Source organism: Variovorax sp. 01T432 (genome assembly GCF_056398605.1).
Window position 1 is genome coordinate 1 of record NZ_JBFTPS010000017.1, and the last position, 110,847, is coordinate 110,847.

Sequence of the window (110,847 nt, forward strand, 5' to 3'; positions counted from 1 at the left end):
TTGGCCAGGGTTTGGCCAGGGTGCGCTTGACGATCTTGCCGCCTTCGCGATAGCCCTCGCGCAGCAGGACGGCGGGTGGGGAGTGGCGGTTGGGGACGGTCTCGATGTACATGCGTTACATGGTAGTAAACGAACCCGAATTTACAAGGTAAACATACGCYATTTACATGGGAACACAATTAGGCCAAAAAAYGGCGCGAAGCCGCGCCATTGCTTGATCTATCGCGTTTTAGAGGCCAAAGCTCGGTCTAGGGAACGGAGCGCCCCGAGGCCAGCCGGTTGCCAGATCGAAAGCGAGCCGCAAGCGCGCGTCCGGCTGAATGCGCGGGCGATTCCACCGCGTAGTGAATGGTTGTTGCCACGGCGATGGCCGACACCACAGCAGCGAAAATCGCCAGCCATGCCGGGCAACCGGCACCGGCCGTCAGCCGGAGCACCGCATACCCAAGAACGCCATGCACAACGTACAGAGGATAGCTGATCGACGCTAGAAAGTCGGTCAGTGGGCGGCTCTTGCAGACCGACGGGAAAACAAACGCTGCGGCGAAGACGAGCAACGCAATGCCGTACGTCAACATGAGATTGAATGGCACGGTCGAAGCGCGCCAGCAGATCGCGGCCATCGCGATAAACAGTGCGGCGACGATAGCCAGGAAGAGTTTGGGACTCAGGTGGCGTCGGTATAAGAAATTGAAGGCAACTCCGATGAACATGAAATCCAAGTATTGGATCGATGCGCAGAGCGTATATACGTAGCCATATGACGGATTGCCTGCTTTCAGCAGCCATGTCACTGAGGGCGCCGCTAGCACAGCGAGCAGTGAGAGGGCCAAGGGCATGGCAAACAACAAGGGCCTGCCAGCGGAAAGCAAGACCGAAGCCAACGCACAGACGAGATAGAACTTCACCTCGATATCTAGCGTCCAGATGATCCCATCAATTCCCGCCACCCAGACGACGTCACGCAACCCTGGGAAGTAGTTCGTCATGACTACGCTAGGAGCGTACGGAAAGGCTTTACCGTAGTGCGATCCGCTGATCAGGATTACGAGGATTGATGTTGTCAGTCCGACCCAGTAGGTCGGATAGATGCGAAGCGTGCGACCGACGAGAAAACCACGCCAATCGGTACGCTGGAATGAGAAGGGAATGACGAAGCCACTGATCAAGAAGAATAGCGCGACACCAAAAATTCCGAAGCTGAACGGGTCAAGGACGTTCAGCGCGAGCAGATAGGGTGGCGTGGCAATTGTCGAGGAAAGCACTGTCGAATTCGTCAGACCGCCCGCGATGTCCCGGTACTCCCAAAAGACGATGCAGTAGTGCGCGAGCATGACGCTGAGGGCGGCAGCCCCTCGGAGCGTGTTTGCGAATTCGATTTTCTGCGAGTCTTTTTCCATGATGGCCTAAAACGTCAATGGCAGTCTGTGGTGTCGCCTTTCTCAGGAGGACCCGGCAGGATTGTGGCTCAACGAAGGAGCCCCCGGCCCTGAAGCCTCAAGTGACAGCAGCGCGAGTCCTCATGCTCTCCACTCCACGAGTCGGGAGTCGGAAGAGAACGGCAGGGTGCGCCCGGCTAGGCCGTTGGCCGGCACAGTGACTTGATGCGGTACTCCAGTGACGGTGACGCCGTTAGGGGCGTGCGAACCTGCGCCCATGTGGCACCACCTACTCGCCCGATCGAATTCGAACTCGACTGACCGGAGACTTGAACTCGCCGAAGCACATCTTGCGCGGCGGCTTGCGGGCGACTACCTCAGCGACATCCTCGAGCGCCTGCCCACGCAGCCGGCCAGTCGCGTCGCCGAACTCCTGCCGGATCGCCGGCTGCCACGCTGCCAGCCTGATCTGCGACTGCAGTCAAGACGGGATCACCGCGCGCTTACGCAACTGCGCAGTTCAGGCCATGTCGGTCGCGGACTTGGGCAGGTCCGATTGGCGCTCCCCGATGGCTGCGCTGATTCGAGCGGGATCGCGGTGCAGATGTGCCACCTCCGCTAGCACGCGCCGGGCCGCCGAGTTGCCGGCCTTGGTGATGGCACTCTATCGGGGGCGCTGGCCGCTGGAGTCCTCGCTGGGAACCCCGCCCAGGCAGGTCATCAACTGGCGTGGGTTGGCGGAGCGATGAAAGTCCTGGATCTCTGCGACCAGCGTGACCGCTGCAATGAGCTGCACACCGCGCAGCGCCTGCAGCGCGGCCGCTACCGGCGCCAGCGAGCAGCCCGTCAGCCGTTTCGCAGCGACTGTTCTAGGTGTGCGATGTGCGCACCCCGATTTCGCTCACCGCCTGCAGGTACTCCTCGAAGGCGATCTGCTGCGCGGCGCGTCTCCCTCTCGGGCTGCAGCGTCGTGGCTCGGCGCACCCACGGTCGTCCCGGGGACGGGCTGCCTCAACGGCTCAAGCCATTCTGTCTAAGCTAGTACGAAGATGGAGATCATTTGGTATCTTTTCTTGATTCGACGAAAGCAAGCTGGTCTGCAATGGCCTTTACCACGAACTCCGCGCCCGTGCGGTTCAGGTGCACGATGTCCAGATAGAAGGATTCCCCACCCTTGCTCGACGCCCGCGTCTGACAGCCTTGGTCGTTGCACAGTGCGGCCAAGGCCGATACATAGGTCGCACCCGATTCTCCGGCCACATTCCGAAGCGCGATTTCGAGTCTTTCGCTGCGCGGCACCGGGTCGTCTTCATACAGGCCGAACTTTCGATAGCCCAATCTGGTCGACGGTACGAGGTGCAGTGGATCCTCTTGCCAAAGGCGAAACACAATGCGCGATGGTGTGTCCTTCCAGGCTGGCACCGGTCCGAGGATGACAACGTGGCGAACTCCGAGGCGGCGCACATTGGCGATCGTGTCGGCCAGCTGCGCAATGTCATTGGTGTAGTTGAGCCAGATCGCAGTAAGAACCACGATTTCGGGTTTGAGCTTAGTAATCATCTCCAGCGCCTTACGATTCTTGCCACTGCACGTCAGGTTGGCGTCGCTGGTGTAAGCGAGTATGGGCGGGCAAGAGGAGGCGGTGAACTGGGCCATCCTGACGTCAGGCACACCCTCGCGAAAGCCAGGATAGAGCGATGCGGCGCCGGAGTCGCCCCAGAGCACCAGGAGAGGTTTGTTGCCCTGCTCGACGCATTCGTGCGCCAGTTGGCTCGCGTCCTGATCGGTGTCCAGGAAGCACTTGCGCCACCGCATGCCAGTCCGATATCCGTCGAGGTCATATTGCGTGGCGTTCTGAATAAACTCTGGATAGCGAGTCGGGTAGCCTGCGCCTTTGTAGATCGTGCCAGCAATACACGCGATGACCAACATCAGTGCGCCCAGCGAGAGGGCCTTGAGCCTGGCCCTGCCGCCGAAGCGCAGCGGCTTTTCGACGAGCGCGTAGGTGGCCCAGGCCAGCGCCGCACTGGAAAGCAACAAGCCTACACGTCCGAGAGTAGTGTCCGGCACCGCGCCGCGCCCGAGCGTCAGCAGCGGCCAGTGCCAAAGATAGAGCGGGAAGCTGATGAGGCCAATGCCAACCGTGAGTGGGCGCGCGAGAATCGCGCGATTCGCCCACGCGCCGGAGCCTGCGGCGATGATTAGGCACGCACCCACGGAAGGAAGGAGCGCCCACCAGCCTGGAAACCTGCTGGAGCTCTTCAGACAGAAGACTGCGACCACGATCGAGGCCACGCCGACGGAGGAAGCGATGCTGCGTTGCGTCTGGCTAAAGCGAGCAGGGGAGCCGCCATAGGCGAGCGCTGCGCCCATGAGCAGTTCCCACGCGCGCGACAGCGGCGACTAAAAAGTTGCCGTCGGGTTGGTCCTTACCTCCGCCACGTTGAGTAGGAACGATGCGAGCGCGGTCAGGCCAATCAGGATGGCAGGTGAAACGCGTTGGCGCCATGCCAGCCACATGAGAACTGGCCAGGCGAGATAGAATTGCTCTTCGATCCCCAGCGACCACAAGTGCAGGAGCGGCTTCGCCTCGGATGCCTTGTCGAAATAGCCGGCTTCTTTCCACAGCAGCAGGTTGGAGGAGAACGTTGCGCCGCCGAAAACGTGCTTCGCGAGCTGAGTCAAATCCTCCGCCAGCATGGTCTTCCAGCCGAACGCCAGGCACGCGACCAGCACCACAAGCAATGCTGGAAAGATCCTCCGGACGCGGCGCACATAGAAGTCGCCGAGGGTGAAACTTCCTCGTTCGAGATTGGTCAGAATGACCTTTGTGATGAGGAAGCCCGAGATGACGAAGAAGACATCCACGCCGACAAATCCGCCGGGCAGGGCCGTAGGGAACGCATGGAACACGAGCACAGCAAGCACGGCAATGGCCCGAAGGCCATCGATGTCGCGTCTGTAGCTGATGTGGCTCTGATGGCGCTCGCCAGCGAGCGTAGTTGCCTTTGCGCTTGCGGGCACTGAACTGTTCATGGAATCAAGACCTCTTCTCTTCAATGCTCGATCTATCAACTCACGAGCCCGCAACGCCGGTGTCCGGCTGCCCCGAAATACAAAACAGGTCCAGTGGACGCATCATATCCTCGGCCGTCATCAAGGCCGCGGAGGCGCCCCATTCGCTCATCTGATTGAGGATGTCCCCTGCCATGTTGATTGCTGGTGACGCGGTTGCCACCAATTGGACCAAATCCTCCAACTGCTCGGCGTAGCTTGTGGCGCTGAATGTCCTGGTGGCCCATTCTTGCCCTCGCATCGCCATGGCCCGGCGAGCCTCGGTGTTCGCGCAAAGATGCTCCAGCGCTGCCCTCAGTTCCGCTATCTCGTCGGTCACCGAGATCTTCTGCACGCAGTCGTCCGGCAATTCGCTGTAGAAGGCCGCGTCCGTCACAACGACAGCCTTTCCGTACAGCAGGCCTTCAATGGTCGTCGCCGATGCGGCTTCGAGGCTGGGCCAGCGGAGGCAGCAGACGATGTCGGCGTCGTTCATCGCGCCTTGCAGGACGACGCTGTCGGTTTCCCCTGAGATTTCCAGATTGACGCCGTGAGCGTGCGCGAGTGCCGTCAGTTGCACGGCCATGCGCGGTTCGATCAGGCCGCAAAGCCGGTAGCGAACAGTGCTGCGCAAAGCCGTGCTTGATCCGATCGCGCGGATCACGCTGTCGATTCTCTTGTTCGGATTCACATGTCCGACCGTGAGCACGTTCACCGACCCGTCGCTGTGTCCTGCAGTCGTAGCGTGCCGCGTGCATGAAGGCGCGTCATAAGGCAATGGAAGAACGCGCAGCGGCCCGGGGCACGAATTGGCGACGCGCCGCATTCCCCAGTGGCTGTGCGACACGACTGCAAGCGCCATCGAGCAGATCCATTCGGTCATCGGAAACAGCCGGCCCGCCCTTTCAATAAAGGCTTCTGAGTCCGCGGGGCTGAAGAATTCGGTCGCTGCATCCGCGTCATACCACTCGGTCAGAACGCGCTCCGCCTGCGCCCGTCTGCCTTGGGCCCATTCCATGAAGAGGTGGGCCACCAGAAAGTCATGCAGGCACACGATGCCCGGCAGCATTGCAAGCCAGTGCAGGCCGCCACAGTGATAGGCGTAGTTGTTGCCGATCTGGTAGACAAGCGCATCCGCGTCGTCGACGGCAGCCCGCACTGCCTTGGCATCCGTCCACGGAATGACTTCGGCCTCGCAGCCGTGCGTGGGAGACAGCAAGAGGGACTCCTGCTCCGTTCGGATCACGACGGCAGAGTGCCCCTGTTGCAGAAGAGCCTTGACGATCAACGCCGTCACGCGGCCGATCGCCGACGATCTTGCGAAGGGGGTGAAGATGACGAGCTTCATGACAGAAGTGCCTCCACCGTGGCGGGCCAGGTGATGTTGTAGTCCACCCAGCATGCCTTGGCCGCGACCCCGAAATCGCGCGTGCGCCTTGGATTCGAATACACGGCCTTCATCACTTCAGCCAAAGCCTCGGGCAGGGGCTCGGCCACCCATCCTGTCTTGTGATGCCTTGCAAGACCCAGGACGCCGCCGCTGTCGGTCGTGCTGATCAAGGCCTTTTCCGCCGTCGCGGCCTCCATCGCGACATAGCTGAAGGACTCCTCGTCGAAGGGCAGGGACGCCACGGCCGACGCGCCATTGATGTAGTCGGCATATTCCCCGCGCGCCAGGAATCTCAGGTCCAGCCGCACGCGATCCTGCAAGCCGAGGCGTTCGGCGGCCTCCTGCAGTCTTGTCGCGTCGGCCGCCGAATCCGGTGGCCCGGCAATGACGAGTCGCACTTCCTTCGAGCTCAGAGCCAGTGCCTCCAGCAGCAGGTGCTGGCGCTTCGCCGCATTTACTCTGCCGCCCGCGAAGATGTAGCCTTCGGCTCGGCCGCCGACAAAGATTTCCGGATCGTTGATCGGGGCGCGCAGCACCTCGGACGCGAACCCGTTGTAGTGGGCCAGGCGCTTTTGCGTCACATCCGAGATCGCGAAGATGCGCCGCGCCCCGCGGAAGCATTCGTCGTCCGCATTCTTGATCAGGCTCCGGATGTCGGCGCCGGTCTGGCCCGCCGGCAGATTGGTCTGGCCGGCGTCGTAGAGGTCGTAGGCCTGCCGGTACTGGTGCACCAGCCACAGGCTCTTGCGCGCATGCGGAATCAGGTACGCGGGAAACTTCAGCGCGATCACGTGGTCGACGTTCTGAAGCTCGAAAGCGCGGGCCATCAGCATCTGCGAAGGAATGCGCGTTGCGGGCTCCCACTGGAAAGGGATGCGAAGCACCTCGGCCTGGTGGCCGGCGATCTCGATCTGGGTCTTGAGGTGCGCGGCCATGGATTCGGCCCCGCCCGAGACGAAGGGGGCCATGTTGTTGACGACAAGAACCCTCATGCCAGGAGCCTTTCGAGCACATGTGACCAGCTGATGTTCAGCTCGCCGATGCGCGCATTGGCCTTCGCACCCATCTGGCGGGTGGCGTTCCTGTCGTCGAAGAGCCGATCCATCGCCGCGGCCAGCGCCTCGGGCTGAGGCTGAGTGACGAGTCCATTCACCCCGTCGACGACGAACTCCAGCGTGCCTCCTGCATCGCTGGTCGTCAGGACGGGCTTGCTCGCGTGGGCGGCTTCCAAGGTCGGATAGCCGTAGGAGTCTTCGTCCAAGGGCAGGTAGGCCGCGGCCAGGCAGTCCGCGAGGTAGCCTGCCTTCTCGTCTTCGGTGATCCAGCGATGCTCCAGTGTCACTCGGCCGGTGACTCCATGCTCCTGGGCGAGTTGGGCCAGCAAGCCCGGGTAGGCCACGCCGCCGCCCAATCCGCACAGACGGAGCCTGACGGGAGCGCGGCAATATTTCAAGGCTTCCACCAACAGGTGCTGGCGCTTGTGGCCTTCGAGACGGCAGATGCAGACGATCTCGTCGTTCAGCGAACGGTAGTGAAAACGTTCAGGATCCAGTACCGGCGGAAACAACGGCTCGCTCTCCACGTCGTTGTAGCGCTTGAGGCGATCGGAAACGACCCGGGAGTTCGAGAACACATGCTTGGCCTCGTGCAGCGCGGCCGTATCGGCGGCGCGCAAGGCATCCCGAATGCCGCGGTGCTTCACGTCGTCCGGAAAGCCGCGATAGGGGCTGTCCCACAGGTCGTAGAACGCGCGTAGATGGTGAATGAACCAGACGATCTTGTGCGAATGCTGTATCAAGTGCGATTGCGGCCTGAAGCAGATGATCCGATCCGCAGCCGTCAGGTCGACGAAGCGAAAGGCGGCCATCTGCTTGAACAGAAGATCCGGCGCGTCCACCTCGGGAAGATAGATGCGCTCCACTTCATGCCCCGCTTCGCGCAGCACGACCTCGAGCCATTCAACGATGTTTCTGTAGCCGCCATCGACGAATGGAACGAAAGACGAGCAGAGCGCAATCCTCATCGAACCACGGCCACCGCCAGGGCCTGTGCCAGGCTTGCGGCGATACGGTTGACGTCATCTCTGGTCATGAACTGGTGTGTCGGAAGGTTCATTCCGCGCTGGGCCCACAGGTCCGCCACGGGGTAGCTCGCGTCTTCCTTGTAGGGCGGCAGCACATGCATCGGATAGAACACGGGCCTCGTCTCGATGCCGGCTTCGTCGAGCGCGCGCATGATCGCATCGCGGCGGCCTTCGTCGCCATCGCGAAGGAAGACGGTATACATCCAGTAGACGTGGTGCATGCCGGGTTGCGTTTCGGGCAGCACGAGCTGGTCCTTCAAGGGGTGCAGCGCTTCGTCATACATCTTTGCGAGGACCTGCCGGTCCTCCAGTGCCGCGTCGATCGTCTCCATCTGGGCCAGCCCGATCGCCGCCTGGATGTTGGTCATGCGGTAGTTGTAGCCGATCACCGGAAACCAGTAGCGCCTCTTCGGGTCGACGCCCTGGCCGCGGTAGAGCCGCAGCTTGGCCGCCAACTCGTCGTCGTTGGTGGTGACCATGCCGCCCTCGCCGGTGGTGACGATCTTGTTCCCGAAGAAACTGAAGGTCGCGCACTCCGATAGGTTCCCCACGCGCTTGCCTTGGACCTCCGCGCCGTGCGCCTCGGCGGCGTCTTCGAGGATCCAGAGGCCATGCTTGCGTGCGATGCCCGACAGCGCCACCATGTCCGCGGGATGGCCGTAGAGGTGCACCGGAATGATGCCGCGCGTGCGCGGCGTGATCTTCTGCTCGACCTGGACGGGGTCGATGTTCATCGTGTCGGCGCACACGTCGACCAGCACCGGCGTCGCGCCGCAATAGCGCACCGCGTTGGCGGTGGCGATATAGGTCACCGTCGGGATGATCACTTCATCGCCGGGGCCGAGGCCCAGTGCGACCAGCGCAAGATGAAGCGCCGTCGTGCCATTGTTCGCCGCGATGGCGTGCTTGACGCCGCAGAATGATGCAAAGGCCTCCTCGAAGGCGCCGATGTATTTGCCGTTGGACGAAATCCAGTTGGTGTCCAGGCAGTCGAGGACGTACTTGCGTTCATTGCCGGCGAGCTTGGGTTCAGCTACTGAGATGCGCTTCATTTTGTCCATGTTCATTTACTTAGGTTCTTGGCCGGCACGCCGGCAATTCTTGCGTTTGGCGCGACATGCGAAACGATGACGGAGCCGGCGCCCGCCACCACGTCTGCGCCGATGGAGATGCCCGGTATCACCTTGCAACCAACGCCCAGGAATGCCCGCGAGGCAACCGTCACATTGCCCGCGAGGCCGCATTGGGGCGCGATGTGCGCTGCTTCGCCGATATCGCCATCGTGGTCGACACTCGCCGAGGTGTTGATGATCGCGAGGTTGGCGATGGAGGTGTCTGCATTAATCACGGCGCCGGCCATGATCGCAATCCCCCTGCCCAGCCGGGCGCTGGGTGAAACCACCGCCGCGGGGCTGATTGCGTTGACCAGTTCGTAACCCAGTGCCGTGGCCGACAAGGCCAGGCGCTGGCGAAGCTCGTTCGAGCCGATGGCGATGAAGGCGAGTGTGTGGCCTTCGCGCCTGAGCCGGGCAAGATGCTCGTCGCCCTTGAACACCGGCACGCCGAGACACAAGTCGCCGCTGTCTTCCCCGCCGATGCAGCAGGCGACCTCCGTGCCCATCGCACGCAGCAATTCGATGCAAACCTTCGCGTGTCCTCCGGCTCCGACCATGACCACTGCTTGCGTCATGGCGTGCCTCGCGCCCGCTTCCAGGCTTCCGAACCTGGGCGCGCGAAAAAGAGATTGACGGAAAAGCTGCCTTCGATCTCCTGTAACGATCCTTCGCGCAGTGCTCCTGTTTCCGGATCGATCACGCTGAAGCCCAGGCCGAGGCGCTCGAAATGCTGCAGCCACTCCTCGGTCGAGTGTCCTGTCCTGCGGAGGTGGGAGATGCCGAATTCGACAATCAGCGCAATGCCCGGGTTGTTGGCGATGGTGTCGCCAGCGCCTTCCACGGCCTCGAGTTCCGCGCCTTCGACATCGATCTTCATCACGTCGACTCTTGCCCCGGCACCAAGGACGTCGTCGATGCGCACCAGCGGGACTTCCACCGCTGGCGGCGTCGCAACCCTCTGCGCTTGCAGCGGATACAGGGAGTGATGCCCACTCGTCGCACCAAGGAACAATGGCTGACGCCCCTGCCTGTTCGACACGGCCGCCTGATGCGTCTCGACAATCTCCGAGAAGCCGTTGGTCCAGATGGATTTGCGCAGTAGCTCGTGCGTCGAGGGAAGAGGCTCGAACGCCACGATGCGCCCCCCTTCACCCACGGCCGTGGCCGCGGCCAGGGTGTGCATGCCGATGTTGGCGCCAGCGTCGACGAAAGTGTCGCCGGGCCTCAACAACTTCTGGATCAGCAGCCGGGTGCCGCGCTCGAGTTCGCCGCGAGACTCCATCACGAAAGCCAGGAGAGCGTGGTCGGAGGCGGGGCACAGTACATAACCGACGGCGGTGCGCAGCAGCACTTCATCGGGACCGCACGCCACTGCGACCCGGTATGCGGAAGCCCGCGCTTCATCTTCGAGGCGGCCGAGCTGGCCCGCGATGCGATCCTGCCGCCCAACGTCAAGCGCGATGCTGGAAAAATCGCGCCTCAAGGACTCTCGCATGGCCTGTACTTCCCGCAGGACATGGGTGGTGTGGAGGGTCAGCAGCCGCTCTACGGCCTCCAGCTGTGACTGCTTGTGTGCTTCGAGGTCGCGCGCAACCTTCTCGTGAAGCGCCTGCGTTTCAAGCTGCAATTCCCTGAACAGATAAGCGCGCAGCCGGAATGCGAAGGGACGGCCGATCGGCTTGAGGACCTTGAATACAGCACGCGCGACAGGGCGCAGGCCCCGTTTGAGGGTCGCACCCAGGCCGGCGCCGGCGCGCTCGGTCGCTTGCGAGGCTGTTTCAGCGGAATGGCTCCGTGGATCGGCGGACCCGGTTCGATCCGCCGCGGACGCCGTCCGTTCGCGCGGCGCCGACGAGAGCATTCTTGCCTTCGAAGAGAGTGCCACGCGTATATCCACGCCTGTTCTTTCGGTATGTCTCATGCCAATCATCGACTCGTCGGCCTGCGGCAACGAGAAAGGCGCGGACGCTTGCGAGGTCCGCACGTCAACAATCACCTGATGCCGTCCTCTCGCATGGGGTCGGCAGCACTCAGAACGAACGCCCTTCGGCATTCCGGCGCAAGTCCGCCGCCACCATCATCGTGCAGAGCTGCTCCAGCGTCGTCTTCGGTTCCCAGCCCAGCTTTTGCTTGGCGCGAGCGGGGTTGCCGATCAGCAGATCCACCTCGGCCGGTCGATAGAACTTGGGATTGACGCGCACCATCGTCTTGCCGCTCTTGATGTCGATGCCGAGCTCATCCTGCTCCGTGCCTTCGAAGCGAAGCTCATAGCCCGCGGCCTTGAAGGCCATGTCGACGAACTCGCGAACCGTCTCCGTCCGGTTGGTCGCAAGCACGAAGCTGTCAGGCTCCTCGGCCTGTAGCATCATCCACATGCCCTCGACGTATTCCTTGGCAAAGCCCCAGTCGCGCTTGGCGCCCATGTTGCCGAGTTCCAGCACGTCGAGCTTGCCGAGCTTGATCTTGGCCACGGCGTCGGTGATCTTGCGGGTGACGAACTCCCGGCCGCGCAGCGGGCTCTCGTGATTGAAGAGGATGCCGCTGCAACCGAAGATGCCGTAGCTCTCGCGGTAGTTGATGGTCATCCAGTGGGCGAAGAGCTTTGCCACGCCGTAGGGGCTGCGCGGATAGAACGGGGTCTCTTCCACCTGCGGGATGGCCTGGACCTTGCCGAACATCTCGGAAGTGGAGGCCTGGTAGAAGCGGATCTTCGGATTCGTCAGGCGGATCGCTTCGAGCAGGTGCAAGGCGCCCATGCCGGTGATCTGCGCGGTGGCATCGGGCTGGTTGAAGCTCACGCCCACGAAGCTCTGCGCGGCAAGGTTGTAAACCTCGTCGGGCGCGGCCTCCTTCATGAGCGTCATCGAGCTGCCGAGATCGGTCAGGTCGTATTCGATCAGGTGCAGGTCGGGGTTGTCCTGGATGCCGAGTTCCTCGATGCGCCAGAAGTTGACGGAGCTTGTCCGGCGGTAAGTCCCATAAACGACGTAGCCCTTGCTCAGGAGCAATTCGGCCAGATAAGCGCCGTCCTGGCCCGTGATACCTGTGACTACAGCGCGTTTCTTCATGAGTACCTTCCGATATGAGTTCTATGGGCGCCGCTTCGTGGCGAAGGGGCCTCGGTTTCTTGCGACATCGCGCAAATGCTTCTCGGCGCATGGGCCGAGGGGGGATTTTGCCTGAAGCACGAACCGAACTTGCCGTCGAGCGGACTGAATCCGGGCTCGGCCTACAAAGCAGTCTCGTTTTGCTGCCCTAGAATGGCTTCTGACAGAGTCATGGACGAAGCCCCGTCCCGGGAGGGAACGGGCGTTTCCCCTGTCGGCGTTCTCGTCAAGACCACGTGTCCTTGCTTCAGGCTTCAGGCGCGGTTTTGTCGATCGTTCCGGATACATTCTTTCGCATCTTTTTCCCTCTCTTGGGGCCCCGCGGCGTGAATGGTGCTTGGCCTGTGTCCCAATCGGAACGAAGTGGCGCGGGACCCGTTCTTTCTGGCGAGGCGGCACGATCCGCGTCCGTTCCCGTATGTTGACCTGATATTGAATGATGAGTGAATCCAAGCCACGTCTCGCGCTTGACATGTACGTGTTGGCCCAGGGCGTCAAGACAGGGGTCTACCGGGTCTGCGACGAGCTTTATCCGCGGCTCGCCCGGTCATCGAGTCTCGACGTGCGTTTCTTTGCGAGGGAGGGCGATGAGGCCAAGGCCCGCAAGTACATCGACGAGAAAGGCTTGTCCGGCAAACTGTGCTGGCGCCGGGCCCGACCATCGGCTGACGCGGACATCCTTCTCTCGCCTTTCGGCGTGGCGCCGGTCGAGTGGCTGGAAGACGAGAACGTGCTGCATGCCCACATCGTCTATGACTTGATCGCCATCAACCGGCCCGACTACTTCAGCCAGGAGGCCGCGGCCGAAGTTCGCCGCATCATCGCGAACCTGGACGAGCACACGGTGATCTTCGCGATCTCCGAGCACACCAAGATGGAGCTCCTCGCGTACCGGCCCGATCTCAGCCCGGCGCAGATCACCGTCATCCCCCTGGCTGCAGGCCACTGGTTCAAGCCCTGCGGCGATGAGGCCCAGCGGGCAGCGATGCGCGTGCGCTACGGCATTCCGGTCGGGGTGCCCTATGTCCTGAGCCTGGCGACGCTGGAGATCCGGAAGAACCTCGACCAGGTGGTCAACGCCTTCGTCGAGTACATGAACCGGAACGAAGCGAGCCGGATGCATCTCGTCCTTTCGGGAATGTCGGGCTGGAAGCTCGAAAAGCTCGAGGAGGCGCTTGCCGCAGCGGGGCGGTGGCGCGAGCGCATCCTCCTGACGGGGTTCGTGGAGGACGCCGATCTTTCGGCGCTCTACAGCGATGCGCTCTGCTTCATCTACCTGTCGCGCTATGAAGGCTTTGGCCTGCCGCCGCTGGAGGCCATGGCTTGCGGAACGCCGGTGATCTGCGCCGACAATTCTTCCTTGCCGGAGGTGACGGGTGATGCCGCGTTGATGCTGGATGCCGACGATGTCGAGGGTGTGGCCCGGAGCATCCAGAAGATTGCCGGCTCCGAATCCTTGAGGGCAGAGTTGTCTCGCAAGGGCTTTCAGAGGGCTTCGTTGTTCAACTGGGACCGCTGCGCCGAAATCGTGATGCATGCGCTGGGCGCTTCGAACGAGCTCCACGCGGCTCGACCTGCGCGCCTGCGACACCCGCCGGCGCTGCTGCCCGCCGCCCTCGAAGGCCTGCCGGTGGCGCGTGTCGACGACATGCCCCAAGCCAGCTTCCTCGGCTATGCGAACGGCAGCAGGGGGCCAACCTTTCTGGCGCAGCGCGCCAACCCGCCGCAGCGCGACGAGGGCGCCTGGCCGGTCTGGGCCGACCGGCTCCCCGCGCCGGGAGATTCCGGGCGCATCGAGGGCGGACTGCGAACGCTCGGCCAACTGAAGACGGGCACGCCAACGCGGCCCCTGGTCAGCTATGTGACTGTCGTGCGCAACAACACGGCCACGCTCGCCCGAACGATCGAAAGCGTGCAGCAGCAGAGCTACGACAACGTCGAGCACATCGTGCTCGACGGCGCGTCGACGGACGGGACCCTGGAACTCATCAGGACGTACGCAGATCGGCTCGACTATTTCGCCTCTGAGCCTGATCGCGGCCTCTATGAGGCCATCAACAAGGCTGTTCCGTTGGCACGCGGTCAGCTGATCTGCATCCTCAATTCGGACGACTGGCTGGAGCCACATGCCGCCGAGATCGCCGTGCATCGCATGCGCGCCGCGGTCGATGAACCCGCCCTGCTGCTCACGGCTGCCCTGGTGCGCTCGGTCGACGCCATCCACGAATGGCATCCCGAGTTCGTGCATCCCGGCTGCTACTTCACGTGCGCGAACGACTGCCACAACGCCATCTACGCGACCCGTGCTGCCTATGAGCGCTCAGGGCCCTACGACACCTCGTTCAAGATCGCCGCCGACTTCAAGTGGATCATGACCTGCCTGGAGTCCGGTGCAAGCTTCATCTACACGCGGGAGCCCACGGTCAACTATTCGATGGGCGGCACCTCGGGCGACGTGCGCAAGCACAGCCTCGAATGCGTGCGCGTCGTGAGCGAGCGGTTTGGCTTTCTCTCGCCCGTCGAGGTCAATGGCCTCTATCACAGCTTCTTCAAGCTCGCAGGCGCCTTTGCAGCCGAGCAGAGCGATCGGCCGGGCAATCACACACTCTTCCTGCGGCGGGTCTTCGCGATGCACGAGAGCAAGCCGGACTTTCTGAGCGCGTTGGGCTGGGCATCGATGGCGACACTGCAGCATCCAGTCGATGTCGCCTCCGGCGCCCAGCCGGCCATGGGCCGTGCGATGACTCCCCTGGGACGTTCCTTCAAGGAACTGGTCCGCAGGGCACTTCACCAACATCCCCGCCTCTACAGGTTCGCCGCCCGTGGATACCGGCGGCTCAGAGGGTGACTGTCATGGCGCGAATTGCCTATGTCGACCATTCGTTCCATCGCACCACACGCTCGACCGAGTTCCTGCCGGAGATCCTGAGGCGCCGTGGCCATGCCGTCGATCACTTCTGGGACGACGCCTGGCAGGGCGGGCCGCCCGTGGCGTGGGAGGACGTCGCTTCGTACGACGTGGTGATCATGTTCCAGTCCTTCTGTTCGCCGGGCGGCGGGTATTTCAGGCAGGCGCATCCGAACGTCATCTACATCCCGATGCTCGACCAGTTCGGGCTTTGGCAGGGGCCGATGTTCAACCTGTCCGCCTTCTGGGAGCCATTCCAGGGTTCGAAGGTGCTGAACTTTTCCAACGCCGTGCACTGCATGACGACGGGCTTCGGCATCGCGAGCCACTTCGTTCGCTATTACCAGCCGGTCGAGACCCTGCCCGCGCCTCCCCAGCAGGGCCTGCACGGCTTCTTCTGGGTCCGGCGCGAACTCCAGTTGCCCTGGAAGACGATCCGCAAGCTCCTCGGGAACACGCGCTTCGACAGCTTCCACATTCACCTGGCGACCGATCCGGGCACGCCGCCGCCGCAACTGCCGCCGGCCGAAGACATTGCCCTGCACAACATCACCACCTCGACGTGGTTCGAGAACAAGGCGGACCTCAACGCCGTGATGGCGCGCGCGAACGTCTATTTCGCGCCGCGTGCGGAGGAGGGCATTGGCCAGTCCTTCCTGGAAGCGATGGGGCGCGGCCAATGCGTCGTGGCGCCCGACCAGGGCACGATGAACGAGTACATCCTGTCCGGCGTCAACGGCTTGCTCTACGACGTTCACCATCCGAAAGCCCTGGATTTCTCCGGTGCATCGAGGTTGGGCATGCAGGCGAGGGCGGGTACGGTGGCGGGCCGCGCCATCTGGGAAGAATCCGAGGAAGAACTCGTGCGCTTTATCCTTGCGCCTGCCAAGACGCTGTATGTGGGCAAGTACCAGCACGCGTTTGCGCCCGAGGGGCCGGCCGCGCCAGCCGGGGCACGTAGTCAGGCTGCGGGCCTGCGCGGGTTGGCCCAGCGCAATGCGCTCTTCAGGTCGACGCGCTTCATCTGGCATCCGATGCTCAGGTTGGCGCGCCAGATGCTCGGGCGCTGACCGCGGCGTCGTGCCGTTCTTCATCGCATTCGCTGCGAAGTTATTGAGGTTCTTGATGGAAACAAAGAAGGTATTCGTGGCAGGCCATCGCGGCCTGGTCGGTTCTGCCACCTTGAAGGCGCTGGGGGGCCGTGCGGACTATGAGATCCTGACGCGCACTCACGCCGAGCTCGATCTCGAGGATCGCGACGCGACGCGGGAGTTCTTCCTGCGGCACGGGCCAGACCACGTCGTCATGTGCGCGGCCAAGGTGGGCGGGATCCTGGCGAACTCGAACCTGCCCGTCGACTTCCTGCACAACAACCTGCGCATCCAGTTGAACGTCTTCGATGCGGCACACGAGGCGGGCATCGATCGCATGATCTTTCTCGGCTCCTCATGCATCTATCCGCGGGATTGCCCGCAGCCGATCAAGGAAGAGTACCTGCTGACCGGGCCGCTGGAGGCGACCAACCGGCCCTATGCGCTTGCCAAGATCGCCGGCGTCGAGTCCTGCTGGGCCTTCAACCGCGAGTACGGAACCCGCTACCTCGCGATGATGCCGACCAACATGTACGGCCCCGGCGACAACTACCATCCCGAGCATTCCCATGTCCTGCCTGCGCTCGTCAGGCGCTTTCATTACGCCAAGATGAACGCGGAACCATCGGTCGTTGTCTGGGGCTCTGGCAAGCCGCGCAGGGAATTCATGTACTCGTCGGACCTGGGCGATGCGATCCTGTTCCTGCTGGATCTGCCGGACGAGCGATTCGCCGCGCTGACCCATGCCGATGTGACGCCCCTGATCAATGTCGGCGTCGGCGAGGACATGACAATCCGGGAGGTCGCGGAGCTCGTCAAGACCACGGTGGGATATGAAGGCGAACTTCTCCTCGATGCGACCAAGCCCGATGGGACGCCGCGCAAGCTGCTGGACGTGAGCAGGCTGGCCGCCCTGGGTTGGAAGGCGAAGACCCGGCTCGATGTCGGCTTGAAGAGCGCTTACCAGGACTTCCTGAATCACCATGGCTGAGAAAACCGAACTGCGAAGGCACTTGAGGAGCGCGGTCAAGCGCGTCTACTGGATCGTCACGCCCTGGCGGGTCCGGCAGCGCATCCAGCTCATGCGCCAGCGCTTCGCCGCTCGCGCGGGGGAGGCGAAGCTGGCGCCTTGGGTCCGGCGTGAGCAACAGCGGATCGCCATGCGCCAGCGCGGAATGGCCGTCCCGGCGCCCTCTGCCCTCGATCTGTTCGACGACGCCAAGGTGGCGAAAGCCGCCGGCCTGCCGCTGACCGACATCCTGTGGTCGCCGGTCCTGTCGGAGGAAGTGACCGACCGCTGGTCCGCCGCGCGCTTCTGTGTCGATCTGTGGCGCAAGCGCGGCGATGTGCGCACGCGATTCCCGACCGCCTTCGCCAGCGGCAGCGACGGAGAGTTCGGGCAGTGGCTCCAACAGTCGGGTGCCTCGGAGCTCGGGCTCGGTGCCTCGGCCCAGCAGCACCTGGGCGATGCCTTGGAGGCCGGTATTTCCGCCCGCGCCAGGCAGGCGTTCCTTGCCAGCGAACGATTGGTTGCCTTGCTCCCCCATGGTCTGACGCCCGCCGGCATGCTGCATCTGTTGCGCTGGTTCATGCAGCACGGAAGAGCCGAATTCGATCTGCGGCTGGAGGAAATCTGGTGGCTGTTCCTGGAGGCCGCGCAGGACCCGGAGCGCGAACTCATGCTGGCCTACTCCTTCGCACCTGCGTGGCAGGCGCAGCATCCCGATGGCCTGACGGTCTTCGGGCGCGACGCCTTTGCGGCCTGGTTCGCGGCGGAGTACGGCGTCTCGGCCGACTGGGCCGACCCCTCCGGATGGCCAGAATGGCAAGAACCCGCACTGCAGATTCGCACCAGCTATTGGGCGCGCGATGCATGGCGGGCGGCGCATCCCGATGCGCTTTCCGACGAGCGCGGCGCGCGCGCGCTGCTGGCCTGGTTGTCGTCGCGGGAGGCGGCCCTACCCGAAGCGGTTCGCGACTGGTGCCATCGGCTCGATCCCGAGGCGGTCGCTGTCGAGATCGTGAGACCCGGCGTCAATGTCATCGGTCACTTCTGCTATCCCTCGGGCCTGCGGGTCTCGGTCGAATCGATGGTCGAAGCCATGAGGTTGGCGGGCGTTTCCACCTCGCTGCGCGACGTCCGCACGGACATCAAGGACGACCCCCATCACGTCGATTTCCGTGGCATGGAATGCAACGATGTCACGATCCTTCACACGCAGCCAGAGCCGTATTTCGACGACGCGTACAAGCGTTCGCACCTCTTCCAGCGCAGCCCTCGCACCTACCGGATCGCCTACTGGTACTGGGAGTTCGATTCGATCCCGGATTCGTGGGTTGCGCACGCACGCAAGGTGGACGAGGTGTGGGCGGCCACCGAATTCGTCGCGCGCGGGCTGCGCGAGCGTCTCTCGATTCCGGTGCGCACGCTCTTCCCGGGCGTCAAGCTCGCACCCTACGAGCGGCGCGAGCGCGCCTATTTCGGCTTGAGCCCGGAGCCTTTCACCTTCCTCTTCATATTCCACATGATGAGTGTGATGGAGCGCAAGAATCCCCTGGGCCTGATACGCGCCTTCAAGCTGGCATTCCGCGAGGACGAGCCCGTGCGCCTGGTGCTCAAGAGCTCCTATGGCGATCGGCATCCCACGCAGTTGCAGGCGCTGCGCGACGCCGCCGCGGGCGCCAACATCGTCGTGATCGACCAGGTGTACAGCCCCGACGACGTGCTCTCGCTCATGGACGCGTGCGATGCCTACGTCTCGCTCCATCGCAGCGAGGGCCTGGGCCTGACGATGGCCGAGGCCATGCTGATGGGCAAGCCGGTCATCGCCACCAACTTCTCGGGCAACGTCGATTTCATGGATGACGGCAACAGCCTGCTCGTCCCCTACGAACTCGTGAAGCTCGGTTGGCCGATACCGCCCTACGACGGCCACCTGGAGTGGGCGGAGCCATCGGTCGAGCGCGCCGCGCAACTCATGCGGCGCGTCTACGACAACCAGGAATGGGCGCGTGAGGTCGGCGCGCGCGGCCTAGCCAGCGCACAGGCCAACCTGTCGCTGGAAGCAGCGGGCCACAGGATCGCCAGCCGGCTCGAGGAAATCCGGACACTGCGGCGCGCCGGGCGCTGACCCGCCAGCGCGGGCCTGTTACTCGACGATCCGCCCGTGCTCGAGGTGGATCACCCGGTTGCACTCCTTGGCGATCAACTGGGGTGAATGCGAGGCCAGCACCAGGATGCCGGACTTGGCCACCACGTCCTTCATCCGCTGTTCGGCCTTCTCGGTGAATTCCGCATCGCCCACCGACAGCCATTCGTCCATCAGCAGGATGTCGGCCTGGACGCTGGTCGAGATGGAGAATGCCAGCCGCATCAGCATCCCGGTGGAATAGGTTCGCACCGGCATGTTGACGTACTCGCCCAGGCCGCTGAACTCGCAGATCTCCGGCGTGAGCGCATCGATCTGCTTCTTGCTCATGCCCATGACGAGTCCCCGCAGCATGATGTTCTCGACGCCGGTGGCATCCACCTCGATTCCCAGCGAGGGGTCGATCAGGCTGGACACCGAGCCTTGGCGGACGAACTCGCCCGATGAAGGCTCGTAGACACCGGCAAGCGCGCGCAGCAGTGTCGACTTGCCCGCCCCGTTGTGGCCCGTCAGGCCGAGGCGGTCGCCGCTCTTGAGCTCCAGATTGATGTTGCTCAGGGCCTGTACGACGTTGACCCCGGTTTCCTTGCCGAAACGCCCGCCGGTGACCGAGGCCGCAAGCGTCTTCTTCAGCGAGGCGGAGCCGGCTCCGTAGATGGGGAAGTTGACCGAAACGTTCTTGAGGGAAATGAAAGCCATGTTCTTCTTAGAGCCAGTAGACGACGCGACGGCGGTATTTCTTGAAGAGCATGCTTGAAATGGTCACGCTCAGCGTCGTCCAGATCAGGATGCCCCACCAGTTGTGGGCACCCGACACCCCGCCCATCAGTGGCGCGCGCAGCAGGTCGAGCATCTGCGCAAACGGATTCCATAGGACCAGCTGGGCCCGACCCGGCAGGCTTTCAGGCAGCCAGAAGACGGGCGTCAGGAACATCAGCATCTGCATGACGCTGGTGACGATCTGCGTGACGTCGCGAAAGCGCGTGCAGACGATGCCGAGCGCGAGGCCCAGCGCCTGTGCGTTGACCAGCACCAGCAGGAAGGCCGGCACGAACAGCAGCGCCGACCACGACAGCGAGATGCCCGCCCACAATGCGACCGGCACGTACAGCACGATCTGGTGGCCAAGCTGGATCAGGTTGCGCGACATGCTTCGCCAGACGAAGAGGCTGATCGGAAAGTAGCCTTGCTTGAGGTAGTTCGACGACCCGATGAACGCATTGCAGGAGTCCGTCACCATGCTGGCGAAGAAGGTCCAGAAGATGATGCCGAGCGCCAGGTGCGGGAAGAACTTGGACAGCGTCGTGCCGAAGAGCGCGCTGTAGAGCGGCCCCATGCCGCCGATCATGCAGCCCATGCTGAGTGTCAGCCACAGGGGGCCGAGCATGGAGCGGCGATAGCGCAGGACGATGTCGAACCAGGCCAGCGTCCACCAGATGTCTGTGCGGCGGGTGCCTTCCCACCAGTCGGCCCATGCGTTGCGATGCAGGTTGGAGTGTGCCTGGCTCATACGCGACCGTAGGTGTCGGCCAGCCGCACGATGTCGTCCTCGCCCAGGTAGACCCCGCATTGCACTTCGATGAGCACCAGCTCATCCTTGCCGACATTGGTCAAACGATGCTTCTCCTTGAGCGGTATGTAGCGGTATTCGCCGGGAAGCGTCTTGTGCTCCACATCGCCCACCTGGACGATCGCCGTGCCCTGCACGACGACCCAGTGCTCGGCGCGCTGGTGGTGATATTGCAGGGACAGCGATTCACCCGGCTTGACCGTGATGCGCTTGACCTTGTAGCCGTCCTCCTCCTTCAGGGATGCATAGGTTCCCCATGGGCGATGGACCACGGCCGGCAGGTTGATGGTGTCGTGCCTGCGGGCCTTCAAGGCGTCGACGACCTTCTTGACCTTCTGGGCGCTGTCCTTGTGCGCCACCAGCAGCGCGTCCGGCGTGTCGATGATCACCAGGTCATGCACGCCCAGCGTGGCCACCATCTTGGGGCCGTGGCTTTCGACCTGCACGTGGGTGCCCGTGGTGTCGATCGCCACCACGTCCGAGGGCATGGTGTTGCCGCTCGCGTCGGGCGTGTGCGCCTTGGCCACCGAGGGCCACGAGCCGACATCGCTCCAGCCGAACTTCGCGGGGACCACGTGCACGTTGTCGGCACGCTCCATGACCGCGTAGTCGATGCTGATGTCAGGCTGGAGGCCGAAGGCGTGCAAGTCGAACTGAAGCGTGTTGCCGTTGGCCTGAGACGAATCGAGGGCGCGGCGGGCGGCGGCCAGCAGCTCCGGCGCGTGCCGCTCGAACGCCGAGATGATCGCGTCGGCGGTGAAGCAGAACATGCCGCTGTTCCAGTAGTAGCGGCCGGTCGCCAGGTATTCCTGGGCGGTCTCGAGATCGGGCTTCTCCACGAAGCGCTTGGTCGGCTGGCTGTCGCGCGAGACGTGTTCGACCTCGATGTAGCCGAAACCGGTGTCGGGGCTGGTCGGGCTGATGCCGAAGACCACCAGCGAGCCTTGCGCGGCCAGTCTGAAGGCCTGGCTCGCGCTGGCCACGAAGGCTTCCACGTCCGGCACCAGGTGATCGGCCGAAAGCACCAGCATCACCGTGTCGCCGCTGAACTGCTTCAGGCACTGGAGGGCGGCCAGCGCGATCGCCGGCCCCGTATTGCGTCCCCTGGGCTCGAGCAGCAGCGTGGCCTCGGGCGGGTCGGACATCTGGCGCAGCACGTCCTTGGTGAGGAACAGGTGGTCCTTATTGGTCACGACCATCAGGTCGCCGGTGCCGCATGCCTGCCCGCGTTCTATGGCCTGCTGGAGCAGGGAGGAGCCGCCGAGCTTCATGAAGGGCTTCGGAAAGGCTTGCCTGGACAGGGGCCAGAGCCTGGAGCCCGAGCCTCCCGAGAGAACCACAGAAAGCACGCGCATCTTTTTCCTAGGGGTTTGCAGGGCCGGTGATTTTACCGGCGCGCCACGGCGTGCCCTCGGCACCGCGTTTTCGAGGGGCGCGACGATAATTCCGCCCGCGCACGCTGCGTCCGCGCCCCAAGGCCTCGCTTGACCCTCGCTTCCGATCCTCTTTCCGTTTCCGTCGCACTCTGCACGTACAACGGCGCACGCTTCATCCGAGAGCAGATACGAAGCATCTGCCGGCAGTCGCTGCCCCCGCGCGAGATCGTGCTGTCCGACGACGCTTCGAGCGATGGATGCGTCGAGATCGCGCTGAGAACCGTCGACGACTGCAACCGCGAGCGCCCTGCCAATGCTGTCGCGCTGCGCGTGCTGCGCAACCCCGCGGCGTTGCGCGTGACGAAGAACTTCGAGCAGGCAGCCATGGCCTGCGAGGGTGATCTGATCGCGTTCAGCGACCAGGACGACGCCTGGCGGCCCGACCGACTTGCGCGCATGGTGGCGGAGTTCGCGCGGCGACCCGATCTCCTGCTGCTGCACACCGACGCCCGGTTGGTGGACGCGGAGGGAAGGCCCCTGGGGCATTCGCTTTTTCAAGCGCTGGAAGTCGAGCCGTTCGAGCTGGAAGGCGTCCATGGTGGCCAGGCCTTCGACATGCTCCTGCGCCGCAACCTGGTCGCCGGGGCGACGGCCGTCTTCCGCCGGTCGCTGCTGGCCGACGCCGCGCCGTTTCCGGTCGAGTGGCTGCACGACGAATGGCTCGGCATCGTCGCGGCCGCCGTGGGTCCCGTCGATCTGCTCGAAGACGAACTCATCGACTATCGGCAGCATGCGTCCAACCAGGTCGGAGCGCGGCGCCATGCGTTCGTCGACAAGTTGCGCAAGCTCCTCGCCTCGCGTGGCGACATGCCCGTCCGGCGTGTGCGCAAGGCTGAGCTTCTGCTCGCGCGCCTGCTGGCGCTGGGCGCGAAGGTGCCGCCGGCCGCCATCGCCGGGGTGCGGTCCAAGCTCGAACACCAGCGCGTTCGCGCGGCCCTGCCGGCGCGACGCCTCGCACGCTGCCTGCCCGTGCTTCAGGAAGCGATGACCGGCCGCTACGGCAGTTTCGGCTACGGAGCGCGCGACGTGTTGCGCGATCTGCTCGAAGGCGTCTGAATCACCCCGCCCGGTGCAGCCGCCGATAGCGCCAGAACGCCGCCGACGACCACACCTTCAGCAGGCTCGTGATGTGCCAGTACAGGTGCCGCTTGCTGCGGTGGCTGGCGCGCTGCGCGTCGTGCCGCGCCTGCAGCTGTTCCGCGATCTGCAGCTTCCAGCCGGCCAGCCGCAGGCGCGCGCAGATGTCGAAGTCCTCCCCGTACATGAAGAAGCGCTCGTCGAAGCCGCCGATCTCCCGGTACGCGGCGCTGCGAAACAGCATGAACAGCCCCGGAATCCAGTCCGGCACCGCCGGCCGCGCATAGCCCGGGCGCTTGCGCGAGACGATCTCCAGCGGCGTAATGATCGCCCGGTGCTGCTCCGGCGTCGGCTTGCCCGGCTCCAGGATCCGAGGCGCCAGCAGGCCGGCCTCGGGCGCGGCCTGCGCGAGCAGGGACCCCAACACGTCGGTGTCGAAGCGGATGTCGGGGTTCAGCACAAGGAACCACGGCGTCGCGCAGCGGGCGAAGGCCTCGTTGTGGTTGGCGCCAAAGCCCTTGGGGACGGCATTCTCCACGCGCTCGATCTCGAAGCCCCAGGCGGCGCCCGCCAGCAGGTCGGGCTCGGGGATGTTGATCGTCAGCACCACCTTGGCCGTCACCGCGCGGCTGAACCGGTCCAGCTGCTCGAGCAGCGGGCGGATGAGTTCGAGCTGGCCGTGGCTCACGATCGAGACCGTGAGGGGCGCGGATGCAGGGGCGGGAGGGGCGGCAGGGGAGGGGGAAGGCGGCATGGTCTAATTTCGCTCGGGGATTCTAGAGTTCCCTCGCTCCACACATGATTGCCCTGATCGTCATCAGTTTCTTCTTCTCCGCGTTGGCCGTGCAGCTGTTCATGCGGCGCGGGCGCCGGCACGCCAGGCGCTATGCCGCGGACATGCCGCAGCGCTTCCACAAGGGCCACGTGCCGCGTCTGGGCGGCGCCGGCATCATGGCGGGGATGGGCGTGGCGTGGCTCGTGGCCGGCATCCCCTCGGACCCCTTCAACGTGTCCTGGCCCCTCAAGGCGTCGGCGCTGACGCTGCTGGGCATCGCCCCGGCCGTCCTCGGCGGCATCATCGAGGACGTGACCCAGCGGGTCTCCGTGCGCTACCGCCTCGGCCTCACCATCGGCTCGGCGCTGCTGCTGTGCGGGGTGCTCGGCCTGAGCTTGGCGCGCACCGGCGTCCCGCTTGTCGACAGCGGGCTCCAGGCCGTGCCCTATGCCGCCGTCCTGTTCGCCGCGCTGGCCATCGGCGGCCTGCCGCACGCCTTCAACATCATCGACGGCTACAACGGCCTCGCGGGCACGGTGGCCGTGCTGGTGTGCCTCGCCATCTCGCACGTGGCCCTGCAGGTCGGCGACCGGCAGCTCGCGGCCATGGTGATGTGCCTGGTCGGCGCGACGCTCGGCTTCCTGATCTGGAACTATCCGCGCGGCAAGATCTTCGCCGGCGACGGCGGCGCCTACGTGTGGGGCATGGTGATCGCCGTGGCCTGCGTCAGCCTGGTGCAGCGGCACCGCGTCGTCTCGCCGTGGTTCCCGATGCTGCTGCTGATCTACCCGGTGTGGGAGACGGTGTTCTCCATCTACCGCAAGCTCGCGCGCGGCCAGTCGCCCGGCACCGCCGACGCGCTGCACTTCCACCAGCTGATCTTCCGCCGCATCGTGCGCGTGGCCTTCGCGGACGACGAGGCGCGGCAACTGCTGGCGCGCAACAATCGCACCTCGCCCTACCTGTGGATCTTCGCGGCACTGACGGTGGTGCCCGCCGTGCTGTTCTGGAATAACACGCCGATCCTCATGGCCTTCTGCGCGCTGTTCGTTGCAACCTATGTGGCTGCCTACCTCATGATCGTGCGCTTCAAGGTCCCTCGCTGGTTAAAGCCTTGAGCACCCCCAGCCTTCGCGCACTTCACTTCGTGTCGCTGCGCCTACCCCCTCACCGGGGGCAACACCTGCGGCCCGGCAAAGCCGGTTCCGCGGTGTTTCCGGGTTAAGGCCAGTCCTTCGGCGCTGGAGTGGGGGCGGTATTTTTCGAACGGGGCGGGGCGGTTTCGAGCACAATCCGCCCACCTGTTTCCCGCAATGGCCATGACCGACCCCGTCCTCAACATCCCCCCTCGCGACAAGGCCGAAATCCTGGCCCAGGCGCTGCCCTACATCCGCAAGTTCCACGGCAAGACGATCGTCATCAAGTACGGCGGCAATGCCATGACCGATCCCGGCCTGCAGGCCGACTTCGCCGAGGACGTGGTGCTGCTCAAGCTCGTCGGCATGAACCCCGTGGTGGTTCACGGCGGCGGCCCGCAGATCGAGGCGGCCCTCAACCGGCTCGGCAAGAAAGGCCACTTCATCCAGGGCATGCGCGTGACCGACTCCGAGACCATGGAGGTCGTCGAATGGGTCCTCGCCGGCGAAGTCCAGCAGGACATCGTGGGCCTCATCAACCAGGCCGGCGGCAAGGCCGTGGGCCTGACCGGGCGCGACGGCGGCCTGATCCGCGCCCAGAAGCTCAAGCTCGCCGACCGCAGCGACCCCACCGTGCACCATGACGTGGGCCAGGTCGGCGACATCGTCGCCATCGACCCCAGCGTTGTCATCGCGCTGCAGGAAGACGCCTTCATCCCCGTCGTGAGCCCCATCGGCTTCGGCGAGAACAACGAGAGCTACAACATCAACGCCGACGTCGTCGCCGGCAAGCTCGCGACCGTGCTGAAGGCCGAGAAGCTCATGCTGCTCACCAACACGCCCGGCGTCCTCGACAAGAACGGCAAGCTGCTGACCAACCTGAGCGCGCGCGAAATCGACGAGCTCTTCGCCGACGGCACCATCTCCGGCGGCATGCTGCCGAAGATCGAAGGCGCCCTCGACGCGGCCAAGAGCGGCGTCAACGCGGTTCACATCATCGACGGGCGCGTGCCGCACGCGATGCTGCTGGAGATCCTGACGGATCAGGCCTACGGGACCATGATCCGGGCGCGCTGAGCCATTCAGGGCTCCTCGTAGCCGCGCGGATTCGCCTGCTGCCAGCGCCAGCTGTCGGCACACATCTGGTCCAGCCCCCGCCGAGCGCGCCATCCCAGCGTGGCTTGCGCCAGCGAAGGATCGCCCCAGTAGGCCGCCACGTCCCCCGGCCGCCGAGGCGCGATCTCGTACGCAATGGCCTTGCCGCTCGCGCGCTCGAAGGCCTTCACCACGTCCAGCACCGACGCGCCCTGCCCGGTGCCCAGGTTGAGCGTCACCAATCCCGGCTGCTTCTCGGCGTGGCGCAGCGCGGCCACGTGGCCCTCGGCCAGGTCCATCACGTGCACGTAGTCGCGCACGCCGGTGCCGTCCGGCGTCGGGTAGTCTCCACCATGCACCGAGAGCCTGTCGCGCAGCCCCACCGCCACCTGGCAGACGAAAGGCATCAGGTTGTTCGGCTTGCCCTGCGGGTGCTCGCCGATCAGCCCGCTCTCATGCGCGCCCACTGGGTTGAAGTAGCGCAGCAGCGCCACGCGCCACTCGGGGTCGGCGTGCTGCAGGTCGGCCAGCGCCTCTTCCACCATCAGCTTCGAGCGGCCGTAGGGGTTGGCCGGCCGGCGCGGCGCATCCTCCGGGATCGGCGAGCGCTCGGGGTCGCCGTACACCGTAGCCGATGACGAGAAGATGAAGGTCTTCACGCCTGCCGCCTGCATCGCCGCCGCCAGCACGAAGCTGCCGTGCACGTTGTTGTCGTAGTACTTGATCGGGTCGGCCACCGAATCGCCCACCGCCTTCAGTCCGGCGAAGTGGATCACGCCGGCGATCGGCTGCGCCCCGAAGACCCTGTCGAGCAGCGCCCGGTCCCGCACATCGCCCTCGATGAACCGCGGCGCGCGCCCGATGATGCGCGCCAGCCTGTCCATCACGCGCACGTCGCTGTTGCAGAGGTTGTCGAGCACCACCGGCGTATAGCCCGCCGCCGCCAGGGCCACGCAGGTATGGCTGCCGATGAACCCGGCTCCGCCCGTCACAAGTATCGATTGGCTCATCCGCTGGCTCCCTCGCCGTCAATAGACCCTTTGATTCTGCGCGACAAGCAAGGGCATGCCCGGTTGGCGCGCGCTAACTGCGCTGTGCGAGAATCAATTTTTTACATTTTGCACGCGCCCAATGCAGAACGACGAGACAGGAGCCCCCGAGGTTCCAGAGAGTTCCGGACCGGTGGCCACGCCGACGCGCAAGCGCCCCAAGCCGGGTGAGCGGCGTGTGCAGATTCTCCAGGCCCTGGCCGCCATGCTCGAACAGCCCGGCGCGGAGCGCGTGACGACCGCCGCCCTCGCGGCTCGGCTCGAGGTCAGCGAAGCAGCGCTCTACCGGCACTTCGCCAGCAAGGCGCAGATGTTCGAGGGGCTGATCGACTTCATCGAGCAAAGCGTCTTCACCCTCGTCAACCAGATCACCGAACGCGAGGCGCCGGGCCGCGAGCAGGCCGCGCGCATCATCGCGATGCTGGTGCAGTTCGCCGAAAAGAACCCGGGCATGACGCGCGTGATGGTCGGCGACGCACTGGTCTTCGAGAACGAGCGCCTGCAGGCGCGCATGAATCAGTTCTTCGACAAGATCGAGTCCACCCTGCGCCAGGCCTTGCGCGGCGAGGCGGCGGCGGACGGCTCGGCCACGCCCAGCGTCGACGCGCAGGTGCGGGCATCGACCCTCACGGCCTTCATCGTCGGCCGCCTCCAGCGCTTCGCGCGCTCGGGCTTCCGGCGCGCGCCCTCCGAGCATCTGGAAGCCGCCGTCGCGCTGATGCTCTGAAGCATTCCGGCGGCGATCGCCACCTATCGCCGGGATAGGCGGATGTCATCCCCAAGTGTTCTCCCGGTGTCCAGAATTCATGGCTCCAGAACCAAGAGAGGAACCCCCGCCATGACAGCATCCCGCAAGCTCACGACCGAGGCCGGCGCACCGGTCGAGAACAACCAGCAGTCCCAGACCGCCGGCCCCAACGGCCCGGTGCTGATGCAGGACCATCACCTCATCGAGAAGCTCGCCCGCTTCGACCGCGAGCGCATTCCGGAGCGCGTCGTGCATGCCCGCGGATCGGGCGCCTTCGGCACCTTCGAAGTCACCGCCGACGTCAGCAAATGGACCCGCGCCCGCTTCCTGAGCCAGGTCGGCAAGAAGACCGAGGTGCTGGCGCGCTTCTCCACCGTCGCGCTCGAACTGGGCTCGGCCGACACCGTGCGCGACCCGCGCGGCTTCGCCCTCAAGTTCTACACCGAAGAGGGCAACTACGACCTCGTCGGCAACAACACGCCCGTCTTCTTCATCCGCGACCCGCTCAAGTTCCCCGACTTCATCCACTCGCAGAAGCGCGACCCCTACAGCCATGTGCAGGAGCCGAACAACGCCTGGGACTTCTTCTCGCTCTCGCCCGAAGCCACGCACCAGTTCACCTGGCTCTTCGGCGATCGCGGCATCCCCAGGAGCTACCGCCACATGGACGGCTTCGGCTCGCACACCTTCCAGTGGGTCAACGCCAAGGGCGAGGCCTTCTGGGTCAAGTACCACTTCAAGACCCGCCAGGGCATCGAGTGCTTCACCGCCGAAGAAGCGCAGCGCGTCGGCGGCGAGAACCCGAACCACCATCACCTCGACCTGCTGCACGCCATCGAGCGCGGCGAGTTCCCCAGCTGGCGCGTGCAGGTCCAGATCATGCCGGTGGCCGAGGCGCAGAGCTATCGCTTCAACCCCTTCGACCTCACCAAGGTCTGGTCGCACAAGGACTACCCCAAGATCGACATCGGCACGCTCACGCTCAACCGCAACCCCGACAACTACTTCGCCGAGATCGAGCAGGCCGCCTTCAACCCCGCCAACTTCGTGCGCGGCATCGGCCCTTCCCCCGACAAGATGCTGCAGGGTCGCCTCTTCAGCTACGGCGACACTCAGCGCTACCGCCTGGGCATCAACCATACCCAGCTGCCGGTGAATTGCCCGCACGCCACCAAGGCCGCCAACTACGGCCGCGACGGCGCCATGCGCTACGACAACGGCGGCCGCGGCCCCAACTACGAGCCCAACAGCTTCAGCGACGCGCCCAAGCAGAGCGACGAGCCCCTGTACGCGCCGCTCGAGATCCATGGCTGGACCGGCAGCCACGCCTGGACCCGGCACCCCGCCGACAACGACTTTGTGCAGGCCGGCGACCTCTACCGCCTGATGGACGAGGCCGCGAAACAGTGCCTGGCGAACAACATCGCCGGCAGCCTCGGCGCCGTCACGCGCCAGGACATCATCGATCGCGCCGTCGGCCACTTCCGCCAGGCCGACGCCGACTACGGCGCGCGCGTCGACAAGGCGGTCAAGGCCGTGCAGGCGAGGATCAAGGGCGACGAGGCGACGATCCAGGTCGGCAAGCCGGCGCACGCCGACAGCAAGAGCTGAGCACGGGGCAAGCACGATCCCGCTGCGCTGCATATGATCGCCACCCAGCGAACGAGATCGGAGCAAACCCCATGAGCATCCCCACCACCCGCCTCGGCCGCACTGGCCTCACCGTGTCGCGGCTCGCCCTCGGCACCATGACCTTCGGCCTGCAGACCGAGGAGGCCGTCTCGCACCGCATCCTCGACAAGGCCACCGAGGGCGGCATCAATTTCATCGACACCGCCGACGTATACCCCCTCGGCGGCACCGTCGAGACCACCGGCCGCACCGAGGAGATCATCGGAAACTGGCTGCAGGCCAGGGGTCCCGCAGGGCGCGCCGGCGTCATCCTCGCGACCAAGGCGGTCGGCAAGGTCGGCCCCCACAGCTGGGACCAGGGCGCTTCTCGCAAGCACCTGCTCGATGCCATCGACGCATCCCTCCGGCGGCTGAAGACCGACCACGTCGACCTGTACCAGCTGCACCAGGACGACCGCAACACGCCGCTCGACGAAAGCATCGAGGCCCTCGACACGATCGTGCGCTCCGGCCGCGCCCGCTACGTCGGCGTCTCCAACTTCCTGGCCTACCGGCTCGCGCGAGCGCTCGGCCGCGCCGAACTGGGCAAGCTGACGCGTTTCGTCTCGGTGCAGCCGCGCTACAGCCTGCTCTTTCGGGAGATCGAGCGCGAGCTGCTGCCGCTGGCCGAGGAAGAAGGGCTCGGCGTGATCCCCTACAACCCGCTCGCGGGCGGGCTCCTCACTGGCAAGTACCAGGCCGGCTCCGCGCCGCAGGACAACACCCGCTTCAAGCTCGGCACCGCCGGCGCGATGTACCAGGACCGCTACTGGAACGAGCGCAGCTTCGCCACCGTCGCGCAGCTGCACAAGCTTGCCGACGAGGCCGGTGTCCCGCTCGCCACCCTAGCCGTCGCATGGGTCATGGCCAATCCCTTGATCACCGCGCCCCTGCTGGGTGCCAGCCGGCCGGAGCAGCTGGATGCGACGCTCGCGGCCGCGCAGTACAGGCTCGACCCCGACCTGAAGAAACGCCTCGACGAATTGACCGCCGAGTACCGCAAGGGCGACGCACCGCGCTGACGCCAATTCCGGCGCGCGCTGCAGGCCGGTGACATTGAAGAAAGCCGTGGAATTGCGGCTTGCAGCGATTGGCAACCTACCAGAAATGGGAGTGGTGTGAGATTTCACACTATCAGTGGCGTCGGTGTTGCGTTGTCCGGCGCATCGGCCGGTCTTCATATCGGAGAGGTCGTGACGCGCGCGCGGGGCGACGGCGCGTTGGCCGACCGCCTGGAGCAGGCTTCCTCGTGGACGGGCGTAGGCGCCACCGTCGCGGGGATATCGGGGCCGTCGGTCTCGTGGGGCGGGCCGGCGCTTCGCTCTCCCTGGTGATGTGCGGGTCCTCCTCGGCGGTCGGCAGAGGGTTGAATTCGGCCGCGCGCAATTTCGTGGACAGCATGGAATTGGGCGCGGTGGGGCGCGCTTCCACCGCGGCCTACATCAGCCGCACCTCGGGCGCGCTCCCGGGGCTGAGCTCGGCAGCCCTCGGGGCGGTGGCCTCGTCTTCGCTGGGCAAGCTGCTGGGATTCGCGGCGCTGGGCGGAGGCGTCTCGGCGGCCGTGTCGCTCGGGGCGCAATGCGACATCGACCGGCAGCGCAATCCCGACCGCTATGCGACGGCCAACGTTCCCTCGCCTTCCCCCTACATCAATTCGACGGAACAGCACTGAGGCCCGGCTGCCTGTTCCGCAGGCAACACGTCGGGAAGGCCCGTCGCGTCAGGCCTCGCGCGAATCCCTCCCGCCACTACTCACAAGCTTATCCACAGAAAGGCGGCACAACTTCCTGATGGATCGGGGCAAGGAATGAGGTCTTTCAGCCGACCGTCACCCCGACCTTGTGTCCGGCTTCGACGATTTCCTTCCAGGTCGCGCCGTCAAGCCAGATACCTTCGCGCTCGCGTATCGCACGCGCCTGACGCTCGGGCTCGCCCGCGATCTGTACCGCGTCGAAGCCGGCGCCCGGAGGGCTCTGGCGAAGCCATTCGATGAAGGCGCGCGCTTCCTGCTCGAAGCTCGCCTGCGTGCCGAGCCTGGCCGGATCGATCAGCACCGTCAGCATGCCGTTGAGCACCGTGCGCGCGTTGTCCGCGGGCCGATGCCAGGTGCCGCCGCCGGTCAGCGCGCCGCCGAGCAGTTCGCAGGCCACCGCCATGCCGTAACCCTTGTGCTCGCCGAAAGTCATCAGTGCGCCGAAAAGGCCGTTGCTCTGAGGCACCACCACGACGCCGGGGTTGTCGGTCGGCGCGCCATGCTCGTCGATCAGCGTGCCCGGCGCCACGCGCTCGCCCTTGTTGTAGGCCACGCGCATCTTGCCCTGCGCCACACGGCTGGTCGCGAAGTCCAGCAGGAAGGGCTCCGACCCCGCCAGCGGCACGCCGATGCAGCATGGGTTGGTGCCGAAGCGCCCGTCCCCGCCGCCCCAGGGCGCCACCACCGGCCGCGAAAGAACGTTGACGAAATGCATCGAGACCAGACCTTGCGCCGTCGCCATCTCCGCAAAGTGGCCGATGCGCCCCAGGTGGTGCGTATTGGCGAGCGACATGATGCAACTGCCATGCTGCCGCGCGCGCGCGATGCCGAGCTCCATCGCCTGCCCGCCGATGATCTGCCCGTAGCCGCGCTGGCCGTCGAGCGCCAGCATCACCCCGGCGTCGAGATTGATCTTCACCGCCGCATTGGGCTTGAGCCCGCCCTCGGCCGCGGCATCCACATAGCGCGGCACCATGCCCACGCCATGCGAATCGTGCCCGCTGAGATTGGCAAGAACGAGATTGGCCGCGACCTGCTCGGCCTCGGCCTGCGAGCTGCCGGTGCCGGCGATGATGGCGGCGACCTGCGTGCGCAGGTTCGAAGCTTGAAGTGTGATCGACATAGATTGTTCTTCCTGTTTGATGTTCAAGTAGCGGCCGCCGCCGGGCCGCCTCCAGGCGGCGCGCCGCGCCCCTCGCGGGGGCGAATGAAACCTGGCGAAGCGAAGTGAAATGCCGCAGGGCTCACATCACGGCGCCGACTTGCCAGGGCACGAATTCGTTCTGGCCGTAGCCATGTTTCTCGCTCTTCGAGAGCTCACCCGATGCCGTCGCAAGCACCATCTCGAAGATGCGTTGCCCCATCTCCTGGATCGACACCGTGCCTTCGACGATCTCACCGCAGTTGATGTCCATGTCTTCCTCCTGCCGCTGCCACAGCGCGGAGTTGGTCGCCAGCTTCAGCGAAGGCGAGGGCGCGCAGCCATAGGCCGAGCCGCGCCCGGTGGTGAAGCAGATCATGTTGGCGCCGCCCGCCACCTGCCCGGTCGCGCTCACCGGGTCATAGCCCGGCGTGTCCATGTAGACGAAGCCGTGTGCCGTCACCGGCTCCGCGTACTCGTACACCGCCTCCAGATTGCTCGTGCCGCCCTTGGCCACCGCGCCCAGCGACTTCTCCAGGATGGTCGTGAGCCCGCCCGCCTTGTTGCCCGGCGAAGGGTTGTTGTTCATCTCGCCTTCGTTGATCTCCGTGTAGTGCTCCCACCAGCGGATGCGCTCGACCAGCTTCTCGCCGACCTCGCGCCGCACCGCACGCCGCGTCAGCAGATGCTCGGCCCCATACACCTCCGGCGTCTCCGAAAGAATGGCTGTGCCGCCGTGCGCCACCAGCAGATCGACCGCCGCCCCGAGCGCCGGATTCGCGCTGATGCCCGAGTACCCGTCCGAGCCGCCGCACTGCAGCCCGATCGTGATGTGCGCCGCGCTGCAGGGCTCGCGCTTCACCGCGTTTGCGCGCGGCAGCATCTCGTGGATCAGTGCCACGCCCTTCTCCACGGTCTTGCGCGTACCGCCCGTGTCCTGGATGTTGAACACGCGGAAGTTCTCGCCCTCGCTCAGGTTGCCCGTCGCCAGCCAGGCGTTGATCTGGTTCGCCTCGCAGCCCAGGCCCACCACCAGCACCGCCGCGAAATTCGCGTGCGTCGCATAGCCCGTGAGCGTGCGCTCCAGGATCTGCATGCCCATGCCGCCGGTGTCCATGCCGCATCCCGTGCCGTGCGTGAGCGCGACCACGCCGTCCACGTTCGGGTAGTCGGCGAGCGCGGCCGGGTTCGTCTTGCGCGAGAAGTGGTCGGCGATTGCGCGCGCGGCCGTGGCCGAGCAGTTCACGCTGGTCAGCACACCGATGTAGTTGCGCGTGGCCACGCGGCCGTCGGCGCGCCGGATGCCCATGAACGTGGCCTCGCGCCGCGCGGGCGCCGGTTTCACGTCGGCACCGAAGGCGTAGTCGCGCTCGAAGTGGCCCTTGTCGGGGCCCATGTCGAGGTTGTGCGTGTGCACATGCTCGCCGGGCGCGATCGGCTTGCTCGCGAAGCCGATGATCTGGTTGTAGCGGCGCACCGGCTCGCCCTGGGCGATGGCGCGCACGGCGACCTTGTGGCCCGGCGGGATCAGGCCGCGCGCCGTGACGCCTTCGACCGGCGTGCCGCCGACCAGCTGGCCGCGCGCGATGACCACGTCATCGGCGGGATGGAGACGGATAAAGGGGTTCATCGTGTGTGTGTCTCGTGAGGTGCCTGGAAGAACAGGAAAGCATTGTCGGTAACTTCATTGGCCGTGGCGGCATGTCAGGATGCCTGCGCCCGCCGCCAGCTCGCGCTGAATCGCTGATGGGACTTGTCCATGTGCTCGTGCATCGCCGCGCGCGCGGCCTCGGGGTCGCGCGCCTGGATCGCCCCGAGGATGGCCTCGTGCTCCGCGATCGCGCTGCGCCATGACTTGACCGTCTCGAAGTAGCCGCCCAGCCGCGTGAAGATCGGGCCGCGGCGCGAATCCCAGAAGCCCTGCACCGTCTCCGACAGCACCGCGTTGCCGCAGGCCTCGACGATCGCCATGTGGAAGGCCCGGTCGCCATCGAGCGGCATCACGTTGCCGTCGGCCATCTCGCGCATCGCTTCGATGGCGCTCGCCATCGCGTCCAGGTCGCGCCGCTTGCGCAGCGTGGCCGCCAGCGCAGCCGTCTCGCCCTCGACCACGCGCCGCGCGCGGATCAGCTCCAGCGGGCCCCATTCGGTCGCCGCCACCGGCGCCGCCGCGCGGTGCGAACGGTCCAGCACGTACACGCCGGAGCCGGTGCGCACCTCGACCCAGCCCTCGACCTCCAGCGCGATCAGCGCCTCGCGTACCGAAGGCCGGCTCACGCCGAGCTGCCGGGCCAGGTCGCGCTCGGCCGGCAGTCGCGCGCTGACCGCGAACTCGCCCTTCGCGATCAGCGTGCGCAGCTGATCGGCGATCTGGCGATAGAGGCGCTTGGGCTCGACGGTCTGCAGCGGCACGGGGTTCGAAGGGCTCGGGGGAGGGGTTAAGGGTTGTCCTGAATTGGACAAGTGGTCAGGCCAATCCAGAATACGATCCGCAGTATCGCGCATCCATCGGGCGAAACCCTGAACCACCAGCCAAGACACCAGAAGGACATCCCATGAGACTCCAAGGCAAGACCGCGCTCGTCACCGCGGCCGGACAAGGCATCGGCCGCGCCAGCGCGCTCGCGCTCGCGGCCGAGGGCGCGCAGGTCTGGGCGACCGACGTCAACGAAAAGCTGCTCGAGAGCTACGCCGGCGTCGCCAACATCAAGACCGCCAGGCTCGACGTGCTCGACAAGGCCGCCATCCAGGCGCTCGTGAAAGGGCTGCCCACGCTCGACGTGCTCTTCAACTGCGCCGGCGTGGTGCACAACGGCACCGTGCTGCAGGCCAGCGACGACGAACTTGAATTCGCCTTCCACCTCAACGTGCGCGCCCAGTTCTGGACCATCCAGGCCGTGCTGCCCGGCATGCTCGCCGCCGGGCGCGGCAGCATCATCAACATGGCCAGCGTGTGTTCCAGCATGAAGGGCCTGCCCAGCCGTTTTGTCTACGGCACCAGCAAGGCGGCCGTGCTCGGGCTGACGAAGAGCGTCGCCGCCGACTTCGTTGCCAAGGGCATCCGCTGCAATGCCGTCTGCCCCGGCACCGTCGACACGCCCTCGCTCGGCGACCGCATCAACGCCAACGTCGACCCGGAGGAGGCGCGCAAGGCCTTCATCGCGCGCCAGCCGATGGGCCGGCTCGCCAAGGCCGAGGAAATCGCGCCGGTGGTGGTCTTCCTTGCCAGCGACGAATCGGTCTTCGCCACCGGCCAGGCCTTCACCGTCGACGGCGGCATCATGATATGAACCAGCTCGACTTCGGCGGGCGGCATGCCGTCATCACCGGTGGGGCGACGGGCCTGGGCCATGGCATTGCGCGGCGCCTGCTGGCCTCGGGCGGCAGTGTCACGATCTGGGACCGCGACGGCGAGGCGGCGGCCAGGGCCGCCGCCGAACTCGGCGCCAGGGCTTTCGCGCTCACGGTCGACGTGAGCGAGCAGGCCTCGGTCGCGCGGGCGGTTGCCGACACGCTCGCGCATGCGCCGGGCATCGACGCGCTGGTCAACAGCGCCGGCATCACCGGGCCGAACACCAAGGTCTGGGACTATCCGGTGGATGCCTGGCGGCAGGTGATGGAGGTGAACGTCACGGGGCTGTTCATCTGCTGCCGCGAAGTCTCGGCGCAGATGCGCAGGCAGAACTACGGCCGCATCGTCAACATCGCCTCGGTCGCGGGCAAGGAGGGCAACCCCAATGCCAGCGCGTACAGCGCGAGCAAGGCGGCGGTCATCGCGCTGACCAAGTCGCTCGGCAAGGAGCTGGCCGACACCGGCATCCGCGTCAACTGCGTGACGCCGGCGGCGGTGAAGACCGCGATCTTCGAGCAGATGACGCCCGACCACATTGCCTTCATGCTGTCCAAGATCCCGATGGGCCGTTTCGGCACGGTGGAGGAGGTCGCGGCGATGGTGGGCTGGCTCTGTACGGAGGACTGCTCGTTCTCGACGGGTGCCGTATTCGATCTCTCCGGTGGGCGCTCCACGTATTGATGGCTCGCCTATTGATGGCTCGCCCCCAGGCTGCGCGCACTTCGTGTCGCTGCGCCTTCCCCCTGCCGGGGGCGGGCCGGCCGCTTCGGGCGGCCGGGCGCGGCGGCCCCTGGCTTGAATACACTCGACTCACAAACTGAAAGGACAACATGAAACTCGTTCGCTATGGCAACCCTGGCAAGGAGAAGCCGGGCCTGATCGATGACGAAGGCAAGCTGCGCGACCTGAGCGCGGTGGTCAAGGACATCGGCCCCGAGCAGCTCGGCGATGCCGCGCTGGCCAAGCTGCGCAAGCAGAAGGTCGACAAGCTGCCGCTGGTCAAGGGCAAGCCGCGCTACGGCAGCCCGGTTGCCAACGTCGGCAAGTTCATTGCCATCGGGCTGAACTACGCAGACCACGCGGCCGAGTCGGGCCTGCCGATTCCCGCCGAGCCGGTGGTCTTCATGAAGGCGACGAGCTGCATCCAGGGCCCGAACGATCCGGTCATGCTGCCCAAGAACTCGGTCAAGAGCGACTGGGAAGTCGAGCTCGGCGTGGTGATCGGCGCACGTGCGCGCTACGTTTCGCAGAAGGACGCGCTCAACTTCGTGGCCGGCTACTGCACCATCAACGATGTCAGCGAGCGCGAATTCCAGATCGAGCGCGGCGGCACCTGGGACAAGGGCAAGGGGTGCGACACCTTCGGCCCGCTCGGGCCCTGGCTGGTGACGCGCGATGAAGTTCCCAATCCGCAGAAGCTGTCGATGTGGCTGGACCTCAACGGCAAGCGCATGCAGTCCGGCAGCACCAAGACCATGATCTTCAGCGTCGCGAAGATCGTGAGCTACGTGAGCCAGTTCATGACGCTGATGCCCGGTGACGTGATCACGACCGGCACGCCACCCGGCGTGGGCCTGGGCATGAAGCCGCCACTCTTTCTGAAGAAGGGCGATGTGATGACGCTGGGCATCGAAGGGCTGGGCGAGCAGCGGCAGGAAGTCGTTCCGTTCAAGCTGTGAGTCGAGGTTCGCGCCTGCAATGGGTGCGAACCCCTTGGCACGGCTTCAGTGAAGGGGCGCGGCGGGGGGGCGGTGATCCCTCCGCCGGACGCTTCGTTGTTGCGCGAAGGTTGATCCGTTGGAGGCGCCCTCGGTGTTTGCACACCCCGGAGCCCGGTATGCGGCCCGCACCGCATGCCGGGCGTGCTTCCATGGGACGCACAAACATTCAGTAAACAGCCCGAGCATTCCTCAATCATCAAATGTCCCATTGACAGAACATTAGAAGTGCAGAACCATCGCGCCCATGTCGCAAATGCCCTTGCCGAAATACCACCAGATCTACCTGGTGTTGCGAGAGCAATTGGAGGAGGGCCGTTTCGCCGAGGGCCTCCCTGGCGAGCTGGCCTTGATGGAGCAATTCGGCATGGCGCGCGTCACCGTGCGCCGCGCGCTGCAGCGCTTGTCTGACGAAGGCCTGATCTCGCGCAACCCCGGCCGCCGAACCCGGCCCGTCACCCCTTCCATGGCGGCCGAGGCCCGCGCCGGTGCCAGCGTCGAACGCGCCAACCTCCGTGGCCTGCTCGAGAACCTCGTCACCATGGGGTTGCACACCTCCGTCAAGGTCATCGACGTCGCCACCGTCTCCGCCTCCACCCAGGTCGCCGAAGCGCTGCAGCTCCAGCTCGGCGACCCCGTGCAGAAAGCCGTGCGCGTGCGCTCCACCCGAGAAGGCCCGCTTTCCCACATCACCACCTACGTTCCGGCCGACATCGCGCGCCAGTTCGGCCGCCGCGAACTGGCGAAGAAGCCCATCCTCGTGCTGCTCGAAGAGTCCGGCGTCAAGGTCGGCCGCGCCCATCAGACCATCTCGGCGCGCCTGGCCGACAACGTGCTCGCCCAGCACCTCGAAGTGTCCGTCGGCTCGGCCCTGCTGGCCGTGCGCCGCCTCATCTACGACGACGCCGAACGACCCGTGCAGTGGCTGCACGGCTTCTACCGGCCCGACCGCTACACCTACGAAATGCAGCTCTCCCGCGTCGGCAGCATCGATGCCAAGGTGTGGGTCAGCCAGGATGTGTCAGCCCAGTTCAACTGAAGAGAGAAAAAGGAAAGCCATGCAAAACCGTCGCCGCTTCATGTCGCACTCCGCCGCCGTGGCTTCCGCCATCGCATTCCCCCTGGTCGCCAGCGCGCAGACCAAGACCGTCAAGGTCGGCGTGCTCCACCCCGTCACCGGCGCGCTCGCCTACTCGGGCCAGCAATGCCGCCTCGGCGCCCAGCTCGCCATCGAGGACATCAACAAGGCCGGCGGCATCAAGTCCCTCGGCGGCGCGCACATCGAGGCGCTGCTCGGCGACGCCCAATCCCAGCCGCAGGCCGGCGCCGCCGAAGTCGAGAAGATGAACGAAGCCGGCGTGTCCGCCATCGTCGGCGCCTTCGCCTCCGCCATCTGCCTGGCCACCACCCAGGCCGCCGCCAAGTACAACCTGCCCCACGTCGTCGACGTCGGCGTCGCCGACCAGATCGTCGAGCGCGGCCTGAAGAACACCTTCCGCTTCGGCCCCGGCTACCGCAAGTCGACCGAAGTCGCCATGGCCAACCTGCTGGTGCTCAACAAGGCCGCCGGCAGCCCGGCCAAGACCGTCATGATCATCCACGAGGAGTCGCTCTTCGGCTCCGGCACCGCCCAGCTCCTGGCGCGCGAACTACCGGGCTACGGCTTCGAGGTCAAGGAAGTCGTCAAGCACGCCAACCCCACGCGCGACTTCAACAACATCGTGCTGCGCATGAAGTCGATCAACCCCGACATCGTGATCCCGGCCAACTACTACAACGAGTACGCGCTGCTCGTGCGCACCATGCAGCAGCAGAAGGTCGCGCCCAAGGCCATCTTCTCGGTGCTCGGCGGCGCCGCCTCCAGCTACAAGTTCGTCAAGGAGTTTCCGGACGCGGCCAACGGCATCATCGACTGCAACCACTGGTTCAACCCCAAGGACAAGCGCTCGCAGGAACTCAGGAAGCGCGTCGAGGCCCAGGGGCAGTTCTTCAGCTACGAGGTCTTCATGACCTACACCGCCATGTGGGTGCTGGCCGATGCGCTGGAGCGCGCCAAGTCCACCGACCGCGCCGCCATCATCGACGCGCTGGAGAAGAGCACCTTCTCCAATCACATCATGCCGTATGGCCCGACGAAGTTCGTCAACGGCCAGAACGAGGGCGCGCAGCCGCTCATGACGCAGGTGGTGAAGAACGACATCAAGGTGATCATTCCGCGCGACTACCGCGAAGTGGAACCGATCTTTCCCCTCCATGCTTGAGATGAAACACCCCCGAAGCGCCCGCGGTGCCTCCCCCTCGAGGGGGCGATACCGGCGACCCGGCGAAGCCGGTTGCGCGGTATCCCTGGCGTGGGGCCGCGCCGGCTTCATGCCACCGTACGCCTGGAACGCAGCCGCCGCGCGCGGGGCCTGATCCGATGCTCGACTTCAACATTCTCTTCCCCTCGGTCCTGAACGGCCTCACCACCGGCGCGGTCTACGCGCTGATCGCGCTGGGCCTCACGCTGATCTACGGCGTCCTGCACATCATCAACTTCGCGCACGGCGCCTGCCTGATGCTGGCGCTGTATGCGGTGTACTTCCTCAAGGAGCGCTGGGGCATCGACCCCTACCTCGCGCTCCCCATCGTCATCCCCGGCATGTTCGCGCTCGGCTACGCGCTGCAGCGCATCGTCATCAACCGCGCCGGCCACGGCAAGGACGAGAACATCCTGCTCGCCACCCTCGGCATCGCGATCGTGATGGAAAACCTCGCGCTGCTCTTCTTCAAGTCCGACACGCGCAACATCGACACCGCCTACGCCCTGAGCACCGTCGCCATCGGCCCGGCCATGATCGCCGTGCCCAAGCTGGTCGCCTTCGCCGGCGCGCTGGTGGTCTCGGCGCTGCTCTTCTGGATCATGGGCCGCACCGACCTCGGCCGCGCCATCCGCGCCGTCGCCAAGGAGAAGGAGGGCGCCAAGCTCATGGGCATCGACGTCGACCACGTCTACGCCATGAGCTTCGGCATCGGCGTGGCCTGCCTGGGCGCGGCCGCCTGCTTCCTGCTGCCGGCCTACTACGTCAACCCGCAGGTCGGCGGCGGCTTCGTGCTGGTGGCATTCACCATCGTCGTCCTCGGCGGCATGGGCAGCTTCGTCGGCGCGCTGGTCGGCGGCTTCCTGGTCGGCGTGGTGGAGTCGCTCGGCGGCCTCTACCTCGGCGAATCGCTGGGGCAGATCGGCATCTTCGTCATCTTCATCGGCGTCGTTCTCTTCCGGCCCCAGGGCCTCTTCGGAGCCAAGGCATGAGCGGCCGTCCACAGCTTGCCGGCATCGCCGCCTTCGCCCTGCTCGTCGCCTGCCTGCCGCTGGTCACCACCTCGGGGCAGACGCTCAACTTCGTCATGATGGCGCTCTACGCCACCCTCATCGCCCAGGCCTGGAACATCCTCGGCGGCTTCGGCGGGCAGTTCTCCTTCGGCCACGCGCTCTTCTTCGGCAGCGGCGCCTACATCCAGGCCATCGCGCAACTGCAGGGCGGCATCAACGCCTGGGTCGCGCTCGCGCTCGCGGTGGCCGGCGCGGCCGTGGTGGGGCTCTTCACCGGCGCGCTCACCTTCCGCTACGGGCTCAAGGGCTCCTACTTCGCGCTCGTCACGCTGGCCTTCGCCGAGGTCTTTCGCATCCTCGCGCTCTCCGTGCCCTTCACCGGCGGCGGCGTGGGCCTGATGGTGCCGCTGCGCGAATCCGCCGCCAACCTGCAGTTCGCCTCGCGCGCCGGCTACCTGTGGGTGGTGCTGGGCTTCGTCACCGCCGCGCTGCTGGTCACCTGGTGGCTGCGCAACGGCCGCTTCGGCGCCTACCTGCAGGCCGTGCGCGACAACGAGGATGCCGCCCGCGCCGTCGGCGTCGACCCCTTCCGCATCAAGCTCGCGGCCATCGGCATCTCCGGCGCCTTCATGGGCGCGGCGGGCGCCTTCTACGTGCAGGTGTTCCAGTACATCGACCCGGGCATCGCCTACGGCTCGGCCACCTCCATCGAGGCGCTTGTCGGCGCCATCGTCGGCGGCATGGGCACGCTGTGGGGGCCGGTGCTCGGCGCCGTCGTGCTGCACGTCCTGTCGGACCTCACGCGCAACCTCTTCGGCGAACTGCCGGGCATCAACATGGTGATCTACGGCGTGGTGCTGGTCCTCATCGTCATCTTCCTGCCGCGCGGCATCGCCGGCATCGGGCTGTCCGCGCGGCAGCTGTGGGCAGGGAAGGGGGCGCGCAATGGCTGAGGCGCGGCAACCCCTTCTCGCGATCAGCGGCCTCTCGCGCGCCTTCGGCGGCCTGCGGGCCGTGCGGGACGTGAGCCTTTCCGTGGCCGAGGGCAGCCTGAGCGCGCTCATCGGCCCCAACGGCGCGGGCAAGACCACGCTCTTCGCGCTGATGTCGGGCTTCCTCAAGCCCGACACCGGCACTGTCCGTTTCGCGGGCGAGGACATCACCGGCCGCGAGCCGCATCGCAACGCCCTGCTCGGCATGACACGCACCTTCCAGATCGTGCGCCCCTTCGCCGCGCAGACCGTGCGCGAGAACATCGCCGTCGGCGTGCACCTGCATGTGCGCTCGCGCGTCGCGGCGCTGCGGCGCGCGGAAGAAGTCGCCCTGCAGGTCGGCCTGGCGCCGCAGCTCGACAAGCCCGCCTCCGACCTCACCGTCGCCGGCCGCAAGCGCCTCGAACTGGCACGCGCCCTTGCCACCCGGCCGCGCCTGCTGCTGCTCGACGAAGTGCTCGCAGGCCTCAACCCGCAGGAGATCGCCGAGATGATGCCGGTGGTGCGCGGCATCGCCGACAGCGGCGTCACCGTGCTCATGATCGAGCACGTCATGCAGGCCGTCATGCACCTGGCCGAGCACGTCTGGGTGCTGGCGCAGGGCCAGCTGATCGCGCAGGGCAGCCCGGCCGAAGTCACCTCCGACGACAAGGTGGTCGAGGCCTACCTCGGCCACGGCACCGCCGCGCGCCTGCGCAAGGCGGCGGCCGCCACGGCCGCGGGAGCGCACCCATGACCGCCTTGCTCGACATCCGCGACCTGCGCGGCGGCTACGGCCGTGTCGAAGTCCTGCGCGGCGTCGACCTGCGCGTCGACGCCGGCGAAATGGTCGCGCTGCTCGGCAGCAACGGCGCGGGCAAGTCCACCCTCAACAAGATGATCTGCGGCCTCTGCCCCGCCTGGAGCGGCAGCGTGCGCTTCGACGGCCAGGACCTGAGCGGCGCGCACTACCGCGACGTCGTCAAGGCCGGCCTCATCCAGGTGCCCGAAGGGCGCAAGGTCTTCCCCAACCTCAGCGTGCTGGAGAACCTCGAACTCGGCTCCTTCACCCGCGCCCGCGAACGCCGCGCCGCCAACCTCGAGAAGGTCTTCGGCATCTTCCCGCGCCTGAAGGAGCGCGTCCGCCAGAACGCCGGCACCATGAGCGGCGGCGAGCAGCAGATGCTCGCCATCGGCCGCGGCCTGATGGCCGAGCCCGTGCTGCTGATCCTCGACGAGCCCTCGCTCGGCCTCTCGCCCCTGCTGGTCGAGGAGATGTTCGCGCTCATCCGCCGCCTGCGCGACGAAGGCCTGGCGGTGCTGCTGGTCGAGCAGAACGTCGGCCAGTCGCTGGAGATCGCCGACCGCGCCTACGTGCTAGAGAACGGCAGCGTGCGCTTCTCCGGCGCGCCCGCGGACCTGCTCGGCAGCGACGAACTGCGCCGCGCCTACCTCGGGCTCTGAGCCCGCACAAGAAACGAAAGAGACACCCATGAAACGCCGCGACCTCCTCATCTCCTCCATGGCCGCCGCACTGGCCTCCGGCGCGCACGCGCAAGCCGGCAACCTGCCGGTGCGCATCCTCGTCGGCGCGCCCGCCGGCGGCTCCACCGACACCCTGGCGCGCACCCTCGCGGCCAGCATGGGCCCGGCGCTCGGCCGGACCGTCATCGTCGAGGACCGCCCCGGCGCGGGCGGCAACATCGCCGCCGAAGCCGTCGCCAAGGCCGCGCCCGACGGCAACACCCTGCTCATGAGCTTCACCAGCCACGCCATCAACGCCACGCTCTACCCGAACCTGCCCTTCGATCCGGTCAAGGACTTCACCGCGCTCACCTGCGTCGCCACCTCGCCTTCCATCCTGGTCGCCAACCCCTCCGTGCCGGCCAGGGACGTGCGCGAGCTCATCGCGCTCGCCAAGGCCCAGCCCGGCCGGCTCAATTTCGCCATCGGCGCGATCGGCTCCTCGCTGCACATGGCGGGCGAGGCCTTCAAGATGCAGTCGGGCGTCTACATCGTCAACATCCCCTACCGCGGCACCGCGCCCGCCGTGCAGGACGTGCTGGGCGGCCAGGTGCAGCTGATGTTCGCCGCCGTCGGCAACGTGCAGGAGCACATCAAGGCCGGCAAGCTGCGCGCGCTCGGCGTCACCTCCGCCCGGCGCCTGCCCGCCTTCCCCGACGTGCCCGCCATCGCCGAGGTGCTGCCCGGCTACGAGTCCAGCGCCTGGTTCGGGCTCTTCGGCCCGGCCCACATGCAGCCCGAACTCGCGCGCCGCATCAGCGACGCCGCCCGCAAGGCCATCCAGACGCCCGAGATGCGCAAGCGCCTCGAAACCGAGGGCGCCGTCCCGGTCGGCAATTCGCCGGAGCAGTTCTCCGCCTTCGTCCAGAGCGAGATCGTGCGCTGGCGCCAGGTCGTCAAGTACTCGGGAGCCAGGCCGGAATGAACACGCTCACCACCTCCGCCCGCCAGCCCAGCGCGCAGCCGCAGACACTGGCACAGAAGCTCATCGCCCGCGCCTGCGGACGCGACAGCGTGTCGGTCGGCGAGATCGTGACCTGCGCCGTCGACATGGCCATGTTCCACGACTCCTCCGGCCCGCGCCGCCTGCAGCCCATGCTCGAAGAGCTGGGGGCGCAGATCTGGGACAAGTCGCGCGTCGTCCTCGTCATGGACCACTACGTGCCCGAGCGCGACGACGACTCGCGCCGCATCGTGCGCATCGCGCGCGACTGGGCGCGCGACCAGCAGCTGCCGCACGTCTACGACAGCCAGGGCATCTGCCACGTCGTCGTGCCGCAGCACGGCCACATCCGCCCCGGCACCCTGTGCGTGGGCGGCGACTCGCATTCGCCCACCGGCGGCGCCTTCGGCGCCTACATGTTCGGCGTCGGCAGCACCGAGATGCTCGGCGTCGTCGTCACCGGCCAGATCTGGCTGCGCGTGCCCGAGACCATCCAGATGTGGTGGGACGGCCGGCTCCCCGCCGGCGTCACCGCCAAGGACATGATGCTGCACATGATCGGCCGCTTCGGCATGAACGGCGGTGCCTACCAGGCCGTCGAGTTCTGCGGCCCGGCCGTCAAGGCGCTGTCCATGCAGGAGCGCATGACGCTCTCCAACATGAGCGCCGAGCTCGGCGCGCAGGTCGGCCTGATCGCGCCGGACGCCACCACCGCCGCCTTCCTCGCCGAGGCGGGCGCTCCGCCGGCCGACGCGGCCTTCTGGTTCACCGACATCGATGCCGCCTTCACGCGGCACCGCTTCGACGCCGGCACGCTGGAGCCCCACGTCGCCGCGCCGCACAGCCCGGCCAACGCGCACGGCGTCAGCCGGCACGCGGGCACGCCCATCGACATCGCCTACATCGGCGCCTGCACCGGCGCCAAGCTGGAAGACCTGCGCGCCGCCGCCCTGGTGCTGCGCGGCCACAAGGTCGCCAAGGGCATCCGCCTCATCGTCGCGCCGGCCAGCCTGCGCGACCAGGAACAGGCCCGCGCCGAGGGCGTGCTGCAGGCGCTGCTCGACGCCGGCGCCGAACTCTTCCCCACCGCCTGCGGCGCCTGCGCCGGCTATGGCGATCCGATGGGCGACGACGTCACCGTCATCTCCACCACCGCGCGCAACTTCAAGGGCCGCATGGGCTCGCCGAGCGCGCAGGTGTACCTGGCCTCGCCCTACACCGTCGCGGCCTCCGCCCTGCGCGGCAGCGTGACCGATCCGCGCGAGGTGCTGGCATGAACGCGCTCACGACCGCGCCCGTGACAGGCCCCCACCGCGTCTGGCGCCTGGGCGCCGACATCGACACCGACGTGCTCGCGCCCGGGCACGCCATGAAGTTCGGCATCGAGACCATCGCCCGGCACTGCCTCGAAGCCGTGCGACCCGGGTTCGCCGGCGAGGTGCGCCCGGGCGACGTCATCGTCGCCGGGCCCGGCTTCGGCATCGGCTCCTCGCGCGAGCAGGCGGCCGCCGTGCTGGTGCACCTGGGCGTGGCGGCCGTGATCGCGCCCTCGTACAGCGGGCTCTACTTCCGCAATGCCTTCAACGTCGGCCTGCTCCTGCTGACCTGCGCCGAGGCCGAGTCGCTGCAGGACGGCGCCATGGTCTCGCTCGACGTGGAAGCACCGGCCGTGCGGACCGCCGACGGACGCGCGCTCGCCTGCGAGCCCGTGCCCGGCTTCCTGATGGACATGGTGCGCGCCGGCGGCCTGATGAAGCAGCTGCGCCAGCGCTACGCCGCCAAGGGCGCCCATGGCCTCTGAAGCGAAGCCGCCGCTCGACGATCCGCATCGCTGGGACGCGCAGCTCGCCGTGCTCCACGCCGCCGTGGCGCTGAATGCCGGCAGGGCGGCCTCGCCCGAGGCCTCGCTGCAGGCGCGCCGCCTGCTGCTCGACACCATCGGCTGCGCCATCGCCGGCCGCCACGCGCCCGAGGTGCGGCGCCTCGAAGCCGCGTTGTCCGCCTGCGAACCCGGCGCCTTTCGCTTTCCCGACGGCCCGCCCATCGGCATGCACGGCGCCGCGCAGGTGCTGGCCATGGCCGCCACCTGGGACGAAGCCTGCGAAGGCCACGCGCTCGCCCACGGCCGCCCCGGCGTGCCGCTGGTCGCCGCGCTGCTGCCGCTGGCCATGCAAGGCGGCGCCAGCCTCGGCCGCTTCATCGAGGCCTTCGTGCTCGGCTACGAGATCGGCGCCCGCGCCGGCGCCTGGCTGCGCATCCGCCCCGGCATGCACGTCGATGCCAACTGGCCGGCGCTCGGCGTTGCCGCCGGCGCGGCCTGCCTGCTCGGCCTGCCGCCGGCGGGCATCGTGCAGGCGATCGACATCGCGGCCTGCCAGCTCGCGACCAGCCTCTACCTGCCGGTCGCCTCCGGCCGCACCGCGCGCAACACCTACCTCGCACACAGCGCCATGCTCGGCCTGCAGTCGGCCTTCGCCAGCGCGGCCGGCATCGATGCGCCGGCCGACGCGCTCGCGCACTACGCCGGCGCGCACGCCGCCGCCGCGCCGCAGCCCCTCCCGGAAGCCGCGTCGACGCTGCTGCTCGACGCCTACCTCAAGCCCTTCGCGGCGGTGCGCCATGTGCACTACGGCGCCGTCGCCGCCCGCCACATCCGCGAGCGCCTGGCGGCGGACACGCGCCCGGTCAGCGCCATCGTGCTCACGGTGTACGAAGAGGCCATCACTTACTGCGGCAACCGCGCGCCGCGCACGCCCATCCAGGCGCAGTTCAGCCTCTCCTTCGGCATCGCGGCCATGCTGCGTTTCGGCGACATCGACCCCTCGGTCTACGAGCCCGGTCGCTTCGACGACCCCGAGCTGCGCCGCCTGGAAGCGCTCGTGGCGCTGCGCGTCGACCCGGCGCTCACGGCACAGCACCGGCGCGGCGCGACGCTCGAAGTCGAGCACGCGACGAGCGGCGGCACCGCCATCCTTCGCCACAGCGTCGACACCATCCCCGGCGACGCCTCCAGCCCGCTCGACCGGGCCGCGCTGTGCGCCAAGTTCAGGCACTACGCCGCGCGCAGCATCGCGGGCGAGCAGGCCGAGCGCTTCTGCGACACCGTCCTCGACGTGGCCGACATCGACATGCGCCTGCTGTGGCAGCAGCTCGCCCCCCTTCCGACTTCATCCACACACCCATGAAACTCCTTCGCCAACTCGCGACCGCCTTCCTTGTCTGCGTGCCGCTGCTCGCCGCCGCGCAGGCCGACGGCTTCCCCAGCAAGCCGATCCGCATCGTCGTGCCCTTCCCGCCGGGCGGCGCCACCGACGCGGCCGCGCGCATCGTCGCCACCAAGATGAGCGAGAAGTGGGGCCAGTCGGTCGTCGTCGACAACCGCGCCGGCGCCGGCGGCAATGTCGGCTCCGACTTCGTCGCCAAGTCCGCCCCCGACGGCTACACGCTCGTCATGGGCGTCACCGGCTCGCACGCCATCAACACCTCGCTCTACAGCAAGATGCCCTACGACCCGGTGGCCGACTTCGTCCCCATCAGCCAGGTCGCGGTCGTGCCCAACGTGCTGGTCGTCCATCCCTCCGTGCCCGCCCACAACCTCGCCGAGCTGGTGGCCCTGGCCAAGCGCGAGCCGGGCAAGCTCAACTACGCCTCGCTCGGCAACGGCACCGCCGCCCACCTTGGCATGGAGATGCTCAAGACCGCCGCCGGCATCGACGTCACCCACGTGCCCTACAAGGGCAGCGCGCCCGCCGTGTCCGACCTGCTGGGCGGCCAGGTGCAGATGATGGTCGACGGCCTGCCGTCCTCGCTGCCGCAGATCAAGGCCGGCAAGCTGCGCGCCATCGCGCTGACCAGCCTGCACCGCGCGCCTTCGCTGCCGGACCTGCCCACCATCGCCGAGACCTACCCCGGCTTCTATGCCGACGCCTGGTCCGGCCTCTTCGCGCCCAAGGGCACGCCGCAGCCCATCGTCGACAAGCTCTCGGCCGAAGTGCAGCTCATCCTGCGCATGCCCGATGTGCGCGAGAAGCTCGCCACCCTCGGCGCCGAGCCGGTCGGCTCCACCCAGGCCGAGTTCGCCGCCCACGTCAGGCGCGAGATCGACAAGTGGGCCAAGGTGGTCAAGAGCAGCAACGCCAAGGTCGACTGAACATGAACACGAACATGACCATGAACGACACGGCCGGCACCCCCGCCGCGGCGATGGACCCCGTCACCCTCGCCGTCCTGCGCGGCCGCCTCGAACAGGTGGCCGACGAGATGGACGCCACGCTCTACCGCAGCGCCTTCAACCCCATCATTGCCGAGGCCCACGACGCCTGCCACGGCCTGTATGACGCGCAGTCCGGCGACACCCTCGTGCAGGGCAAGTCGGGCCTGCCCGTCTTCGTCGGCGCCATGGCCTTCGCCGTGCGCGCCACCGTCGCCTGCGCCGCGCCGCGCGGCGGCATGCAAGACGGCGACATCTGGATCACCAACGACGCCTACGACGGCGGCACCCACGCCAACGACTTCAAGCTCGTGCGCCCCTTCTTCCGCGAAGGCCGGCTCTACTGCTACATGGCTTCGGCCGCCCACTGGCACGACGTCGGCGGCGCCGTGCCCGGCAACTACAACCCGGCCGCCACCGAGTGCTGGCAGGAGGCCGTGCAGATCCCGCCCGTGCGCATCGTGCGCGAGGGCGTGCTCGACCAGGACGTGCTCGCCATCCTGCGCGCCAACACCCGCCTGCCCGAGAGCCTGTGGGGCGACCTCAACGGCCAGCTCGCCGCGCTCGAACTCGGCGCCCGGCGCCTGAACGGCCTGCTCGACGAATACGGCGACGCCCTCGTTCTGCAGGCCATGGGCGAGCTGCGCGCCCGCGCGCTGCGCCTCATGCGCTCGCACATCGCCTCGCTGCCCGACGGCCGCTACAGCTTCGAGGACGTGCTCGACAACGACGGCATCGTCAACGCGCCCCTCACCATCGCGCTCGACATGACGGTGGCCGGCGAGCGCCTGTCGCTCGACTTCTCGCGCACCTCGCCGCAGTGCGCCGGCCCCGTCAACATCTCGCGCGCCACCGCCATCGCGGCCTGCTACGTCGCCCTCAAGCACCTCTTCCCCGACGTGCCGGCCAACGCCGGCGTGCTCGACGCCGTGGACTTCGTGATCCCCGAGCGCCTCGTCATCAGCGCCGAGCGCCCGCGCCCGGTCGGCGGCTACACCGAGACCATCCTGCGCATGATCGACGTCATCTTCAGCGCCGCCGCGCAGGCCGACCCCACGCGCGCCGTCGCCCAGGCCTACGGCACCATCAACGCGCTTTCCATCGCCGGCCACCGCAGCGACCCGGGGCGCGAGGGCCAGCGCTGGGTGATGTTCAGCTTCTTCGGCGGCGGCCATGGCGCGCATTCGGGCGGCGACGGCCTCTCGCACGGCAACGCGCCCATCTCCACCGCCACCATTCCGCCGCTCGAAATCCTCGAAGCCGCCTACCCCGTGCGCTTCACCGAATGGTCGCTGCGCGCCGACTCCGGCGGCGACGGCCAGTTCCGCGGCGGCCTGGGCGCCGTCTACGAGATCGAGCTGCTGGAGAAGGACGCCGAGGTCTTCGTCTTCGGCGAGCGCGGCACCTCCCCGCCCAAGGGCATCGCCGGCGGCGGCCCGGCCGCGCTCAACGTCTTCAGCTACGAGAACGACGGCAGCTGGCACCTGCCCCCCATGGTCTCCAAGATGCGCGGCATCCACCTCGCCCAGGGCGAGCGCGTGCGCCTCGAAACCCCCGGCGGCGGCGGCTACGGCCCGCCCTCCGCGCGAAGCGCCAGCCAGCGCGAACACGACACGGCCATGGGCTACGTCAGCAAGAAGGCCCCCGAATGACAGCAGCAGCAAACTCCAACACACCCGCCGGCCTGGTCGTCGGCGTCGACGTCGGCGGCACCTTCACCGACCTCTTCGTGCTCGACGAGGCCGCGGGCACCGCGCGCATCGTCAAGGTGCCCTCCACTCGTGGCGAGGAAGCGCGCGGCTTCATGAACGGCGTCGCGCGCGTGGCCGATTCGGCCGCGGCCATCGCCACCATCGTCCACGGCACTACCGTCGGCACCAACGCGCTGCTCGAACGCAAGGTCGCGCGCACCGGCATCATCACCACGCGGGGCTTTCGCGACGTGCTGGAGATGCGCCGCCGCGACCGCCCGCAGACCTGGGGCCTGCGCGGCAGCTTCCTGCCCGTGGTGCCGCGCGACCTGCGCCTCGAAGTCGACGAGCGCGTGCTCGCCGACGGCAGCCTGCACACGCCGGTCGACCTCGAACAGGTGCGCGCCCAGGCGCGCGCGCTGCTGGAGGCCGGCTGCGAGGCCGTGTGCGTCTTCTTCATCAACGCCTACGCCAACCCCGACAACGAGCGCCGCGCCGTCGCCGCCGTGCGCGCGCTCTGGCCCAACCCCCACGTCACCTCCGCCTGCGAGGTGCTGCCCGAGATCCGCGAATTCGAGCGCTGCTCCACCGCCACCCTCAACGCCGCCCTGCAGCCGGTGGTCGGCACCTACCTCGCGCGCCTCGAATCCGACCTGCGCGGCCAGGGCTTCGCCGGCGAACTGCTGGTGGTGCAGAGCAACGGCGGCGTCATGTCGCGCCAGACCGCGAGCGACCTGCCCGTGCGCACCGCGCTCTCCGGCCCCGCGGCCGGCGTCATCGCCTGCGCCGCCATCGCGCGCGCGGCCGGCTTCCCCAACGCCATCACCGGCGACATGGGCGGCACCTCCTTCGACGTCTCGCTGGTCGCCAACGGCGAGGCCGCGCTCGCGGCCCAGACCGCCATCGAGTTCGGCATGGTCATCCGCTCGCCCATGATCCAGATCGAGACCATCGGCGCCGGCGGCGGCTCCATCGCCTCCGTCGACGCCAGCGGCATGCTGCAGGTCGGCCCCGAGTCCGCCGGCAGCGTGCCCGGCCCGGCCTGCTACGGCCGCGGCAACATGCGCCCGACGGTCACCGATGCCAACGTGCTGCTCGGCCGCATCGCCGCCGACCGGCCCCTGGGCGGCGGCCTGCTGGCCGCGCTCGATGCCGACAAATCCCGCCAGGCCATCGAGGAACACGTGGCCCGCCCGCTCGGCCTCGACGTCCACAAGGCCGCCGAAGCCATCCTCACGGTGGCCAACGCGCGCATGGCCGGCGCCATCCGGCTGGTGTCCATCGAGCGCGGGCATGACCCGCGCCGCTTCGCCTACATGCCCTTCGGCGGCGGCGGCGCGCTGCACGTCTGCGCCATGATGCGCGAGGTCGGCGTGGCCACCGGCATCGTGCCGCGCTACCCCGGCGTCACCTCGGCGCTGGGCTGCGTCATCGCCGACATGCGGCACGACGCCGTGCAGACCCTCAACCGCCCGCTCGACGAACTCGACATCGTCGACATGCGCGAGCGCATGGCCGAGCTGTCCGCCGCCTGCCAGCGGCGCCTCGATTCGTCGGGCGTGCGCTTCGACGAAGTGCGCGAGATCGTCGCCTTCGACATGCTCTACGCCGGCCAGACCCACACGCTGCCCGTCGTCCTGCCCGAGGGCAGCGGCGCCACGCTCACGCGCGCGGCCATCCGCGCCGCCTTCGAGGCCGCCTACACCACCGCCTTCGGCCGCGTGCTCGACGGCATCGCCATCCGCGTCATGAACCTGCGCTACGCCCGCATCGGCGTGCGCCCCAAGTTCGACCTCGCCGTGCTCGCGCCCGAAGGGGAGGGCAGCACCCGGCCCCTGGGCATGCAGCGCGTGTTCCACGACGGCGAGTGGCGCGAGGCCACCCGCTACGCGCGCCTGGGCCTGCCGGTGGGCGCGCGCGTCGAGGGCCCCGCCATCCTGGAGCAGGCCGACACCACCGTCTGGCTCGAGCCCGGCTTCCACGCCGAGGTCGATGCCTTCGGCAACCTGCTGGTGAGGCTGTCATGAGCGAAGCCGCCAGCATCATCGGCCGCAAGACCGCGCTGCTCGTCATCGACCTGCAGAACGACTTCCTCGACCCCAAGGGCGCCTACGCCCGCGGCGGCGACACCAACCCGCCCGCGCTGCTGCTGCCCGCGCGCGTGGCCGAGGTGGCGCTCAGGCTCAAGGCCGCCGGCGGCATGGTGGTCGCGAGCCAGTTCACGCTGTGGCCCGACGCCGCCGGCGAGCCCATGATCTCGCCGCACCTGCTGGCGCTGCGCCCCTACCTCCAGCGCGGCGACTTCGCCCCCGGCAGCTGGGGCCAGGCGAACGTCGCCGAACTCGCGGGCCTGGTCGACGTCAGCGTCAGCAAGGTCGCCTACTCGGCCTTCTTCAACACCCAGCTCGACTGGGTGCTGCGCCGCGCCGGCATCGACACCGTTGCCGTCTGCGGCATCGTCACCAACGGCGGAGTCGCCAGCACCGTGCGCGACGCCCACATGCGCGACTACCGCACCCTCGTGCTGGCCGACGGCTGCGCCGCCTTCGGCGCGGAGCGGCACAACACCTCGCTGGCCGACATGCGCAACGTGGCCGAGGTGACGGACTGCGCGGCCTTCACCGAATCCCTCGCATGAGCACCACGCCGCAACGCGGCATCCGCCGCGCATCGCACATCGATGCCGAGACCCACGCGAGCGTCGCCATCGTCGGCGCGGGCGCCTGCGGCCTGACGGCCGCGCTGATGCTGCACGACGCCGGCATCGAATGCGTCGTGCTCGAACGCGACGCCGTGCCCAGCGGCTCCACCGCCCTGTCCTCCGGCTTCATCCCCGCGCCCGGCACCCGCGTGCAGCGCGCGCACGGCGTGAGCGACGACAGCCCCGAACGCTTCGCGCAGGACATCCAGGCCAAGGCCCACGGCAGCGCAGCGCCCGCGCTGGTGCGGGCCTACGCCGAGGCCATCGGGCCCGCGCTCGATGCCCTGCAGGCGCGGCACGGGCTGGACTGGATCCTGCTGGATGGCTTTCTCTACCCCGGCCACAGCCGGTACCGCATGCACGCGCTGCCGCAGAAGACCGGCGCCGCGCTCATGGCCGGCCTGCAGGCCGCGGCGGAGGCCGCCGGCATCCCGGTGCTGACCCAGGCCCTGGTCGATACGCTCTGGCTCGACCCGCAGGACCGCGTCATCGGCATCGGCTACCGGCGCCCCGACGGCCGCGAGGAACAGCTGGCCTGCGACGCCCTGCTGCTCGCCTGCAACGGCTTCGGCGGCAACGCGCAGATGGTGCGAGGGCTCCTGCCCGAGATGGCCGAGGCCACCTTCGGCGGCCATGCGGGCAACGACGGCAGCGCCGTCCTGTGGGGCATGGCGCTGGGCGCGCGCCTGCGCGACATGGGCGGCTACCAGGGACACGGCTCCTGGGTCACGCCGCAAGGCGCGCTCATGACCTGGGCCGTGATGATGGAAGGTGGCGTGCAGATCAACCGCGAAGGCCGGCGCTTCCACGACGAGACCCAGGGCTACTCCGAGGCGGCGGTGCACGTGCTCGCGCAGCCGGGCGGCATCGCCTGGAACGTGTTCGACGCGCCGCTGCTCGCGCTCGCGCGCGGCTTCCCCGACTTCCGCGACGCCGAGGCGGCCGGCGCGCTGCGGCGCTGCGACAGCATCGCCGAACTCGCCGCCTGCATCGGCTGCGAGCCGCCGGCCCTGCGGGCCACCCTCGACGCGCTCGACAGCCGCGCGCCCCAGCCCGACGGCCGCGTCTTCCAGCGCGGGCTGCAGGCGCCGTACTACGCCGTCAAGGTCACGGGCGCGCTCTTCCACACCCAGGGCGGCCTCGACATCGACGCCGACACCCGCGTCCTGCGGCAGGACGGCAGCCCGCTGCCCAACCTGCTGGCCGCGGGCGGCGCGGCCGGCGGCGTCTCCGGCGATGCCGTGTGGGGCTACCTCTCGGGCAACGGCCTGCTGAGCGCCGTCGCCGGCGGCGCCATCGCCGCGCGCACCGCCGCCGCCCTCATCCCATCAAGGAACACATCCCATGCCGACTGACAAGCTCAACAGCCTTCGGGCCCGCCTCGCCACGCCGAGCATCGTGCTCGCCCCCGGCGTCTACGACGCGCTGAGCGCCCTCGTGGCGCAGCAGGCCGGCTTCGAGGCGCTGTACCTCTCGGGCGCCTCCATCGCCTACACCCGCCTTGGCCGCTCCGACATCGGCCTGACCACCTTCAGCGAGGTGGAAGACACGCTCGCGCGCATCACCGAGCGCGTGCGCATTCCCGTCATCGTCGATGCGGACACCGGCTTCGGCAACGCCCTCAACACCCAGCGCACCGTGCGCGGCTTCGAGCGCGCGGGCGCGGCCATGGTGCAGATCGAGGACCAGACCTTTCCCAAGCGCTGCGGCCACCTCGACGGCAAGGCGGTGGTGCCCGTGCGCGAGATGGTCGGCAAGCTCCGGGCCGCGCTCGATGCGCGCGCCTCCACCGACACGCTGATCCTGGCACGCACCGACGCCGTCGCCGTCGAAGGCCTGGACGCGGCCCTCGACCGCGCCGAGGCCTACCTCGAAGCCGGCGTCGACGCGCTCTTCATCGAGGCCCTGCGCTCGCCCGAGCAGATGGACCTTGCCTGCGGGCGCTTCGCCCGGCGCGTGCCCCTGCTGGCCAACATGGTCGAAGGCGGCAAGACCCCCATCCAGGATGCCGACGCCCTGCAGGCGCACGGCTTTCGCATCGCCATCTTTCCGGGTGGCACCGCGCGCGCCGTCACCCACACGCTGCAGGCCTACTACGCGAGCCTGCACCAGCACCGCACCACGCAGCCGTGGCGCGCGCAGATGCTCGACTTCGACCAGCTCAACGAAGTCATCGGCACACCCGAGCTGATGCAGGCCGGCAGGAAGTACGAATAGCCAGAGCCGGGCGCGCGCCGTCGGCCCGCGCCACCGGGCGGCCGAGCACGTCCAGCCAGCTTTCATGCTCCGGCGCGAGCAGCGCCTCCACCCGGCCGGCCAGGCGCACCAGCGCCGCCTCGCCGGAAAGCGAGGCATAGGCCTCGGCGCGCGCCAGCAGCAGCCAGCGCTCGCGCTGGAGCCGCTCGGCCGTGCCCCGGCACGGCAGCCCACAGCGCATGCCACTGGAAAAGCTGCAGCAGCCTCTTGGCCGCCGCGGCCGTCGCGCCGAAAGTGGCGCTGACACGAGCTTGTTAGAGGGCGGGGTCCACCAGCGCACGGCCGACAGCAAGGGGATGCCGGCGCCGAGAACGATCTGCCCGACCTTCGCGATGAGGTTTCGCTTGCGACAGGCGTCGCCGCGCTGCTCGTAGCAGCGCAGCCGGTCTTCGAGCGGATGCCATGCCGCGTGGCGCGCGAAGTCGGGCGGCACCTGGAATGCTTCTCCCTGACTTGCTTGTCTTGTGTGGGTCCATGGTCTTCCTCTGTTCATCCGGACTTGTACAACGCTACGCAAAGGTAGCCTTGCTGCCGGATTCCTGCTTCGCAGAGGCTGGTTTCACGCTGCGCTTGCGCGCGACGCCAGAGCCGTCCTCTCCACAGGCTGACACCGTGGAACTCACGGCCATGTTCTTCAGGTTGATCGCGGCGTTCACGTCGCGGTCGTGCTGCACCCCGCAGCCTGGACAGCTCCAGGCACGCCGCGCCAGCGACAGCGCCTCGAGCTTGTAGCCGCAGGCCGAGCACGTCTTGCTGCTCGCATACCACCGGTCGGCGACCACCACCTCGCCACCCCGTCGCTCTGCCTTGTATTGCAGCTGACGCCGGAATTCAAAGAAGCTCATGTCGGCGACGGCGCGCGACAAGCGCCGGTTCGCCATCATGCCGCTCACGTTCAGGTCCTCGATGCCGATCGTGTGAAAGCGGCACGTCAAATCCGAAGTGAGCTTGTGCAGCGCGTCTCGGCGAATGCTGGCGATGCGCGCATGCAGGCGTGCCAGTCTGGCCTTGGCCTTCTTGCGGTTGGCCGATCCCTTCACCCTGCGTGACAGGGACCGAGAGTGCCGGCGCAGCCGCGCGAGCAAGGCCTTGTGGGCCTTCGGGCCTGCAATCGTCTCGCCCGTGCTGAGCGTCGCGAGGGCGGAGATGCCCAGATCCACACCGACCGTGCCTTGGCTTTCGGCTTTGGGTGGGTGCGGATCGACTTGGGCGTCCACGGTGATGCTGACAAACCAGCGGTCGGCCACACGCGAGAGCGTGGCCGACATGATCCTGCCCTCGAAGCGCAACGACTCACGCATGCGTACCCACCCGAGATTGGGAATGCGAATGCGTGAGCCGTCGACAGTGAATTGATCGTTCGTGAGGGTGAAGCGGTCGTGCACTCCCTTCTTCCTGACCTTCGGATACTTCGCGCGGCCCGCGAAGAAGTTCTGGAACGCCACGCCCAACTGCATGATGGCCATCTGCGGGGCGTTCTTCGTGACTTCGAGCATCCAGGGGAATTGCTCGCGCTTAAGCGCGTTCAGCTGCCTGCGCAGCGCCGCCTGCGAGGGCTTGGGCTTGAGCGCATCGAGCTTGCTCGCCTCGTACTGGCGCTGCCACTCGGCCAGCGCCCAGTTGTAGGCGTAGCGCGCCGTGCCGGCGGCACGTGCGAAGTACGTCGCCTGGGCGTCGTTCGGGTCGAGCGCGATCTTGTGAGCGGTCAGCATCTGGATGCCTCGACGGCCTGGCGCACGCCGTCCAGCAACTTCTGGCTCTTCTTGCTGCGGCTGCCATACAGGCGTGCGGAGAACACGGTGATGATCTCCAGCACGTCCTTGGCCAGGTCCTCCTCAAAAATTGCATCCTCGCCCTTGTTGAGGATCACGACCTCGACCGATTTGGCCTCGCAGATCGCAAAGACAAGCTCTGCACCGAAGCGCAGCAACCGGTCCTTGTGCGTGATGACGAGGCGCCCGATGTGGCCTTCGACGACGTCGTCGAGCAGTCGCTTCAGGCCCTTCTTGTGATAGTTCATCCCGGACCCCACGTCCGAGACTATTTCGAACGTCCAGCCCTGGCCGGCGCAGTAGAGCTCGAGCACTTACTTTTGGCGCTCGAGATCGGCTCTTTGGTCATGACTCGAAACACGCGCATAGGCGATCGTGCGCCGATCGCCCGGCTCGGCCCGAAAGACTTCGGGCTTCAGGGCGGCCAGGTCGTAGCGTCTCTGGCCGCCGGCTGTGCGTTCGGCGACGATACGGCCGTCGGCCTCCCAGCGTCGCAGCGTGGCGATGGACACCCCCAGGGCCTTCGAGGCTACTCCGATGGCTACATATCTGTGCGCTTTGTTCATGTTTTATCAGAACTGCGTCAACCCCCTTTGGGGGAACTCCATAGCGAGCCGTGGCCCATTCGGCTAGAAGCGCCGCGATGCGCCGCGCCGGATCACCGCCAGCGCGCCACCCAGTCTGGCACCCTTTCGACCGGCACATAGTCCTTGCCGTTGGTGATGTGCGCGAGGCGCGCATCGGTGCTCACGCTGCGCAGATCCAGGCAGATGGAGCCGTTCACCAGCATGGTCCTGACCGGCGCCTTGTAGCTGGTCAGCATGAAGTTGTCGAAACCCCGAATCTTGAAGGCCGCGCTCAATTGGGCCGCCATCGGCAGGAGCAGGTCTGCCTGGTTGCGCGCGCTCTCGTAGAGCGTGGCGTGCTGGTGGTGCGGCCCTTCGAGGACCGCGCCGAATCTTTCGGCCACGACGGCCTTCTGCGCCTCGATCCGCGCGCGTGTCCGAACATCTGTTTCGGGGATTGCGTTCAGCGCCGCCTTCAAGGCATTGTTCTTTTGCTGCAGCTTCCACAATGCCTCGCCGGCGGCCTTGGTGTTGACGGATTCGCCCGCATGGCACACCAGCATGACGATATTGTTCTGGTCAATTCTCAAACCGTCCTTGACCAGGCGCGCCGCGAGTTGATCGGCCGTCCATTGCTTCTTGGCGATCGTGAAGACCGGCATCTGGCTGTGCCCATGCGCCAATATATAAAGCGTCGCATTGGGGCTGAATTTGCGCAGATCGGTGGGACTGTCGCCGCCTTGCCAATGCGGATAAAGCCCCAGTCCCGCGCTCATCTCGGTGAATGCCTCGTGCACCGCCCGGTCCTTCGACTCTTCCTCGTCGCGGCCGCGGCCGTCGGTGGGGTGGTACGGCGACCAGATGTAGGACTGGCGTTCGAGCCCCGGCGCCACGAGCTCCGAGACGGCGACGAAAGTGCGGGTCATCATGCCGCCACGATTGCGGTTGCCGTTGCGCCAATTGGGAACGGCCCTGCGGTAATCCTGGATCGCGCGATCAAGTCCATCCAATGCGGGCTTCGCGCGGTATTGGAGATAGGCCTTCAGAAATTCGTCGACGAGAATGAGCTCTCGCTCGCGGCGGTGAAACGAGCCCAGGCTCGTGCTTGTCATCCAGACGTCAAATTGCGGAAGCGGCGTCGGCATGCGGATTTCCTGTGCGTGGTTCGGCAATGCCGTGGAGATGAATTGGCCCTGCGTGCCAGCCTCCTGAATTGCAGAGGCCGCGAATGGTTGCAGCAAGCCAATGCACCGTCAAGCACTATTGCGCCTCCGCAATACGTCGACGAATCGGGCGCGAATTAAGTTGTATTTGGGTCCGAACGCCGGGCCGGGCAGTCCGGATGGATCTTGCGCGGCCCAATGAATTCAACTAAGCCCGGGCATTCGATCGCTCAGGCGCTGATCCGTCCTTCGATGGGGTAGCCGGGGTCGGAGTAGCCCGGCGTCGATGCATGGCCGGGCGGCACCAGGCCATCGACGAGCTTCTCGTCATCCGGCCCCAGCTCCAGCCGCAGCGCTTCGCCATAGCTGTCCCACTGCGCTTCGGTGCGCGGCCCCGCGATGGTGGCGCTGACGAGCCGGTTCTTCAGCACCCAGGCCAGCGCGAAGGCGATCGAGGTCGTGCCGCGCGCGGCGGCGTGCGCGGCGATGGCCTGCGCGATCTTCAGCGACTCCGCCCGCCATTCCGTCTGCTGCAGGCGCTTGTCGCCGCGGCCGGCGCGGCTGTCGGGCGGGGGCGGTGCGTCCAACGCGTACTTGCCGCTCAGCACGCCGCGCGCCAGCGGGCTGTACGACACCACGCCCAGGCCGTAGTGCGCGGCCGCCGGCAGCTGCTCGACCTCGGCGGTCCGGTCGACGATGTTGTAGAGAGGCTCGCTCGCGACCGGGCGGTCCATGCCCAGCTGGTCGGCGATGCGCGCCACCTCCGCGATGCGCCAGCCTCGGAAGTTCGATACGCCGAAGTAGCGCAGCTTGCCCTGGCGGATCAGGTCGCCGACGGCGCGCACGCCTTCCTCCAGCGGCACGTCGGGCAGCGCCCGGTGGAAGTAGAGGAGGTCGATGTAGTCGGTCTTCAGGCGCCGCAGGCTCGCCTCGACGGCCTGCACGATCCACTTGCGCGACTGGCCCTGCTCGTTCGGCCCATGCCCCATCGAGAAACCGAACTTCGTCGCCACGACCCAGCTGTCGCGCCGCGACGCGATGGCGCGCCCCACGATTTCCTCCGAGCGGCCGCCGTGATAGACGTCGGCCGTGTCGATGAAGTTGATGCCCTGCTCATGGGCCTTGTCCATGATGCGCGTCGATGTGGCCTCGTCGGTCTCGCCGCCGAACATCATCGTGCCCAGGCACAGGGGTGACACCTTGAGGGCGCTGCGGCCCAGTCTGCGGTATTGCATGGCGTGTATTCCTCTCTGCCGCCAGCATACGGCGAATCGCCGGCCACGAGGGCGCTGTCCGGCTTGCGGCCTCCCGTCTTCTGCACCACACTCTGCCAAGGCCGTGCGCGCGTGCGCGCCGCGAAGGAATCCGACCCACCGAAGGAGACCACGATCATGAAGCCCGAGCCTTTTGCAGTGACGCCCGAGACCTATGCCCGCGCGCTGGACGTGGTGGGCGAAAAGATCACCGTGCTGGCCTCCCATGAGGCCACGCAGGGCTACGAGATCTTCCTCCAGCGTGGGGACGAAGGCACCGGCCCGCCGCCGCACAGCCATGACTGGGACGAGTCCTTCTACGTCGTCAAGGGCGTCGTCGACATCACTTATGGCGACCATCAGAAGACGGCCACCGCCGGCACGCTGGTCCACCTGCCCGCGGGCACCGTCCACAGCTTCCGCTTCGGCCCGGGCGGCGCGGAGATGATCTCGGTCACCGGCCACAACGGCCAGGCCGCGCGTCTCTTCACGACCATCGACGCCGAGGTTCCGCCCGGCCCGCCGGACATTCCGAAGCTGCTGGCCGCCGCCGGGAAGTGCGGCGTCACCGTCGCTGCCTGAGCCCCGTGTCTTCGGATCGCGGCTGTCCGAACCCGCACAGGGGCCGCCGCGAGGCATGATGGGCTTTTCCTTCCCCGGATAGCCCTCGATGTCCTTGATCTCCCTGCTGCTCGGCGCCCTCCTGGTGCTGGTGACCCTGATCGACGCCTTCGAAGTGGTGCTGCTGCCGCGCCCGGTGCGCCGGCAGCTGCGGCTGAACCGCTATTTCTTCAAGTGCACCTGGGACGTCTGGGCCTGGTGCGCCCGTCTCTTGCCCAACGGCCGCCGGCGCGAGGACTTCCTCGGGGTCTACGGGCCGCTGTCGATGGTCATGCTCTTCGCCCTGTGGGCCGCCTCCCTGATCGTCGGTTTCGGGCTGATGCAATGGGCGGTGGAGGATCTCGTCTCCGGCACCCGCGCCGTGTCGCTGGTCAGCCAGATCATCGTCAGCGGCGACGCCTTCTTCACGCTCGGCTATGGCGACGTCGTGCCGCAGCATTCGCTGTCGCGCATGCTGGTCATCCTCGAAGCCGGCACCGGCTTCGGCTTCATCGCGCTGACCATCGGCTACCTGCCCGTGCTCTACCAGCATTTCACCCGGCGCGACCTCCAGCTCATCGAGTTCTCCGCGCGCGCCGGCTCGCCGCCGACCGCCGCCGCGCTGCTCGGCTGGCACGTGCATGGCAGCCCCGAGGCGCTCGAACGCTGGCTGTGGGAGTGGGAGATCTGGGCCAGCGACCTGATCGAGAGCCACGCCGTCTACCCGATGCTGGCGTACTACCGCTCGCAGCACGAGGGCCATTCATGGCTGGGCTCCCTGGCCGTGGTGCTGGACGTGTGCACGCTGCTCATTGCCGGGGCCGACGACGCGCGGCGCCACCAGGCCACCGCCACCTTCTCGGCCCTGAGGCGCATCCTCGACGAGGCCAGCGAGGCGCTGCGCGTGGCGCCCGTGCCCCAGGTCTCCACCCGCCGGATGGACGCCGAGGCGCTGCGGCTTCTGACACCCACGATCCGCCGCATCCTGCCGAACTGGCACGACGACGAGGCCGCCCTGCAGGCCATCCGTCAGCTGCGGCGAACCTACGAGCCCCGGCTCGAGGGCCTGGCCGCCTACCTGCTGCTGTACGTGCCGGACTGGATCGACGCCACGGCGGCGGCGGCCGAGCGCTTCGGCCGCGAAGCCGTCGTCCGCCAACTCACGCAGGGCCGTCCGGACCGCTAGCCGCCGTCAGAGGCAGCACCGAACTGCTGGCGCGCAATCCCGTAGCGGCGCATCTTTTCCCAGAGTGTCTTGCGGCTGATGCCCAGGCGCGCGGCGGCTTCCGTCACGACGCCCCGGCGCTCCTGCAACACCGCCACGAGGAAGGCGCGCTCCTTCTGTTCGAGATGCTCGCTCAAGGACCGGCTCTCGCTCTTGGGTTCGAGGGGCGCGATGTACTCGCTCGTGGCCGGGAACAGGTCGCAGGCCTCGATGGTCGGTCCCGCCCCGAGTGCGAGCGCCCGCCGGAGAACATGGTCGAGCTCTCGCGCGTTGCCGGGCCAGGCATGAGCGAACAGCGCCTGCTGGGCTTCGAGCGCCAGCCTGGGGCCGCGCTGTTTCGCGCCTCCCTTCAGCGCCCTCAGCATGCGGTCCGCGAGCCAGAGGATGTCTTCCCGGCGTTCGCGTAGCGGTGGAACCTGCACCGTCAGGACATTGATGCGGTAGTACAGGTCCTCGCGAAAATGCCCCGAACGCACCATGGCCGGCAGATCCCGGTGGGTGGCGCACACCAGCCGGAAGTCGACATAGGTGGCAGCCTCTGCACCGATGCGCGTGACCTTGTGCTCCTGCAGGACGCGCAGCAGGCGGGCCTGCATGCTCAGCGGCATGTCGCCGATCTCGTCCAGGAAGAGCGTGCCCGCATTGGCCTGCTCGATGAAACCCTTGTGCGCCTTCGCGGCCCCGGTGAACGCGCCGCGCACGTAGCCGAAGAGTTCCGCTTCGATGAGCGCCTCCGGGATGGCCGCGCAGTTGACGGCCACCCATTCGCCGGGGCGCCGCGGCTTCGCGCTCTCATGCAGCGCGCGCGCGAAGACCTCCTTGCCCACCCCCGACTCGCCGGCCACCAGCACCGGCTCCATGCTCTCGGCGAGCCGGGCCACGAGCGACTCGATCTTGCGCATCGACGGCGAGATGCCGAAGACCGCGTCGTCCACATGCGCCGGCGGCGCTTCGCGGAAATCGCGCAGGCGCGCCATCAGCAGGTCGAGGTCGAAGGGCTTGGTCACGAAGTCCGCCGCGCCCGCCTTCAGCAGGCCCACCGCCTCGTCGATGGTCCCGAATCCGGTCATGAAGACAAAGGGCGGGCGCAGCTGCGAATCCAGCGCGTCGAAGACCTCCTGTCCCGACACATCCGGCAGCCGCAGGTCGCAAAGCGCCAATGCGTACCGGCGACGCCCGAGCGCCAGCAAGGCGGAGCGGCCGTCCCGATGCCAATCGAAGGCCAGGCCCTCCATGCGAAAGCGCTCGCACAGGGTCTCCCCGAGCAGCTCGTCGTCCTCGATCAGGCAAAGCCTCGTCGCGTCGTTCATGTCGACAGCTCGCTCGCCATGGCGGATGGGGTCTCGGGCCGCGGCAGCGCGCGCAGCGGAATGCGGACCTCGAAGTGGGTCTGCCCCTCGCAGACGGACAGGGCGATGCGCCCGCCCATCGCGCTGACGAGGTGGTAGCTGGCCCAGAGACCCATCCCGTTTCCCTCGCCGCCGACCAGCGGCTCGAAGGGACTGTTCCGACGTCCCTCCGGGAACTCCGCCCCATCGTTGGCGACGCGCATCACGAGCTCGGAACCCGTCACGCATGCATTGAAGTCGATACTCGATGCGCTCGCCTGCACCGCGTTGAGCAGCAGGTTGAGCAAGACCTGGCGGACCGGCGCCGCGGGCGCCGGCAGTTCGTCTTCGATGGGGTAGTGCCACGTGAGCTTCACCTGCTTGCGCCGGGCCTGTGGCGCCACCAGCACGCGCAGGTCTTCCAGGTCCGAGGGCGAAAGCGCGCGGGCGCTGGTCTTCGTCTCGATCAGCAAGGCCGACAGCGTCTGCCGGATCTGGTCCAGGCCCCGCTCCAGCAGCGACACCGTCTTCTGCAGCAGATGCGGGTCCTTGCGCAGGTTGCTCAGGGCGTTGAGCATCCCCGCCAGCGGATTGTTGATTTCGTGAGCGACGCCCGAGGTCATGCGGCCGATGGCGGCGAGTCGGTCCGCGGCCACGAACTGCGCCTGCAACTGCTCCTTCTCCTTGAGCTGCTGCTGCAGGCGCGCGAGCGAATGCTCCAGCCGCGCCAGCTCGCTGGCGACAGGCGGCGCATGATTCGGCGCGGCGGGCATTCCGGCGGCAAATGCGGACGACTTGAGCGCGGCCTCCTCGCCCAGTTGATAGAGCGCCTCGGTCACGCGGGCGACCGGGCGCGCGAGGCGGTGGCCGAGCCACCATCCCAGGGGCAGCAGGACCAGGACCAGGCCCAGCGCAATGACCGAGAGCGTCCACACCGTCTCCCGGTAGCGCTGCGCAAACAGGGCGTGCGAGTAGCTCATCAGCAGCGCGCCGATGATCTCCTTGTCCGCCGACAGCAGCGGCATCTTCACGACCGCGTAGGTCTGGGATTGCGTCGCGAACTCGGCAATGGCCAGCTCACCCGCCCTGACGTCCAGCGCCGCCGCGCGCCGCAGCGGCTCGGACAGCAGCGGGATCTCCGAACGGACGGCGAAACGGTTCGGGTCGGAGGAAACGAACACGCGGCTGTCGCGGTCGAGCACCACGACATCGCACCGCTCGGCGCCGCTGTCCGTCGTCGCCACGGCACGCACGGCCTCGAAGGCCTCCCAGACATCGTCGCGGGCCATGTGGACCACCAGCCCCCTGGCCAGCGACTGGGCCACGGCCCTCGCGTGGTCATGCAGGTCCTCCCTGAGCCAATGTCGAGCGGACACGGCAATCGCCAGCGAGATGGCCAGCGCGGTCCCGATGGAAATCGCGGTGATGAGCAACGGAACCTTGGCCCGGTAACTCCAGTTGCCTGGCTTCAGGAGCCGATGGAGGTCGAGGCCCATGGGGCTTGCTACCCGACGCGGGGCCCCGTCATGGCGACCAGGCGGGCGATGCCGTCGAAGACCTCCGCTCGAAAGGTCCCGAAGGCGTCCAGGTTCAGTTCCTTGAGAAGACGCCTGCCGTCCGCGTCTTGCGCCATGCCCAGCAGCGCGGCGCGGAAGCGCTGCTCGATGTCGGCGTCCAGGGTGGCCCGCGCCGCCACCGGCGGAAACCCATACAAGTCGCTGCGCCAGGCCACGCGGGTCCTGGCGATCAGCGCGGGCGAGTGCAACTGCAGCGTGTCCCAGACATAGCCGTCGACCGCTCCGCCCTGGGCCAGTCCGGCGGCGACCGCCTGCACGACATTGCTGTGCCCCCAGGTGAAAAAGCTGCGGCCGAAGTGGCGATCGGGATCGACGCCGGCCTTCATCAGCGTCGTGCGCGGGACCAGGCAGCCCGAGTTCGAGTCCGGGTCCGAATACGCGAAGACCTTCGAACGCAGGTCCAGCAGCGACGACGAGCGCGTGTCGGCCGCGGGGACGATGAGATAGGACTGGTACCAGGGGCCCTCGCGATACGTGGGAATGGACACCCCGTGCAGCTGCGCCTTGTTCACCACCCATGGCGAGCCGCAGATCCAGGCGGCATCGAGCGAATCGCTTCGAAGCAGCGCCATGATGTCGCGGTAGCTGCGTCGCTGGACGAACTCCACCGGCACGCCCATCGCGCCTGACAGATAGAGCGCCCACCGCGCCAGGAAGCCGACCTGGTCGTCGAGGAAGACAGGGGTGGTGCCGAAGCGGAAGGGACCCGCCGCCTGGCTTGCCGCGTCCATCGGCATGAGCGTCGCGCCCGCGCCGATGCATGCGAGCGCCGAGGCCCGTATCCCTGCTCGAAGCACCTGCCGACGCTTCATGCTGTGTCCTCCATGCCAACCGAGCGGATGTTACTGCCGCGTAACCCACGGCCGGTAGAGCGGACAAACCCCCGTTACGGCGTCGTAACGTCGTCCCGGCCGCCGCAGAAAAACCCCAATCAAATCAACCCCCTGCCGGCTTGCCCCTCGCCGGCACGGCGCTCGCGACGCAACAGATGGCATCGAACATCACAACCGCGCGAGGAGAACATGGAAACCAACGTCAGTCGTCGCACCTTCTTCAAGGTCTCCGGGGCCACCGCCGCAGGCGTCGCTATGGCAGGGCCGGCCGCCGCCGAGGCCGCCCAGGTCGAGGCAGGGCGCACGACCTTGCCCTATCCCCGAAAGCCGGTGGGCACCGCCTCGGCCCTCAGGCTCAACGAAGTCGTCAGCTTCACCTATCCCGACGAGTCTTCGCCTTGCGCCATGGTCAAGCTCGGGCGCCGGGTTCCGGGCGGCGCCGGACCGGAGGGCGACATCGTCGCCTTCAGCGTCCTGTGCACCCACATGGGCTGCCCGGTCGCCTACGACGGCAAGGCGCGCGCCTTCAAGTGCCCCTGCCATTTCAGCCAGTTCGACCCGGAACTGGGCGGGCAGATGATCTGCGGCCAGGCCACCGAGAGCCTTCCTCAGGTGAACCTGAGCGTCGGTGCGGACGGCGCCATCACGGCGTCCGGCGTGCAGGGGCTCATCTACGGCCGCCAGTCCAACCTTCTGTGAGGAGCCTGCCATGACGAACCGCAAGGACCGCATCGCGCTGCCGCCGGTGAATGCGCAGCGCACCAACATGACCTGCCACTTCTGCATCGTCGGCTGCGGCTACCACGTCTACAAATGGGACGAGGGCCAGGAGGGCGGGCGCGGCGAGAGGGACAACGCCCTCGGCCTCGATTTCACGCGGCAGGTGCCGCCCTTGGCCCTCATCATGACGCCGGCGATGACCAACGTCATCGAGGAGCGCTCCGGCAAGCGCTCCAGCATCATGATCGTTCCCGACAGGCAATGCGTGGTGAACAGCGGCCTCAGTTCGGCCCGCGGCGGGAAGATGGCGTCGTACATGTATGCCTCGGACGGCATCACCGCCGACCGGCTGCTCTCGCCGCGCCTCTACGCGCGCGACCAGTGGGTCGACGTGGACTGGGACTACGCGCTCGCCATCTACGCGGGGCTCGTCAAGAAAGTGCTGGACACCGACGGGCCGCGCGCCATCGCCTTCTCGGCCTTCGACCACGGCGGCGCCGGCGGCGGCTTCGAGAACACCTGGGGTTCCGGCAAGCTCATGTTCAGCGCCATCCAGACGCCGACGGTACGCATCCACAACCGGCCGGCCTACAACTCCGAGTGCCATGCGACGCGCGAGATGGGCGTCATGGAGTTGAACAACAGCTATGAGGACGCAGAACTGGCGGACGTCATCATCTCGATCGGCAACAACCCCTACGAGACCCAGACCAACTACTTCCTCAACCACTGGGTGCCCAACATGCAGGGCGGCACGCTGGAAAAGAAGAAGCAGATGTTCGGCGCCGAGCCGGTCGCGGCGGCGAAGATCATCTTCGTCGACCCGCGCCGCAACGTTTCCGTCTCCGTGGCCGAGACCGCGGCGGGAAAGCAGAACGTCCTGCACCTGGACCTGCAGCCGGGCACCGACGTGGCCTTGTTCAACGGGCTCTTCACATATGTCGTCGAGCAGGGCTGGCACGACAAGGAATTCATCGCGCAGCGTACCAGCGGCTTCGACGAAGCGGCGCAGGCCAACACGCTGTCCCTCGACGAATGCTCGCGCATCACCGGCGTGCCGGTCGCCCGGCTGCGCCAGGCGGCCGAGTGGGCCTACAAGCCCAAGGCCGGCGGCGCGCGCCCGCGCTCCATGCATGCCTACGAGAAGGGCATCATTTGGGGCAATGACAACTACCTCATCCAGTCGGCGCTGCTGGACGTGGTCATCGCCACGCACAACGTCGGCGGTCGCCGCGGCACGGGCTGCGTGCGCATGGGCGGCCACCAGGAAGGCTACACCCGCCCGCCGCATCCCACCGGCGAGAAGATCTACGTCGACCAGGAGCTCATCAAGGGCAACGGCCGCATGATGACCTGGTGGGCCTGCAACAACTTCCAGACCAGCAACAACTCGCAGCAGCTGCGCGAGGCGGTGCTGCGGCGCAGCCAGATCGTCAAGGAGGCGATGGCCAAATCGCGAGGCGCCTCGCCGCCGCAGATGGTGGACGTCATCTACGAGGCGACCACGCGCGGCGGCCTGTTCGTCGCGTCCATCAACCTCTACCCGACCATGCTCGCCGAGGCGGCGCACCTGATGCTGCCTTCCACGCACCCGGGCGAGATGAACCTCACCTCGATGAACGGCGAGCGCCGCATGCGCCTGTCCGAGAAGTTCATGGACCCGCCGGGCGACGCGAAGCCCGACTGCATCATCGCAGCCATGGTCGCCAACAAGCTGCGCACCCTCTACCAGGCCGAGGGCAACGCCAAGATGGCCGAGCGCTTCGCCGGCTTCGACTGGAAGACGGAAGAGGACGCCTTCAACGACGGCTTCCGCCGCGCGGGCCAGGCGGGTGCCGGCCCCATCGACAGCCAGGGCGACGACACCGGCAACCTCGCCACCTACGAGCTGCTGCGCCAGGCCGGCAACAACGGCGTGCAGCTCCCCATCAAGGAGGTCAAGGACGGCAGGCTCGTCGGCACGCCGATGCTCTACACTGAGAAGTTCGGCACCAAGGATGGCAAGGCCCAGTTCAAGCCCTCGCCCTGGCCGGGCCTGCCCAAGCCGGTCGAGGCGCAAAAGGCCAAGCATCGCTTCTGGATCAACAACGGCCGCAACAACGAGGTGTGGCAGACCGCGTACCACAACCAGTACGACAGCCATGTGCGAGGCCGCTACCCGATGGCCTACATTGAGATCAACCCCGACGACATGAAATCGGTGGGTGCGAGCGCGGGTGACGTCGTCGAGGTATGGAACGACTACGGCGCCACCTTCGCGATGGCCTACCCGGTCGCGGATGCCAAGAAGGGCCAGACCTTCATGGTCTTCGGCTACATCAAGGGCATCGCGGGGGACGTCACGACGGAATGGACCGACCGCAACGTGATCCCCTACTACAAGGGCACCTGGGCCAGCATCCGGCGCGTGGGGAGCATCGAGGAATACAAGCGCACGGTCTCGACCAAGCGCCGCTCCTTCGACACGATCTGAGGCCGGGCAGCCTCAGGCCTTGCTGGCGGATGCGGTGGGCGCCGCGGGCGCGTCCGCTTCGCTCGCCCGCTCGGCGGAGCTCCGCAGGAGCAGCAGCGCCGCGAATGCCGCCAGCCCCACGGCGGTCGACAGCCACAGAGCGCCCGAGCCCCATCGGTCCAGGCAGAAGCCGAACACCAAGGGCGCGAAGGCCTGCGCGATGCGGGCCGGCACCATCAGAAAGCCTTGCCGCGCGCCGTAGCCCTGCGGCCCGAACAGGACCAGGGGCAAGGTGCCCTTGGCGATCGTCAAGATGCCGTTGCCCGCGCCATGCAGGCAGGCGAACAGCGCGGCCACCGGTGCGCCCGCCATCAGCAATGCCGCCGCACCCACCGGGTGCGCCAGTGCCGCGATGCGCGCGGACAGCAGCGGGTGCACGCGCCGCAGGAAGCCGAACTCCAGCAGACGGCCCGCGACCTGCGCAGGCCCGACCAGCGCGCCCACCGCGACAGCCACACCCAGCGTTGCACCGCTCGCCTGCAGCAGGCGCGGCAGGTGCGCCGCCATCGCCGTGCTGATGAACCAGGTCGCCGCGAATACGAAGGCCAGCAAGGCCGTGGCGAAGCGGGCGGAGGGCCCGCCGCCCCCGGCCGGCGCGGGGAGGCCGGAAGGCGCTTCCTCTGGAGGCTGCATGGCATTCGCCGCAGCCGCCTTCGGCAGCCACCCGTTGAGTGGTAGCCCCAGTACCAGATGCAGCGCGGCCCACCCCAGGCAGGCCCCACGCCAACCGAACTGCGCTTCGAGCAGCGTCGACAGCGGCCAGCCGACCGTGCTGGCGAACCCCGCCACCAGCGTAGTGCCGGTGATCGCGCCGCGGGCGTCCCGCCCGTAGAGGCGAACCAGGGCCGAGAACGCCGCCTCGTACAGGCCGCTTCCCATGCCGATGCCGATCACCATCCAGGCGGCGAACAGGCCGAGACGGGGCCTTGCGCCGCGGCTAGCCCCGCCAGGCCCGCGGCGAACACGAGGCTGGTCCCCATCAGCACCGGGCGGCCGCCCCAGCGGTCGATGCTTCGACCGGCGTAGGGCCCCAGCAGCGCCGAGACGACGAGCGCCATGGAGAAGGCCGCGAACACCATCGAGGTCGACACGCTAAGCCCCCTGGCCATCGGCGCCGCAAGCATGGCCGGCAGGTAGTAGGACGAAGCCCAGGCGAGCGTCTGCGCGGTGCCGAGCGCCGCAACCGTGCGGCCTTGTCTCGCATTCATGGCGAGCCTAGATCGCGCGCTGGTTCACCCGCCGGGACAGCTCCTGCGCGCTCTCCTTGCGCTCGCTGTAGCGGTCCACCAGGTAGGGGCTGACATCGCGCGTGAGCAGCGTGAACTTGAACAGTTCCTCCATCACGTCCACGACGCGGTCGTAGTACGCGGAAGGCTTCATCCGGCCCGCTTCGTCGAACTCCAGGAAGGCCTTCGCCACCGAGGACTGGTTCGGTATGGTCAGCATCCGCATCCAGCGCCCGAGCACGCGCATCTGGTTGACCGCGTTGTAGGACTGCGAACCGCCCGAGACCTCCATCACCGCCAGCGTCTTGCCCTGCGTCGGCCGCACGGCCCCCAGCGCCAGCGGAATCCAGTCGATCTGCGCCTTCATGATGCCCGTCATGGCGCCGTGCCGCTCGGGCGAGGTCCACACCATGCCTTCGGCCCATTCGGCCATCTTGCGCAGCTCCTGCACCTTCGGGTCTGTCTCCGGCACGCTGTCGGGCAGCGGCAGGCCGGCCGGGTCGAACACCTTCACCTCGCCGCCCATCGCCTCCAGGAGGCGGGCCGCCTCCAGCGTCAGCAGCCGGCTGTACGAGCGCTCGCGCAGCGAGCCATAGAGCATCAGGAAGCGCGGCCGGTGAACCGAGGGCTCACGCACCGCCAGGCGCTCCTGCGTGGGCACATCGAACAGCTCCGCCTGCAGCGCGGGGAAGGTGGGCTGGTCTTCAAGCACGGCGCACACCGTCGTCGACGACCCGTTCTCCGTCTTCCTTCTTGAAGGGCGCCATCTTCGGCGCCGGGAGAATCTCCAGCACCGCTTCCGACGGGCGGCACAGCTTCGTGCCGAGGGGTGTCACGACGATCGGCCGATTGATGAGGATCGGGTGCTCCAGCATGAAGTCGAGCAGCTCCTCGTCCGACCACCCGGGCTCGTCCAGCTTCAGCTGGGCATAGGGCGTGCCCTTCTGCCGAAGCAGGTCGCGCACCGAGATACCCATGGCCTGCACCAGTGCCTTGAGCTTCTCCTTGGGCGGAGGTGTCTTGAGGTATTCGATGACCTCGGGCTCGATGCCCGCGTGCCGGATCAGGGCCAGCGTGTTGCGCGAGGTGCCGCAGTCGGGGTTGTGGAAGATCGTGATGTCGGACATATCGATGGAAGGGCGCGATGAGACAGCCCTGGCTTGTTGTTGAGATGCGGAGGTCGGGCTCAGCGCCCTGTGAATGAGGGCGCCGATGCCCGCGCCGACCAGCTCGGCCGCCATGAAGCCCGGCACGCTGGACGGCGCAATGCCGGCGAAAGTGTCGCTGAACATGCGGCCGAAGGCCGCCGCGGGATTGGCGAAGGAAGTCGACGCGGTGAACCAATAGGCCGCGCCGATGTAGCAGGCCACCATCGCCGCCACGCGGCTGGCGGGCGCGCGAAGAATGACGAGCAGCAGGCCCGCGGTGGCGACAGCCTCCGCGATCCACTGCCCCATACCGCCGCGGACCTTGGCCGAGAACTGGAGGATGCTCGCGTCGAACATCGCATGCGCCAGCCAGGCCCCCAGCATCGCGCCGCCCAGCTGGGCGATCACGTAGGGCGCCAGCAGCGAACGAGGCATGGCGCCGCGCCATGCCATCACCAGCGACACCGCCGGGTTGAAATGCGCGCCGCTCACGGGCCCGAACACCTCGATGAGGATGTACAGGCCGCCCACCGTGGCCAGCGTGTTGGCCAGCAGGGCGATGGCCACATTGCCCCCGGCCAGGCGCTCGGCCATGATGCCCGAGCCGATGACCGCGGCGAGCAGCAGTGCCGTGCCGAGCGCTTCGGCGAACAGCTTGCGGTGCGTTTCGGTGAGCATGCGTGAAGTGGGGGCTCAGCGCGTGCCGATGCCCTTGATCTCGTGATGGATCGCCATCGCGTCGAGGCGCTCCATCGGCAGCGAGAGCATCAGCTCGATGCGGCGCTTGAGCGTCAGCGCCGTGTCGCGGAACACGCGGCGCTTTTCGTCGTCGGTGCCTTGGAAGCTCGCGGGGTCCGCCACGCCCCAATGGGCCGTCATCGGCTGCCCTGGCCAGACGGGGCACACCTCCCCGGCCGCGTTGTCGCACACCGTGAGAACGAAGTCGAGCTGCGGCGCGCCCGGCTTGGCGAACTCGTCCCAGTTCTTGCTGCGGAAGCCATCCGTCGGGATGCGCATCGACTTCAGCGCCTCCAGGGCGAAGGGGTTGACGGTGCCATTCGGATGGCTCCCGGCGGAGAAGGCGCGAAAGCGGCCTCCGCCCAGTTCGTTCATCAGGCCCTCCGCGATGATGGAGCGGGCGGAGTTGCCTGTGCAGATGAAGAGTACGTTGTAGGTCTTGGCGGCCATGGTCGGTTTCCTTGAGCAGCGGGTCGATGATGGGGGTTCGGTGACGACGCCCGCGCGCGGGTCAGCAGTTGCAGGCGTCGCCGCCCGCGGTCTCCACCGCGCAGGCGGCGCCTTCGCAGCAGTTGTCGGTGAGGTAGCCCAGGAGCGCGTTCATTTTGTCGTACGCGGCCCGGTAGATGAGATTGCGGCCCGCGCGCTCCTGCGTGACCAGGCCTGAATTCACCAGATCCTTCAGATGGAAGGACAGCGTGGCGGCGGGCACCCCCAGCGCCTCCTGCATGACGCTCGGCGTGAGGCCGCTCTGGCCGGTGACGACCAGTGCGCGAAACACCTCGAGGCGCAGCGGGTGGGCCAGCGCCGCGAGAGCCTGGACGACTTGTTTCGATTCCATGCTTCCAGAATACTCGAAATAAATCGCCCCGGCAAGAAAAGGCGCCCTCAGGCGCCGCCGGGCTTACTCGAGCCCGTCGAACACCGCGTCGTCCGGCCCCACGTAGGCCGGCGAGCGCCAGGACACATCGCGCATGCTGCGCGCCACCTGGTTCTCCACGCCCAGCAGCACCGCGAACAGTGCCATGCGCACGGGGATGCCGTTGTCCGTCTGCCGGAAGATCGCGAGGCGCGGGTCGTGGTTGAGGTCCGTGCTCAGGTCATTGGCCCCGGGCCGGCCGTCGCGCGGCAGCGGGTGCATGAGGATCACATCGGGCTTGCACACCGCATCCACCAGGCTCTTGCGCACCTGGAACTCCGGCGTGTAGCCCTCGATGGTCTCGCCCTCGAAGCGCTCCTTCTGAATGCGCGTGGCATACACCACGTCCGCGCCGCGCAGGCCTTCGTGCAGCGAGGGCGTCTGCTCCACCACGTGCCCATGGCGTGCCACGAGCTCCACCAGATGGGCCGGCATCTCCAGCGAGGGCGGCGCGATCAGCGTGAACCTGAGGCCGCGATACAGCGCCAGCAGGCGGATCAGCGAATGCACCGTGCGCCCGTACTTCAGGTCGCCGACGATGGCGACGTGCGTGCCGTCGATCAGCTTGCCCAGCCGCGAGAACTCGCGCTGGATCGTGTAGAGGTCGAGGATGGCCTGGCTGGGATGCTCCCCCGGCCCGTCGCCCGCGTTGATCACCGGGATGTTGGTCGCGCGCGCGAACTCCGCCACCGAGCCCTGCTCGGGATGGCGCACCACCAGCGCGTCGACATAGCCGCTCATCACGCGGCTGGTGTCGTAGATGGATTCGCCCTTTGCCATCGACGAGAAGGTGAAGCCGGTGGTATCGCACACCGTGCCGCCGAGCCGGCAGAAGGCCGCGCCGAAGCTCACCCGCGTGCGCGTGCTGGCTTCGAAGAAGAGGCTGCCCAGCACCGCGCCCTCCAGCACGCGCGACACCTTCTGCCGCCGGGCGATCGGCTGCATCACGTCGGCGATGTGGAAGAGGTCTTCCAGGCTGTCGCGGTTGAACTGCGAGACCGAGAGCAGGTGCGGCCGCCCATCCGCGGCTATGCGCTGGGCCAGCGTGCGCGCATCCACGCCGCCCGCCGCCTCGGCCGAACCCGCCGCCGCATTGGCGAGGATCTCGGCGACGAATTTCTGCACCATCTCCGGCATGGCGCGCGACTCGGTGGAGTCGGCCGGCAGCAGCCAGGTATCGAGGGCGCGACGGCGAACGCCCAGGCGGTCGGAGAAGGCATCGCGGGTGAGGTTGAGACGGCGCATGGCGTCTCGGAGGAAGTCTTGTTGGACGTGCATGGCGGCGGAGTATACGCAGAGCGTAGATTGTTTGCGCGGCGCGGGCTACGCAATGCGTATAGGCGCGGACGCGCCTGGGAAAGCGGGGCGACGCGGCCTTGCGGGCTGGGTCAGTCCGGCGGCTCTTCGGCGGTCAGGGCGGCCGGGCTTGGCAGCTCCAGATCCTCCAGCGCGCGCACATGCTCGTGCGCGAGGCGCAACACGGCCTCGACCTTGTGGATGACGGAGACGACGCCACTCTCCAGCGCGTCTTCGTCGGGGAGTTGGGATTCAAGAATATCCATCAGGTCTGGCCAGAAGAGCAGGCGCACGCGGTGCTCCTGATCGAGCTCGGCGGCGAGCTTGAGCGCGGTGGTGATGGCGCGCAGCGCGGTGATCTCGCGGCCGAGCTGGTCGGCCAGCTCGCGCAGCTCGGCCGGCACGTTTGCAATAGACGACAGGAAGCACGACGAGCCCTCGCTCGCCGTCGGTAAGATGCGTGACCCCATGGCCGGCTCTTAGCTTGTGGCCTGTGGGGGCTTGGCGTTGGGGAGGCTTTGCCCTGTCGGATGGGACGTGGGCAAGGGCGCGGGCGTGTGCGCGCGCATGGACGGTGGATGAATCGCGATTGCCGGCGTTTTCGCCATGGCTGTACTCCCTGAATCGAAGGCTTCTGACGCGTCTTGTTGTCATGCATCGGTGGGTGCTGATGCTTGAGGTCCAAGAGTTTTGTGCGCGTGAGTATGTCGCAATTTATTGCACCTAGTCAACAGTAATGGGTAAAAATAATTTATGTCGATCGGCGCTCGAATACGAGAGGAGCGTGAGCGGCTGGCCTTCACACAGGCCGGATTCGCGGCGCTGGCCAGTTCATCCAAGAGAACGCAGCTCAACTATGAGCAGGACCTGGCTACCCCGAACGCATTGACCCTGGGGGTTTGGGCGTCGGTGGGGCTGGATGTGCTCTATGTGGTGACGGGGCAGCGAACGGGTGGGGCGCCTGTGGCACCGCCGACGCCGGAGGAGCAACTGTTGTTGGCGTTTTGGCGTGCTGCTTCGAAGGAAGTTCGCAGAGCTGCGCTGGGTGCCTTGGTCGGGGCGGAGTTTCCGCCGCAGCAGCTTCCGATTGGGAGAAGCGAGCACGGAAACCTCGGGCGTCGTGTTGTGGTGAAGAAGCCCGGCCCCAAGCGGTGACCAACTATCAAGCTTGCCGCCTGTATTCGATCAAGGAATCGCGCATTAGCTTTCAACGACGGCGTAGGCTTGGCTCTGCACGTCCTCTCGAATTTGATACAGTCGGTTTGCGGCGAGAGACGGCCTTTGAGCTTGGACTGCGAACTGGAGCTGTCGGCCATATGCAGTCATTGGCGAGCGGCGGCTTTCTGGCATCCCAAGGAGATAGCAAGCCGACCACTCAAACGGCGCCACACACAGGTGCCCACAGCGTCAGAACGCCCCATCCGAAACGGCGCCCAAGCCTATGCGTTCGGAAGACGACTGTGGAGGTGTCTGACCGGCAGCTTCCAGGCGGCGGGAATCCGGAAATCGAATGTCGACTCAGGGCCCATTCTTGTCGCTCGTGCTTCACGCGCGAACGACGGCAACAGAACCGAGCCCGAAGTTCGATCCAACCGCCGGAGCGACAAGTCTCTCCTTTACCCCGGCGCCTTCAACCCCGCCAGCATCTAGTCCATGATCGGATCGATCTTGAAGGCAGCACCTCGCCACTTGTCCGGGCTGATCGCCGCCACCGCCAAACACACTGGAGGGCAGGGCATAGGTGGCTTCGCCGACGAGTTCGCGGTCGCTATAGATCGAGATTCGCGCGTCCGACATGAACGCCCTTAGGTCCCATCGCCGCGACGCCGCGTATGTCGCGCGGTAGGGGGCGGGGCGCGGGAGAAATATCGAACACGCGCGTCGCGATGCCGTTGCGCGTGAAGGCATCCTCGATCGCGGGCAGCAGACCATGTGGCCGACGCTATCAACCGGCTGACTACTTCTTCAGCTTCTCGCGCAGTGCTTTCGAAAGCGCAGCCGCCGCGACAGAAAGGCGCGCAAGCGCGGACTGGTAGACCTCGCCGTTCTCTCGCTTGTCGACGGCCACGACAGTCACCAGCAAGTGGTCGTCGTCGACCGAGTAGCCAGGCGCACGCCTAGCTGCCGCAGCTTGATCTTGTAGCAGCCCGCGAGCGGTCCATGCAGCTCTCCTCCGGGCACATGAGGGCTGTCGAGTCGCTTGGCGAGCAGCGTCTTGAGGTTTGACTGAACAGAGCCATCGAGCTTGCGCCACGCCTCCAAGGCCTCCGGCATGAAGCAAAGTCTGTATTTGTGCTTCGGCTTGCGGCTAGAGGTCGTCAATGTCGACCTCGACGGCTCGCGACTTCTCGGCCAAGCGGCTGACGGCCTTGCGGTACAACTCCTGGTCGGCCAGTTCCTCCATCATGGCCTCGAAGAGGCGAGGCTCGACCATGTAGAAGGCGGCGCGATTGTGGTTGAGCACCGCAACGGGACGGTTGTTCGCCTCCCTGAGCACTGCGGCCGGGTTCTTCTTGAACTCGGACATGCTTACGGTGACGTCGGCGAGAATGCCTTCCATTAATAGCTCCGTATTTGGAGCTAAATATAGATACGTTCTAAGCCTTGATGAAGTGCGTTCCTACTCCCTGGGCTGGGCTGGGCTGGGCTGAGCAGGCAGCAAGGTACTTGCCATGACGGTTGTATGCGGCAGATCAACCGGCGGGGATCGGCGGAGTGGGAAAGTGATGCCAGCATGGAAACACGCCACCTTCGCCTCGCTGCCATCCAGATGGTCAGCCTCAACGGTCGCGTTAGCGAGAACCTGACCCGCGCCGAGCATTGGGCCCAAATTGCCGCCGATCGGGAGGTGGAGCTCGTCCTTCTGCCGGAACTGTTCTCGACCGGGTTCGAGATCAATGCCCGTGCATGGAACGCCGCAGAGTTCCAAGGTGGACCCGTTGAGCAAAATGCGGGCATGGAAGCCATCAAGACTCTTGGACTGTTCGTCGCCACCGCCGTGGCTGAAATCGTCGGGTGCTATCTGCCCTACCTATGGCTGAAGGAAGCCAAATCGGCGTGGTTGCTCATCCCGGCAGCGCTGAGCTTGGCGCTGTTCGCGTGGATGCTGTCTCTCCACCCAACAGCCGCGGGCCGCGTTTACGCGGCCTATGGGGGCGTCTACATCGGCGTCGCCATCCTGTGGCTTTGGGCGGTGGACAAGGTTACCCCGTCGACCAGCGATTGGATTGGCGTGGCCGTGTGCTTCGTTGGCATGGCCATCATCATGTTCGGACCGCGAGAAGCGGTCCGCTGAACCGACGTCGCGGCCGGCTACAGTCGGCCAAGAACGGACATACAGCGCCGGCTCGTAATTTTTCCTTCGGTCGGAACGGTTGCGGCGCGCTTCATTGGGGGGAAGCGTCGGTGTCATCGGTCGGCGAAGAGCAGGCAAGCGCAGTTCGGCCATGCGGAGCATGGGTTTACCCACTAAAATTGTATTTTGTTGGGTAACTTCCACGATGCGGTCCCCGACCCCTCTCTTTCGCCTGCAGGAACTGGCCTTTCGAACGCAGTACGCCGAGTTGAAGGAGCGCAGCTCGTCCGGCGCACCTCTGCTTCCCGGCACGCCCGGGACGCTCGTTAAGCGCGAGGGCACCGGCTACGCCTACTGGTACAGGGTCTACTACCCGGTGCCCGGGACGAGGGCGGAGCAGCTCATTAGCAAGGACGGAGACCAAGACGCGCTTGCCGAAGCCGAGCAGCAGATTGAATTTGCGCAATGGGCTAGCGCGCAAGTCCGCAACCTCCGGGCCCTGGGCTTTCAGGTGGCAGACAAGGGTGTCGCCGGCGTCCTGGTCGAGTTGCACAACCGACACATCCTTGAAGCGGGCCTCGTTCTGGTAGGGACGCTGGCCTACATGGCTTGGCTCAATGAGCTGGGCGCCAAGGCCGTTGCAGGTCGGACCCAGGATGTGGACCTTGCCACACCCAAGCACCTTAAACTGGGTGCGTCGCAATCATTCCTCGACGCGATGGCGGCCACAAAGCTGGGCTTCTCTCCGGTGCCGGGCATGCCTAACCAGGCCCCTTCGACCTCTTTGAAGTTAAAGGGGCGCGAAGGTCTACGCGTTGACCTCCTGGTCCACGGCAAGGAACTTGGTAAGCCCGTGCCCATTCCGCAGTTGATGTGGCACGCCGAGGCCGTGCCACATTTCGACTATCTGCTCAAGCAACCGCAGCCCGGCGCCGTCTTGGCGGGTGGCCACTGCATTCCCCTGATGCTGCCTCGGGCCGAGCGCTTCGTCTGGCACAAGCTCTACTCGAGTGCCTCGCGCAAAGGCTTTCCCGAGAAGGCCGAAAAGGACCTGATTCAGAGCGCCACGCTCGCATCAGTTTTGGTCGAGCAGCAAGACGAGCCGATGGTCGACTCGTTCGGGGAGTTGCCATCCAGCATGCAGGCTGCCGTGAGGAAGCGGTTGCCCGCCCTGCGCCGAGCCCTGGCCGGTCATCCGCAGACGCTTGAACAGTTCGAGATGGCGCTCGACTCGTGACGTTGGGAAAGCAGGTCAACAGGCACGCCCGCAGTCATGCGCGTTGAACGACTGCTCCTGCACGGCAACCGAACGGCCGCTTCGAAGCGAGGCGTACAGCCGCTTCGGGCCCAAAGCGCCTGTTGCCGCGCCACGCGATAACATGGCCTGGAAATCGCTTGCCTGTCTATGAAGCCGCGGGAGCGCCAATGGCCATGTCAATTCCCCTTTCGTCCAAGCTGGCGGCAACCGCCGACCATGGCTTTGCCTTGCGGCAGAGCCGACAGCCGCACTACCGCTTCGACTGGCACACGCACGATTGCGCCATGTTGCTGTGGCCGCAAGTCGGTGCGCTCGACAGCCGCTGGGTTGTCGACCCCGCTGCTGCACCCCAGGCGTTTCGACTGGTCCGCCATACCGCCTTGCTGTTGCCCGCGTCGGCAGCGCACAGCACGCGGTCACGGGACTTGCGTCAACGCCACGGGGAACTCTATCTTCGACCCGAGTTTCTGGGCTATGGAGGCCGCTTTGGCGTCGTCCAGCTCGACGGCGCTGCATTCGCCATGCTTGAGGCTCTTAGTGCCCCCACTTTGGCTCTTGATAGCGGCGAGCCATTGATACGTGCGCTCATCACCCAACTGTCCGCGCGACGGTCCTCTCAATGCCAGGCGGCATCGGCCCTGGTCCCTGCAGCCCCGCTCTCGCAGCGCATGCTGGGTTGCTACGCCAGTGCCCTGGATGAGGAGCTACCACTGCCTACGGTGGAGGTGGTAGCCAAAGAACTCGGAGTCTCTGTTCGCCAGCTGCAACGCGCCTGCGCCGCCGAACTGGGCAACAGCCCGGTGGCCGTACGCCGCCGATTGCTTGCCTTGAAAGCGCGCGAACTGCTTGCGCACGGCGCACCCCCTTCGTTGGTCAGCCAACAGCTGTGCTTCACCCACAGCGGCCACTTGAACCGGCTCCTGCGCGAAGTTAAGCCCTGAGGTGTTTTTCTCTCGGCCGGCGCTGCTCCGCTGGCGTCGCAAATCGGTTGGCGCCTTGTCGCCTTCTGGTTCGCGCGGCGACAAGCTCGCTCCTAGCATGAAGGCGTCGTCATGCTCTCTGGAGTTCTCGTGCATCTTCCTCGTCTCATACCTACACGCAGTCAAGTACTCGCCCAGGCCCTGCTGGCGACCAGTGGTCTGCTCGCCTTGCTCACCCCTGCCATCGCTTCGGCGCAAGCCTGGCCCACCCGCCCCATCACCATCGTGGTTCCTTTTCCAGCCGGAGGCGGCACCGACCTGGCCATCCGAAGCATTCAGCCCCAACTGCAAAAGGAACTGGGGCAACCGGTCGTGATTGATAACCGCAGCGGTGCCGGCGGTACCATCGGTTCGACTTACGTGGCCAAGGCCGCGCCTGACGGGTACACCGCCGTGCTGGCCACCACCAGTACCCATGCCGTCAGCGTAAGCGTTTATCCGCGCCTGCCCTACGACCCTCTACGCGACTTCGTGTATGCGGGCTTCATCGGCACCTCCCCGTATGTGCTGGCAACCAACCCCGCGGTCCACGGCACCGACGTGAAATCGCTTGTCGCCACGCTCAAGCAGAACCCGCAGCAGTACAGCTTCGGGTCCGTCGGTGCGGGTACCGTGTCGCACCTGCTGGGTGAGCAATTCAAGTCCTATGCGGGCGTGCCGCTGGTGCATGTGCCTTACCGAGGGGCGGCGCCGGCCTATACCGACCTCATGGGAGGGCAGGTTCAACTGATGTTCGACAACCCGGCCGGTCTGGTTCCGTATATCCGGAGCGGGAAGCTGGTGGCCGTGGCGACCACCGCACCAAACGCGTTGTTGGCAGGCGTGCCTACCTTCCAGCAGCAGGGCATCCCGAACTTCACCCAGTCCCTTTGGTACGGCGTAGCTTTTCCACGTGGCACGCCAAGCAATGTGGTGGAGCGCTTCAACAATGCGCTGAACAAGGTCCTCGCCGACCGCGCCGTGGCCGCCGACTACGCCGCCAAGGGCATCAATGCGCGACCCGGCACCCCGGCCGAACTGCAGGCTGCGGTCGCGGCCGACATTCCTTACTGGGGGCGCATCGCCAAGGCCGTAGGTGCAAGAATTGACTGAGAACGCCCCTGCCTCGTCCCCTATGACACCACCCTCCACAGGCGAATTGCGGACAGTCGATGTTTTTGTCAAAGGCGCAGCGGGCGGAAATCCCGTACCCCTCGTCGCAGATGCGTCGGCCCTTCTGTGGCAGGACATGCAGTCCATCGCGAAGACCACCGGGCATGAGTCGGCGTTCGTGCTGCCGGCCTCGGCATCCGATGCCGACTGGCGCTTTCGTTTCTTCGTGCCGCATCACGAGATGGAAATGTGTGGCCATGCCACGGTGGGCACACTGTGGGCATTGCGCCAATGGGGCCAGTGGCGCACGCCTGCTGCACGCATCGAAACATTGAGCGGCCTGGTCGATGCTGAGTGGGATGCGGTGGCCTCCCGCGTATGGATTTCACAGCCGAATGTGCAAGCGGAGGCGCTGACGCCCGAAGCCTGCCAACGTGTCGGGGCGGTGCTGGGCCTGCCCGCTGGCTTGGCTCCGGTGATGACCAACGCCAGCACCAGCCGGGTCAAGACCCTGGTGCAACTGCACGATGTGGCTTCGCTGAATGCGCTGCATCCCGACTTCGCAGCGATGGAAGCACTGTGCGCATCCATCGGCTCAACCGGCTTGTATCCCTACGCCATGGCAGACAAGGCAGCGACGGGCGAGCCAGTCGTTGCCGCGCGGCAATTCCCGAAGTCCTCGGGTTACCCAGAGGACGCGGCTACAGGGATTGCGGCAGCAGCTTTGTGGGGACATCTTGCAGCCACCGGCGCCATCGCTACAGGTTCACAAGTAGCACCCATCGTCTGCACAGTCCGGCAAGGCGATGCGATGGGCAGACCTTCAGCCATTGAGGTGCGAGCCCGGTTTGGAGACGATGGCGTGATAGTCGGCTGCTGGCTGACCGGGCAAGTCGTCTGGGGTGAGCAGCCATGAACGCGACAACGCCAGAACAGCGCCTTGCCGCTGCCGGGCATCGCCTACCCGCACCGCCGCAACCTCGAGGCAGCTATGCGCCTTTTCATCTGCAGACGATGCAAGGCGGAAGCCGGCTACTCACCGTCAGCGGCCAGACCTGCCGCATCGACGGTGTGGCGATTTCCGGAACGTGCACGCCTGGCGCGTCGTTGGAGCCGGCCTGCGCAGCAGCAAAGGTCGCCATGCTGAACCTGCTTGCAGCCGTGGCGGCTGCTTGTGGCGGCGCGCTGCCGGTGCGCCTGGATGTATGCCGCGTTCGCGGCTTCGTCCGCAGCACCGCTGATTTCACCTCGCACACCGCGGTGCTCGACGCGGCCTCAACCGTGCTATGTATTGCATGGCCCGACGCGACCAGACCGGCACGAACCGCAGTTGGGGTGGCAAGTCTGCCGGACGGAGCATTCGTCGAAATTGAGCTGGATGCCGTTTTGCCATGAAGATCCAATCGTAGGCAGTTCCTCGAAGAACGACCTTCAGCGCCGACATCACCTCTGGCTAGCGTAGCCAAGGGGCATAGGGTGATACTGCTGGGCGCGCGCACAAAGGAGATGGCTCGTCGACTTGCGACCAAGGCCTGTCGCAAAGCACTACCTGCGAGAGAAGAAAACGGCGGAGAAATGGGTGCTTCCGAGAAAAGGCTACTTCTGCTTCGGGCCTAAGGCTCCGAGACGGCAACCGGCTGCAGTCGGCCGAGGTTGTGTGAAAACACTTCGTCGATCGTCTCACTCAAAATAAAATAGGCCAACCCGTCAGAGCGAGGTGGCGCATGAAGCGATTCATCGAAGGCGAAGACCGACAGCAGGTCGCGTTGTTGCCGGAATGTCTCGACGACTATATCGGCGAAGACAACCCGGTGCGAGTCGTCGACGCCTTTGTCGAGGAACTGGACCTTCAAGCGCTGGGCTTCAAGGGTGTTGATCCGGCTTCCACCGGTCGACCGTCGTATCACCCTGCGGTGCTGCTCAAGCTCTACATCTACGGGTATCTGAACTGCATCCAGTCCAGCCGGCGCCTGGAACGCGAAGCCCAACGCAACGTCGAGTTGATGTGGCTCACTGGCCGGCTGGCCCCGGACTTCAAGACCATTGCCGACTTCCGTCACGACAACGGAGCGGGCATCCGCAACGTCTGCAAGCGTTTCGTCGGCATGTGCCGGGAACTCAAGCTTTTCACGCAGGCCATCGTGGCCATCGATGGAAGCAAATTCAAGGCGGTCAACAGCCGGGACCGCAACGTCACGTCCGCCAAGATTGATGCGCGCCAGCGGCAGATTGAGCAGAGCATCCAGCGCTACCTTGACGCGCTGGAGACCGCCGACCGCACGCAGCCCGCGGAGGTCGAGGCCAAGACCGAGCGGCTGCAGGACAAGATCAAGAAGCTGCGCGAGCAGATGCGCCAGCTCGACGAGACCAAGGAGCAACTGAGGCACGAACCCGACGGCCAGCGCTCCACCACCGATCCAGACTCGCGCTCGATGAACTCACAGGCCAAGGGCTCGGGCCTGGTGGGCTACAACGTGCAGGCGGCGGTCGATGCCAAGCACCATCTGATCGTTGCCCACGAGGTCACGAACGTCGGTAGCGATCGCGCCCAGCTGAGCAAGATGGCGCAGGCGGCGCGCAAGGCCATGGGCAAAGACAAGCTGAGAGTGTTTGCCGATCGCGGTTACTTCAACGGTACCGAGCTCAAGGCGTGCGAAGACACGGGCATTACGGCCTTCGTGCCCAAGCCGATGACCTCGAACGCGAAGGCTGAGGGTCGCTTCGACAAGGGCGACTTCATCTACATCGCGAGGGATGATGAATACCAGTGTCCGGCAGGAGAACGCGCGATCTATCGGTTCAGCACGGTGGAAAGCAATCTCAAGCAACATGTCTATTGGACCAGCGCCTGCCCCAGGTGTGCGATGAAGGAATCGTGCACGACCGGCGACTACCGGCGTATCCGTCGCTGGGAGCATGAAGAAGTCCTGGAGCGCGTTCAGCATCGACTTGATCGCAAGCCCGACGCCATGACGCTGCGAAGGCGCACCGTGGAGCACGTGTTCGGCACGCTCAAGCACTGGATGGGCTGGACGCACTTCTTGACGAAGACGCTGGAGCACGTCAGCACCGAAATGAGCTTGCATGTGCTGGCTTACAACCTCAAGCGGGTGATCGCCATCCTGGGCATGACCAGAACGATGAAGGCGATGAAGCTGGCAGGGGCGTGAGCGCCTTTAATGACGGCTGAGGGTGGTCCAGAACATCACGAACAGGAGGAATGCGCGTTTGCGCGGCGATCAGCACTGGATGGCATCAGCAGGCTCAATGACGGGACCTGTGGACTCGTGTTCGGCATACTGGTGTGTCAACTGCGTTTCCACACGGCCTCGGCCAAAACCGGACCTCCCTCCTACAAGCGAGTCCTCGTAGACCTCATGACTGTCGGAACCTCATCACTCACGCTCGCGGCGCTCGACCAAGTCGCGGCACTACGTTCTACGGAATTTCAAGGCGACGATTCAACCGTGATGCGGTTGTTGCATCAGTATGGGGCCGCCAGCGACCTAGCAAATCTTCTTTGGGATGACCTATCGCTGGACGTGCGCAACGAACGTCGAGAGGACATCAGCGACCTTTTGTCGCTGTGGGTGTGGAGAACGACCGACAACGGCTCGCGCATCGAAACGACCAAGGCCATATGGCTCAGTGAATGCATCGATGAGAACAAGGTGTGGGTAGCTCTGCACAGAGAGGGCGTCCCGTTCTCTACCGAGCCCGAACTTGTGGGTCACGCTGCAGTGGCGTTTCCTAGCCTGGCTGGAATTTGCCATGAGGCGCTCCGCAATCGCTGACAGCTCCGGAGCAACTCCGATGGCCGCTCTGGGCACGCAGCGAATGACCGCTGTGCGGGACGCGCGAACGGCGGCTTTGGGCCCTGACCAGTCCTTCAGTCCCTGCGAACGGCTCGCCCCAGACCGGTCGTCCACTGCAATGCTCGGCGCATGCTCACGTTTGAAGCGAAGGTGGCGCCGCGCGGCTGCCACTCAAAATGGCGTCCTCGCCGGTGACGGCGCCCGCCTAGCATCGCTTCGAAATGAACGACGCTGAATTTGTACCTCCAGGAGGCTCAAATGCCTCTCGATGTGCGTCCGGAGATGGCATGAATAGAGACCCAGCAAACCAGGATCCTGAACTGTTGCGCCGGCTGCTGCGCGCGAAGGACCGGATAGACGCCGCATCGCACGAGGAGTGGCCTGTCGGGCGGCTGGCGCAGGTGAGTGGCGTCTCCGAGGCCCACTTCGCGCGATCGTTCAAGCAGGCCTTCGGCATCCCACCGCACCGGTACCTGCTCACGCGGCGCATCGAGCGGGCGATGACGCTGCTCCGCGAAACCGATCTGTCCATCACTGACGTCGCCTTTGATACAGGCTGGGCGAGCCTGGGCACCTTCGGGCGCACCTTCCGCGATATCACAGGCGATAGTCCGAGCGCAGTCCGGATGCGCGTGAGGGCGACGACGCGCGAACTGGGCCGCGTGCCCGTCTGCATTGTCAGCGCCGCTCACCGACCCGACCTCATGACCGCAGTTTCGGAGAAGCGACGCCAGGCGACAGGCGGTAAAAATGAGCCCGAACAACAGGAGATCCAATGATTCAAGGCGTTGAAGTAGTCGGTTTGTACGTGCGCGATCAAGACGAAGCACTCGCGTTCTATGTCGAGCAGCTCGGGTTCCGCGTCCACACGGACGTGGCAAACGGCGACTATCGCTGGCTCACGGTGCAGCACCCGGACCAGCCCTCGTTCCAGCTCGGCCTGTTCACACCCGGACCGCCGGTGCTTGATGCGGCGACGGCGCAGACAGTGCGCGCCATCGTGGCCAAAGGCGCCATGCCGCCGCTCGTGCTGACCGTGGACGACTGCCGCGCTGCCTACGACCGAATGTTCGCCCGGGGGGTGGAGTTCACGCAGGAACCCGTGGATCGCTACGGTACTGTCGATGCCGGCTTCCGCGATCCGTCGGGGAACGGGTGGAAGATGATCCAGGCGCGCCGCTAAGGAGGCCCCCTCGAACCGGAACCACCGGGTCCGGCAGACGCACCGCTGGCTGTCCGTTGCATTGACGGTCACAGTCATCGCCAACATTCGCGGGTTCCCGGGCAAGCTGAAGCAGGTCGGCGCTTCCGCACAGACAGGAAGGCCGCCGCCCCGCGCATCGCGGCTGAATCGCCCTCGGCCGTCATTGAATGGCCTGCATTTGGCAATTGCAGATACATCATTTCCATTCAGTTCAAGTTTCGCCCATCATCGCAATCCACCATTCCGTGGAAAGGACGCAGACCTCCATCGGCGTCGCGAACAGCCCGTGAACTGGACATTGGAGAAAGCCATGATGCTTCAGGAAATACCAGGGGTGCGTATCCCCGACAGCAAACTCGCGCGCGAAATGACCCAGTTCATTCGCGAGACCGAGAGCGACCTGCTCTTCCACCACTCGGTCCGAGTCTATTGCTGGGGAGTCCTGGCGGGAAACCGGATGGGATTGAAATTCGACCCCGAGCTGCTTTACGCGGCTTCCATGTTCCACGACATCGGCCTCACCGCCCGCTACGAAGGCAGCCAGCTTCGCTTCGAGGTGGATGGCGCGAATGCCGCGCGTGATTTTCTTCAGGGGCACGGCATCTCCGCGAACGACATCGAGACGGTTTGGAACGCCGTCGCTCTCCACACAACGCCCGGCATTCCGCAATTCATGCGTCCGGAGATCGCGCTGCTGCAGGCGGGGGCCGGCATGGACGTCGCCGGCCGCGGCTACGACCAATTCACCGACTCGCAGCGCGAGGCCGTGGTCGCCGCCTTTCCCCGAGAATCCGACTTCAAGCATGGAATCATCGACGCCTTCTATCAGGGCATGAAGCACCGCCCCGACAGCACCTTCGGGACCTTCAACGATGACGTCCTGGCGTTCAAGGATCCACACTTCCGGCGGAAGGATATGTGCACCATCATCCTTGCTTCAAGCTGGAATGGTCGAACTGGCTGCGATGTCCCGAAAGCTTGTTCATCCGCCCACGACCACCACGCCATCGCAACCCAGGGCAGGACGCCGGACGAACACTCATAGCATGCAGATGCGCTGAGCCGCGCCTCGGCTCACTTGGAAGCAGACCATGACCACACCGCCTGACAAAGAGCGCCTTGAGGGTTGGCGGCTCGAATCGCGAGCGAGCGTGCCGCTTCACCAGCAGATTTCGGACGGGATCAAGCGGCGAATCGCCTCCAGGGCGCTCGGTGTGGGCGCGCGCCTGCCGTCTTCGCGCGATCTGGCCTCGCAGTTGGGCGTTTCCCGCGCCACCGTCGAGCTCGCGTACAGCAACCTTGCGGCCGAAGGGTACGTCGCCCGTCGCTCCGCGGCGGGCACCCGGGTGCTGCCAGCGCGCACGCAAGCGCCTCAACCCCTCCTTCGAACGTCTGCGCCGCTGTTGCCCGGACTGGCTTCGGAGGCGGCGCAACCGCCGAGCTTGTTTCAGATGGGGCTGCCCGCGCTGGACGCATTTCCTCGCAAGCTCTGGTCCAGGCTGGCGGCGCGGCACGCACGGTCGCTGTCTTTGTCCAGGATGGTCTATCAGGAGCCCAGCGGCTTTGCGCCGCTGCGCCGTGCGATCGCCAATCACCTCGCGATTGGCCGCGGACTCGCATGCAGCGAAAGGCAGGTCTTTGTGACGTCCGGGTTCTTGGGTGCCTTGTCATTGGCCGCGCGCGCATTGCTCACCGCCGGCGACAAGGTCCTGGTCGAAGACCCGGCGTTTCCGCCCGCGCGCGAAGCCATCAGGCTGGCCGGAGGCGTTCCGATCGCCGTGCCGGTGGATGGCTTCGGAATGGACGTCTCCGCCGGCATCGCCTGCGCTTCCGATGCACGGGCCGCGCTGATCACACCGGTCGCGCAGTTCCCCCTGGGCTGCGCGCTTTCCGCAAGCCGGCGCCGCCAATTGCTGGCCTGGGCCGGCCGGTCGCACGCTTGGGTGCTCCAGGATGACTACGAGGAGAACCTGACCTGCGCGGACAGGACGCAAGCCCTGTGCGCACCCGCCGAATCGACGGATCGGGTGCTGCATCTGGGATCGTTCAGCAACGTGCTGTTCCCGGGGTTTCGCCATGGCTACCTCGTGGCACCCGAATCACTCGTGCCGCGGCTGGAGTATGCGGCGGCGCTGCTGCCGGCGCACCAGTCGCTGCTCGATCAGATGGTGGTGTGCGACTTCATTGCCCAGGGACACTTCGCGCGCCACCTGGCGCGTATGAAAAGCCTCTACGCCGAGCGAAGGCTGGCCTTGGCGCAGGCACTGAACGAGGCTTTCGGGGCCCTTGGGCGCGCGGAGAGCTGCGGCATGCATCTGCTCCTTCGGCTGCCCGCTCAGGTCGACGATGTATCTCTGGCCGCGGCGGCACGCTCCCGTGGGCTGGCTGTGAATGCGCTCTCGCCCATGAGCCTTCACGCGAACACGGGCCCCGGATTGCTGCTCGGCTTCACCAACGTCCTTCCCGAAGGCGCGATGGATGCCGCGCTGTGTCTGCGCGGGGTGCTTCAGGCCCATCTTCCGCCGCATGCCGGGCGCGCGGCGACGGACAACCGCATGGCTCAGCGCGCCTGAGCCGACCAGGCCTTGGTCTGGTCCGATCGACCGATCTTGGACCGGCCCGCCCGGCGGCCGGACCCTATGCTGACGAAGCCGCCAGCATCCCGAGAGACTCTCGCGAACGCTGGTCCGGCGCAGAAAGCAATGCACCACTCGACCAGAAAGAGACTGACCTGATGTTCTTGTCCGCCATTCTTGCAAGCAAGATCCGCCCCGCATGGGGGGCAATTGCTGCAGCAACGCTGCTGAGCGCGGCACCCGCCTGGAGCCAGACCACGACCGCTCCCCTGAGCGGGCGCGCCCTGGAGTCCGTCCTGTCCGAAAAGCTATCCATCGCACCAGGCAAGGTTCTCACTTCCCAGATCGTCCACTACCCCCCCGGCGGTGCATCGAAGGCGCATCGGCATGACGCCGATGTCTTTGCCTTCGTCCTGTCCGGGAGCATCCTTTCTCAAACGGAAGGGCATGGCGACGCGAAGGTCTATCGCGCCGGCGAGGGGCGCTTCGAGCGTCGCGGTGAACACCATGTCGTGAGCCGCAACGCGAGCACGACGGAGCCGGCGAGCATGCTCGTGGTCTACATCCATGATGAAGGTGCCACCCTGACGAGCTTCGACCACTAGGCACCCATCGCGGCGGCCACGGAAACCCGTGGCGTGCCCTGCACACCGTCGATCGTCGCCGGGAATGAGACCCGGCAGCCGCGGCGGGCGAGCGCATTCATTGCGCCAATAGAACAAGGACGGAGACAACAATGACATATCTTGCCAATGCACTTGGCGGTGGCTTCGTGGCCGCGATGCTGCTCATTGCGGGGGGCGGCCTCCCGCTGGCGGCCCATGCCCAGAAGGCCTCCACAGCCGGCAGCGGCCTCGACAAGCGAAGTGTGGTTCGCCTCGAAGGCAACCCGCAGACCACACAGTTCGGCTGGTTCGACAACTCGCAGCCCCCGGTCGCCAGGATCCGTTCCGGAGACACGATCGTGATGGAGACCTTGATCCACGGAGACAAGCAGGTCGTCATGAATGAAATGACCATCGACCAGATGACCGCGCGCGCCAGGCAGGAGCAGGCGGAATCGCCCGGCAGGGGCCCGCACTCCATCACCGGGCCCGTGTATGTGGAGGGTGCCCAGCCCGGAGACGTCCTGAAGATCGAAATCGGCAAGATCGTCCCTGCCTCTTACGCGCTGAACTTCAGCTATCCCGGATTCGCCGGAGCGTTCCCGAAGCAGTTCTCGCAGGGGCAGCTCAAGTATTTCCTCCTGGACAACGAGAAGCAGCGTGTGGAGTTCGCGCCGGGTATCGACATTCCTCTTCGTCCATTCCCGGGACTGCTCGCTGTCGCGCGCGCCGAGCCAGGTCACTACAGCACCGTCCCTCCGGGTCGATTCGGCGGCAATCTGGACATCAACGAGATGGTGTCCGGAACAACGCTGTACCTGCCGGTCTTCGTCGAAGGAGGCATGCTCTGGTCCGGCGACTCTCACGCCGCGCAGGGAAATGGCGAAGTCAATCTGACGGCCCTCGAGACGTCGTTCAAGGAACTTCCCCTGACGGTGACCGTGCTCAAGGGAAGGAAGCTGGAATGGCCCCGCATAGAGACGCCCACTCACTGGCTGGCCGTCGGATACGACAAGGATCTGAACCTGGCCTTCAACCTGGTGCAGGAACAGACGGCCAGGCTGATCGCCGAGCAGAGCGGCGTCGGGCCCGCGGAAGCGCGCTCGGCCATGTTGTCCACATGGGACTGCCGCATCGCTGAAGTCGTGAACGTGCTGAAAGGCACCTACTGCATGGTGCCGAAGAGAAAGGGCACCCCCGCGGCCGCGCTGCCCACGCACGACGATCGAGACAACCTGGTCACCTACGCCAAGGACCCGGATCTGAACAAGGCAATGGACGAGGCGGCGCTCTCCATGATCGACAGACTCGCGGGTGAGAAGGGCCTCTCTCGCTTGGACGCCTATTCGCTCGCCAGCATGGCCATGGACTGCCGCCTGGGCTCACCCGTCGGTGCGGAGCGCGAGGTGCACTGTCTCATGAAGAAGAGCCTCTGGACCGGCGGTCGGTGATGCTCGCACCCGCCGGTATCACGAGGCGGGCCGTTGTTGCGGGCACGCTCACCGCCGTCGGCGTCCGCGCAGGCGAGCTCCGGCCGCATGCGAGCGCATCGCAGCTGCGCACGGTCGCGACGACCAGCGACCTTGCCAGCCTGGTCGCCGCGGTCGGTGGCGAGCTCGTTGAGGTCCAGGCCGTCATACCGCCCTTTGCGGACCCCGAGTCATATGAACCGCGAGCGAGCGACCTGGCGCTGATCGCCGACGCCGCGCTCGTGGTGAGGGTCGGCCTGGGCTACGACCATTGGCTGGAGAAACTGCTCGGCCGGGGAGGGCGCACCGGCCTTCCCAGGGACCCCGACTCGGTGGTCGACGCGTCTTCCGGGGTTCCGCTGCTGGAGGTGAATGGGCGCGACCCCTTTGCCCAGAACAACACCCACGCGCATGGCATGGCCAACCCCCACTACTGGCTGGATCCGGCCAACGCCGAAACGATGACGGCGACGATCGGCGCGGCAATCGCAAGGCGCTTGCCTTCCGGCGCAGAGGCCGTGCTGGAGAATCGCAATCGGTTTCTCGAACGACTCCGTCATGGGATGGATGCCTGGGCGCAGACTTTGGCGCCTTTCCGTGGCGCCGCTGTCCTCGCGTATCACAACAGCTGGCCGTATTTCGCTCGCCGCTTCCACCTGAACGTTGCCGGATTCATCGAACCGAGGGAAGGGGTGACGCCAAGTGCCGCGCACCTTGCATCCCTGCTGGCGCAAGCGCGGCAGAGCACGGTTCGTGCGATCCTGCAGAAGACGAACGAGCCCAGGCGCTTCGCCGAGGCAGTAGCGGCACGCCTGGGTGTGCCCTTGGTCCAGCTCGCGCCCGCCGTGGGCAGCGTGCCCCAGGCGGGGGACTACCTCGGTTTGATGGAATACAACGTCAACACGCTTGCACGTGCGCTCGGCGCTTCTCGGTAGGACGTCCACCATGTCACTGATGGAATTGATCGCTCTGCTGGCGCCGCCATTCGCAGGCTGCGCGATATTCGTCGCCATTCATGAAGGCTTCGGCGTGCACGTCCTGCGGCGGGGCGTCATCTTCGTCGACCTCGCGCTCGCGCAGATGTCCGCGCTTGGCGCCACGCTTGCGTTCGCAGCGGGACACGATCCGACCAGCGCGGGCGGCCTTGCATACACGCTCTTCTTCTCGGCATTGGGCGCGGCACTGCTGGCACTCGCTCGCGCGCTGCCGAAGGATTTCGGCCATGAGGCGTATATAGGCATCGTCTACGTGGTGAGCACCGCCGCGACGATCGTCGCCGTGGATCAGTCGCCTCAAGGAGGAGAGCAGGTCAAGCAGATCTTCATCGGCAGCATCCTGGGAATGTCCTTCGAGGACTTGCCCAAGCTTCTGATCATGTATGGGGTGATCGGGACGATTCTTTGGCTCGTTCGAAAGCCAATCGGCAGGGCGAGCGGGCCTGCGCCATCGACGCACGCGCGAGGCGACATGGTCTGGGACTTTCTCTTCTATTTTCTGTTCGGCTTGGTCGTCACAAGCTCCGTGGCCATCGCCGGGGTGCTGCTTGTCTTCTGCTTTCTGATCATTCCTTCCATCATCGGAACACTCTTCTCCACCCGACCCGCGGTGTCGTATCTCGTCGGCTGGAGTGCCGGGGTCATTGCAAGCGCCGCGGGGCTTGGAGCGTCGTTCGCATGGGATCTGCCTGCCGGGGCTGCCCTTGTCATTGCGTTTGCGGCCGTACTCCTGCTTGCCTGCGCGTTGCGTGGCGTTGCGCGGGGGTCGACGCAAACGCGGCTGGCGCGCGTGCGCTCGCTCGCGCGCGCGGTCTGCGCAGGCATCCTCGTCGTGATTGTCCTGGCCATGCTCTGGCTTGTCGCCGAGCCGGGCGCCGATCAACCCCTGGTCGTGTTCGTCGAGAAGCTCACGGGTGTCGGCCCGGAGCGTTTCCTGACACCTGCTGAACGAGGCAGGTATGCGGAAGCGGTCGCGTCTGCCAGGTTGAAACATGCGCAGGCGAATCAGCTCACGCAGCAGGAGAGGCAGTCACGCTGGCAGGGGGACGGCCTTTCCGATGAAGCGATTCGCCGCATCGGGACATTCCAGCAAGCCTTCAACGAGATGGCCCGGGGCGAGGATTTCGTGGTGCGTGAGTTGACGGCGCGTGCGCGCGAACGCCAACGCAGGCGCGAAGCACCGCTTGTCCTTGCCGGGTGCGTGTTGGCTTTGGGGCTCCTGCTTTGGACTCGGTGGCCTGCGCGTTCGGCGTCGGTATCCGGGCCGCCCGACCCTAGTTGGCGACGAGCGCCTGGGGCGTGTTCCGGAAGCTGATCGCCATGCGGTTGTAGGTGTTCATCAGCCCGATGGCAATGGTGAGGTCGACCAGTTCTTGCTCGCCGAGCACGGCACGCGCTGCTGCGTAGTCGCTGTCGGGGACGCCGGTCTCCGCCACGCGTGTCACCGATTCCGCCCAGGCCAGCGCGGCACGCTCCCGCTCGTCGAAGAGAGTGCCCGCCTCCCTCCACGCTTGCAGCAGGGCGAGCTTCTCGATGGCCTGCCCCTTCTTCAACAGGTCACGCGTGTGCATGTCCAGGCAGAAGGCGCAGTTGTTGATCTGCGAAACACGCAGGTACACCAGATCGACCAGAACGGGCGAAAGGCCGCTCTGCGCGACGTACCCGTACAGGTTGCCCAGTGCCTTGGCGCCGCCCGGGGCGATTTCGTTGTAGTCGAGACGCTTGCTCATGGTTGTATTTCCGGAGATCGGATCATTGGGTGGGTGTTGTGAGTGCGGTGTCGTCGGTGTCGACCACGAACACAGCCAGGAGCTTCGCGGGCCGGGTCTTGCTCGCGTTGCGGCTGACAGGATGTCTCGCGCCCGGGGGCTCGTAGAAGCTGTCCCCGGCGCGCAGGATCTGCCTGGGTCCATCGTTCACCTGGGATTCGATGGCACCGGAGACCACATAGCCGTAGATGAATGCAGACTTCGCATGCACATGGGCCGGCGAAGCGCCCCCAGGGGGATAGTCGACCAGGACGGCGACCAGCGACTTGCCGGGGATGTTGGGTATCGCTTGCCGCAGTGCCGGGGTGACTCTCTCCGCCGATTCGTGCGCGGTGGCGGGGATGGGCGCGAGGGCGCCGATGGCGCCAGCCGCGACGGCGGCGGCAGCAAGCCATGAGGTATTCATGTGCGTTTTCCTTCTTCAAGAGTTGACAGTGCGACCGGCTCAGGCCGGAAACCCGAAGAGCCGCGCGAAGTCCCGCACGCGCTCCCGTGGCATCCTTGGCTGATTCACCTCGGCCTGCGGATCGCCGTATCCCATGGACATGCCGAAGGCGGTCACTTCCTCCGGCGGCAGGTGCAGGTGCGCCGCGATCGGCTCATGGAACTGTGCGAAGGCGACTTGCGGGCAGGTGTCGATGCCCCGCGCCTTCGCGGCGATCATCACGTTCTGCGCGAAGAGCCCGAGGTCGATCCAGCTGTGCGGCTTCAATCGGCGGTCGATGCTGAAGATCAGACCGACCGGCGCGCCGAAGAAGGAGAAGTTCCGCTCGGTCTGGCGTGTGCGCGCCGGGGTGTCGTTGCGATCGATGCCGAGCGAAGCGTAGTAGCGCGCCCCGAAGTCGATCAGTCTCGTGCGGAACATGTCGGGCAACGGCTCGGGGAAGTGCGCGGGCGCCGGTGCGGTTCCGGCCCGGAAGGCGGAAACCAGGGCGCCGGCCAACTCATCCTTGATCGCGCCGCTGACCACGTACACCCGCCAAGGCTGGATGTTGGCGCCGCTCGGGGCGCACGCCGCATCCTCCAGGATCTCTTCCACGAGTTCCCGGCGCAGCGGCTGCGCCTTGAAGGCGCGCACCGACCGGCGCGAGCGCACGACGGTGGCGACGCATCTCGCGATCGCCTCCTGGGACCATTCGGTTGCTGTCTGGACCATGGATCACTCCTGCGGCGCGTCGTGATAGGAGATCCGGCCGGAGGGCAGGAAGAACAGCGCGATGACGGCGCCACCCTTTGCTTCCGGATAGTGGTGACTGCCCGGCGACGGGGCGGTCCAGCCGCCGAAGCACCAGCCATTCGGCCCGTTCAAGGCGGCCCCGGGGTTCAGGGGGACGACCATGTTGAACTCGCCATAAGGATGACCGTGGTACTGCCCGCGGAATCGGTCGTCGGGGTGGCCTTGCCTGTTCCCGGTGCTATCCATATAGACGGCCGTGATGCTGAAGTAGAGCGTGCGCTCCGAGGGCTCCGCGACGCGGCTGCGGCGGTAGGTGGGGCCGTCGATCTCGACCTTGGCTGCCCAGCCGTCCACCACGCCCTTCCTCACCAGGCAAGCCAGGGTCTGGTAGAGCTCGCTCTCAGGCCCGTACTTCTGGTTCAGCCAGCGTTCGGCCGCGGTGCCGGCGGTCATGTCCTTCACTTCCTCGAGGAAGGGTATGCAGCGCTCGATCAGCGCTTCTCGCTCTTTGATGAGGGTATCGGCCGTCATGGTCGCGTCTCCTGATGAATGACTGGACGCGATCATGGGCGAAACATGAAATGAATGGAATTGATGTCTTTGCAATTACATAATGCATGCCGTTCAAGTGTTGGAGTGAGATCATGAGCATCGGCCGCATGGATCTGAACCTGTTGAAGGTGTTCGAGGCGGTCTATGAAGACCGCAATCTGCTGCTGGCGGGCAAGCGCCTCAATCTGACGCCATCGGCGGTGAGCCATGCGCTCCGGAGGCTGCGTGAGCTTGTCGGCGACGAGCTTTTCATGCGCACGGGGAAGGGCATGGTGCCGACCGGCCGTGCGACGGCGATGGCACCGGGCCTGCGGGACTCACTGCGCCGCATCGAGGTCGTCCTGGGCGTGGAGCCGTTCTCGGCCGAGAAGTCCACCCGGCGCTTTGTCATCGCGGCGAACGATCACGTGACTGCCGTGATCGTTGCGCCTTTGTCCCGCGAACTGCAAGAGGTCGCTCCGGGGGTGGACCTCGTCATCCGGCCGTCCACGCGGCTGGACTTGGCCGAGCAGATCGACCTCGGACGCATCGACTTGGCCGTCGGCATCTTTTCCCAGATGCCACCGCGCCTGAACTCGCGAACCTTGATGTCCCAGGGAGAGGCCATCCTGATGAGCAAGGGACACCCCGCTTCCCGCCGGAAGCTCACGCTGCGCGACTTGACGAGGTATCCGCTCGTCACCCTGTCTGTCGGCGGGGAGGAGGAAGGCGCGGTGGGGGGCTTCATCGTCGAGCGCGGCCTCGCGCGCCAGTCGGAGATGTTCGACAGGCGCGCGTTGGAGGAGGCGCTCCTCGAATCGAAGGAGGCGCCAAGGCTGAGAGTCACCGTCCCGCACGCGCTCGCGATTCCTGCGCTGCTTCGCGACACCCACATGCTGTCGATCGTGCCCGCATCCCTGGCCGTGGTTCTCGCGAAGAGCGGCGACCTGATTCGCCGACAACCGCCGTACCAGGCCGGTACGTCGGCCCTTCGCGCAGTCTGGCATGGGCGCGACGAGCACGACTTGGGCCATGCGTGGATGCGCGAGATGGTCGCGAAGACCGCCCGGGCCGCTGAAAAGGCCCTCGCATAGCACGCGGAGAGCCGCCGCGACCTGCAGGCTATCGGACCTTCACGACGAACCCTCGGGCGCCCGGGTGCGATAGCCCGCGAGCGCTTCGAGGTCGGGAACCGCCCTCAGGCCGGGGCCTTGCGGCACCGGCGCGCGTCCATCGGCCCTCGCCGCCGGCGGCATCGAACGGCGCACCCTGCAGCTTGCTCGTCGGGGTTGATGCCGGTCGCGAACGCCGGCACCCGGAGTCGGATGGGTTTCATGTCTCCGGGGGCGTCATTCAGAAGAGGGTCGATCCGCAGTACCTCAAGCGCGTTTTGTCGACGCCGCGTCCGGGTTGAGCGGACAGTTGCAGAATCCGCGGGTCAGTCAAATACACATCGAAAGGGCGAGAACCAATGAAGCATATCGGCATGGTGGGCATCGGCATGATGGGCCACGGCATCGCGAGCAACATCGTCAGGCGGGACTACGAACTGGGTCTGTTCGAGCACTCGGGCAATCAGCCGGTGGACGATCTCAAGGCCGCGGGGGCCAAGGGCTTCGGCAGCCTGAAGGCGCTGGCGGAGGGCTCGGACGTGATCATCCTGGTGCTCACGGGCTCGCCGCAGGTGGAGGCCGTGCTGCAGGGCCCGGGCGGTATTCTCGAAGGACTGCGGCCCGGCGCCGTGGTGATCGACTGTTCCACCGCGATCCCTTCGTCCAGCGTGCGCATGGCGCAGGCGGTGCGGGCGGCGGGCGGGCGCTTCCTCGACAGTCCCATGACGCGCACGCCGAAGGAAGCGGCCGAAGGCCGGCTCAACCTGCTGGTCGGCGGCGACGCGGCGCTTCTGGAGGAATGCCGGCCGCTGCTGCAGTGCTTTGCCGAGAACATCTCGCACATGGGTCCGGAGGGCGCGGGCCACAGCATGAAGCTGCTGCACAACTACGTGTCGCTGGGCATGGTGACGCTGCTGTCGGAAGCGGCCGCCTGTGCGCTTCGCAGCCAGGTCTCGCCCGAAGCCTTCGTGGATGTGCTGGCCAAGGGCGGCGGCGGCGGGGTCGCGCTGGAGCGCCTCAAGCCCTTCCTTCTGGCGGGCGACACCTCCGGACTCCGCTTCTCGGTGGCCAACGCGCGCAAGGACCTGGACTACTACAACACGATGGCCATGGACGCGGGTTCGCACAAGGAAGTGGCGGCCGCGGTGCTGTCGACGCTGGAATTCGCCCTCGCGCGCGCGCCGCAGGCGCTGGTGCCGGAGTTGCCTTCGATCCTCGGATCGGCGTGACTCGCGGGGCCCGGCGGCCAGGCGTGTCCGAGCCCCTTCCCTTGATGGCGTTCGTGGCTCCTGCCTGGGCCATTGCGGGAGTTCGGGTCTCGAAGCCGATCTGATCGCCATGTCCTACAAACAGTTTCTCGGATCGATGGGAAGGCCCGTGCTCCTTGGCGGACAATCTGGGACCCTGGAATTTCGAGGGTCCGCCCTCTGGCGGACCTTCTTCATCATTCGACCTTCATGACTCGTCTCACTCGAGCGCTTCGCGCGCTGGCGCTGATCGGCGCCACCTCCATCGGGCTCATTGCACATGCGCAGGTACCGGTCCCTCCCGAGATCGCTGCGCCCAGCTATCTGCTCCTCGACGTCACATCCAACCAGATCCTCGCGGCGAAGGACATCGACACGCCGGTCGAGCCTGCGTCCCTCACCAAGCTGATGTCGGCCTACCTCGTCTTCGACGCGCTCAAGGCCAAGAAGATCTCGCTGCAGCAGACCCTGCCGGTGAGCATTCGCGCCTGGAAGATGCCGGGCTCGCGCATGTACATCGACCCCAAGATGCAGGTGCCGGTGGAGGATCTGATCAAGGGCCTGATCGTTCAATCGGGCAACGACGCCACAGTCGCACTGGCAGAGGGGGTGGGCGGGACCGTCGAGCGCTTCGTCGAGATGATGAACGAGAAGGCCAAGGAGCTCGGCATGAAGAACACGACCTACAAGAATCCGGAAGGGCTCCCGGCCCCGGGGCACCTGACGACGGCGCGCGATCTCAGCATTCTTGCCGTGCGGCTCAGGCGTGACTTTCCGGAGGAGGTGAACTACTCCTCGATGAAGAAGTACCGCTATCCGGGTACGCCGGCGGCCAACGACACCAACCGCAACACGATGCTGTTCCGCGATCCGACCGTCGACGGCTTGAAGACCGGACATACGGACGCAGCCGGCTTCTGCGTCGTCGTGACGGCCAAGCGCGATGCGCCGAACCTGCCGGGTGGCCGTCAGTTGCTCTCGATCGTTCTGGGCGCAAGCAGCGACCGCATGCGCACCGACGAGACGCAGAAGCTCCTGAATTGGGGATACACCGCCTACGAGGACGTCCAGTTGTTCGCGGCGGGCCAGGCCGTGGCGACGCCGCGCGTCTGGAAGGGCGCGGCGAATACGGTGAAGATCGGCCGCGCCGAGCCCATCGTCGTGGCCGTGCCCGCGGGCTCGTCGGCGAAGGTCAAGACGCAGGTCGTGGAAGCAGACCCGCTGATCGCTCCGTTCACGCTCGGCCAGCCCATCGGCTCGCTGAAGGTCACCGTTGCCGACCAGCCATTGACCGAAGTCCCGCTGGTGGCCCTCGGCGCCGTGGACAGCGCCGGTTTCTTCGGTCGCGCCTGGGACGCCGCCCGGCTGAAGGTGAAGTGGTGATCGCGGCGCCACGCGCCGGGTGCCGATCCTCGTAGACGAGCCCGGCGCGTCAGGAGGGTTGCGGGCCGCCAGTGCGAATCGATACGTCGCGCCGCCGCCCGCGCCCGCCGCGAGGCGTGGGCGGCATCGGAGATTCCCTACAACGGCATCCGTCCGATCCGATAGCCCGAGATCCCCGCGACGAGGACGATGGAAGGTCTTTGGACGGCCCCCGGATGCCGGATGCCGGATGCTCAACGCTTCAGGAGAAACGATGACCAGCAAGAACACGATCTGTCTGTGGTACGACGGCGCTGCTGTTGACGCCGCAAACTTCTATGCCGAAACATTCCCCGACAGCGCTGTCGGCGCCGTCATCCGTGCGCCGGGCGACTATCCCGACGGCAAGCAGGGCGATGTCCTGGTCGTCGAGTTCACTGTTGCCGGCATTCCCTGCATGGGCCTGAACGGCGGGCCGCATTTCAAGCACAACGAGGCCTTCTCTTTTCAGATCGCGACCGACGACCAGGCCGAGACCGACCGCCTGTGGAACGCGATCGTCGGCAATGGCGGCCAGGAGAGCGCATGCGGCTGGTGCAAGGACCGCTGGGGATTGTCATGGCAGATCACCCCGCGCGTCCTCACCGCGGCGCTGGCCGACACCGACCGCGCGGCGGCCAAGCGCGTGTTCGACGCGATGATGACCATGAGAAAGATCGACATCGCCGCGATAGAGGCGGCACGGCGGGGCTGAAACCTGTCGTCGAGTTGAGGAAGCGACCAGGCCGCGCGCTCGCGCGTTTCCATCGCCAGCCCTTCTGACAAGGTGCGCTCCATGAACGGTATGGTGGTGGAAGCTTAAGCGACGCTGCAGGACGCGGCCAGCGCGGATGCGGTCGTCGTCGGAAGCGGACGCCTCAAGTTCACCTCAAGACTGCGGTGATTCGCGCAGCATCCTTCGCGGGAGGAAGTCCGAACGCACGGGCGTATTCACGGCTGAACTGGGTCGGGCTTTCATAGCCGACCTCGTGGGCCACCGAGCTAACGTTGTAGCCTGCCGCGAGGAGCAGTGTTCGCGCCTGAAGCAGGCGGATTTGCTTCTGATATTGCAGAGGGCTGAGCGTGGTCACTGCCTTGAAATGGCGATGAAACGCCGAAACACTCATGGCTGCGTCCTCGGCCAGTTCCTCCATCCGCAAGGGACGCGCGAATTCGTGGCGGATGCGCTGGACCACCCGGTGGATTCGTGCCAACGAAGTATCGGGCGTCGCGACGTCGCGCAACATCCAGCCCATGGGGCCCTGCAGCACCCGGTAGAGAATCTCGCGCTCGTAAGCTGGAGCCAGTGCGGGGATATCGGACGGACTCTTCATCAGGCGCAGCATTCGGACCCATGCATCCAGAAGCTCCGGCGTCACCGGTGCAACGGAGAAGCTTCTTTCTTGCCCTCTTCTGGCGGGAGAATCGGGCACATCCGACAACAAGCCCGCCAGACAGGACGGGGTGAGAGTCAGACTCACGGCGAGATACGGGGCACCGGAACTGCTGCTTCGCACGACGCCGGCCGCCGGGAGGTCGATTGACATGACGAAGTAGGTGGCGGGGTCGTAGTGCAGCGTCTGCCCACTCACGGTCATCGACTTGCTGCCCTGCAGGATGAGATTGACCATCGGGTCATACACGGCGGCAAGCTCATGGTCCGGGATGGCACCACGGACCATCGCCACACGCGGGATGCCAGTCTCGGTCCGCCGGTTCTGTGCGTGGGCAGCCAGCTTTCGGAGTTCGTCCAGTTGTTCTTCCATGGCGCCATTGAACTTCGACTCTTGCCCAAGGACAAGCACAGAAGCAGAAATAGGCAGGAATCAGACAGGAACAGGCGGGCGAAGATGCGGGCGGGCGTCTATCGTGGAGTCACTTGACTTCACCCGAGACACACATGAGCATCATCGTCATTGCCGGAGGCAGCCGAGGCATCGGCGCCAGCACCGGGGTCGATGCGTTGTCGCCAGGTGCCATCCGCACTGAACTCGGCGGCGGCCTGAATGCCGAGTTCGAGTCCATGCTGGCTTCACAGACCGCGCTCGGGCGAGTGGGCGAGCCGGAGGAAGTTGCCCGCTGGGTCAATGCCCAGACCACTGAGGTCGCAGGTGGCTATACCGTTTGAAAGGATACGTCCCATGCTCGACCACATCTTCCTCACGGTCAACGACATCGACCGTTCAGTCGCCTTTTATGAGAAGGTGCTTCCCATCCTTGGGATCATCAACCGACACGACTATGACGGCAAGGACGGCCCCGCGGGTCACCCTGACCTCAAGGGCTTCGGTGCGAAAGGGCGCATTTTCTTCTGGCTGCGACAGGGAGCTGCTGCGCCCGGCGCGGTGCACGTCGGCTTCGTTGCCGACTCCGAGGAAATGGTGAAGTTGGCTCATGCAGAAGCACTGGCAGCCGGCGCGACCGAGATTCATCCGCCCGGAGCGCAGCTTCACTACGACCCGCGCTACTATGCAGCGCAGGTCCGGGACCTCGACGGCTACAGCCTCGAATTCGTCTACAAGAGCTGGCAACACGGGAGTTGAGCGATGCCCCGGCAAAGGGATAACCTTCGCGGCGTCGCCGATGCGCTGATTGCAGCCACCAATGCATTCGATGTCGCGCGCGCGCTGACCCTGTTCGCGCCGGATGCGGTGATTGATGACCCTTCCACCGGCCATCGTTTCGACGGCCATGCTGGCATTCGCGAATACATCGAGCGGTATTTCATCCACTATCAAACGGCAACGCGCTGCCTGTCAATCAAGAGCCTGGGCGACAACCGAGCGCGCGTGCGAGTCGACTTCACCGGCGACTTCGGGCACGAGATTGGGTTGCTGGAGATCCTCGTGAATGAGCTCGGGCTGATCGTCCGTATCGACGCCAACCTCGAATAGCGCAGAGCCATCCGGGTGCGTTTGCAGCTCCAAGGGTGTGTGAGAGAGCTTGCGCTCTTCAACCTGGGCATCGTCAGCAAGCTTCGGGCTTGCGGCCGAGATGACAGGCCCGACGCGGCTGGCCGTTGAGGCGTGGATTGCCGCGGCGCAGTCGAAGGCTGGAGATTTCTTGTTTCCGAGCCGGGTTCATGATTCGCCGCGCGTCGGGACCCGGCAGTACGCCCGCCGGCGCAGCAGAGCGACGCCTGAGGCGGTGAGCCGCCCGGACATGCCGAACCGGGCGGGTCTCCGGCAGAATTCGGCCGCGAGCGGACCTTGCGGCACGCTAACTGCTTGAGAGCCTCTTGGCGGGATGTATCGTCTCACCCCGAGCGAGCATGCCGACGAACTTTTCGATGCGCTGGACACGCGTCTTCTGCGTCTTCGCGTCCTGGATTCTGTACAAAATTGCAAAGCGATTGGCGCCGTCGAGTTTCTCGAAAAAGCGCTTGGCCACAGGAGATGCATCAAGCGCCACCTGCAAATCCGCGGGGACGACTGCCGTGCTCTGGGGTGCATAGGCTGCATCCCAACGCCCATCGGCTTGAGCTGCACGGACCTGTGTTAACCCAGATGGAAGCATCCGGCCCTCTTCGATGAGCTTCAATGCCGCTGTGCGATTGACTTCTGACCATTTGCTCTTTGGCGAGCGCGGCGTGAATCGAACCAGCCACCATTGGTCGTCATACTTATCGAGTTGCCCATCAATCCAGCCATGACAAAGAGCTACTTCGATGGCTTCCCGGCGGGAGACACAACGTGTCTCGGCACCTTTCTTGGCGAGCTTGAGCCAAAGGCCCTTTGAGCCAGTTGGTTCTTGTGTCAACCATGTCGCCCAGTCCTCGGGGGATGCGAACGCGATGACCGGGAGGCCACCCTTCACTTCACTCACTGCTGTGGAAACCATCGAGCCAGTTTACGCCGCGCATGGCGGCCCTCATCGTGGCTGAAGTGACGTATACGGCCTTTGAGCCCGTACCCTCGCTGGATCAACATACGAACCGGCAGAATGCGGCCAGAAGCAGCCGGTCGGCCCCGCCGAAGAATTCGCGGCATAGAAGATGTTGACAAAGGCATGCATCCGTCATTGAGCGAGAATTGCGAAATGGCTACTGCAAGGTCCTTTGAGACCACCGACTACAAGCTCTTCCCCTCGCCACGCAACGAACACCGGGTGGTGTTCGAACACCAAGTGTTCGTGCCGCAGCCATACGCGCTTATCGACCTTCCGAGTTATCACCTGAGGGGCCGCTACAGCCTATTCGCTGCCTGCCGACTTTCCGACGGCAAGATGGGCCAACTCGTGACCCTGGAACAGGCGGATGACATTGCGAAGTTCAAGGCGAAGTTCGTTCCGGATTAGCCCCCACGCCGTACTCCTGAGGTTCACCCTCAGGGCGGCTGTTCATCCGAACGATACGATGTCGCCAATGTTGGGCTCGTCCGCAAGTTGTTCCCCCAGGAGGTTGAAGAGCGCATTCGCTGGCCCTGCCTTGATTGGAATTACCGGGATTCGTCCCCCGGCGGCCACCCAAAGTGCCCCACTTATGGCCACCCAAACTGCTCCACCCTGGCCACGGTGATCTGACGCATTGAACACGGTGCGTCGGGCGCCGCGAAGCTCGACAGGCAGGACGTTACTTTCCACCCCCTCTGAGCGAGGGGAACAACGGAGTGAACGTCTTGAAGCCACATCTGCAAACCACCATCTGGACGCTGCTCAAGGGCGGCGCCACCCAGCACGAGATCGCGCGAGTCACCGGCATCTCGCGCCACACCATCCGGGCGTATCAGCAGCGCTTCGCCGCCGATCCGGCAAACTGCCCCGGGGTGGCCACCGACTCCGGTGGTCAAACTGCTCCACCCTGGCCACCGACTTCCTGGCCGGTAGCGCCGCCGCTGGCCACCTCCAAGTGCGAACCCCACCGCGCCTTCATCGACGCCCAGTTGCGCCTGGGCCGCAACGCCACCGCCATCTACCAGGACCTGGTCGACCAACATGGCTTTGACGGCGCCTACAACTCCGTCAAGCGCTTCGTCGCCCAGCTTCGTCACAAGGAGCCCGAACAGTTCGACCGCCTGAGCTTTGCGCGCGGCGAGGAGATGCAGGTCGACTACGGCGAGGGCGCGCCCACCCGGGTGCCTGGCACCGAGCGCTGGCGCAAACCCCGCCTGTTCGTGGCCACGCTGCGCTACTCGCGGCGCAGCTTCCGCCGCGTGGTCTGGAAGTCCAGCCAGCAAGTCTGGGCTGAGTTGCACGAGCAGGCCTGGGCCTACTTTGGCGGGTCGACCCACTACGTCGTGCTGGACAACCTTAAGGAGGGCGTCTTGAAGCCCGACCTGTACGAGCCCGCGCTCAATCCGGTCTACGCGGCCACACTCGCTCATTACCAGGTGGTGGCCGACCCAGCCCGGGTACGGGATCCGAATCGCAAGGGGACGGTAGAGAACGCGATCCAACATACCCAGTCCACCGCGCTCAAGGGGCGGCGCTTCGAGACCATCGAAGAGCAGAACGCCTTCCTGGAACACTGGGAATCCAAGTGGGCCGCCTCGCGCATCCACGGCGCCGAGCGGCGTCAGGTGCAGGCCATGTTCGAGGAGGAGCGCGCCCACCTGCAGCCGCTGCCAGCCACGCGCATGCAGTACTTCACCGAGGTGAAGCGCACGGTTTGCGACGACAGCTGCGTGCGCATCGACCACAGCAGCTACGCCGCGCGCCCGGCCCCGATTGGCTCCAAGGTGCTGGTGCGGCTGTTCGAGCGGCGCATCGAGATCCGAGACCTTCGCACCCAAGCCCTGCTGCGCACCCACGACCGGGTCGATCGCCCCGGCACCGTGGTGTTGCCCATGGCCGAGCGGGTGTTCAACCCCTCGCGCGAGACGCGCTACATCTTGAGCCAGGCCCGCACCATCGGGCCGCAGGCCTCTCGGCTGTGCCAGACGCTGTTCGCCTTCGAGGGGCGCGTGGGCCAGCGCAAGCTCTGGGGCATCGTCAATCTGGCCAAGCGCTACCCCAATCACTTCATCGACGCGGCCTGCGCGGCCGCCATGGAGCAAGGCGTACACAGCTACCGCCACGTCAAGGCGCTCACCGAGCGGCTGGTGGCCGACGCGCTGGCCGCCCTGCAGGCCGGTACCCCGACACAGTCGGCGTCAACGCTCACCCAGCAGCACGAGCTCATTCGCAGCGCCGACGAATACGGCGATCTGTTCGCCCAAGCCGCCACCGCCACCTCGGGCGGCACAACCTCCCCCACGCCCACCACTGAGATCGCCCAGCCATGAACATGACCGAGATCGAACGCGCCCTGCGCGAGCTGCGCCTGTCCGGCATCGCCGACACCCTGTCCACCCGCGTGATGCAGGCCCAGGCCGCCCAGCAGCCCTTCCTGGAGACGTTGGCCGCCATGCTGCAAGACGAGCTCGACCGGCGCCGCTCGCGCCTCATGGAGCGCCGCTTCAAGCGCTCAGGCCTGGCCGAGCGCCTGACGCTGGCGGACTTCGACTGGCGCTTCAATCCCAAGCTGCCGCGCAACGCCTGCTTCGAGCTGCACACCCTGAAGTTCATCGGCGAGGGGGCCAACGCACTGATCGTCGGCAAGCCCGGCACCGGCAAAAGCCATGTGGCCAAGGCGGTGGCCTACCAGGCCACGTTGCAGGGCTATGACGTGCGCTACGTGGAGGCCGACTCCGAGTTCGCCCGCTACGGGCTGGCCAGCACGGCGGAACAGGCCGAACAGCTCAAGGGCTGGATCGAGCCAGACCTGTTGGTCCTTGATGACCTGTTCCTGGCCCGGCGCATTGCCGACGTGAGCGCCGAACTGCTGCAGGCCATCGTGCACCAGCGCTACAAGCTGCGCCGCGCCATCGTCATCACCTCAAACCGGGTGGTGCAGGACTGGGGCAAGTACCTCGCCGACGCCACCATGGCCACCACCATCCTGGACCGGCTCATGCACCGCTGCGCAATGCTGGAGTTCGAGGGCAAGAGCTACCGTCTGAAGGAGGCCGCCGCGCGCATCGCCATCACGCCCGAATCGTCATAATCCGACCGTCCTGCCTGGAGCAGTTTGACCGGCCATAAGTGGAGCAGTTTGGGGTGGCCATCGGGGGTCGAGACGCACTCATGCAAGTGCGGCACAAGGCAACTGTCTGGGGCGCCGAATTTCTGGTGCGAGCGCTGCGTGAGCGCCTCGATGCGACATCGAACGTTGGCATCCCTGCCCGCATCACAGTGTGGATTCCCTTCATGGACCCGAACAACATCACGCCTCATATGGCAGCGAGGCGCACCTGTTTGACGCTCTGTAACACATCGGGCGTCCGGAGCACCGCGGAAGGCAAGCGCGGCGCGCTGAACGTCCTGCCTACTACTCAGCAAGCTCGTCTCGAAGGCTTTCGAACGTTCAGGCCGCTGCCGGCTATCGAGATTTCGGGAATGACCAGCGCCAACGGAGTCATTAGCCCAGAGGGCAGAATCCGGCCAGGAGCGGCCATACACAGTGCCGCGTCGACTGTCCGCTTGAGGCTGGTTGCAGACCAGTGCTCCTCACGATAGATAGTGTCAAGTAATAGCCTGGAAATACTCAAAATGATGGATTGGGTCCCGATAGTCTTCGTTGCGTTCAAGGTTCTCGTGTTCGGCACGGGCATGTTCTTCGCCATCAAGTGGCATTATGAGCAAGGGAAGAAGGGGAAGGAGAAGCAGAGCGCGGTGCTACGCGCGGGCGGCAAGATGGCCGCAGTCTTCGTGCTATCGCTCCTGGGCCTCTCGCTCCTCACCTTCGGCCTTAGCAGGATGCTCGGTTTGGACTTGACCTTCCCATGATGGCAAAGAATAGTCGGCCGATATCCAGTGATGCGGCAGCCATTCCCCGATGCGGCTATTGGACAGCGTCGGCACGCGGGTCAGCACGTCACTTGAGATAGGCATACGGATTAAGTAGCGTGGCCCGGTTCGGAGGCGAGATTGTCAACACGAACGGCCGCTCAGCGCTAGCTTGCGGTCCGCGGGCATGGCCGTTACGGCCGGTCCAGACCCGCAAGCGGACCTTGGCCACAACCCGCGTCAATCCAGCGCGAGTTGGCGAGACTCTTTCGGTTCAAGCTCGGCCTGAGCCACGACTTGGCGCCAGCGGGCAAGATCCGCCTGCATCCTCTGCGCAAGCATCTCGGCCCCTCCAGGTTCAGCGTGCGCACCATGGCTCTCGAAGCGTTCGACGACTTGCGGGTCGGCCAATACCTCGTTGAGTGCCCGGTTGAGGCGATCAATGGATGCCGCGGGCGTACCGGCCGGCGCGAAGAGCCCATACCATTGCATGACATCCACCCCCGTCACCCCCAGCTCCGCGAGCGTCGGCACCGCAGGAAGAGCCGCCAGACGCCTCGGTCCTGCCACCGCCAAGGCGCGCAGTTGTCCGGCGCAGATGAAAGGGTAGGCCGTGAACAGGCTTGGAAACATGACCTGCGACCGACCGTTGACTGTGTCGGCGATCGCAGGTGCAGCGCCCTCATAGGTCGCGCTGTCCATCGACGTTCCGCTGCTGAGCTGAAACAGTTCAGCGGCGAAGTGCGGTGGCGTCCCGTCGCCAGCTGATGCGTACCTGACGCAGCGTGGCGAAGCCTTCAGACGAGCGATGAGCGTCTGCAGGTCAGTCGCGCCCTTCTCCGGATGGGCGACCATCAAAGTCGACGAAGAACCGACGAGCCCGACGGGCTCGAAATCTCGCACCGGGTCGTAGCCCAGTCTTTGCAACGCCGGGTTCATCGCGTGTGTCCCGACATAGCCGAACACCAAGGTGTGGCCGTCCGGCGCGGAGCGCGCCACATACTCGCTCGCGATGGCACCGTTTGCCCCTGCCCGGTTGTCGACTAGCACTTCCCGGTCGAGTAGTGGTCCCAGCTTGGCGGCAATGATGCGAGCCATCGTGTCGTTGCCTCCACCGGCACGCGTCGGCACGATAATGGTCAGGGCTCTTTGCGGGAAGGATGAGGCCTCCGCGGCCCGAGCGTCCGGACGTGAGAACACATAGTCCGGTAGGTGCAGTTCGCCCTGCATGATCTTTCGCGCCGTACGAACGAGGGCGGCGCGCTCCACCGTCGCGGCGTCTGCGCTGCCCTTCAACTCGACTTCGACATCGATCTGGCCGGCGGGATGCAGCACGATCAGCTTGTGGCGTCCCGGTTTGCGCTCCGCCCCGCTCGCGACCGTTCCCGGCAAGGCAAACGCGCTGGCGACGCCGATGGCTCCGGTGACGGCATGTGATGCATGGCATTTGCGCGGCGTGAAGTAGCGCGAGGTGATGCTGTCATTCGTCTCGCCCGTGTTGACGAGCACTGGCTTTGGAATGACGCTGTTGGATACGTCCCCGAGGCCCATCCTGCGGCCGGCCTCGAGGCGAAGGCTCTCCAGCCGATCGAGGAGCGCAGTGTTCGCATCAAGGGCTGCCGGCTTCTCGCGCCCCGTCACGCCGAGATCGCCGGCCCGCACGATCATCAGAGGCATGGCGGCATCGATGCAGGTCACCTCAATCCCATCGATCGTGTCAATGCGCTTTCCTGTCGGGAAGACCTGCCCGGTGACTGCGCCCCACGCGTCAAGGAAGTTCAGCAGGATTGGCGCCGCCGTTCCGGCCACGCCATCGATGCGCGCGTCGCCTTCATAAGTCACGCGACCGCCAGGAGTGAGGACCGTCACGTCGATGCGCGATCCGGTGTTCACGTTGAAAACGCGAACGCTGGTGGTGCCGTCCGCCGCGGGAATCAAGCCCTGCTCGATCGCAAAGGGCCCGACGCCCGAGAGCATGTTGCCGCAGTTCGGCCGCGTGTCGACCGACCGGTTGCCGACACCGACCTGTGCGAAGAGATAGTCGATGTCGCAACCCGGCTGCATCGAGCGCGACACGATGGCGACCTTGCTGTTCAACGTGCTGCCGCCGCCCACGCCGTCGAGCTGCAGCGGGTCGGAGGCACCGATGGCGCCGATCAGCGCCTGGTCACGGGCCTCGTCGCCATCGGGCAGCCACTCGCGCAGGAAGAATGGGCCGCGCGAAGTTCCGGCGCGCATCAGCACGCAAGGGATGGACCGGGTCATCTCAATCCGCGGTGAGCTTGGCGGCCTGGACCACCTTCTTCCACTTGACCTGCTCCTGCGCCACAAAGGTGCGCATCTGGTCGGGCGTCATGGTCGAGACTTCGGCACCGTGGTCTTCGAGGCGCTTGATCACGCTCTTGTCGGCCAGCACCTCGTTGAGCACTTTGTTGAGCTGTTCGATCACCGGCTTGGGCGTCTTCGCCGGAGCGAAGACGCCGTACCACTGCGAGACATCGACGTCGGCGATGCCCTGCTCCTGGAGCGTGGGCACTTCCGGCATGAGCGTCGAGCGCTTGGTGCCCGCAATGCCCACCGCCTTCAGCTTGCCGGCCCTGACGTACGGCATGGCCGTGAAGAGGCTGGGAAACATCACCTGCGTCTGGCCACCCAGGGTGTCGGTGATGGCCGGAGCGGAGCCCTTGTACGGCACGTGCAGCATGTTGGTGCCTGTCGAAAGCTTGAACATCTCGGCGGCGAAGTGCGGCGCCGTGCCGTTGCCGGCCGAGGCGTAGCTGGTCTTGTCCGGCGCCGCCTTGAGCATCGCCACGACTTCCTTCGCGTTGCCGGCCTTGACGGCCGGATTGAGCACCATCACCGTCGCCGACGATCCGATCATGGCGACGGGCTCGAAGTCCTTGACCGGGTCGTAGCGAAGCTTTTGCAGTGCGGGGTTCATCGCATGGGTTGCGACGTAGCCCAGCATGAGGGTGTAGCCGTCGGCCGCCGCGCGCATCACGTATTCGCTGGCGATGGCACCGTTGGCGCCGGCCTTGTTGTCGACGATGACGGGCTGCTTGAGGATGGCCGACATGGCCTGGCCGATGACGCGCGCCATGGCGTCGTTGGCGCCCCCTGCGGCCGTTGGGACCACGAGGGTGATCGACTTTTCAGGAAAGGCGGCGGCTGCGCTGCCGCAAGCCAAAGACGCCGCCAGCGTCACAGCGCCAACGAGCCGAATCTTCTGGATCTTCAATTTGTCTACTCCGGTGGATGGTCGAAAACTGGGTATCTGGGAGGCTCTTGTTTGGCCGTGACCGAATGTTCCGCTCCTCGAAGCGTTCTGTGAATTGCATGCTTATGATCGATTGATGCACACTGTCGATCAGTGACACCGCCTCGGGAGCCTGCGCCATGGCCATCAACTTCAATCTCAACGATCTGCAGGCATTCCGCGCCGTGGCCGAGCTCAACAGCTTCCGCAAGGCAGCCGAGGCGCTGCATGTGTCGCAGCCGGCTTTCAGCCGACGCATCGAGAAGCTCGAGGAGGCGCTTGGCGTGCGGCTGCTCGACCGCACCACCCGGCGCGTAAGCCTGACCTCCGTGGGACGCGACTTCGATCGCAAGGTACAGCAGCTCCTGGACGACCTCGACCACACATTGCTGGGCATTCGTGGAGTAGCCGCCACGCGGATGGGCGAGGTGACGATCGCCTGCGTGCCCTCGACCGTCTACTACTTTCTGTCGCAGGTGATCTCGCGCTACCACGAGCGCTACCCGAAGATCCGGGTCAAGGTCTTCGACGCCAGCGCCAACGAGGTACTCTCGGCCGTATCCCGCGGCGAGGCCGACTTCGGGCTCAACTTCGTCGGCGGCAAGGAGCCGGACATCGAGTTCAAGCCCCTGCTGGAGGAGCGTTTCGTCGCGGCTTGCAGGCGCGATCATCCGCTCGCCGGGAAGCGCCGGGTGAGCTGGACCGAACTGGCGCAGTACGACTACATATCGGTCAGCAAGGCGTCGGGCAACCGGCTGCTGCTGGACCAGGCGCTTTCGGGCCTGCCTGGCCGTCCGCAGAGCATCTACGAGACCCAGCACGTCACGACGATGCTCGGACTGGTGGAGGCGGGACTGGGCGTGGCCGCGGTGCCCTCGATCGCCATGCCCGACGCGGACCACCCGCTGCTCGTAAGCGTGCCGCTCTTCGACCCGGTCATCACCCGCAAGATCGGACTGATAAGGCGCAAGGGCCGGACGCTATCGCCGGCCGCGCAGCAGCTCTACGCATTCTTCTCC

Annotated in this window: 104 protein-coding genes and 5 pseudogenes (1 of these 109 only partly in view); 65 read left to right on the forward strand and 44 right to left on the reverse strand. The window is 66.3% G+C overall.

Translation table 11 applies throughout. From position 1 onward, the window contains the following. Positions 1 to 248: 248 nt before the first annotated feature. The 11 genes from AC1DNF_RS14925 to gmd form a co-directional block, all read right to left on the reverse strand. Positions 249 to 1,400, reverse strand: a complete 1,152-nt coding sequence (locus tag AC1DNF_RS14925) for an acyltransferase family protein (protein WP_478149388.1) — start codon at positions 1,398 to 1,400, stop codon at positions 249 to 251. A gap of 643 nt (positions 1,401 to 2,043) precedes the next feature. Beyond that, positions 2,044 to 2,229 carry a transposase gene (locus AC1DNF_RS14930; protein ID WP_478149495.1) on the reverse strand — a complete coding sequence of 62 codons (186 nt, stop codon included), beginning with the start codon at positions 2,227 to 2,229 and terminating at the stop codon, positions 2,044 to 2,046. A gap of 206 nt (positions 2,230 to 2,435) precedes the next feature. Then, on the reverse strand, positions 2,436 to 3,752 hold the full coding sequence (locus AC1DNF_RS14935) for an acyltransferase family protein (protein WP_478149389.1): 1,317 nt from the start codon (positions 3,750 to 3,752) through the stop codon (positions 2,436 to 2,438). A gap of 30 nt (positions 3,753 to 3,782) precedes the next feature. Further along, on the reverse strand, positions 3,783 to 4,415 hold the full coding sequence (locus AC1DNF_RS14940; protein WP_478149390.1) for an acyltransferase family protein: 633 nt from the start codon (positions 4,413 to 4,415) through the stop codon (positions 3,783 to 3,785). A gap of 40 nt (positions 4,416 to 4,455) precedes the next feature. Next, positions 4,456 to 5,781 carry a glycosyltransferase family 4 protein gene (locus AC1DNF_RS14945; protein ID WP_478149391.1) on the reverse strand — a complete coding sequence of 442 codons (1,326 nt, stop codon included), beginning with the start codon at positions 5,779 to 5,781 and terminating at the stop codon, positions 4,456 to 4,458. Next, positions 5,778 to 6,815 (reverse strand): glycosyltransferase family 4 protein, encoded by a 1,038-nt coding sequence (locus AC1DNF_RS14950; protein WP_478149392.1) that lies wholly within the window; start codon positions 6,813 to 6,815, stop codon positions 5,778 to 5,780. The genes AC1DNF_RS14945 and AC1DNF_RS14950 overlap by 4 nt, the downstream gene beginning before the upstream one ends. Beyond that, positions 6,812 to 7,846, reverse strand: coding sequence for a glycosyltransferase family 4 protein (locus AC1DNF_RS14955; RefSeq protein WP_478149393.1), 1,035 nt, complete (start codon positions 7,844 to 7,846; stop codon positions 6,812 to 6,814). Before AC1DNF_RS14955 ends, AC1DNF_RS14950 begins: the two co-directional genes overlap by 4 nt. Further along, a complete protein-coding gene (locus AC1DNF_RS14960; protein ID WP_478149394.1) occupies positions 7,843 to 8,967 on the reverse strand; it encodes a DegT/DnrJ/EryC1/StrS family aminotransferase in 1,125 nt (374 codons plus the stop codon). The genes AC1DNF_RS14955 and AC1DNF_RS14960 overlap by 4 nt, the downstream gene beginning before the upstream one ends. A gap of 2 nt (positions 8,968 to 8,969) precedes the next feature. Further along, positions 8,970 to 9,596 carry an acetyltransferase gene (locus AC1DNF_RS14965; RefSeq protein WP_478149395.1) on the reverse strand — a complete coding sequence of 209 codons (627 nt, stop codon included), beginning with the start codon at positions 9,594 to 9,596 and terminating at the stop codon, positions 8,970 to 8,972. Next, complete coding sequence (locus AC1DNF_RS14970) at positions 9,593 to 10,906, reverse strand: FkbM family methyltransferase (protein WP_478149396.1); 1,314 nt, start codon at positions 10,904 to 10,906, stop codon at positions 9,593 to 9,595. The genes AC1DNF_RS14965 and AC1DNF_RS14970 overlap by 4 nt, the downstream gene beginning before the upstream one ends. A 145-nt stretch (positions 10,907 to 11,051) precedes the next feature. Continuing rightward, positions 11,052 to 12,089, reverse strand: a complete 1,038-nt coding sequence (gene gmd / locus AC1DNF_RS14975; RefSeq protein ID WP_478149397.1) for a GDP-mannose 4,6-dehydratase — start codon at positions 12,087 to 12,089, stop codon at positions 11,052 to 11,054. 478 nt (positions 12,090 to 12,567) lie between these two features. On the opposite strand from gmd, the gene AC1DNF_RS14980 reads away from it, so the two are divergent. From AC1DNF_RS14980 to AC1DNF_RS14995, 4 genes are read left to right on the forward strand one after another with little or no spacing between them, the layout of a single operon-like run. Then, positions 12,568 to 14,976 carry a glycosyltransferase gene (locus AC1DNF_RS14980; protein WP_478149398.1) on the forward strand — a complete coding sequence of 803 codons (2,409 nt, stop codon included), beginning with the start codon at positions 12,568 to 12,570 and terminating at the stop codon, positions 14,974 to 14,976. A 5-nt stretch (positions 14,977 to 14,981) separates the two neighbouring features. Then, entirely contained in the window at positions 14,982 to 16,106 is a 1,125-nt protein-coding gene (locus AC1DNF_RS14985; protein WP_478149399.1) for a glycosyltransferase, read from the forward strand. A gap of 55 nt (positions 16,107 to 16,161) precedes the next feature. Next, positions 16,162 to 17,118, forward strand: a complete 957-nt coding sequence (locus AC1DNF_RS14990; RefSeq protein ID WP_478149400.1) for a GDP-L-fucose synthase family protein — start codon at positions 16,162 to 16,164, stop codon at positions 17,116 to 17,118. Then, the gene (locus AC1DNF_RS14995; protein WP_478149401.1) at positions 17,111 to 19,258 is read left to right on the forward strand and encodes a glycosyltransferase family 4 protein; all 2,148 of its coding nucleotides are present in this window, start codon (positions 17,111 to 17,113) and stop codon (positions 19,256 to 19,258) included. Before AC1DNF_RS14990 ends, AC1DNF_RS14995 begins: the two co-directional genes overlap by 8 nt. 18 nt (positions 19,259 to 19,276) lie before the next feature. Here AC1DNF_RS14995 and AC1DNF_RS15000 read toward each other — a convergent pair whose 3' ends face one another. Genes AC1DNF_RS15000 through AC1DNF_RS15010 form a run of 3 tightly spaced genes read right to left on the reverse strand, consistent with a single transcriptional unit; the run spans position 19,277 to position 22,201 of the window. Continuing rightward, positions 19,277 to 19,975, reverse strand: coding sequence for an ABC transporter ATP-binding protein (locus AC1DNF_RS15000; RefSeq protein WP_478149402.1), 699 nt, complete (start codon positions 19,973 to 19,975; stop codon positions 19,277 to 19,279). Positions 19,976 to 19,982: 7 nt separating this feature from the next. After that, a complete protein-coding gene (locus AC1DNF_RS15005) occupies positions 19,983 to 20,786 on the reverse strand; it encodes an ABC transporter permease (RefSeq protein ID WP_478149403.1) in 804 nt (267 codons plus the stop codon). Beyond that, a complete protein-coding gene (locus tag AC1DNF_RS15010) occupies positions 20,783 to 22,201 on the reverse strand; it encodes a mannose-1-phosphate guanylyltransferase/mannose-6-phosphate isomerase (RefSeq protein WP_478149404.1) in 1,419 nt (472 codons plus the stop codon). Before AC1DNF_RS15010 ends, AC1DNF_RS15005 begins: the two co-directional genes overlap by 4 nt. 129 nt (positions 22,202 to 22,330) lie before the next feature. Between AC1DNF_RS15010 and AC1DNF_RS15015 the strand changes: the two genes are divergently transcribed. Further along, positions 22,331 to 23,338: a glycosyltransferase family 2 protein gene (locus AC1DNF_RS15015; RefSeq protein WP_478149405.1), complete on the forward strand. Its 1,008-nt coding sequence runs from the start codon at positions 22,331 to 22,333 to the stop codon at positions 23,336 to 23,338. Position 23,339: 1 nt separating this feature from the next. On the opposite strand, the gene AC1DNF_RS15020 is transcribed toward AC1DNF_RS15015, so the two are convergent. Beyond that, entirely contained in the window at positions 23,340 to 24,113 is a 774-nt protein-coding gene (locus AC1DNF_RS15020) for a glycosyltransferase family 2 protein (protein ID WP_478149406.1), read from the reverse strand. Between the two features lie 44 nt (positions 24,114 to 24,157). Between AC1DNF_RS15020 and AC1DNF_RS15025 the strand changes: the two genes are divergently transcribed. Together AC1DNF_RS15025 and argB are read left to right on the forward strand one after the other, a co-directional pair. Continuing rightward, positions 24,158 to 25,252, forward strand: a complete 1,095-nt coding sequence (locus AC1DNF_RS15025; protein ID WP_478149407.1) for an MraY family glycosyltransferase — start codon at positions 24,158 to 24,160, stop codon at positions 25,250 to 25,252. Between the two features lie 201 nt (positions 25,253 to 25,453). Continuing rightward, the gene (gene argB / locus AC1DNF_RS15030) at positions 25,454 to 26,347 is read left to right on the forward strand and encodes an acetylglutamate kinase (protein WP_478149408.1); all 894 of its coding nucleotides are present in this window, start codon (positions 25,454 to 25,456) and stop codon (positions 26,345 to 26,347) included. Between the two features lie 5 nt (positions 26,348 to 26,352). Here the strand turns inward: argB and galE are convergent, their stop codons facing one another. Continuing rightward, complete coding sequence (gene galE, locus AC1DNF_RS15035; protein ID WP_478149409.1) at positions 26,353 to 27,375, reverse strand: UDP-glucose 4-epimerase GalE; 1,023 nt, start codon at positions 27,373 to 27,375, stop codon at positions 26,353 to 26,355. Positions 27,376 to 27,496: 121 nt separating this feature from the next. Here galE and slmA point away from each other — a divergent pair, with 121 nt between their 5' ends. The 4 genes from slmA to AC1DNF_RS15055 all read left to right on the forward strand — a co-directional run bounded on the left by slmA (position 27,497) and on the right by AC1DNF_RS15055 (position 31,505). Beyond that, positions 27,497 to 28,141, forward strand: a complete 645-nt coding sequence (gene slmA, locus AC1DNF_RS15040) for a nucleoid occlusion factor SlmA (protein WP_478149410.1) — start codon at positions 27,497 to 27,499, stop codon at positions 28,139 to 28,141. Positions 28,142 to 28,252: 111 nt separating this feature from the next. After that, complete coding sequence (locus tag AC1DNF_RS15045; protein ID WP_478149411.1) at positions 28,253 to 29,773, forward strand: catalase; 1,521 nt, start codon at positions 28,253 to 28,255, stop codon at positions 29,771 to 29,773. A gap of 71 nt (positions 29,774 to 29,844) precedes the next feature. Further along, positions 29,845 to 30,855 (forward strand): aldo/keto reductase, encoded by a 1,011-nt coding sequence (locus AC1DNF_RS15050; protein WP_478149412.1) that lies wholly within the window; start codon positions 29,845 to 29,847, stop codon positions 30,853 to 30,855. 377 nt (positions 30,856 to 31,232) lie between these two features. Then, positions 31,233 to 31,505, forward strand: coding sequence for a hypothetical protein (locus AC1DNF_RS15055; RefSeq protein WP_478149413.1), 273 nt, complete (start codon positions 31,233 to 31,235; stop codon positions 31,503 to 31,505). Positions 31,506 to 31,650: 145 nt separating this feature from the next. On the opposite strand, the gene AC1DNF_RS15060 is transcribed toward AC1DNF_RS15055, so the two are convergent. The 3 genes from AC1DNF_RS15060 to AC1DNF_RS15070 form a co-directional block, all read right to left on the reverse strand. Further along, a complete protein-coding gene (locus AC1DNF_RS15060) occupies positions 31,651 to 32,709 on the reverse strand; it encodes a malate/lactate/ureidoglycolate dehydrogenase (RefSeq protein WP_478149414.1) in 1,059 nt (352 codons plus the stop codon). 121 nt (positions 32,710 to 32,830) lie between these two features. Then, on the reverse strand, positions 32,831 to 34,357 hold the full coding sequence (locus AC1DNF_RS15065; protein WP_478149415.1) for a UxaA family hydrolase: 1,527 nt from the start codon (positions 34,355 to 34,357) through the stop codon (positions 32,831 to 32,833). Between the two features lie 74 nt (positions 34,358 to 34,431). After that, positions 34,432 to 35,139: a FadR/GntR family transcriptional regulator gene (locus AC1DNF_RS15070; protein WP_478149416.1), complete on the reverse strand. Its 708-nt coding sequence runs from the start codon at positions 35,137 to 35,139 to the stop codon at positions 34,432 to 34,434. A 143-nt stretch (positions 35,140 to 35,282) separates the two neighbouring features. Between AC1DNF_RS15070 and AC1DNF_RS15075 the strand changes: the two genes are divergently transcribed. From AC1DNF_RS15075 to AC1DNF_RS15165, 19 genes are all read left to right on the forward strand, one after another. Further along, entirely contained in the window at positions 35,283 to 36,017 is a 735-nt protein-coding gene (locus AC1DNF_RS15075) for an SDR family oxidoreductase (RefSeq protein WP_478149417.1), read from the forward strand. Continuing rightward, positions 36,014 to 36,760: an SDR family NAD(P)-dependent oxidoreductase gene (locus tag AC1DNF_RS15080; protein WP_478149418.1), complete on the forward strand. Its 747-nt coding sequence runs from the start codon at positions 36,014 to 36,016 to the stop codon at positions 36,758 to 36,760. Before AC1DNF_RS15075 ends, AC1DNF_RS15080 begins: the two co-directional genes overlap by 4 nt. Positions 36,761 to 36,909: 149 nt before the next feature. Beyond that, the gene (locus tag AC1DNF_RS15085) at positions 36,910 to 37,758 is read left to right on the forward strand and encodes a fumarylacetoacetate hydrolase family protein (RefSeq protein ID WP_478149419.1); all 849 of its coding nucleotides are present in this window, start codon (positions 36,910 to 36,912) and stop codon (positions 37,756 to 37,758) included. A 295-nt stretch (positions 37,759 to 38,053) separates the two neighbouring features. Beyond that, positions 38,054 to 38,836, forward strand: a complete 783-nt coding sequence (locus tag AC1DNF_RS15090; RefSeq protein WP_478149496.1) for a GntR family transcriptional regulator — start codon at positions 38,054 to 38,056, stop codon at positions 38,834 to 38,836. A gap of 19 nt (positions 38,837 to 38,855) precedes the next feature. Then, entirely contained in the window at positions 38,856 to 40,058 is a 1,203-nt protein-coding gene (locus AC1DNF_RS15095; protein ID WP_478149420.1) for an ABC transporter substrate-binding protein, read from the forward strand. A gap of 158 nt (positions 40,059 to 40,216) precedes the next feature. Next, complete coding sequence (locus AC1DNF_RS15100; RefSeq protein ID WP_478149421.1) at positions 40,217 to 41,089, forward strand: branched-chain amino acid ABC transporter permease; 873 nt, start codon at positions 40,217 to 40,219, stop codon at positions 41,087 to 41,089. Next, positions 41,086 to 42,063, forward strand: coding sequence for a branched-chain amino acid ABC transporter permease (locus tag AC1DNF_RS15105; RefSeq protein ID WP_478149422.1), 978 nt, complete (start codon positions 41,086 to 41,088; stop codon positions 42,061 to 42,063). The genes AC1DNF_RS15100 and AC1DNF_RS15105 overlap by 4 nt, the downstream gene beginning before the upstream one ends. Then, complete coding sequence (locus tag AC1DNF_RS15110; RefSeq protein ID WP_478149423.1) at positions 42,056 to 42,838, forward strand: ABC transporter ATP-binding protein; 783 nt, start codon at positions 42,056 to 42,058, stop codon at positions 42,836 to 42,838. The genes AC1DNF_RS15105 and AC1DNF_RS15110 overlap by 8 nt, the downstream gene beginning before the upstream one ends. Beyond that, complete coding sequence (locus tag AC1DNF_RS15115) at positions 42,835 to 43,545, forward strand: ABC transporter ATP-binding protein (RefSeq protein WP_478149424.1); 711 nt, start codon at positions 42,835 to 42,837, stop codon at positions 43,543 to 43,545. The genes AC1DNF_RS15110 and AC1DNF_RS15115 overlap by 4 nt, the downstream gene beginning before the upstream one ends. A gap of 28 nt (positions 43,546 to 43,573) precedes the next feature. Then, the gene (locus AC1DNF_RS15120) at positions 43,574 to 44,530 is read left to right on the forward strand and encodes a tripartite tricarboxylate transporter substrate binding protein (protein WP_478149425.1); all 957 of its coding nucleotides are present in this window, start codon (positions 43,574 to 43,576) and stop codon (positions 44,528 to 44,530) included. Beyond that, entirely contained in the window at positions 44,527 to 45,825 is a 1,299-nt protein-coding gene (locus AC1DNF_RS15125; protein ID WP_478149426.1) for a 3-isopropylmalate dehydratase large subunit, read from the forward strand. The genes AC1DNF_RS15120 and AC1DNF_RS15125 overlap by 4 nt, the downstream gene beginning before the upstream one ends. Next, complete coding sequence (locus AC1DNF_RS15130) at positions 45,822 to 46,349, forward strand: LeuD/DmdB family oxidoreductase small subunit (protein WP_478149427.1); 528 nt, start codon at positions 45,822 to 45,824, stop codon at positions 46,347 to 46,349. Before AC1DNF_RS15125 ends, AC1DNF_RS15130 begins: the two co-directional genes overlap by 4 nt. Further along, positions 46,339 to 47,733: an MmgE/PrpD family protein gene (locus tag AC1DNF_RS15135; RefSeq protein ID WP_478149428.1), complete on the forward strand. Its 1,395-nt coding sequence runs from the start codon at positions 46,339 to 46,341 to the stop codon at positions 47,731 to 47,733. The genes AC1DNF_RS15130 and AC1DNF_RS15135 overlap by 11 nt, the downstream gene beginning before the upstream one ends. Continuing rightward, complete coding sequence (locus AC1DNF_RS15140; protein ID WP_478149429.1) at positions 47,730 to 48,698, forward strand: Bug family tripartite tricarboxylate transporter substrate binding protein; 969 nt, start codon at positions 47,730 to 47,732, stop codon at positions 48,696 to 48,698. The genes AC1DNF_RS15135 and AC1DNF_RS15140 overlap by 4 nt, the downstream gene beginning before the upstream one ends. Positions 48,699 to 48,700: 2 nt before the next feature. After that, positions 48,701 to 50,410: a hydantoinase B/oxoprolinase family protein gene (locus AC1DNF_RS15145; protein WP_478149430.1), complete on the forward strand. Its 1,710-nt coding sequence runs from the start codon at positions 48,701 to 48,703 to the stop codon at positions 50,408 to 50,410. Then, on the forward strand, positions 50,407 to 52,476 hold the full coding sequence (locus AC1DNF_RS15150) for a hydantoinase/oxoprolinase family protein (protein WP_478149431.1): 2,070 nt from the start codon (positions 50,407 to 50,409) through the stop codon (positions 52,474 to 52,476). Before AC1DNF_RS15145 ends, AC1DNF_RS15150 begins: the two co-directional genes overlap by 4 nt. Next, complete coding sequence (locus AC1DNF_RS15155; RefSeq protein ID WP_478149432.1) at positions 52,473 to 53,087, forward strand: cysteine hydrolase family protein; 615 nt, start codon at positions 52,473 to 52,475, stop codon at positions 53,085 to 53,087. The genes AC1DNF_RS15150 and AC1DNF_RS15155 overlap by 4 nt, the downstream gene beginning before the upstream one ends. After that, positions 53,084 to 54,505 carry an FAD-dependent oxidoreductase gene (locus AC1DNF_RS15160; protein WP_478149433.1) on the forward strand — a complete coding sequence of 474 codons (1,422 nt, stop codon included), beginning with the start codon at positions 53,084 to 53,086 and terminating at the stop codon, positions 54,503 to 54,505. The genes AC1DNF_RS15155 and AC1DNF_RS15160 overlap by 4 nt, the downstream gene beginning before the upstream one ends. Then, the gene (locus AC1DNF_RS15165; protein WP_478149434.1) at positions 54,495 to 55,367 is read left to right on the forward strand and encodes an isocitrate lyase/PEP mutase family protein; all 873 of its coding nucleotides are present in this window, start codon (positions 54,495 to 54,497) and stop codon (positions 55,365 to 55,367) included. The genes AC1DNF_RS15160 and AC1DNF_RS15165 overlap by 11 nt, the downstream gene beginning before the upstream one ends. Here the strand turns inward: AC1DNF_RS15165 and AC1DNF_RS15170 are convergent. The 5 genes and pseudogenes from AC1DNF_RS15170 to AC1DNF_RS15190 form a co-directional block, all read right to left on the reverse strand. Further along, positions 55,321 to 55,839: a hypothetical protein gene (locus AC1DNF_RS15170; protein ID WP_478149435.1), complete on the reverse strand. Its 519-nt coding sequence runs from the start codon at positions 55,837 to 55,839 to the stop codon at positions 55,321 to 55,323. The two genes, AC1DNF_RS15165 and AC1DNF_RS15170, sit on opposite strands and share 47 nt — an antisense overlap. A gap of 76 nt (positions 55,840 to 55,915) precedes the next feature. Further along, positions 55,916 to 57,118, reverse strand: a complete 1,203-nt coding sequence (locus AC1DNF_RS15175) for an RNA-guided endonuclease InsQ/TnpB family protein (RefSeq protein ID WP_478149436.1) — start codon at positions 57,116 to 57,118, stop codon at positions 55,916 to 55,918. Next, positions 57,112 to 57,744 (reverse strand): annotated as a pseudogene (locus AC1DNF_RS15180) (IS607 family transposase). The gene AC1DNF_RS15175 and the pseudogene AC1DNF_RS15180 overlap by 7 nt, the downstream one beginning before the upstream one ends. A 92-nt stretch (positions 57,745 to 57,836) precedes the next feature. Further along, a complete protein-coding gene (locus AC1DNF_RS15185) occupies positions 57,837 to 58,889 on the reverse strand; it encodes a hypothetical protein (RefSeq protein WP_478149437.1) in 1,053 nt (350 codons plus the stop codon). 248 nt (positions 58,890 to 59,137) lie between these two features. Further along, on the reverse strand, positions 59,138 to 60,142 hold the full coding sequence (locus AC1DNF_RS15190) for an aldo/keto reductase (protein ID WP_478149438.1): 1,005 nt from the start codon (positions 60,140 to 60,142) through the stop codon (positions 59,138 to 59,140). 156 nt (positions 60,143 to 60,298) lie between these two features. Here AC1DNF_RS15190 and AC1DNF_RS15195 point away from each other — a divergent pair, with 156 nt between their 5' ends. Continuing rightward, positions 60,299 to 60,742: a cupin domain-containing protein gene (locus AC1DNF_RS15195; protein WP_478149439.1), complete on the forward strand. Its 444-nt coding sequence runs from the start codon at positions 60,299 to 60,301 to the stop codon at positions 60,740 to 60,742. Between the two features lie 88 nt (positions 60,743 to 60,830). Further along, positions 60,831 to 61,946, forward strand: a complete 1,116-nt coding sequence (locus AC1DNF_RS15200) for a potassium channel family protein (protein ID WP_478149440.1) — start codon at positions 60,831 to 60,833, stop codon at positions 61,944 to 61,946. On the opposite strand, the gene AC1DNF_RS15205 is transcribed toward AC1DNF_RS15200, so the two are convergent. Genes AC1DNF_RS15205 through AC1DNF_RS15215 form a run of 3 tightly spaced genes read right to left on the reverse strand, consistent with a single transcriptional unit; the run spans position 61,943 to position 65,702 of the window. Then, entirely contained in the window at positions 61,943 to 63,295 is a 1,353-nt protein-coding gene (locus AC1DNF_RS15205; RefSeq protein ID WP_478149441.1) for a sigma-54-dependent transcriptional regulator, read from the reverse strand. The two genes, AC1DNF_RS15200 and AC1DNF_RS15205, sit on opposite strands and share 4 nt — an antisense overlap. Further along, complete coding sequence (locus tag AC1DNF_RS15210) at positions 63,292 to 64,809, reverse strand: sensor histidine kinase (protein WP_478149442.1); 1,518 nt, start codon at positions 64,807 to 64,809, stop codon at positions 63,292 to 63,294. Before AC1DNF_RS15210 ends, AC1DNF_RS15205 begins: the two co-directional genes overlap by 4 nt. 8 nt (positions 64,810 to 64,817) lie before the next feature. Next, positions 64,818 to 65,702, reverse strand: coding sequence for a substrate-binding domain-containing protein (locus AC1DNF_RS15215; protein ID WP_478149443.1), 885 nt, complete (start codon positions 65,700 to 65,702; stop codon positions 64,818 to 64,820). Positions 65,703 to 65,912: 210 nt separating this feature from the next. Between AC1DNF_RS15215 and AC1DNF_RS15220 the strand changes: the two genes are divergently transcribed. Continuing rightward, the gene (locus AC1DNF_RS15220; protein WP_478149444.1) at positions 65,913 to 66,422 is read left to right on the forward strand and encodes an arsenate reductase (azurin) small subunit; all 510 of its coding nucleotides are present in this window, start codon (positions 65,913 to 65,915) and stop codon (positions 66,420 to 66,422) included. A gap of 10 nt (positions 66,423 to 66,432) precedes the next feature. Further along, positions 66,433 to 68,916, forward strand: coding sequence for an arsenate reductase (azurin) large subunit (locus AC1DNF_RS15225; RefSeq protein WP_478149445.1), 2,484 nt, complete (start codon positions 66,433 to 66,435; stop codon positions 68,914 to 68,916). 12 nt (positions 68,917 to 68,928) lie between these two features. Here AC1DNF_RS15225 and AC1DNF_RS15230 read toward each other — a convergent pair. From AC1DNF_RS15230 to AC1DNF_RS15265, 8 genes and pseudogenes are all read right to left on the reverse strand, one after another. Then, positions 68,929 to 70,163 (reverse strand): annotated as a pseudogene (locus AC1DNF_RS15230) (MFS transporter). Between the two features lie 7 nt (positions 70,164 to 70,170). Next, on the reverse strand, positions 70,171 to 70,893 hold the full coding sequence (gene arsH, locus AC1DNF_RS15235; protein ID WP_478149446.1) for an arsenical resistance protein ArsH: 723 nt from the start codon (positions 70,891 to 70,893) through the stop codon (positions 70,171 to 70,173). Next, on the reverse strand, positions 70,886 to 71,308 hold the full coding sequence (gene arsC, locus AC1DNF_RS15240) for an arsenate reductase (glutaredoxin) (protein ID WP_477925358.1): 423 nt from the start codon (positions 71,306 to 71,308) through the stop codon (positions 70,886 to 70,888). The genes arsH and arsC overlap by 8 nt, the downstream gene beginning before the upstream one ends. Positions 71,309 to 71,323: 15 nt before the next feature. Beyond that, a pseudogene (locus AC1DNF_RS15245) lies at positions 71,324 to 72,007 on the reverse strand (aquaporin); the annotation flags it as partial. Between the two features lie 15 nt (positions 72,008 to 72,022). Beyond that, the gene (locus tag AC1DNF_RS15250) at positions 72,023 to 72,517 is read right to left on the reverse strand and encodes an arsenate reductase ArsC (RefSeq protein WP_478149447.1); all 495 of its coding nucleotides are present in this window, start codon (positions 72,515 to 72,517) and stop codon (positions 72,023 to 72,025) included. Between the two features lie 61 nt (positions 72,518 to 72,578). Further along, a complete protein-coding gene (locus AC1DNF_RS15255) occupies positions 72,579 to 72,908 on the reverse strand; it encodes an ArsR/SmtB family transcription factor (RefSeq protein WP_478149448.1) in 330 nt (109 codons plus the stop codon). Between the two features lie 63 nt (positions 72,909 to 72,971). Next, positions 72,972 to 74,264, reverse strand: coding sequence for an aspartate carbamoyltransferase (locus tag AC1DNF_RS15260; protein ID WP_478149449.1), 1,293 nt, complete (start codon positions 74,262 to 74,264; stop codon positions 72,972 to 72,974). A gap of 110 nt (positions 74,265 to 74,374) precedes the next feature. After that, positions 74,375 to 74,752, reverse strand: a complete 378-nt coding sequence (locus AC1DNF_RS15265) for a hypothetical protein (RefSeq protein WP_478149450.1) — start codon at positions 74,750 to 74,752, stop codon at positions 74,375 to 74,377. A 283-nt stretch (positions 74,753 to 75,035) separates the two neighbouring features. On the opposite strand from AC1DNF_RS15265, the gene AC1DNF_RS15270 reads away from it, so the two are divergent. After that, positions 75,036 to 75,437 (forward strand): helix-turn-helix domain-containing protein, encoded by a 402-nt coding sequence (locus AC1DNF_RS15270; RefSeq protein ID WP_478149451.1) that lies wholly within the window; start codon positions 75,036 to 75,038, stop codon positions 75,435 to 75,437. 1,153 nt (positions 75,438 to 76,590) lie between these two features. Here the strand turns inward: AC1DNF_RS15270 and AC1DNF_RS15275 are convergent. Further along, a complete protein-coding gene (locus AC1DNF_RS15275; RefSeq protein ID WP_478149452.1) occupies positions 76,591 to 76,842 on the reverse strand; it encodes a type II toxin-antitoxin system Phd/YefM family antitoxin in 252 nt (83 codons plus the stop codon). Between the two features lie 174 nt (positions 76,843 to 77,016). Between AC1DNF_RS15275 and AC1DNF_RS15280 the strand changes: the two are divergent. The 17 genes and pseudogenes from AC1DNF_RS15280 to AC1DNF_RS15360 form a co-directional block, all read left to right on the forward strand. Next, positions 77,017 to 77,220 (forward strand): annotated as a pseudogene (locus AC1DNF_RS15280) (nitrilase-related carbon-nitrogen hydrolase); the annotation flags it as partial. Between the two features lie 18 nt (positions 77,221 to 77,238). Further along, complete coding sequence (locus tag AC1DNF_RS15285) at positions 77,239 to 77,577, forward strand: YnfA family protein (protein ID WP_478149497.1); 339 nt, start codon at positions 77,239 to 77,241, stop codon at positions 77,575 to 77,577. Between the two features lie 205 nt (positions 77,578 to 77,782). Further along, the gene (locus AC1DNF_RS15290) at positions 77,783 to 78,814 is read left to right on the forward strand and encodes a GSU2403 family nucleotidyltransferase fold protein (protein WP_478149453.1); all 1,032 of its coding nucleotides are present in this window, start codon (positions 77,783 to 77,785) and stop codon (positions 78,812 to 78,814) included. A gap of 194 nt (positions 78,815 to 79,008) precedes the next feature. Next, positions 79,009 to 79,776 (forward strand): AraC family transcriptional regulator, encoded by a 768-nt coding sequence (locus tag AC1DNF_RS15295; RefSeq protein ID WP_478149454.1) that lies wholly within the window; start codon positions 79,009 to 79,011, stop codon positions 79,774 to 79,776. Positions 79,777 to 79,887: 111 nt separating this feature from the next. After that, positions 79,888 to 80,907 carry a Bug family tripartite tricarboxylate transporter substrate binding protein gene (locus AC1DNF_RS15300; RefSeq protein ID WP_478149455.1) on the forward strand — a complete coding sequence of 340 codons (1,020 nt, stop codon included), beginning with the start codon at positions 79,888 to 79,890 and terminating at the stop codon, positions 80,905 to 80,907. Positions 80,908 to 80,929: 22 nt separating this feature from the next. Beyond that, positions 80,930 to 81,823, forward strand: a complete 894-nt coding sequence (locus tag AC1DNF_RS15305; protein ID WP_478149456.1) for a PhzF family phenazine biosynthesis protein — start codon at positions 80,930 to 80,932, stop codon at positions 81,821 to 81,823. After that, positions 81,820 to 82,302 (forward strand): RidA family protein, encoded by a 483-nt coding sequence (locus AC1DNF_RS15310; protein ID WP_478149457.1) that lies wholly within the window; start codon positions 81,820 to 81,822, stop codon positions 82,300 to 82,302. Before AC1DNF_RS15305 ends, AC1DNF_RS15310 begins: the two co-directional genes overlap by 4 nt. 329 nt (positions 82,303 to 82,631) lie before the next feature. Then, positions 82,632 to 84,077, forward strand: coding sequence for an IS1182 family transposase (locus tag AC1DNF_RS15315; protein ID WP_478149458.1), 1,446 nt, complete (start codon positions 82,632 to 82,634; stop codon positions 84,075 to 84,077). A gap of 207 nt (positions 84,078 to 84,284) precedes the next feature. Next, positions 84,285 to 84,701 carry a hypothetical protein gene (locus AC1DNF_RS15320; protein ID WP_478149459.1) on the forward strand — a complete coding sequence of 139 codons (417 nt, stop codon included), beginning with the start codon at positions 84,285 to 84,287 and terminating at the stop codon, positions 84,699 to 84,701. Between the two features lie 308 nt (positions 84,702 to 85,009). Then, positions 85,010 to 85,501 carry a helix-turn-helix domain-containing protein gene (locus AC1DNF_RS15325; RefSeq protein WP_478149460.1) on the forward strand — a complete coding sequence of 164 codons (492 nt, stop codon included), beginning with the start codon at positions 85,010 to 85,012 and terminating at the stop codon, positions 85,499 to 85,501. Continuing rightward, the gene (locus AC1DNF_RS15330; protein ID WP_478149461.1) at positions 85,498 to 85,905 is read left to right on the forward strand and encodes a VOC family protein; all 408 of its coding nucleotides are present in this window, start codon (positions 85,498 to 85,500) and stop codon (positions 85,903 to 85,905) included. Before AC1DNF_RS15325 ends, AC1DNF_RS15330 begins: the two co-directional genes overlap by 4 nt. 334 nt (positions 85,906 to 86,239) lie before the next feature. After that, the gene (locus tag AC1DNF_RS15335; RefSeq protein WP_478149498.1) at positions 86,240 to 86,971 is read left to right on the forward strand and encodes an HD domain-containing protein; all 732 of its coding nucleotides are present in this window, start codon (positions 86,240 to 86,242) and stop codon (positions 86,969 to 86,971) included. A gap of 46 nt (positions 86,972 to 87,017) precedes the next feature. Further along, complete coding sequence (gene pdxR / locus AC1DNF_RS15340) at positions 87,018 to 88,499, forward strand: MocR-like pyridoxine biosynthesis transcription factor PdxR (RefSeq protein WP_478149462.1); 1,482 nt, start codon at positions 87,018 to 87,020, stop codon at positions 88,497 to 88,499. Positions 88,500 to 88,660: 161 nt separating this feature from the next. Next, a complete protein-coding gene (locus AC1DNF_RS15345; RefSeq protein WP_478149463.1) occupies positions 88,661 to 89,107 on the forward strand; it encodes a cupin domain-containing protein in 447 nt (148 codons plus the stop codon). A gap of 131 nt (positions 89,108 to 89,238) precedes the next feature. After that, on the forward strand, positions 89,239 to 90,558 hold the full coding sequence (locus tag AC1DNF_RS15350; RefSeq protein WP_478149464.1) for an acetamidase/formamidase family protein: 1,320 nt from the start codon (positions 89,239 to 89,241) through the stop codon (positions 90,556 to 90,558). Next, positions 90,558 to 91,511, forward strand: coding sequence for a metal ABC transporter substrate-binding protein (locus tag AC1DNF_RS15355; RefSeq protein WP_478149465.1), 954 nt, complete (start codon positions 90,558 to 90,560; stop codon positions 91,509 to 91,511). Before AC1DNF_RS15350 ends, AC1DNF_RS15355 begins: the two co-directional genes overlap by 1 nt. A gap of 10 nt (positions 91,512 to 91,521) precedes the next feature. Beyond that, on the forward strand, positions 91,522 to 92,886 hold the full coding sequence (locus AC1DNF_RS15360) for a metal ABC transporter permease (RefSeq protein ID WP_478149466.1): 1,365 nt from the start codon (positions 91,522 to 91,524) through the stop codon (positions 92,884 to 92,886). Here the strand turns inward: AC1DNF_RS15360 and AC1DNF_RS15365 are convergent. The 4 genes from AC1DNF_RS15365 to AC1DNF_RS15380 are packed head-to-tail and all read right to left on the reverse strand — an operon-like array spanning position 92,846 to position 95,048. Further along, a complete protein-coding gene (locus AC1DNF_RS15365; protein ID WP_478149467.1) occupies positions 92,846 to 93,301 on the reverse strand; it encodes a carboxymuconolactone decarboxylase family protein in 456 nt (151 codons plus the stop codon). The two genes, AC1DNF_RS15360 and AC1DNF_RS15365, sit on opposite strands and share 41 nt — an antisense overlap. A 22-nt stretch (positions 93,302 to 93,323) precedes the next feature. Next, on the reverse strand, positions 93,324 to 93,746 hold the full coding sequence (locus AC1DNF_RS15370) for a cupin domain-containing protein (protein WP_478149468.1): 423 nt from the start codon (positions 93,744 to 93,746) through the stop codon (positions 93,324 to 93,326). A 39-nt stretch (positions 93,747 to 93,785) separates the two neighbouring features. Then, positions 93,786 to 94,496 carry a nitroreductase gene (locus AC1DNF_RS15375; protein ID WP_478149469.1) on the reverse strand — a complete coding sequence of 237 codons (711 nt, stop codon included), beginning with the start codon at positions 94,494 to 94,496 and terminating at the stop codon, positions 93,786 to 93,788. Between the two features lie 3 nt (positions 94,497 to 94,499). Then, a complete protein-coding gene (locus AC1DNF_RS15380) occupies positions 94,500 to 95,048 on the reverse strand; it encodes a 4-hydroxylaminobenzoate lyase (RefSeq protein WP_478149470.1) in 549 nt (182 codons plus the stop codon). Between the two features lie 113 nt (positions 95,049 to 95,161). Here AC1DNF_RS15380 and AC1DNF_RS15385 point away from each other — a divergent pair, with 113 nt between their 5' ends. The 4 genes from AC1DNF_RS15385 to AC1DNF_RS15400 all read left to right on the forward strand — a co-directional run bounded on the left by AC1DNF_RS15385 (position 95,162) and on the right by AC1DNF_RS15400 (position 99,523). Further along, on the forward strand, positions 95,162 to 96,142 hold the full coding sequence (locus tag AC1DNF_RS15385; RefSeq protein WP_478149471.1) for a LysR family transcriptional regulator: 981 nt from the start codon (positions 95,162 to 95,164) through the stop codon (positions 96,140 to 96,142). A gap of 377 nt (positions 96,143 to 96,519) precedes the next feature. Further along, positions 96,520 to 97,389, forward strand: a complete 870-nt coding sequence (locus AC1DNF_RS15390) for an NAD(P)-dependent oxidoreductase (protein ID WP_478149472.1) — start codon at positions 96,520 to 96,522, stop codon at positions 97,387 to 97,389. Positions 97,390 to 97,617: 228 nt separating this feature from the next. Then, positions 97,618 to 98,790, forward strand: a complete 1,173-nt coding sequence (locus AC1DNF_RS15395; RefSeq protein ID WP_478149473.1) for a D-alanyl-D-alanine carboxypeptidase family protein — start codon at positions 97,618 to 97,620, stop codon at positions 98,788 to 98,790. A 253-nt stretch (positions 98,791 to 99,043) separates the two neighbouring features. Next, positions 99,044 to 99,523: a VOC family protein gene (locus tag AC1DNF_RS15400; RefSeq protein ID WP_478149474.1), complete on the forward strand. Its 480-nt coding sequence runs from the start codon at positions 99,044 to 99,046 to the stop codon at positions 99,521 to 99,523. A gap of 169 nt (positions 99,524 to 99,692) precedes the next feature. Here the strand turns inward: AC1DNF_RS15400 and AC1DNF_RS15405 are convergent, their stop codons facing one another. After that, positions 99,693 to 100,574 carry an AraC family transcriptional regulator gene (locus AC1DNF_RS15405; protein ID WP_478149475.1) on the reverse strand — a complete coding sequence of 294 codons (882 nt, stop codon included), beginning with the start codon at positions 100,572 to 100,574 and terminating at the stop codon, positions 99,693 to 99,695. 134 nt (positions 100,575 to 100,708) lie between these two features. On the opposite strand from AC1DNF_RS15405, the gene AC1DNF_RS15410 reads away from it, so the two are divergent. From AC1DNF_RS15410 to AC1DNF_RS15425, 4 genes and pseudogenes are all read left to right on the forward strand, one after another. Further along, complete coding sequence (locus tag AC1DNF_RS15410; protein WP_478149476.1) at positions 100,709 to 100,936, forward strand: hypothetical protein; 228 nt, start codon at positions 100,709 to 100,711, stop codon at positions 100,934 to 100,936. 13 nt (positions 100,937 to 100,949) lie between these two features. Beyond that, positions 100,950 to 101,351, forward strand: a complete 402-nt coding sequence (locus AC1DNF_RS15415) for a VOC family protein (RefSeq protein WP_478149477.1) — start codon at positions 100,950 to 100,952, stop codon at positions 101,349 to 101,351. A 3-nt stretch (positions 101,352 to 101,354) separates the two neighbouring features. Beyond that, positions 101,355 to 101,702: a nuclear transport factor 2 family protein gene (locus tag AC1DNF_RS15420; protein WP_478149478.1), complete on the forward strand. Its 348-nt coding sequence runs from the start codon at positions 101,355 to 101,357 to the stop codon at positions 101,700 to 101,702. 6 nt (positions 101,703 to 101,708) lie between these two features. Beyond that, positions 101,709 to 101,928: pseudogene (locus AC1DNF_RS15425) on the forward strand (integrase); the annotation flags it as partial. 99 nt (positions 101,929 to 102,027) lie between these two features. Here the strand turns inward: AC1DNF_RS15425 and AC1DNF_RS15430 are convergent. Continuing rightward, on the reverse strand, positions 102,028 to 102,633 hold the full coding sequence (locus AC1DNF_RS15430) for a YdeI/OmpD-associated family protein (protein WP_478149479.1): 606 nt from the start codon (positions 102,631 to 102,633) through the stop codon (positions 102,028 to 102,030). A 213-nt stretch (positions 102,634 to 102,846) separates the two neighbouring features. On the opposite strand from AC1DNF_RS15430, the gene AC1DNF_RS15435 reads away from it, so the two are divergent. The 4 genes from AC1DNF_RS15435 (at position 102,847) to AC1DNF_RS15450 (ending at position 106,572) form a co-directional block, all read left to right on the forward strand. After that, positions 102,847 to 103,104: a hypothetical protein gene (locus AC1DNF_RS15435; protein WP_478149499.1), complete on the forward strand. Its 258-nt coding sequence runs from the start codon at positions 102,847 to 102,849 to the stop codon at positions 103,102 to 103,104. 311 nt (positions 103,105 to 103,415) lie between these two features. Continuing rightward, positions 103,416 to 105,029, forward strand: a complete 1,614-nt coding sequence (gene istA, locus AC1DNF_RS15440; protein ID WP_478149480.1) for an IS21 family transposase — start codon at positions 103,416 to 103,418, stop codon at positions 105,027 to 105,029. Beyond that, the gene (istB, locus tag AC1DNF_RS15445; protein WP_478149481.1) at positions 105,026 to 105,790 is read left to right on the forward strand and encodes an IS21-like element helper ATPase IstB; all 765 of its coding nucleotides are present in this window, start codon (positions 105,026 to 105,028) and stop codon (positions 105,788 to 105,790) included. The genes istA and istB overlap by 4 nt, the downstream gene beginning before the upstream one ends. 545 nt (positions 105,791 to 106,335) lie before the next feature. Further along, the gene (locus tag AC1DNF_RS15450) at positions 106,336 to 106,572 is read left to right on the forward strand and encodes a hypothetical protein (protein ID WP_478149482.1); all 237 of its coding nucleotides are present in this window, start codon (positions 106,336 to 106,338) and stop codon (positions 106,570 to 106,572) included. 240 nt (positions 106,573 to 106,812) lie between these two features. On the opposite strand, the gene AC1DNF_RS15455 is transcribed toward AC1DNF_RS15450, so the two are convergent. Continuing rightward, positions 106,813 to 108,837, reverse strand: coding sequence for a 4-oxalomesaconate tautomerase (locus AC1DNF_RS15455; protein ID WP_478149483.1), 2,025 nt, complete (start codon positions 108,835 to 108,837; stop codon positions 106,813 to 106,815). 1 nt (position 108,838) lies between these two features. Beyond that, a complete protein-coding gene (locus AC1DNF_RS15460; protein WP_478149484.1) occupies positions 108,839 to 109,810 on the reverse strand; it encodes a Bug family tripartite tricarboxylate transporter substrate binding protein in 972 nt (323 codons plus the stop codon). A gap of 158 nt (positions 109,811 to 109,968) precedes the next feature. Between AC1DNF_RS15460 and AC1DNF_RS15465 the strand changes: the two genes are divergently transcribed. Beyond that, a protein-coding gene (locus tag AC1DNF_RS15465) for a LysR family transcriptional regulator (RefSeq protein ID WP_478149485.1) crosses the window boundary here: on the forward strand, positions 109,969 to 110,847 show its 5' portion. 51 nt of this gene lie beyond the right edge of the window; the window shows 879 of its 930 coding nt (coding positions 1-879); the start codon lies at positions 109,969 to 109,971; its stop codon lies off the right edge, out of view.

What these genes read in the sequence shown, in the direction of transcription:
- AC1DNF_RS15325 (WP_478149460.1), top strand. Translation starts at nt 85,010, where the DNA reads ATGAATAGAGACCCAGCAAACCAGGATCCTGAACTGTTGCGCCGGCTG.
- AC1DNF_RS15045 (WP_478149411.1), top strand. Translation starts at nt 28,253, where the DNA reads ATGACAGCATCCCGCAAGCTCACGACCGAGGCCGGCGCACCGGTCGAG.
- AC1DNF_RS15330 (WP_478149461.1), top strand. Translation starts at nt 85,498, where the DNA reads ATGATTCAAGGCGTTGAAGTAGTCGGTTTGTACGTGCGCGATCAAGAC.
- AC1DNF_RS14945 (WP_478149391.1), bottom strand. Translation starts at nt 5,781, where the DNA reads ATGAAGCTCGTCATCTTCACCCCCTTCGCAAGATCGTCGGCGATCGGC.
- AC1DNF_RS15210 (WP_478149442.1), bottom strand. Translation starts at nt 64,809, where the DNA reads ATGGGCCTCGACCTCCATCGGCTCCTGAAGCCAGGCAACTGGAGTTAC.
- AC1DNF_RS15365 (WP_478149467.1), bottom strand. Translation starts at nt 93,301, where the DNA reads ATGAGCAAGCGTCTCGACTACAACGAAATCGCCCCGGGCGGCGCCAAG.
- AC1DNF_RS14965 (WP_478149395.1), bottom strand. Translation starts at nt 9,596, where the DNA reads ATGACGCAAGCAGTGGTCATGGTCGGAGCCGGAGGACACGCGAAGGTT.
- AC1DNF_RS15310 (WP_478149457.1), top strand. Translation starts at nt 81,820, where the DNA reads ATGAACGCGACAACGCCAGAACAGCGCCTTGCCGCTGCCGGGCATCGC.
- AC1DNF_RS15300 (WP_478149455.1), top strand. Translation starts at nt 79,888, where the DNA reads ATGCTCTCTGGAGTTCTCGTGCATCTTCCTCGTCTCATACCTACACGC.
- AC1DNF_RS15195 (WP_478149439.1), top strand. Translation starts at nt 60,299, where the DNA reads ATGAAGCCCGAGCCTTTTGCAGTGACGCCCGAGACCTATGCCCGCGCG.
- pdxR (WP_478149462.1), top strand. Translation starts at nt 87,018, where the DNA reads ATGACCACACCGCCTGACAAAGAGCGCCTTGAGGGTTGGCGGCTCGAA.
- AC1DNF_RS15135 (WP_478149428.1), top strand. Translation starts at nt 46,339, where the DNA reads ATGGCCTCTGAAGCGAAGCCGCCGCTCGACGATCCGCATCGCTGGGAC.
- AC1DNF_RS15140 (WP_478149429.1), top strand. Translation starts at nt 47,730, where the DNA reads ATGAAACTCCTTCGCCAACTCGCGACCGCCTTCCTTGTCTGCGTGCCG.
- AC1DNF_RS15370 (WP_478149468.1), bottom strand. Translation starts at nt 93,746, where the DNA reads ATGAATACCTCATGGCTTGCTGCCGCCGCCGTCGCGGCTGGCGCCATC.
- AC1DNF_RS15450 (WP_478149482.1), top strand. Translation starts at nt 106,336, where the DNA reads ATGATGGATTGGGTCCCGATAGTCTTCGTTGCGTTCAAGGTTCTCGTG.
- AC1DNF_RS15380 (WP_478149470.1), bottom strand. Translation starts at nt 95,048, where the DNA reads ATGACGGCCGATACCCTCATCAAAGAGCGAGAAGCGCTGATCGAGCGC.
- AC1DNF_RS14950 (WP_478149392.1), bottom strand. Translation starts at nt 6,815, where the DNA reads ATGAGGGTTCTTGTCGTCAACAACATGGCCCCCTTCGTCTCGGGCGGG.
- AC1DNF_RS15275 (WP_478149452.1), bottom strand. Translation starts at nt 76,842, where the DNA reads ATGGAAGGCATTCTCGCCGACGTCACCGTAAGCATGTCCGAGTTCAAG.
- AC1DNF_RS15060 (WP_478149414.1), bottom strand. Translation starts at nt 32,709, where the DNA reads ATGTCGATCACACTTCAAGCTTCGAACCTGCGCACGCAGGTCGCCGCC.
- AC1DNF_RS15270 (WP_478149451.1), top strand. Translation starts at nt 75,036, where the DNA reads ATGTCGATCGGCGCTCGAATACGAGAGGAGCGTGAGCGGCTGGCCTTC.
- AC1DNF_RS15205 (WP_478149441.1), bottom strand. Translation starts at nt 63,295, where the DNA reads ATGAACGACGCGACGAGGCTTTGCCTGATCGAGGACGACGAGCTGCTC.
- arsC (WP_477925358.1), bottom strand. Translation starts at nt 71,308, where the DNA reads ATGTCCGACATCACGATCTTCCACAACCCCGACTGCGGCACCTCGCGC.
- AC1DNF_RS15165 (WP_478149434.1), top strand. Translation starts at nt 54,495, where the DNA reads ATGCCGACTGACAAGCTCAACAGCCTTCGGGCCCGCCTCGCCACGCCG.
- AC1DNF_RS15295 (WP_478149454.1), top strand. Translation starts at nt 79,009, where the DNA reads ATGTCAATTCCCCTTTCGTCCAAGCTGGCGGCAACCGCCGACCATGGC.
- AC1DNF_RS15435 (WP_478149499.1), top strand. Translation starts at nt 102,847, where the DNA reads ATGGCTACTGCAAGGTCCTTTGAGACCACCGACTACAAGCTCTTCCCC.
- AC1DNF_RS15265 (WP_478149450.1), bottom strand. Translation starts at nt 74,752, where the DNA reads ATGGGGTCACGCATCTTACCGACGGCGAGCGAGGGCTCGTCGTGCTTC.
- AC1DNF_RS15095 (WP_478149420.1), top strand. Translation starts at nt 38,856, where the DNA reads ATGCAAAACCGTCGCCGCTTCATGTCGCACTCCGCCGCCGTGGCTTCC.
- AC1DNF_RS14960 (WP_478149394.1), bottom strand. Translation starts at nt 8,967, where the DNA reads ATGGACAAAATGAAGCGCATCTCAGTAGCTGAACCCAAGCTCGCCGGC.
- AC1DNF_RS15080 (WP_478149418.1), top strand. Translation starts at nt 36,014, where the DNA reads ATGAACCAGCTCGACTTCGGCGGGCGGCATGCCGTCATCACCGGTGGG.
- AC1DNF_RS15020 (WP_478149406.1), bottom strand. Translation starts at nt 24,113, where the DNA reads ATGCCGCCTTCCCCCTCCCCTGCCGCCCCTCCCGCCCCTGCATCCGCG.
- AC1DNF_RS15005 (WP_478149403.1), bottom strand. Translation starts at nt 20,786, where the DNA reads ATGAGCCAGGCACACTCCAACCTGCATCGCAACGCATGGGCCGACTGG.
- AC1DNF_RS15155 (WP_478149432.1), top strand. Translation starts at nt 52,473, where the DNA reads ATGAGCGAAGCCGCCAGCATCATCGGCCGCAAGACCGCGCTGCTCGTC.
- AC1DNF_RS15250 (WP_478149447.1), bottom strand. Translation starts at nt 72,517, where the DNA reads ATGGCCGCCAAGACCTACAACGTACTCTTCATCTGCACAGGCAACTCC.
- AC1DNF_RS15065 (WP_478149415.1), bottom strand. Translation starts at nt 34,357, where the DNA reads ATGAACCCCTTTATCCGTCTCCATCCCGCCGATGACGTGGTCATCGCG.
- AC1DNF_RS15305 (WP_478149456.1), top strand. Translation starts at nt 80,930, where the DNA reads ATGACACCACCCTCCACAGGCGAATTGCGGACAGTCGATGTTTTTGTC.
- AC1DNF_RS15390 (WP_478149472.1), top strand. Translation starts at nt 96,520, where the DNA reads ATGAAGCATATCGGCATGGTGGGCATCGGCATGATGGGCCACGGCATC.
- AC1DNF_RS15185 (WP_478149437.1), bottom strand. Translation starts at nt 58,889, where the DNA reads ATGCCGACGCCGCTTCCGCAATTTGACGTCTGGATGACAAGCACGAGC.
- AC1DNF_RS15130 (WP_478149427.1), top strand. Translation starts at nt 45,822, where the DNA reads ATGAACGCGCTCACGACCGCGCCCGTGACAGGCCCCCACCGCGTCTGG.
- AC1DNF_RS15105 (WP_478149422.1), top strand. Translation starts at nt 41,086, where the DNA reads ATGAGCGGCCGTCCACAGCTTGCCGGCATCGCCGCCTTCGCCCTGCTC.
- AC1DNF_RS15385 (WP_478149471.1), top strand. Translation starts at nt 95,162, where the DNA reads ATGAGCATCGGCCGCATGGATCTGAACCTGTTGAAGGTGTTCGAGGCG.
- AC1DNF_RS15120 (WP_478149425.1), top strand. Translation starts at nt 43,574, where the DNA reads ATGAAACGCCGCGACCTCCTCATCTCCTCCATGGCCGCCGCACTGGCC.
- AC1DNF_RS15090 (WP_478149496.1), top strand. Translation starts at nt 38,054, where the DNA reads ATGCCCTTGCCGAAATACCACCAGATCTACCTGGTGTTGCGAGAGCAA.
- AC1DNF_RS15405 (WP_478149475.1), bottom strand. Translation starts at nt 100,574, where the DNA reads ATGGAAGAACAACTGGACGAACTCCGAAAGCTGGCTGCCCACGCACAG.
- AC1DNF_RS15125 (WP_478149426.1), top strand. Translation starts at nt 44,527, where the DNA reads ATGAACACGCTCACCACCTCCGCCCGCCAGCCCAGCGCGCAGCCGCAG.
- AC1DNF_RS15315 (WP_478149458.1), top strand. Translation starts at nt 82,632, where the DNA reads ATGAAGCGATTCATCGAAGGCGAAGACCGACAGCAGGTCGCGTTGTTG.
- AC1DNF_RS15260 (WP_478149449.1), bottom strand. Translation starts at nt 74,264, where the DNA reads ATGCACGTCCAACAAGACTTCCTCCGAGACGCCATGCGCCGTCTCAAC.
- AC1DNF_RS15415 (WP_478149477.1), top strand. Translation starts at nt 100,950, where the DNA reads ATGCTCGACCACATCTTCCTCACGGTCAACGACATCGACCGTTCAGTC.
- AC1DNF_RS15000 (WP_478149402.1), bottom strand. Translation starts at nt 19,975, where the DNA reads ATGGCTTTCATTTCCCTCAAGAACGTTTCGGTCAACTTCCCCATCTAC.
- AC1DNF_RS15115 (WP_478149424.1), top strand. Translation starts at nt 42,835, where the DNA reads ATGACCGCCTTGCTCGACATCCGCGACCTGCGCGGCGGCTACGGCCGT.
- AC1DNF_RS15285 (WP_478149497.1), top strand. Translation starts at nt 77,239, where the DNA reads ATGGAAGCCATCAAGACTCTTGGACTGTTCGTCGCCACCGCCGTGGCT.
- AC1DNF_RS15350 (WP_478149464.1), top strand. Translation starts at nt 89,239, where the DNA reads ATGACATATCTTGCCAATGCACTTGGCGGTGGCTTCGTGGCCGCGATG.
- AC1DNF_RS15110 (WP_478149423.1), top strand. Translation starts at nt 42,056, where the DNA reads ATGGCTGAGGCGCGGCAACCCCTTCTCGCGATCAGCGGCCTCTCGCGC.
- AC1DNF_RS15010 (WP_478149404.1), bottom strand. Translation starts at nt 22,201, where the DNA reads ATGCGCGTGCTTTCTGTGGTTCTCTCGGGAGGCTCGGGCTCCAGGCTC.
- AC1DNF_RS15410 (WP_478149476.1), top strand. Translation starts at nt 100,709, where the DNA reads ATGAGCATCATCGTCATTGCCGGAGGCAGCCGAGGCATCGGCGCCAGC.
- AC1DNF_RS15215 (WP_478149443.1), bottom strand. Translation starts at nt 65,702, where the DNA reads ATGAAGCGTCGGCAGGTGCTTCGAGCAGGGATACGGGCCTCGGCGCTC.
- AC1DNF_RS15345 (WP_478149463.1), top strand. Translation starts at nt 88,661, where the DNA reads ATGTTCTTGTCCGCCATTCTTGCAAGCAAGATCCGCCCCGCATGGGGG.
- AC1DNF_RS14990 (WP_478149400.1), top strand. Translation starts at nt 16,162, where the DNA reads ATGGAAACAAAGAAGGTATTCGTGGCAGGCCATCGCGGCCTGGTCGGT.
- AC1DNF_RS15190 (WP_478149438.1), bottom strand. Translation starts at nt 60,142, where the DNA reads ATGCAATACCGCAGACTGGGCCGCAGCGCCCTCAAGGTGTCACCCCTG.
- AC1DNF_RS15320 (WP_478149459.1), top strand. Translation starts at nt 84,285, where the DNA reads ATGACTGTCGGAACCTCATCACTCACGCTCGCGGCGCTCGACCAAGTC.
- AC1DNF_RS15290 (WP_478149453.1), top strand. Translation starts at nt 77,783, where the DNA reads ATGCGGTCCCCGACCCCTCTCTTTCGCCTGCAGGAACTGGCCTTTCGA.
- AC1DNF_RS15160 (WP_478149433.1), top strand. Translation starts at nt 53,084, where the DNA reads ATGAGCACCACGCCGCAACGCGGCATCCGCCGCGCATCGCACATCGAT.
- AC1DNF_RS14980 (WP_478149398.1), top strand. Translation starts at nt 12,568, where the DNA reads ATGAGTGAATCCAAGCCACGTCTCGCGCTTGACATGTACGTGTTGGCC.
- AC1DNF_RS15220 (WP_478149444.1), top strand. Translation starts at nt 65,913, where the DNA reads ATGGAAACCAACGTCAGTCGTCGCACCTTCTTCAAGGTCTCCGGGGCC.
- AC1DNF_RS15335 (WP_478149498.1), top strand. Translation starts at nt 86,240, where the DNA reads ATGCTTCAGGAAATACCAGGGGTGCGTATCCCCGACAGCAAACTCGCG.
- gmd (WP_478149397.1), bottom strand. Translation starts at nt 12,089, where the DNA reads ATGAAGAAACGCGCTGTAGTCACAGGTATCACGGGCCAGGACGGCGCT.
- AC1DNF_RS14940 (WP_478149390.1), bottom strand. Translation starts at nt 4,415, where the DNA reads ATGAACAGTTCAGTGCCCGCAAGCGCAAAGGCAACTACGCTCGCTGGC.
- AC1DNF_RS14925 (WP_478149388.1), bottom strand. Translation starts at nt 1,400, where the DNA reads ATGGAAAAAGACTCGCAGAAAATCGAATTCGCAAACACGCTCCGAGGG.
- AC1DNF_RS15255 (WP_478149448.1), bottom strand. Translation starts at nt 72,908, where the DNA reads ATGGAATCGAAACAAGTCGTCCAGGCTCTCGCGGCGCTGGCCCACCCG.
- AC1DNF_RS15420 (WP_478149478.1), top strand. Translation starts at nt 101,355, where the DNA reads ATGCCCCGGCAAAGGGATAACCTTCGCGGCGTCGCCGATGCGCTGATT.
- AC1DNF_RS15055 (WP_478149413.1), top strand. Translation starts at nt 31,233, where the DNA reads ATGGAATTGGGCGCGGTGGGGCGCGCTTCCACCGCGGCCTACATCAGC.
- slmA (WP_478149410.1), top strand. Translation starts at nt 27,497, where the DNA reads ATGCAGAACGACGAGACAGGAGCCCCCGAGGTTCCAGAGAGTTCCGGA.
- AC1DNF_RS15360 (WP_478149466.1), top strand. Translation starts at nt 91,522, where the DNA reads ATGTCACTGATGGAATTGATCGCTCTGCTGGCGCCGCCATTCGCAGGC.
- istB (WP_478149481.1), top strand. Translation starts at nt 105,026, where the DNA reads ATGAACATGACCGAGATCGAACGCGCCCTGCGCGAGCTGCGCCTGTCC.
- AC1DNF_RS14955 (WP_478149393.1), bottom strand. Translation starts at nt 7,846, where the DNA reads ATGAGGATTGCGCTCTGCTCGTCTTTCGTTCCATTCGTCGATGGCGGC.
- AC1DNF_RS15085 (WP_478149419.1), top strand. Translation starts at nt 36,910, where the DNA reads ATGAAACTCGTTCGCTATGGCAACCCTGGCAAGGAGAAGCCGGGCCTG.
- AC1DNF_RS15100 (WP_478149421.1), top strand. Translation starts at nt 40,217, where the DNA reads ATGCTCGACTTCAACATTCTCTTCCCCTCGGTCCTGAACGGCCTCACC.
- galE (WP_478149409.1), bottom strand. Translation starts at nt 27,375, where the DNA reads ATGAGCCAATCGATACTTGTGACGGGCGGAGCCGGGTTCATCGGCAGC.
- AC1DNF_RS14985 (WP_478149399.1), top strand. Translation starts at nt 14,982, where the DNA reads ATGGCGCGAATTGCCTATGTCGACCATTCGTTCCATCGCACCACACGC.
- argB (WP_478149408.1), top strand. Translation starts at nt 25,454, where the DNA reads ATGACCGACCCCGTCCTCAACATCCCCCCTCGCGACAAGGCCGAAATC.
- AC1DNF_RS15145 (WP_478149430.1), top strand. Translation starts at nt 48,701, where the DNA reads ATGAACACGAACATGACCATGAACGACACGGCCGGCACCCCCGCCGCG.
- AC1DNF_RS15455 (WP_478149483.1), bottom strand. Translation starts at nt 108,837, where the DNA reads ATGACCCGGTCCATCCCTTGCGTGCTGATGCGCGCCGGAACTTCGCGC.
- AC1DNF_RS15075 (WP_478149417.1), top strand. Translation starts at nt 35,283, where the DNA reads ATGAGACTCCAAGGCAAGACCGCGCTCGTCACCGCGGCCGGACAAGGC.
- AC1DNF_RS14995 (WP_478149401.1), top strand. Translation starts at nt 17,111, where the DNA reads ATGGCTGAGAAAACCGAACTGCGAAGGCACTTGAGGAGCGCGGTCAAG.
- AC1DNF_RS15375 (WP_478149469.1), bottom strand. Translation starts at nt 94,496, where the DNA reads ATGGTCCAGACAGCAACCGAATGGTCCCAGGAGGCGATCGCGAGATGC.
- AC1DNF_RS15175 (WP_478149436.1), bottom strand. Translation starts at nt 57,118, where the DNA reads ATGCTGACCGCTCACAAGATCGCGCTCGACCCGAACGACGCCCAGGCG.
- AC1DNF_RS15400 (WP_478149474.1), top strand. Translation starts at nt 99,044, where the DNA reads ATGACCAGCAAGAACACGATCTGTCTGTGGTACGACGGCGCTGCTGTT.
- AC1DNF_RS15200 (WP_478149440.1), top strand. Translation starts at nt 60,831, where the DNA reads ATGTCCTTGATCTCCCTGCTGCTCGGCGCCCTCCTGGTGCTGGTGACC.
- AC1DNF_RS15395 (WP_478149473.1), top strand. Translation starts at nt 97,618, where the DNA reads ATGACTCGTCTCACTCGAGCGCTTCGCGCGCTGGCGCTGATCGGCGCC.
- AC1DNF_RS15150 (WP_478149431.1), top strand. Translation starts at nt 50,407, where the DNA reads ATGACAGCAGCAGCAAACTCCAACACACCCGCCGGCCTGGTCGTCGGC.
- AC1DNF_RS14935 (WP_478149389.1), bottom strand. Translation starts at nt 3,752, where the DNA reads ATGGGCGCAGCGCTCGCCTATGGCGGCTCCCCTGCTCGCTTTAGCCAG.
- AC1DNF_RS15025 (WP_478149407.1), top strand. Translation starts at nt 24,158, where the DNA reads ATGATTGCCCTGATCGTCATCAGTTTCTTCTTCTCCGCGTTGGCCGTG.
- AC1DNF_RS15050 (WP_478149412.1), top strand. Translation starts at nt 29,845, where the DNA reads ATGAGCATCCCCACCACCCGCCTCGGCCGCACTGGCCTCACCGTGTCG.
- AC1DNF_RS15355 (WP_478149465.1), top strand. Translation starts at nt 90,558, where the DNA reads ATGCTCGCACCCGCCGGTATCACGAGGCGGGCCGTTGTTGCGGGCACG.
- AC1DNF_RS15225 (WP_478149445.1), top strand. Translation starts at nt 66,433, where the DNA reads ATGACGAACCGCAAGGACCGCATCGCGCTGCCGCCGGTGAATGCGCAG.